The organism is Streptococcus sp. TATVAM-FAB8 (assembly GCF_046592795.1).
GTDB classification, from domain to species: Bacteria; Bacillota; Bacilli; order Lactobacillales; family Streptococcaceae; genus Streptococcus; species Streptococcus ruminicola.
On the sequence record NZ_JAWVPQ010000003.1, the window covers coordinates 57,672 to 160,377 of the forward strand.

General features: G+C 37.7%; 101 protein-coding genes, 2 tRNA genes and 2 other annotated features (1 of these 105 running past the window's edge). Of the genes, 11 read left to right on the forward strand and 92 right to left on the reverse strand.

Translation table 11 applies throughout. From position 1 onward, the window contains the following. The 5 genes from SFC32_RS02925 to SFC32_RS02945 form a co-directional block, all read right to left on the reverse strand. Positions 1 to 1,220, reverse strand: the 5' portion of a protein-coding gene (locus tag SFC32_RS02925; RefSeq protein WP_411049748.1) for an amino acid permease. 157 nt of this gene lie to the left of the window's left edge; only the first 1,220 of its 1,377 coding nucleotides appear in the window; its start codon is at positions 1,218 to 1,220; its stop codon lies off the left edge, out of view. A 136-nt stretch (positions 1,221 to 1,356) separates the two neighbouring features. After that, positions 1,357 to 1,950 (reverse strand): ribosome biogenesis GTP-binding protein YihA/YsxC, encoded by a 594-nt coding sequence (gene yihA, locus SFC32_RS02930; protein WP_074560304.1) that lies wholly within the window; start codon positions 1,948 to 1,950, stop codon positions 1,357 to 1,359. Positions 1,951 to 1,960: 10 nt separating this feature from the next. Then, a complete protein-coding gene (clpX, locus tag SFC32_RS02935) occupies positions 1,961 to 3,190 on the reverse strand; it encodes an ATP-dependent Clp protease ATP-binding subunit ClpX (protein WP_074560306.1) in 1,230 nt (409 codons plus the stop codon). Between the two features lie 228 nt (positions 3,191 to 3,418). Further along, positions 3,419 to 3,913 (reverse strand): dihydrofolate reductase, encoded by a 495-nt coding sequence (locus tag SFC32_RS02940; RefSeq protein ID WP_074560308.1) that lies wholly within the window; start codon positions 3,911 to 3,913, stop codon positions 3,419 to 3,421. Between the two features lie 82 nt (positions 3,914 to 3,995). Continuing rightward, a complete protein-coding gene (locus SFC32_RS02945; RefSeq protein ID WP_039696780.1) occupies positions 3,996 to 4,835 on the reverse strand; it encodes a thymidylate synthase in 840 nt (279 codons plus the stop codon). 330 nt (positions 4,836 to 5,165) lie between these two features. Between SFC32_RS02945 and SFC32_RS02950 the strand changes: the two genes are divergently transcribed. From SFC32_RS02950 to trhA, 4 genes are all read left to right on the forward strand, one after another. Then, positions 5,166 to 6,341, forward strand: coding sequence for a hydroxymethylglutaryl-CoA synthase (locus tag SFC32_RS02950; RefSeq protein WP_205399549.1), 1,176 nt, complete (start codon positions 5,166 to 5,168; stop codon positions 6,339 to 6,341). After that, the gene (locus tag SFC32_RS02955) at positions 6,331 to 7,602 is read left to right on the forward strand and encodes a hydroxymethylglutaryl-CoA reductase, degradative (protein WP_411049747.1); all 1,272 of its coding nucleotides are present in this window, start codon (positions 6,331 to 6,333) and stop codon (positions 7,600 to 7,602) included. Before SFC32_RS02950 ends, SFC32_RS02955 begins: the two co-directional genes overlap by 11 nt. A 192-nt stretch (positions 7,603 to 7,794) precedes the next feature. Next, a complete protein-coding gene (locus SFC32_RS02960) occupies positions 7,795 to 8,238 on the forward strand; it encodes a DUF1836 domain-containing protein (RefSeq protein WP_074560313.1) in 444 nt (147 codons plus the stop codon). After that, positions 8,228 to 8,884: a PAQR family membrane homeostasis protein TrhA gene (gene trhA, locus SFC32_RS02965; protein ID WP_411049746.1), complete on the forward strand. Its 657-nt coding sequence runs from the start codon at positions 8,228 to 8,230 to the stop codon at positions 8,882 to 8,884. The genes SFC32_RS02960 and trhA overlap by 11 nt, the downstream gene beginning before the upstream one ends. Before the next feature lie 21 nt (positions 8,885 to 8,905). On the opposite strand, the gene fni is transcribed toward trhA, so the two are convergent. The 13 genes from fni to SFC32_RS03030 form a co-directional block, all read right to left on the reverse strand. After that, positions 8,906 to 9,904, reverse strand: a complete 999-nt coding sequence (fni, locus tag SFC32_RS02970) for a type 2 isopentenyl-diphosphate Delta-isomerase (RefSeq protein ID WP_411049745.1) — start codon at positions 9,902 to 9,904, stop codon at positions 8,906 to 8,908. Continuing rightward, on the reverse strand, positions 9,901 to 10,899 hold the full coding sequence (locus SFC32_RS02975) for a phosphomevalonate kinase (RefSeq protein WP_411049744.1): 999 nt from the start codon (positions 10,897 to 10,899) through the stop codon (positions 9,901 to 9,903). The genes fni and SFC32_RS02975 overlap by 4 nt, the downstream gene beginning before the upstream one ends. Position 10,900: 1 nt before the next feature. Then, the gene (gene mvaD, locus SFC32_RS02980; protein ID WP_411049743.1) at positions 10,901 to 11,836 is read right to left on the reverse strand and encodes a diphosphomevalonate decarboxylase; all 936 of its coding nucleotides are present in this window, start codon (positions 11,834 to 11,836) and stop codon (positions 10,901 to 10,903) included. Beyond that, on the reverse strand, positions 11,818 to 12,696 hold the full coding sequence (mvk, locus tag SFC32_RS02985; protein ID WP_411049742.1) for a mevalonate kinase: 879 nt from the start codon (positions 12,694 to 12,696) through the stop codon (positions 11,818 to 11,820). Before mvk ends, mvaD begins: the two co-directional genes overlap by 19 nt. 166 nt (positions 12,697 to 12,862) lie before the next feature. Beyond that, on the reverse strand, positions 12,863 to 13,738 hold the full coding sequence (locus SFC32_RS02990) for a cysteine ABC transporter substrate-binding protein (protein WP_411049741.1): 876 nt from the start codon (positions 13,736 to 13,738) through the stop codon (positions 12,863 to 12,865). 29 nt (positions 13,739 to 13,767) lie between these two features. Next, positions 13,768 to 14,514: an amino acid ABC transporter ATP-binding protein gene (locus SFC32_RS02995; protein ID WP_411049740.1), complete on the reverse strand. Its 747-nt coding sequence runs from the start codon at positions 14,512 to 14,514 to the stop codon at positions 13,768 to 13,770. 5 nt (positions 14,515 to 14,519) lie between these two features. After that, positions 14,520 to 15,197: an amino acid ABC transporter permease gene (locus SFC32_RS03000; protein WP_014334857.1), complete on the reverse strand. Its 678-nt coding sequence runs from the start codon at positions 15,195 to 15,197 to the stop codon at positions 14,520 to 14,522. Then, positions 15,157 to 15,840 (reverse strand): amino acid ABC transporter permease, encoded by a 684-nt coding sequence (locus SFC32_RS03005; RefSeq protein ID WP_411049739.1) that lies wholly within the window; start codon positions 15,838 to 15,840, stop codon positions 15,157 to 15,159. Before SFC32_RS03005 ends, SFC32_RS03000 begins: the two co-directional genes overlap by 41 nt. Positions 15,841 to 16,060: 220 nt before the next feature. After that, positions 16,061 to 16,819, reverse strand: coding sequence for an amino acid ABC transporter ATP-binding protein (locus SFC32_RS03010; protein WP_006531262.1), 759 nt, complete (start codon positions 16,817 to 16,819; stop codon positions 16,061 to 16,063). A 15-nt stretch (positions 16,820 to 16,834) separates the two neighbouring features. After that, positions 16,835 to 17,518 (reverse strand): amino acid ABC transporter permease, encoded by a 684-nt coding sequence (locus SFC32_RS03015; RefSeq protein WP_411216628.1) that lies wholly within the window; start codon positions 17,516 to 17,518, stop codon positions 16,835 to 16,837. Between the two features lie 10 nt (positions 17,519 to 17,528). Then, positions 17,529 to 18,221 (reverse strand): amino acid ABC transporter permease, encoded by a 693-nt coding sequence (locus SFC32_RS03020; RefSeq protein WP_411050128.1) that lies wholly within the window; start codon positions 18,219 to 18,221, stop codon positions 17,529 to 17,531. A 9-nt stretch (positions 18,222 to 18,230) separates the two neighbouring features. Then, entirely contained in the window at positions 18,231 to 19,109 is an 879-nt protein-coding gene (locus tag SFC32_RS03025) for a transporter substrate-binding domain-containing protein (RefSeq protein WP_411050127.1), read from the reverse strand. Positions 19,110 to 19,160: 51 nt separating this feature from the next. Continuing rightward, entirely contained in the window at positions 19,161 to 20,198 is a 1,038-nt protein-coding gene (locus SFC32_RS03030; protein ID WP_411050126.1) for a uroporphyrinogen decarboxylase family protein, read from the reverse strand. Positions 20,199 to 20,779: 581 nt separating this feature from the next. On the opposite strand from SFC32_RS03030, the gene SFC32_RS03035 reads away from it, so the two are divergent. Beyond that, the gene (locus tag SFC32_RS03035) at positions 20,780 to 21,694 is read left to right on the forward strand and encodes a LysR family transcriptional regulator (RefSeq protein ID WP_074626696.1); all 915 of its coding nucleotides are present in this window, start codon (positions 20,780 to 20,782) and stop codon (positions 21,692 to 21,694) included. Between the two features lie 65 nt (positions 21,695 to 21,759). Then, positions 21,760 to 22,605: an aldo/keto reductase gene (locus SFC32_RS03040; protein ID WP_411050125.1), complete on the forward strand. Its 846-nt coding sequence runs from the start codon at positions 21,760 to 21,762 to the stop codon at positions 22,603 to 22,605. A gap of 44 nt (positions 22,606 to 22,649) precedes the next feature. Here SFC32_RS03040 and SFC32_RS03045 read toward each other — a convergent pair whose 3' ends face one another. From SFC32_RS03045 to gdhA, 9 genes are all read right to left on the reverse strand, one after another. Then, entirely contained in the window at positions 22,650 to 23,876 is a 1,227-nt protein-coding gene (locus tag SFC32_RS03045; RefSeq protein ID WP_411050124.1) for a sensor histidine kinase, read from the reverse strand. A gap of 8 nt (positions 23,877 to 23,884) precedes the next feature. Further along, complete coding sequence (locus tag SFC32_RS03050; protein ID WP_074626693.1) at positions 23,885 to 24,565, reverse strand: response regulator transcription factor; 681 nt, start codon at positions 24,563 to 24,565, stop codon at positions 23,885 to 23,887. Between the two features lie 2 nt (positions 24,566 to 24,567). Further along, a complete protein-coding gene (locus SFC32_RS03055) occupies positions 24,568 to 25,203 on the reverse strand; it encodes a GTP pyrophosphokinase family protein (protein ID WP_411050123.1) in 636 nt (211 codons plus the stop codon). Between the two features lie 99 nt (positions 25,204 to 25,302). Continuing rightward, a complete protein-coding gene (locus SFC32_RS03060; protein WP_411050122.1) occupies positions 25,303 to 27,075 on the reverse strand; it encodes an ABC transporter ATP-binding protein in 1,773 nt (590 codons plus the stop codon). After that, positions 27,065 to 28,879: an ABC transporter ATP-binding protein gene (locus tag SFC32_RS03065; protein ID WP_074563880.1), complete on the reverse strand. Its 1,815-nt coding sequence runs from the start codon at positions 28,877 to 28,879 to the stop codon at positions 27,065 to 27,067. The genes SFC32_RS03060 and SFC32_RS03065 overlap by 11 nt, the downstream gene beginning before the upstream one ends. Positions 28,880 to 28,882: 3 nt before the next feature. Then, entirely contained in the window at positions 28,883 to 29,323 is a 441-nt protein-coding gene (locus SFC32_RS03070) for a MarR family winged helix-turn-helix transcriptional regulator (RefSeq protein ID WP_039696758.1), read from the reverse strand. A gap of 144 nt (positions 29,324 to 29,467) precedes the next feature. Continuing rightward, positions 29,468 to 29,878: a peptide deformylase gene (locus SFC32_RS03075; protein WP_074602165.1), complete on the reverse strand. Its 411-nt coding sequence runs from the start codon at positions 29,876 to 29,878 to the stop codon at positions 29,468 to 29,470. Continuing rightward, entirely contained in the window at positions 29,875 to 30,384 is a 510-nt protein-coding gene (locus SFC32_RS03080; RefSeq protein ID WP_411050121.1) for a GNAT family N-acetyltransferase, read from the reverse strand. Before SFC32_RS03080 ends, SFC32_RS03075 begins: the two co-directional genes overlap by 4 nt. Positions 30,385 to 30,540: 156 nt before the next feature. After that, positions 30,541 to 31,890, reverse strand: coding sequence for an NADP-specific glutamate dehydrogenase (gene gdhA / locus SFC32_RS03085; protein WP_039696755.1), 1,350 nt, complete (start codon positions 31,888 to 31,890; stop codon positions 30,541 to 30,543). A gap of 236 nt (positions 31,891 to 32,126) precedes the next feature. On the opposite strand from gdhA, the gene SFC32_RS03090 reads away from it, so the two are divergent. After that, positions 32,127 to 32,624: a DUF308 domain-containing protein gene (locus SFC32_RS03090; RefSeq protein WP_411050006.1), complete on the forward strand. Its 498-nt coding sequence runs from the start codon at positions 32,127 to 32,129 to the stop codon at positions 32,622 to 32,624. 36 nt (positions 32,625 to 32,660) lie between these two features. Here the strand turns inward: SFC32_RS03090 and queF are convergent, their stop codons facing one another. From queF to SFC32_RS03320, 46 genes are all read right to left on the reverse strand, one after another. Next, positions 32,661 to 33,152, reverse strand: coding sequence for a preQ(1) synthase (gene queF / locus SFC32_RS03095; RefSeq protein WP_074602172.1), 492 nt, complete (start codon positions 33,150 to 33,152; stop codon positions 32,661 to 32,663). A 148-nt stretch (positions 33,153 to 33,300) separates the two neighbouring features. Further along, positions 33,301 to 34,014 carry a 7-carboxy-7-deazaguanine synthase QueE gene (queE, locus tag SFC32_RS03100; protein WP_411050005.1) on the reverse strand — a complete coding sequence of 238 codons (714 nt, stop codon included), beginning with the start codon at positions 34,012 to 34,014 and terminating at the stop codon, positions 33,301 to 33,303. Next, a complete protein-coding gene (gene queD / locus SFC32_RS03105; protein WP_074626682.1) occupies positions 34,007 to 34,453 on the reverse strand; it encodes a 6-carboxytetrahydropterin synthase QueD in 447 nt (148 codons plus the stop codon). Before queD ends, queE begins: the two co-directional genes overlap by 8 nt. After that, positions 34,453 to 35,103 (reverse strand): 7-cyano-7-deazaguanine synthase QueC, encoded by a 651-nt coding sequence (queC, locus tag SFC32_RS03110; protein WP_411050004.1) that lies wholly within the window; start codon positions 35,101 to 35,103, stop codon positions 34,453 to 34,455. The genes queD and queC overlap by 1 nt, the downstream gene beginning before the upstream one ends. A gap of 166 nt (positions 35,104 to 35,269) precedes the next feature. After that, positions 35,270 to 37,039 (reverse strand): ABC transporter ATP-binding protein, encoded by a 1,770-nt coding sequence (locus SFC32_RS03115; RefSeq protein ID WP_411050003.1) that lies wholly within the window; start codon positions 37,037 to 37,039, stop codon positions 35,270 to 35,272. A gap of 2 nt (positions 37,040 to 37,041) precedes the next feature. Further along, entirely contained in the window at positions 37,042 to 38,781 is a 1,740-nt protein-coding gene (locus tag SFC32_RS03120; RefSeq protein ID WP_411050002.1) for an ABC transporter ATP-binding protein, read from the reverse strand. 41 nt (positions 38,782 to 38,822) lie between these two features. Next, positions 38,823 to 40,691, reverse strand: coding sequence for an ABC-F family ATP-binding cassette domain-containing protein (locus SFC32_RS03125; RefSeq protein ID WP_411050001.1), 1,869 nt, complete (start codon positions 40,689 to 40,691; stop codon positions 38,823 to 38,825). Next, positions 40,688 to 41,893 (reverse strand): CCA tRNA nucleotidyltransferase, encoded by a 1,206-nt coding sequence (locus SFC32_RS03130; RefSeq protein WP_039696743.1) that lies wholly within the window; start codon positions 41,891 to 41,893, stop codon positions 40,688 to 40,690. Before SFC32_RS03130 ends, SFC32_RS03125 begins: the two co-directional genes overlap by 4 nt. Continuing rightward, positions 41,890 to 42,657, reverse strand: coding sequence for a 4-hydroxy-tetrahydrodipicolinate reductase (gene dapB / locus SFC32_RS03135; RefSeq protein ID WP_074626670.1), 768 nt, complete (start codon positions 42,655 to 42,657; stop codon positions 41,890 to 41,892). The genes SFC32_RS03130 and dapB overlap by 4 nt, the downstream gene beginning before the upstream one ends. A 23-nt stretch (positions 42,658 to 42,680) precedes the next feature. After that, a complete protein-coding gene (locus SFC32_RS03140; RefSeq protein WP_411050000.1) occupies positions 42,681 to 43,529 on the reverse strand; it encodes a DegV family protein in 849 nt (282 codons plus the stop codon). Next, positions 43,529 to 43,909 carry a DUF1149 family protein gene (locus SFC32_RS03145; protein WP_006531236.1) on the reverse strand — a complete coding sequence of 127 codons (381 nt, stop codon included), beginning with the start codon at positions 43,907 to 43,909 and terminating at the stop codon, positions 43,529 to 43,531. Before SFC32_RS03145 ends, SFC32_RS03140 begins: the two co-directional genes overlap by 1 nt. A gap of 119 nt (positions 43,910 to 44,028) precedes the next feature. Then, positions 44,029 to 44,682: a glucosaminidase domain-containing protein gene (locus SFC32_RS03150; protein ID WP_411049999.1), complete on the reverse strand. Its 654-nt coding sequence runs from the start codon at positions 44,680 to 44,682 to the stop codon at positions 44,029 to 44,031. A gap of 129 nt (positions 44,683 to 44,811) precedes the next feature. Beyond that, complete coding sequence (locus SFC32_RS03155) at positions 44,812 to 46,572, reverse strand: 1-deoxy-D-xylulose-5-phosphate synthase (protein WP_411049998.1); 1,761 nt, start codon at positions 46,570 to 46,572, stop codon at positions 44,812 to 44,814. A gap of 149 nt (positions 46,573 to 46,721) precedes the next feature. Then, the gene (locus SFC32_RS03160; protein WP_411049997.1) at positions 46,722 to 48,578 is read right to left on the reverse strand and encodes a bifunctional homocysteine S-methyltransferase/methylenetetrahydrofolate reductase; all 1,857 of its coding nucleotides are present in this window, start codon (positions 48,576 to 48,578) and stop codon (positions 46,722 to 46,724) included. Positions 48,579 to 48,591: 13 nt separating this feature from the next. Next, complete coding sequence (gene metE / locus SFC32_RS03165) at positions 48,592 to 50,826, reverse strand: 5-methyltetrahydropteroyltriglutamate--homocysteine S-methyltransferase (RefSeq protein WP_411049996.1); 2,235 nt, start codon at positions 50,824 to 50,826, stop codon at positions 48,592 to 48,594. 272 nt (positions 50,827 to 51,098) lie between these two features. Continuing rightward, entirely contained in the window at positions 51,099 to 53,027 is a 1,929-nt protein-coding gene (locus tag SFC32_RS03170) for a fructose-specific PTS transporter subunit EIIC (RefSeq protein WP_411049995.1), read from the reverse strand. Continuing rightward, positions 53,024 to 53,935: a 1-phosphofructokinase gene (pfkB, locus tag SFC32_RS03175; protein ID WP_411049994.1), complete on the reverse strand. Its 912-nt coding sequence runs from the start codon at positions 53,933 to 53,935 to the stop codon at positions 53,024 to 53,026. The genes SFC32_RS03170 and pfkB overlap by 4 nt, the downstream gene beginning before the upstream one ends. Further along, positions 53,932 to 54,675, reverse strand: coding sequence for a DeoR/GlpR family DNA-binding transcription regulator (locus tag SFC32_RS03180; RefSeq protein ID WP_309137144.1), 744 nt, complete (start codon positions 54,673 to 54,675; stop codon positions 53,932 to 53,934). The genes pfkB and SFC32_RS03180 overlap by 4 nt, the downstream gene beginning before the upstream one ends. Positions 54,676 to 54,851: 176 nt before the next feature. Continuing rightward, a complete protein-coding gene (locus tag SFC32_RS03185) occupies positions 54,852 to 55,853 on the reverse strand; it encodes an NAD(P)/FAD-dependent oxidoreductase (protein WP_074867878.1) in 1,002 nt (333 codons plus the stop codon). Continuing rightward, positions 55,854 to 56,366, reverse strand: a complete 513-nt coding sequence (locus tag SFC32_RS03190) for a GrpB family protein (RefSeq protein ID WP_411049993.1) — start codon at positions 56,364 to 56,366, stop codon at positions 55,854 to 55,856. A 60-nt stretch (positions 56,367 to 56,426) separates the two neighbouring features. Further along, complete coding sequence (trmD, locus tag SFC32_RS03195; RefSeq protein WP_411049992.1) at positions 56,427 to 57,155, reverse strand: tRNA (guanosine(37)-N1)-methyltransferase TrmD; 729 nt, start codon at positions 57,153 to 57,155, stop codon at positions 56,427 to 56,429. Next, the gene (gene rimM / locus SFC32_RS03200) at positions 57,145 to 57,663 is read right to left on the reverse strand and encodes a ribosome maturation factor RimM (RefSeq protein WP_411049991.1); all 519 of its coding nucleotides are present in this window, start codon (positions 57,661 to 57,663) and stop codon (positions 57,145 to 57,147) included. Before rimM ends, trmD begins: the two co-directional genes overlap by 11 nt. A gap of 85 nt (positions 57,664 to 57,748) precedes the next feature. Beyond that, positions 57,749 to 57,820 (reverse strand) — tRNA-Glu (locus SFC32_RS03205). A 25-nt stretch (positions 57,821 to 57,845) separates the two neighbouring features. After that, positions 57,846 to 57,917: transfer RNA gene (locus SFC32_RS03210), tRNA-Gln, on the reverse strand. 261 nt (positions 57,918 to 58,178) lie between these two features. After that, a complete protein-coding gene (locus tag SFC32_RS03215; RefSeq protein WP_003065320.1) occupies positions 58,179 to 58,427 on the reverse strand; it encodes a KH domain-containing protein in 249 nt (82 codons plus the stop codon). A 17-nt stretch (positions 58,428 to 58,444) separates the two neighbouring features. Further along, entirely contained in the window at positions 58,445 to 58,717 is a 273-nt protein-coding gene (rpsP, locus tag SFC32_RS03220; RefSeq protein ID WP_074563913.1) for a 30S ribosomal protein S16, read from the reverse strand. A 141-nt stretch (positions 58,718 to 58,858) separates the two neighbouring features. Next, positions 58,859 to 59,608, reverse strand: coding sequence for a class I SAM-dependent methyltransferase (locus SFC32_RS03225; protein ID WP_411050192.1), 750 nt, complete (start codon positions 59,606 to 59,608; stop codon positions 58,859 to 58,861). Between the two features lie 18 nt (positions 59,609 to 59,626). Continuing rightward, on the reverse strand, positions 59,627 to 60,217 hold the full coding sequence (locus SFC32_RS03230) for a TVP38/TMEM64 family protein (RefSeq protein ID WP_074563916.1): 591 nt from the start codon (positions 60,215 to 60,217) through the stop codon (positions 59,627 to 59,629). Positions 60,218 to 60,303: 86 nt separating this feature from the next. Beyond that, positions 60,304 to 61,533, reverse strand: coding sequence for an ABC transporter permease (locus SFC32_RS03235; RefSeq protein ID WP_074563917.1), 1,230 nt, complete (start codon positions 61,531 to 61,533; stop codon positions 60,304 to 60,306). Positions 61,534 to 61,545: 12 nt separating this feature from the next. Further along, positions 61,546 to 62,256, reverse strand: coding sequence for an ABC transporter ATP-binding protein (locus tag SFC32_RS03240; protein ID WP_411050191.1), 711 nt, complete (start codon positions 62,254 to 62,256; stop codon positions 61,546 to 61,548). Between the two features lie 14 nt (positions 62,257 to 62,270). Beyond that, positions 62,271 to 63,476 (reverse strand): efflux RND transporter periplasmic adaptor subunit, encoded by a 1,206-nt coding sequence (locus SFC32_RS03245; protein ID WP_411050190.1) that lies wholly within the window; start codon positions 63,474 to 63,476, stop codon positions 62,271 to 62,273. 209 nt (positions 63,477 to 63,685) lie between these two features. After that, positions 63,686 to 66,865 carry a carbamoyl-phosphate synthase large subunit gene (carB, locus tag SFC32_RS03250; protein WP_411049808.1) on the reverse strand — a complete coding sequence of 1,060 codons (3,180 nt, stop codon included), beginning with the start codon at positions 66,863 to 66,865 and terminating at the stop codon, positions 63,686 to 63,688. A gap of 106 nt (positions 66,866 to 66,971) precedes the next feature. After that, complete coding sequence (locus SFC32_RS03255; RefSeq protein ID WP_039696722.1) at positions 66,972 to 68,060, reverse strand: carbamoyl phosphate synthase small subunit; 1,089 nt, start codon at positions 68,058 to 68,060, stop codon at positions 66,972 to 66,974. Between the two features lie 68 nt (positions 68,061 to 68,128). Beyond that, complete coding sequence (locus tag SFC32_RS03260) at positions 68,129 to 69,055, reverse strand: aspartate carbamoyltransferase catalytic subunit (RefSeq protein WP_039696721.1); 927 nt, start codon at positions 69,053 to 69,055, stop codon at positions 68,129 to 68,131. Between the two features lie 4 nt (positions 69,056 to 69,059). After that, positions 69,060 to 70,292, reverse strand: coding sequence for a solute carrier family 23 protein (locus SFC32_RS03265; RefSeq protein WP_074481801.1), 1,233 nt, complete (start codon positions 70,290 to 70,292; stop codon positions 69,060 to 69,062). Positions 70,293 to 70,353: 61 nt separating this feature from the next. Beyond that, entirely contained in the window at positions 70,354 to 70,875 is a 522-nt protein-coding gene (gene pyrR / locus SFC32_RS03270) for a bifunctional pyr operon transcriptional regulator/uracil phosphoribosyltransferase PyrR (protein WP_039696718.1), read from the reverse strand. Positions 70,876 to 71,160: 285 nt separating this feature from the next. After that, positions 71,161 to 72,057 (reverse strand): RluA family pseudouridine synthase, encoded by an 897-nt coding sequence (locus SFC32_RS03275; protein ID WP_411049809.1) that lies wholly within the window; start codon positions 72,055 to 72,057, stop codon positions 71,161 to 71,163. After that, positions 72,041 to 72,514: a signal peptidase II gene (lspA, locus tag SFC32_RS03280; RefSeq protein ID WP_074602231.1), complete on the reverse strand. Its 474-nt coding sequence runs from the start codon at positions 72,512 to 72,514 to the stop codon at positions 72,041 to 72,043. The genes SFC32_RS03275 and lspA overlap by 17 nt, the downstream gene beginning before the upstream one ends. Beyond that, entirely contained in the window at positions 72,511 to 73,428 is a 918-nt protein-coding gene (locus tag SFC32_RS03285; RefSeq protein WP_074563927.1) for a LysR family transcriptional regulator, read from the reverse strand. Before SFC32_RS03285 ends, lspA begins: the two co-directional genes overlap by 4 nt. A 153-nt stretch (positions 73,429 to 73,581) precedes the next feature. Next, the gene (gene rpmA / locus SFC32_RS03290) at positions 73,582 to 73,875 is read right to left on the reverse strand and encodes a 50S ribosomal protein L27 (protein ID WP_004232221.1); all 294 of its coding nucleotides are present in this window, start codon (positions 73,873 to 73,875) and stop codon (positions 73,582 to 73,584) included. 21 nt (positions 73,876 to 73,896) lie between these two features. Further along, positions 73,897 to 74,232 carry a ribosomal-processing cysteine protease Prp gene (locus tag SFC32_RS03295; protein WP_006532514.1) on the reverse strand — a complete coding sequence of 112 codons (336 nt, stop codon included), beginning with the start codon at positions 74,230 to 74,232 and terminating at the stop codon, positions 73,897 to 73,899. Between the two features lie 12 nt (positions 74,233 to 74,244). Next, the gene (rplU, locus tag SFC32_RS03300) at positions 74,245 to 74,559 is read right to left on the reverse strand and encodes a 50S ribosomal protein L21 (RefSeq protein WP_004232223.1); all 315 of its coding nucleotides are present in this window, start codon (positions 74,557 to 74,559) and stop codon (positions 74,245 to 74,247) included. Between the two features lie 35 nt (positions 74,560 to 74,594). Further along, positions 74,595 to 74,670 (reverse strand) — a sequence feature (ribosomal protein L21 leader region). A gap of 91 nt (positions 74,671 to 74,761) precedes the next feature. Beyond that, a complete protein-coding gene (locus SFC32_RS03305; protein ID WP_411049810.1) occupies positions 74,762 to 75,301 on the reverse strand; it encodes a GNAT family N-acetyltransferase in 540 nt (179 codons plus the stop codon). After that, positions 75,292 to 76,497, reverse strand: coding sequence for a CapA family protein (locus SFC32_RS03310; RefSeq protein WP_411049811.1), 1,206 nt, complete (start codon positions 76,495 to 76,497; stop codon positions 75,292 to 75,294). Before SFC32_RS03310 ends, SFC32_RS03305 begins: the two co-directional genes overlap by 10 nt. 99 nt (positions 76,498 to 76,596) lie before the next feature. Next, a complete protein-coding gene (gene thiI / locus SFC32_RS03315) occupies positions 76,597 to 77,811 on the reverse strand; it encodes a tRNA uracil 4-sulfurtransferase ThiI (RefSeq protein WP_074560412.1) in 1,215 nt (404 codons plus the stop codon). A 40-nt stretch (positions 77,812 to 77,851) separates the two neighbouring features. After that, positions 77,852 to 78,997, reverse strand: a complete 1,146-nt coding sequence (locus SFC32_RS03320; RefSeq protein ID WP_411049812.1) for a cysteine desulfurase family protein — start codon at positions 78,995 to 78,997, stop codon at positions 77,852 to 77,854. Positions 78,998 to 79,193: 196 nt separating this feature from the next. Here SFC32_RS03320 and SFC32_RS03325 point away from each other — a divergent pair, with 196 nt between their 5' ends. Then, the gene (locus tag SFC32_RS03325) at positions 79,194 to 79,655 is read left to right on the forward strand and encodes a DUF6556 family protein (protein WP_039696708.1); all 462 of its coding nucleotides are present in this window, start codon (positions 79,194 to 79,196) and stop codon (positions 79,653 to 79,655) included. Between the two features lie 69 nt (positions 79,656 to 79,724). Beyond that, a complete protein-coding gene (locus SFC32_RS03330; protein WP_411049813.1) occupies positions 79,725 to 80,969 on the forward strand; it encodes a bifunctional folylpolyglutamate synthase/dihydrofolate synthase in 1,245 nt (414 codons plus the stop codon). A gap of 34 nt (positions 80,970 to 81,003) precedes the next feature. Here SFC32_RS03330 and SFC32_RS03335 read toward each other — a convergent pair whose 3' ends face one another. The 8 genes from SFC32_RS03335 to SFC32_RS03370 all read right to left on the reverse strand — a co-directional run bounded on the left by SFC32_RS03335 (position 81,004) and on the right by SFC32_RS03370 (position 88,504). Then, positions 81,004 to 81,921 (reverse strand): L-lactate dehydrogenase, encoded by a 918-nt coding sequence (locus SFC32_RS03335; protein WP_411049814.1) that lies wholly within the window; start codon positions 81,919 to 81,921, stop codon positions 81,004 to 81,006. A gap of 92 nt (positions 81,922 to 82,013) precedes the next feature. After that, positions 82,014 to 82,352 (reverse strand): YlbF/YmcA family competence regulator, encoded by a 339-nt coding sequence (locus SFC32_RS03340; RefSeq protein WP_020916975.1) that lies wholly within the window; start codon positions 82,350 to 82,352, stop codon positions 82,014 to 82,016. Positions 82,353 to 82,363: 11 nt separating this feature from the next. Further along, positions 82,364 to 83,470, reverse strand: a complete 1,107-nt coding sequence (locus SFC32_RS03345) for a prephenate dehydrogenase (RefSeq protein WP_411049815.1) — start codon at positions 83,468 to 83,470, stop codon at positions 82,364 to 82,366. 81 nt (positions 83,471 to 83,551) lie between these two features. Beyond that, positions 83,552 to 84,718: a chorismate synthase gene (gene aroC / locus SFC32_RS03350; RefSeq protein ID WP_411049816.1), complete on the reverse strand. Its 1,167-nt coding sequence runs from the start codon at positions 84,716 to 84,718 to the stop codon at positions 83,552 to 83,554. Position 84,719: 1 nt separating this feature from the next. Continuing rightward, positions 84,720 to 85,787, reverse strand: coding sequence for a 3-dehydroquinate synthase (gene aroB / locus SFC32_RS03355; protein ID WP_074560424.1), 1,068 nt, complete (start codon positions 85,785 to 85,787; stop codon positions 84,720 to 84,722). 20 nt (positions 85,788 to 85,807) lie between these two features. Beyond that, positions 85,808 to 86,677 carry a shikimate dehydrogenase gene (locus SFC32_RS03360; RefSeq protein ID WP_074563942.1) on the reverse strand — a complete coding sequence of 290 codons (870 nt, stop codon included), beginning with the start codon at positions 86,675 to 86,677 and terminating at the stop codon, positions 85,808 to 85,810. Further along, positions 86,667 to 87,344 (reverse strand): type I 3-dehydroquinate dehydratase, encoded by a 678-nt coding sequence (gene aroD / locus SFC32_RS03365; RefSeq protein ID WP_006532529.1) that lies wholly within the window; start codon positions 87,342 to 87,344, stop codon positions 86,667 to 86,669. Before aroD ends, SFC32_RS03360 begins: the two co-directional genes overlap by 11 nt. Next, a complete protein-coding gene (locus SFC32_RS03370; protein WP_411049817.1) occupies positions 87,341 to 88,504 on the reverse strand; it encodes a class I SAM-dependent rRNA methyltransferase in 1,164 nt (387 codons plus the stop codon). The genes aroD and SFC32_RS03370 overlap by 4 nt, the downstream gene beginning before the upstream one ends. A gap of 351 nt (positions 88,505 to 88,855) precedes the next feature. Here SFC32_RS03370 and SFC32_RS03375 point away from each other — a divergent pair, with 351 nt between their 5' ends. Continuing rightward, positions 88,856 to 90,982 (forward strand): LTA synthase family protein, encoded by a 2,127-nt coding sequence (locus SFC32_RS03375; protein ID WP_411049821.1) that lies wholly within the window; start codon positions 88,856 to 88,858, stop codon positions 90,980 to 90,982. Positions 90,983 to 91,245: 263 nt separating this feature from the next. Here the strand turns inward: SFC32_RS03375 and rplT are convergent, their stop codons facing one another. From rplT to SFC32_RS03400, 5 genes are all read right to left on the reverse strand, one after another. After that, positions 91,246 to 91,605: a 50S ribosomal protein L20 gene (rplT, locus tag SFC32_RS03380; protein ID WP_000124839.1), complete on the reverse strand. Its 360-nt coding sequence runs from the start codon at positions 91,603 to 91,605 to the stop codon at positions 91,246 to 91,248. Positions 91,606 to 91,656: 51 nt separating this feature from the next. After that, entirely contained in the window at positions 91,657 to 91,857 is a 201-nt protein-coding gene (gene rpmI / locus SFC32_RS03385) for a 50S ribosomal protein L35 (protein ID WP_003065422.1), read from the reverse strand. Positions 91,858 to 91,895: 38 nt separating this feature from the next. Further along, complete coding sequence (gene infC, locus SFC32_RS03390) at positions 91,896 to 92,426, reverse strand: translation initiation factor IF-3 (protein WP_003065423.1); 531 nt, start codon at positions 92,424 to 92,426, stop codon at positions 91,896 to 91,898. Between the two features lie 13 nt (positions 92,427 to 92,439). After that, positions 92,440 to 92,567: a sequence feature (ribosomal protein L20 leader region), on the reverse strand. 23 nt (positions 92,568 to 92,590) lie between these two features. Beyond that, positions 92,591 to 93,271, reverse strand: a complete 681-nt coding sequence (gene cmk / locus SFC32_RS03395; protein WP_411049818.1) for a (d)CMP kinase — start codon at positions 93,269 to 93,271, stop codon at positions 92,591 to 92,593. A 14-nt stretch (positions 93,272 to 93,285) separates the two neighbouring features. After that, positions 93,286 to 93,768, reverse strand: a complete 483-nt coding sequence (locus tag SFC32_RS03400) for an SAG1386/EF1546 family surface-associated protein (protein ID WP_006532536.1) — start codon at positions 93,766 to 93,768, stop codon at positions 93,286 to 93,288. A gap of 44 nt (positions 93,769 to 93,812) precedes the next feature. Between SFC32_RS03400 and SFC32_RS03405 the strand changes: the two genes are divergently transcribed. After that, positions 93,813 to 94,007, forward strand: coding sequence for a ferredoxin (locus tag SFC32_RS03405; protein ID WP_006532537.1), 195 nt, complete (start codon positions 93,813 to 93,815; stop codon positions 94,005 to 94,007). On the opposite strand, the gene SFC32_RS03410 is transcribed toward SFC32_RS03405, so the two are convergent. The 6 genes from SFC32_RS03410 to SFC32_RS03435 all read right to left on the reverse strand — a co-directional run bounded on the left by SFC32_RS03410 (position 93,997) and on the right by SFC32_RS03435 (position 102,431). Beyond that, positions 93,997 to 94,488 carry an EbsA family protein gene (locus SFC32_RS03410; protein WP_014334922.1) on the reverse strand — a complete coding sequence of 164 codons (492 nt, stop codon included), beginning with the start codon at positions 94,486 to 94,488 and terminating at the stop codon, positions 93,997 to 93,999. The two genes, SFC32_RS03405 and SFC32_RS03410, sit on opposite strands and share 11 nt — an antisense overlap. A gap of 52 nt (positions 94,489 to 94,540) precedes the next feature. Further along, on the reverse strand, positions 94,541 to 95,758 hold the full coding sequence (gene pepT, locus SFC32_RS03415; protein WP_074964482.1) for a peptidase T: 1,218 nt from the start codon (positions 95,756 to 95,758) through the stop codon (positions 94,541 to 94,543). A gap of 105 nt (positions 95,759 to 95,863) precedes the next feature. Beyond that, the gene (locus tag SFC32_RS03420; RefSeq protein ID WP_202913534.1) at positions 95,864 to 96,445 is read right to left on the reverse strand and encodes a DUF6287 domain-containing protein; all 582 of its coding nucleotides are present in this window, start codon (positions 96,443 to 96,445) and stop codon (positions 95,864 to 95,866) included. A gap of 14 nt (positions 96,446 to 96,459) precedes the next feature. Continuing rightward, a complete protein-coding gene (locus tag SFC32_RS03425) occupies positions 96,460 to 99,657 on the reverse strand; it encodes a GBS Bsp-like repeat-containing protein (RefSeq protein WP_411049819.1) in 3,198 nt (1,065 codons plus the stop codon). A 123-nt stretch (positions 99,658 to 99,780) separates the two neighbouring features. Further along, on the reverse strand, positions 99,781 to 101,421 hold the full coding sequence (locus SFC32_RS03430; protein WP_411049820.1) for a GBS Bsp-like repeat-containing protein: 1,641 nt from the start codon (positions 101,419 to 101,421) through the stop codon (positions 99,781 to 99,783). A gap of 83 nt (positions 101,422 to 101,504) precedes the next feature. After that, positions 101,505 to 102,431, reverse strand: a complete 927-nt coding sequence (locus SFC32_RS03435; protein WP_074602269.1) for a glycosyltransferase family 2 protein — start codon at positions 102,429 to 102,431, stop codon at positions 101,505 to 101,507. Positions 102,432 to 102,706: the final 275 nt, after the last annotated feature.

Sequence of the window (102,706 nt, forward strand, 5' to 3'; positions counted from 1 at the left end):
GGCGTTTTATACGATAATTCATCCAAAGAATGATTTTCCAAAAAGACTTTTCGGAAATTAATCTGCGCTAATGGAATTGATAACCAAACAACTACCACAGCAAACCCAGCAATTGATACCAATGCAAGATAAACCGTATCGGCTGCATAAATACTTGAAAATAGAGCCAGTACTGCACCAATCATCGATAACAAAAGAGCACGCATTGGCACACCGTGTTCATTGATTTTAACAATTTTTTTCGATAACATGCCTTCATTGGCTAGTGACCACAACATGCGACTTGAAGCATAGAGTCCAGAATTTCCAGCTGATAAAATGGCCGTTAGGATAACAAAATTCATCATGTCAGCCGCAAATGGAATTCCCATTTTGTCAAAAACATCAACAAACGGTGCCGTTGACACTCCTGCTTCTTTCATTGGCAAAAGTGATGCCAAGACGAGAATGGTCAAAACAAAGAAAATAACCAAACGTCCGATAGTTGTTTTAATCGCCTTTGGTACTGCCTCTTTTGGATTATCGGTCTCACCCGCAGCGATCCCGATGAGTTCAGTTCCAGAAAAAGCATAATTAACCGCCAACATCACCGAAATCAGAGCAGCAAAACCTTTTGGAAAGGCACCATTAGCAGTTAAATTGGTAAATAAGATTGCTTTATGTTGACCTTCAAAACTCACTAAACCAAGCATTGCACCCAGACCCAACACAATAAAGATGATAATAGCAATCACTTTAATTGAAGCAAAGAAAGACTCAGCTTCTGCAAAGCTACGAACACTCAGTGCATTGATAGCAAAAATTACCAAGGCAAAAAGTGTCGCAAAAATCCATGTTGGCACTTCTGGAAACCATCGTCCCATTAGCATCGCTGCTCCTAAGAATTCCGTTCCAAGAGCCACCGTCCAACAAATCCAGTATAACCATGCCACTGTAAATCCAGTTCCTGGACTGATGAATTTTGTAGCATAGGTATGAAATGAGCCAGTGACTGGCATAGCAACAGCTAGTTCCCCCAAGGATAACATGACCAGATAAACAACAACTGCTCCAACCAGATAAGACAAAACAGCTCCTAAAGGACCTGCTTGAGCAATCGTGTAGCCAGAACTCAAAAACAAACCTGTTCCGATAACACCACCCAAAGACAACATAAACAAATGCCTGCTCGTCATCTTACGCTGGAATTGACCTTCATTTTCAAAATTATGATTTTCCATATAAGCCTCTCAATCCGTAATATATCTATCATATCACAAGATTTTCAGAAATGATAATAGACTTTAACTATCAAGCACTTAGTTAAAAACTATAACAATGAAAAAAGCCTGAAATTTTCATCTCAAGCTTTTATTATTACAATTCTTCTAAAATGCTATCCCACGCTTCATCCAAACCAGTACGGTCGACTGATGAGAAGACAACAAACTTATCAGATTTATCAAAATTCAATTTTTTCTTGATAGCTGATTCATGCTTGTTCCATTTACCACGTGGAATTTTATCAGCTTTTGTTGCTACCACGATAACTGGAATTTCATAATACTTCAAGAATTCATACATCTGAATGTCATCAGCACTTGGGTCATGACGAAAATCTACCAAACTAACCACCGCACGCAAATTATCACGGCTAACAAGGTATTCTTCAATCATTTTGCCCCATTTAGCACGTTCAGCTTTAGATACTTTAGCATAACCATATCCTGGAACATCGACAAAACGTAACTTGTCATCGATGTTATAGAAATTCAATAATTGTGTTTTACCAGGCTTACTAGAAGTACGAGCCAAATTCTTACGTCCTAAAAGAGTGTTAATAAAACTAGATTTACCAACATTTGAACGACCAGCAAGAGCAACTTCAGGGAGCTCATCTTGTGGGTAATGTGATTTATTAGCTGCACTTAACAGAAGTGAGGCATTATGGGTATTTAAATACTCAGTCATTCTCTCCTCCTTAGGCAATCTCTAAAATTGGTTTATCTTTGCCTTCAACAGCATCTTTTGTGATACGGACTTTAGTGACTTCTTCACGACTTGGAATTTCAAACATGATATCCATCATTGTTTCTTCAATGATTGAACGAAGTCCACGTGCACCTGTCTTACGTTCGATAGCCTTATTAGCAATAGCTTGAAGGGCGTCTTCATCAAATTCCAACTCAACACCATCATATGATAGAAGTGTTTGGTATTGTTTAACCAAAGCATTACGAGGTTCTGTCAAGATACGCACCAAATCATCTGTTGTCAATTGTTCAAGCGCAGCAACGACTGGCAAGCGTCCGATAAATTCAGGAATCAAACCAAATTTTTGAATATCCTCTGAGATGATTTCTTGCATGTAAGAAGCGTCTTCATCGATCTTGCGGTTGTTTTGACCAAAACCAATAACTTTTTCACCGAGACGTTGTTTAACAATATCTTCAATACCGTCAAAGGCACCACCAACGATGAAAAGGATATTCTTAGTATTGATTTGAATCATTTCTTGGTTAGGGTGTTTACGACCACCTTGTGGTGGCACGCTAGCAACTGTTCCTTCAATGATTTTAAGAAGGGCTTGTTGAACACCTTCACCTGAAACGTCACGAGTGATTGAAACATTTTCGCCTTTTTTGGCAATTTTATCAATTTCATCCACGTAGATGATACCACGTTCTGCACGTTCAATATTAAAATCAGCCGCTTGAATTAATTTTAAAAGAATGTTTTCAACATCTTCACCAACATATCCTGCTTCTGTCAATGATGTCGCGTCAGCAATCGCAAATGGAACGTTTAAACTTTTCGCCAAAGTTTGGGCAAGGAATGTTTTCCCTGAACCAGTTGGTCCGATTAATAGGATGTTAGATTTTTGTAATTCAACATCTTCTTCATCACGACTTTCGGCAAAAGAAACACGTTTGTAGTGGTTATATACAGCCACTGCGAGGGCACGTTTAGCGCGTTCTTGACCGACAACATATTCATCGAGGGTTGCTAATAATTCTTTTGGTTTTGGAACTTCAGCCAAATCTGCGAGAACTTCTTCTGCTAACTCCTCTTTAATAATCTCTTGGGATAAAGCCACACATTCATTACAGATAAATACGTTATTTCCGGCAATGATTTTTTTTACTTCGTCTTGGCTTTTTCCACAAAATGAGCAATAAACTTTTACATCATTTGTTCGATTTCCAACCATTTTTCGTTCTCTCTAACTTTATACTTTCTCTATTTATTAAAACAAGGTACCATACACGGCATGAATGGTATTTACTACATTAGTAAAGGCATTCAAAAACAAAAGGACAGCTAACCCATAACGTTTTTTTCTAAGTGCTGGGAGAGCACACAAAAAACAGATAACTGCTAGTAGAGCCGTGAACACACCAAAAATACTTCTCTGCATTCCTTTCTCCCTGTGTTATTTTTATTTTTCAAAAACTGTAATCGTAAAATCGTAGGCGTTTTTGTCATCTTTTTCGTTAAATGACTCTGAAACCTTTTTAAAGGCTTTTAAATCAAGATCTGGGAAATAAGTATCACCTTCAAATTCACCATGAACCGTTGTCTTAACGATAGCATCACAGTATGGCAAAAAAGTTTTATAGATACTTGCCCCACCAACGATATAAAGGGTTTTGTCGTGAGTTTTAAACCAATCAAGGACTTGTTCTACATCATGAACAACTGTCACACCATCGGCTTCAAAGTTTTTATCACGTGTCAAAATCAAAGTTTCGCGACCTGGTAAAATGCGACGTTTCATCCCATCAAAGGTTACACGTCCCATTAAAAGGGCTTGACCCATCGTTGTTTCTTTAAAATGCTTTAATTCTTTTGGGAGACGCCAAGGTAATCTATCATCTACCCCGATTAAGCGATTTTCATCTTCCGCCCAGATTGCAACGATTTTCTTTGTCATATTGTCCTCTCATTCATTACTTTCATTTTATCAGATTTCCTATAAAAATGCTGAGATGCGATACGAAAGCCACTGAAAAAGATTAAATAGCCAAATCAAATTTCAATTGCGGTTTAACGGGTTCGTAATCAACTAATTCAAAATCTTCTGGTTTAATATCAAAGAAATCTGTTCCATCAGGCACATTCAAAACCAAACGCGGTTGACAGTCTGTTGGTTGACGTCGCAATAGTTCTTCTGCTTGCTCAAATTGATTGTCATAAATATGAAGGTTATTTACAAAATAGAAGAATTTACCAACTTTCCATCCGAAATGTTTGGCAATCATCATTTGAAGGGCCACGTATTGCATGGCATTAATGTGATGAGAGACCAACATATCATTTGAACGTTGGGTTAGGGTAGCATCAAGGTAAATGTCACCGTCAACGCGACGCACATCATACATAGTTTGGAAAGCACATGGCAAAAGACCGTCTGTATTTTCAAAAGCTTCGTAATCCCAAAGTGAGATAACATTGCGACGATTCCATGGGTTTTCTTCGAGTTGTTTTAAGATTTTACGAATAATATCGTGTTTTTTAACAACTGCACCATAGCGTTCGCCGATTGTACCAGTGCCATCAACTTCCCAATCATTCCAGTATTTGACATTGTATTTATCATTTAAAACTGAAAGATCATTGGTTTGATCTTGATAAATCCAAAAGATTTCTCGGATAGCACTTTTAATAGGAATAGGACGAAGTGTTGTAATTGGGAACTCACCCTTACTAAGGTCATATTCCGCAAAAGCACCTGTTACATATTTTGAATTTGCTTGCCCACCACTTTGGTAAACAGGACGTGCATTCTCTGAAAATACCCCTTCATTCATAATTTTCTTGATATTTTCTTTAAAAATAACATCTGCTTTAGTCATGCTATCCATTCTCCTTTGATTTTATTGATTTAAAAAAATCATTCCTTCCTATTTTATCTGAAAAACACTAAAAAAGCTAGTATTTTTAACGAATTTGGCTGAATTTGCTATTACTTTGAAGGATAAAACAAACGAATTTTTTATAGGGCATTTTGTATACTTTGTGGTAGAATTATGAATGGACAATTATTCGTCACGCCGTAAATTTAATAAAAAAGAATTTCCTATTTAAGAGGTTTTCCCCACTTTTTAAAAACTTGTTAGGCAAGTACGAATGAAGATAAAGTCCCTAACATTTATTGGAAATTCAATAAAGAGAAAGGTTTTTTCATGAAAATTGGTATTGATAAAATAGGATTTGCAACAGCGCAATACGTGCTGAATATGGACGACTTGGCCGAGAGCCGCAATGTTGATCCAGATAAATACAGCAAAGGTCTCCTATTAAATAATCTAAGTATCACACCAGTCAATGACGATATTGTGACACTTGGTGCTTCTGCGGCAGAAAGTATTCTAAGCGAGGAAGATAAAAATACTATTGATATGATTATTGTGGCAACAGAATCATCTGTTGACCAAAGTAAAGCTGCTTCTACTTATATTCACAGTCTCTTGGGCATCCAACCTTTTGCTCGTAGCATTGAAATGAAAGAAGCTTGTTATGGTGCAACAGCAGCGCTTGATTACGCTCGTTTGCACGTTCAAAAACACCCAGAATCAAAAGTTTTAGTTATCGCTTCAGATGTTGCTCGCTATGGTGTTAACACCCCTGGTGAACCTACTCAAGGTGCTGGTAGTGTTGCTATGTTGATTTCAAAAGACCCACGAATCTTGCTACTTAATGACAACTCAGTTGCCCAAACGCGCGATATTATGGATTTCTGGCGTCCGAACTACTCTACTACCCCTTACGTCAACGGTATTTACTCTACAAAACAATACCTTGACATGTTGAAAACGACTTGGGCAGAATTTCAAAAACGCTTCAACACTTCTCTTGCAGATTTCTCAGCCTTCTGCTTCCACCTTCCATTTCCTAAGTTAGCCCTTAAAGGCTTTAACAAAGTGATGGATAAGAATCTTCCAGAAGACTTTAAAGAAAAACTCAAGGAAAACTTTGAAAGCACTATTCTCTACAGTAAAGAAGTCGGAAATATCTACACTGGTTCACTATACTTAGGTCTTCTTTCACTTCTTGAGAATTCTAAAAATCTTGTAGCTGGAGACAAAATTGCCCTCTTCAGCTATGGTAGCGGTGCTGTCGCAGAAATCTTCTCAGCAACTTTGGTTGATGGTTTTAAAGACATGCTACAAACTAACCGTTTAGAAACGCTTAAAAACCGCATTCGTCTTTCTGTTGAAGACTACGAAAAATTATTCTTTGAGGAAGCTGCTATCGATTCAGAAGGAAACGCAAATATCCCTGAATACAAAACAGGTGCATTTGCTCTCAAAGAAATTCATGAACATCAAAGAATCTATGGTAAAGTAAATGACAAATAAAGTGACTTGGGGAGGATTCTCCAAAAAAACGTTGGCTGAACGCCTTGAACATCTGGAAAAAAATGAACTCATTAGCGCAGAACGCTTAGAAAGCTTAAAAAACAATAAGCTTCTCTCACTAGAAACTGCTAATCAAATGGCCGAAAATGTCTTAGGAACTTTTTCACTTCCATTTTCACTAGCGCCAGATTTTCAAATCGATGATAAAACTTTCAATGTTCCAATGGTAACCGAAGAACCTTCTGTGGTTGCTGCTGCAAGCTTTGCAGCTAAAATCATCAAACGTTCTGGAGGTTTCAAAACTCAAGTTCACTCTCGTAAAATGATTGGGCAAGTTGCCCTTTACGACGTTCCAAATAAAAGTGCTGCTAAAAAAGCCATTGTTGAACACACAGAACAATTAATTAGCCTAGCAAATGATGCGCACCCTTCTATCGTTAAACGTGGAGGTGGTGCACGCGAATTGAGCATCGATGAAAAAGATGACTTTTTGATTGTTTACCTAACGGTTGATACTCAAGAAGCTATGGGCGCTAACATGGTTAATACTATGATGGAAGCTTTGGTGCCAAGCTTAGAAGAGTTATCAGGCGGTAAAAGTTTGATGGCCATTTTGTCAAACTATGCAACAGAATCTCTTGTTACCGCTGACTGTCAAGTTGACCTTCGATATCTCAGCCGTAACAAAGAAGAAGCTCAAGAGTTAGCTAGAAAATTCCACTTAGCTAGTAAATTAGCCCAAGAGGATGTTTACCGTGCAAGCACGCACAACAAAGGCATTTTCAACGGTATTGATGCAGTCGTTATGGCAACTGGAAATGACTGGCGCGCTATCGAAGCTGGTGCTAACACTTACGCTTGTAAAGATGGTCAATACCGCGGTCTAACAACTTGGATATTTGATGAAGAAGCTCAAGTTCTCCGCGGTCAATTGACTCTTCCAATGCCAATCGCAACTCGTGGTGGCTCAATCGGACTGAATCCAACGGTTAAAATTGCGCACGACCTTCTTGGTCACCCTGATGCCAAACAGTTGGCACGTATCATCGTTTCTGTTGGTTTAGCACAGAACTTTGCTGCTATTAAAGCTTTGACTTCAACTGGCATTCAAGCTGGTCACATGAAATTACAAGCTAAATCACTTGCACTCCTTGCTGGTGCCAAGGATAAAGAAGTCTCTGAAGTGGTCAAGGTTCTACTGGATGCAGCACATATGAATCTTGAGACTGCGCAACATATCCTCGTTAATTTAAGAGATTAAGCCAGTTCGTCGGACCTAACTCACACTTTAATTTTCAGGCTCATGAAAAAACTGTCCACTGGACCTAACTCGCTTTCTTATTTTTAGTCTCGTGAAAAAACTGTCCACTGGACAGTTTTTTTCCTTGACTTTAATTTTTGATAATTATATAATCTAGTTATCGATACTAGATGAAGAGGTGGATATAACTTTATGAAACCAAATTATCCAAAATGGTCTGAATTACCAGAGATTGATTTGTACTTAGATCAAGTACTTCTTTACGTTAATCAAGTTGGAAAAGCCAATCAACAGGATGAAAAAGGCTTGACAGCTTCTATGATAAATAATTATGTCAAACATGGTCACTTAGAAAAACCTGTTAAAAAGAAATACAATCGTAAGCAAGTGGCTAGATTGATTGTTATTACAGCATTGAAAAATGTTTTTTCTATCCAAGAAATCAGCCAAACTTTAGCACTCTTGACCGCTGAAGACCAGTCACAAAAACGCTACGATGACTTTGTTGCTTGTATGAATGGTGAAAAAGTTGATAATTTACCTCCTGTGGTCGTCTCAGCTTGTCAAACGTTAAAATTGTATTTTCAAACCCATGAATTGGTTCACGCATTAGAAGGAGAATCCCATGAAAGCTAGCATGACTTTAAAACTTAGTAAACGTCTTTCTTTTGGTGAAGAGGTTGCAAATAGTGTCACTCACGCTGTCGGTGCTGTTGCAATGCTGGTACTCTCGCCGATTACGGCTATTTACAGTTATCACCACTATGGCATGCAGGCTGCTGTTGGGATGTCAATTTTTGACATTAGCCTGTTTTTGATGTTCATGTCATCAACAATCTACCATTCAATGCAATATGACTCACCACAAAAATTTGTTCTACGTATTATTGACCATAGTATGATTTATATTGCTATTGCTGGTTCTTACACACCAGTTGCTCTTTCACTTGTTGGTGGCTGGTTAGGTTACTTAATCATTATCTTGCAGTGGGGAGCAACCATTTTTGGCATTCTTTACAAGATTTTTGCTAAAAAAATCAATGATAAATTCTCACTCTTTCTTTATTTGCTAATGGGTTGGTTAGTTGTCTTTATCATTCCAAGTATTATTAGTAAAACTGGTGTTGTCTTTTGGAGTTTGATGCTGGCTGGTGGTTTAGCTTACACAATTGGTGCGATTTTCTACGCTAGAAAACGTCCTTATGACCACATGATTTGGCATTTGTTCATCCTGCTTGCATCTATCTTACAATACATCGCAATCGTGTATTTCATGTTGTAATAAAAAAAACACTGATTAAAGTCAGTGTTTTTTTGTTGCTTCTTGTAATTTTCCATATAAAAGGTAATCGACATCTTTTAAATCTTCAATGGTTTTGCAATTAAGAGCGCACATGATAAGACACAAATCATCTTTCCACCCGTTAATGATATCGATAACTTTGTTAACTGGGTATTTTTCAACCAATTCTAAGACCTTTCGTGAAAGGCCAACTGCTTTAGCACCAAGTACCAAACATTTGACCATATCAAGCGGATGACGAACACCGCCTGAAGCTAAGATTTCAACTTTATCAACCATTGATTGGGCATTCAAAAGACTTTGCACGGTTGTTTGGCCCCAATCATTTAGATAAGAGCGATTATCACCACGTTGATTTTCAATGTAGGCAAAACTTGTTCCACCACGGCCTGAAATATCAAAGGTTTTAATACCTAAGTCATAAGCCATCTCAATGGTTTTTAAATCCATACCAAAACCGACTTCTTTCAGGATAACTGGAACAGGCATTTTTGTCGCGTAATCAACTAGATTTTGTTTCCAAGAGCGGAATTCACGCTCTCCTTCTGGCATCAAAAGCTCTTGCATTAGATTCACATGCACCTGCAAGAAAATTGGCTGCATTTCTTCAATAGTTTGTAATCCAAGCTCATAGGATTTATCAATCCCAATATTTGTCGCTAACAACAAATCTGGATAATCTGCCTTACTTGGATAAGAATCATCACCTGGATTTTTCAGCGCAGCACTATATGACCCAGTTACCATGACTAAACCAGTCGCTTGTGCTACTTGAGCAAGCTTACGATTGACGGCTTTTGCTTTTTCTGAGCCACCTGTCATAGCATTGATGTAAAACGGAAAGTCAAAATCACGTCCCGCAAAATGCGTATGCAAATCAATCTCGCTCAAATCATAATCAGGAAGTGAACGATGAATCAACTCCATATCATCAAAAGAGTTATACGGTGATTGATACTTTAGTGCATACTTGATATGCTCATCTTTACGGTTCATCATGCTAATTCCTCCAAATCTAGTAGCTCAATACCAGCTTCTTGCCAACGTTTGATGAGTTCTTTACTATCATTAGGGCTAAATGATATTGCAATACCACAATCGCCTCCACCTGAGCCTGATGATTTAGCAATCACATCTAGACCATCTTCGGCAGCTTTTAAGGCTAAAAGTTTGTCGTTGTAAATAGCTGAGCTTAAGCCTAGCAACAAATCGCTCACATTTTGAAGTGCCTTTTTGACACTTTCTTTGTCACCAGTTTGCAGCGCTTGTTTACAAATTTGAACCTCTTTTTCAGTTGCTGCTAAAAATTCTTGTGAAATGGCAGATTTAACCAGATTAATCATGTCTTTTGAAATAGAAGGCTGCATCGTCCATCCGACCAAAAACTCACATGGCAAAGCTGGTGTGATAACTTCAATTTGATAACCCCAGTCTTTATTAAGTACTTCTTGAATTGATTCCTTTTCAATCCATTTTGCTACTTGCTTGCGGTCAAAAGAGGTAAAAGCAACCAAATCATCGTATGCAATACAAGCAATATCCCCCATCGAACCATTGTCACCAAGTTTTAAAAGTGTGTAAGACGCCAATTTAAAAAGAAGATCAGCTGACAAGTTCAACTCATAAAAAGCTGATAAAGCTTTTAGGGTTAAAACAGTAACTGACCCGCTTGAACCAATACCAAATTTCTTACCATCTCGCTCCATTTTTCCAGTGATTTCAAGAGAAAAGGCTGGCATTTCTTCAATAGACTTGCCAAGATAATCAAATAAAGTTACGATTGTTTGCTGAATCAGTGCATACTTGCTATCTGTCGTCATCCCAACTGCATAATCAAACATATCTGAAAAAAGACTGATATCCTTTGCTTCTTTAACCACAGCAGTCATGTGGATAGGAATATTTTTGATAATGGCTGTTTGACCTGGTGTCAGTATCGCGTACTCACCAGCTATATACAACTTTCCACCAGTTTGAACCTTAATCATTTTCATCTTACAATTCCTTAGTTCGTGAAACGATGACACGATAGTTTTCTTCAAAGCGTTTTGTTAAGCGTTCCAAATCTTCTTCTAAACAAAGAACTTTGACATTTGGTCCAGCATCCATAGTGAAATAACATTTTTCACCTTCTGAACGCAATTGTTTAACGAAGTCCATTGCCTTATAACTTTTCTCTGTTAGGTAATTAAATGGTGGATTTGCATGTGTGTTTGTGTCATGCATTGCAAGTGCGTTGCGTTCAGTTAACTCACCAACACGTTCAAAGTCGTTATTTTTAAGATAACCTAGCATATCTTTGTAATCTTGCTCAGATTGTTTCACCCAATCCGCAAAAGTTGTTGACGTTTCAACACAACGTTTCATACCTTCACGGCTAGAAATTGGTTTCTTACTATCACTCAAGACAAGCATAATCATAGCAAGCTTGAGGTCTGTTTGAACAGGGTAAACTTCACCAGAATCTTTGTCCCAAGCAGCAAGTGGTCCAAAGAATGAACGCGATGAGGAACCTGAAGCAAATTTTGCTTTTTGAGCCAGTTCTGCTTGATTTAAACCAGTTTCAAAGAGTTCATTACACGCTTTAACAAGGGCAGACAGACCACTTGAACTTGATGAAAGTCCTGCAGCTGTTGGCATGTTGTTGCTTGTTTCAACCTTGACATATTCTGAACGCTGCCCACGGTATTGATCAATGATGGCAGAAATTTTAGCGTGTTCTTTATCATCTTGTAAAACACCATTGATGTAAAATTCATCGTGGCTGGCTGAATCTGGCAGAAAGGAAACACTTGTTGTGGTAAACATATTTTCCAGTGTCAATGAAATACTGCTGGTTGCTGGAATCATTTTAGCTGCGTCAGCTTTCCCCCAGTATTTGATAATAGCGATATTGGCATATGATTTTACCGTTACAATTTTTCGATCCACGTTTGAACCGCTCCTCCTTCTGTTAATGCTTTACTAATTTTTTCTGCTTGAGCTTTGGTCTCAGTAAGGGCAATAATACATCCTCCAAGACCTCCACCACTCATTTTGGCACCAAGGGCACCATTTTCCAAAGAAATCTCAACTAATTGGTCAGCTTTTTCAATGCTAACGCCAATTGCTTGAAGTTCAGCGTGAGCTTTGGTCATCAATGGGCCAATTTTTTGAATAGCTTTTTCTGTAATTGCCTTTTGGACTTGCTCAGTCAAATCACCTAAAGCAGCCAAATGTGGTAAGTTTTTTTCTTCTGCTTGGGCAACTTTTTCGACAGCTTCACGCGTATTGCCATAAATACCCGTATCTGCGATAACAAGATAAGCATCCAAGTCTAGGTCAAGTGTGTTAAAACCAATATTTCGAATAAAGGTAATTGCCTTGTCACTCAAACATGTCTTAGCATCCAGACCACTTGGGTTTGAGTGGGCAATGATTTCTGCTTTATTTACCAAAATTTCAAGAGTATCCATGTCAATGCTTTGCTCAAAATAATCAAAGACAGCACGAATAGCTGCAATTGAAACAGCAGCTGATGATCCCATACCACGTTTTTGCGGAATTTCTGAACGAATAGCATAAGTAATGGAAACATCTGTGTGATTCAAATACTCTAGTGCTGCGTAAACAGCCGTTGATAATGTGTCATAATAATCGAAGTGAATCTTTTCATCAGCTGGATAGATACGGCATTCAACCTCAATTCCTTGAAGTGGAATAGCAATGGCAGGATAACCGTAAACAACTGAATGTTCACCCATCCAAATAATCTTACTATGCGCCTTTCCGACGCCAATTTTCTTAGTCATTTTCTTCTCTTATATTTTTTTAGTCTACACTCCATTTTATCATCAATAGCAAAAAAAAGCGACTTTTACTAAAAAATGTTGGGGTTTAAAATTTAAAGGCATAGTAAAAAGTCCGAGATGTTAGGCTCTCAGACTTTATCAGTTTCACAATGCTATCTTAAAAGATTTATTTGTCAACTTTTCCACCTTCAACAACTAAATCATCTGCTTTAGCGGCATCGCCGTAAACTGGGGCAAGGGTTTTGTCATAATCTTTGTGGAAGAAGTCTTCTTTTCCTAATGTTTTAATCTCATCATTAATCCAATCAAGAAGTTCAGTGTTTCCTTTTTGGACTGCTGGCGCAATAGTGTCAGTATCTCCCAAACTTGTAATGCCAACTTCGTAACCTTTATTTTCCAAAGCCCATGCTAAAACTTCTGTATTGTCAGTTGATAGCGCGTCACCTCGACCATCTAACAGTGCTTGATATGCTTCGCTGTACTGATCAAATTTTAAAAGATTTACTTTTGGATAATGTTTTTCAAAGTATGTTTCAGCTGTCGTTCCTTTGCCAACGATCAAAGTTTTTCCTTCTAAAGCATCAACGTCAGAAATTAATTGATTACTTGGCGATACGACACCTAACGCTACTTTCATGTATGGCAAAGCAAAATCAACTTGTTTTGCACGTTCATCAGTCACTGTAAAGTTGGCAAGAATAATATCTACTTTAGCTGATGTCAAATACTCAACACGACTTGCTGGGTCCACTGAAACATATTTAACTTTAACTCCCAAATCTTTTGCTAAACGGTTTGCAAAATAAACATCATATCCTTGGTATTTTCCTTTGTCATCAACATAACCAAACGGTTTTTTATCTGAGAAAACTCCAATTTTAATGGTACCGCTCTTCTTGATTGCATCAAGAGAGCGAGCTTTGGCTGTTGACGTAGCTGAAGATGAATTTTTAGTTGTTGAGGATTTTGAAGTTGAGCATCCTGCAGCAAAAACAATTAATAAAAGACTAACAATCGCTAAAAAACGTTTTACAATTTTCATATATAACTCCTTAAAATTTTATTACCTATTTAACCAACTGTAGAAAAATCAAAGACATTCAAGAAATCACGCGCACGTTGAGTTTTTGGTTGCCTGAAAAATAATCTCGCATCACTTTCTTCTACAATTTGTCCCTTTTCAAGAAAAATCACACGATCTGCTATCGCTTTTGCAAACTGTAGCTCATGCGTCACAATAATCATTGTCCTACCTTCATGTGCAAGTTCCCCAATCAACTCTAAAACTTCTCTAACCATTTCAGGGTCAAGTGACGCTGTAACTTCATCAAATAGAAGCACTTCAGGATGTAAAAGTAAACTTCTCACAATAGCAACCCTTTGCATCTGACCGCCAGATAACTCGTGAGGATAACTATTTTCTTTTCCTTCTAAACCAACTCGCTTAAGTAGTTTTAATGCCTCGCCCTTCACTTCCTCTACTGACCTTTTTTGAACCTTTACTGGTGCTAATAAAAGATTTTTTAGAACTGTTAAGTGTGGGAAAAGGTCGTAGGATTGAAATACCATACCAATTTTTTGGCGAACAAGAGGAAGATTTTTAGACTCTTTTAAAATTTCCTTGCCTTCAAGTTCAACTCTTCCTGCTTGAATTGGTTCCAAGCCATTGATACAACGAAGTAATGTTAATTTTCCACAACCTGACGGACCTAGAATGACTAAAACTTCACCCTCTTCAACGGAAAACGAAACTTGATTGAGAATCTTTTGCTCGCCATAAGATTTTTCAATATCTTTAAGTTCTAAAATTGTTGCCAAATGATTCACTCCTTCCAACGTTTTTCTAAATAAACTGACAATCTCGAGATTGGAAAACAAACAGCAAAATACATCATAAAGATTAAGCCATAAATCCAAATTGCGGTGCTAGGTACCGTCAAACGATTAGCTTCAATAATCTCTTGACCAACTTTTACCACTTCGACAACACCAATCAAAACAATTAATGACGTTGTTTTAATCATTCGTGTCATTAGGTTAACCGCTTGGGGTAATAATTGTCGTAAAATTTGTGGCATAACAACGTAAATGAATAACTGTCGATTGTTTAATCCCAGAGCAAGACCACTTTCAATTTGGTGTTTTGGTAGTGATGTCAACGCTCCGCGAACAAGATCTCCCATCTCAGCTGTTCCCCACATTGAAAAGACAATAAGTGCTGCTACTTCACCAGATAAATTGAGATTAAAAGTTCTAGCTAAACCAAAATAAACAAGAAAGAGCAAGACTAATTGTGGCATGATTCGAATAAATTCTAGATAGATTTGTGAAATAAAGCGAATCACTCTAAAGCGTGAAATCATTATAAAACCAAACAAGAATCCTAAAACCACTGAAATAAGAATGGACACTAGGGAAATATTAATCGTAACTAACAGTCCTTTAAGGAGTCGCAAAAGATTATTTCCCTGAAACAGCACCTGTAGTCCTGAAACCTGCATGATGCAACCTCCTTTCTAGTATCCTTGCCAATAGTGAAATCGGTAAAAGAATAATCAAGTAAGCAACTACCAACATTAACAACGCCTCATCGGTCTCATAATACAGTCCAATCAAATCCTTAGCAATGTACATCAAATCAGCAAGTGCAACAATTGAAAAGACAGACGTCTCTTTGACAAGAAAGATGATATTAGCAACCAACGACGGAAGTGCAACTGCGATTGCTTGAGGAAGGATGACATAAAAAACATTCTGAAGATGTGATAATCCGATGCTCAAACCAACTTCATACTGTCTTTTGGACACCGCTTCCAACCCTGAACGAAATGACTCTGCCATGTAAGAGCCACCTAAAAAAATTAGACCAACAATCGCACAAAGCTCCGATGGTAAAACCACTCCAACTTTAGGCAAGCCATAATAGAGAAAATAAAGCTGTATCAAAAGTGGCGTGTTACGAGACAATTCAATATAAATCTGGCAAATTTGACTTAAAATAGCTACATTGTAGTACTTAATCAAACTAATGAAAAAGCCTAAAATAATCGCTCCCAAGATGCCAAATAGAGCCAAACGAATCGTAAGCACCAAAGCTTGTTGATACAAGGGAATATTCTCATAAACAAAGCCCCAATCTAACATAATATCCCTCCAAACGTTATAAAGGTATTATAAAGAATTCTTCTATAGTCGTGTACTCTAAATATTTTATGCTGTGACATAAGTATTTTTTATAGCACAACACTTAAAAAGAAGCTGAAATGTATCAGCCTCCTTTTTTTTAGGTAGTTAGTTCAGTTGATAAAACCAGTCATAACATAGATTTTTACTTCTTCTTTTTCAATAATCTCATAAGAGCCATCTATATCACTGGGTCAATATTTAATTCTGGAATAATTCGTGTCAAAAATTGTTTTGTGCGTTCTTCTTTTGGTCGTGTAAAGAATTCTTTCGGGTCACCTTCTTCTATGATATGCCCACCTTCCATAAAGATAACATGGGTAGCAACATCACGCGCAAAACTCATTTCATGCGTCACGACAACCATGGTCACTCCTTCTTGCGCCAATTCTTTCATGACATCAAGAACGTCACCGATTAATTCAGGGTCAAGGGCTGATGTCGGCTCGTCAAACAAAATCACTTCTGGCTTAACAGCAATTGCACGCGCAATTCCGATACGTTGCTGCTGACCACCTGATAACTGACTTGGATAATAATCTCTTTTATCAAGAAGTCCTACTTTTTTTAGGGCATTTTCAGCAATAGGAATTGCCTTTTCCTTTGGAACTTTTCTGGCAATCACTAAGCCTTCTAAAATATTTTCAAGCGCTGTTTTATTAGCAAATAGATTATAATTTTGAAAAACAAAAGCAGTCTTTTTACGAATCTCTAGCACATCTTTGCGGTTGATTTTAGCTAAATCATAAGTCTTTCCATCCAGTTCTAATTCACCCGAATCAGCATGTTCTAGGTAATTTAATGACCTTAAAAAGGTTGTTTTTCCTGATCCCGATGGTCCCAAAATAACGACAACATCTCCTTGATTAACCGTCAAACTAATCCCATCTAAAACTTTCTTTTCTCCAAAAGATTTCTCAATATTTTTAACTGTTAGCATAAATTTCTCCTCACATTATCCCACCAGTTGGCTTTGTTTTTCCAGAAATTTAAAGATGTACTGAATCACTCCACATATAACAATGTAGATAATGAAAATAACAAAATAAGATTCAAAATAATGATAACCATAAGCAGCCTCCACTTTCGCAATCGCTGTAATATCTTTCACTGTCATCACAAAAACAAGAGAGGTACCTTTGACAAGATTAATCACCAAATTACAGAGATTTGGCAATGCCTGACGGATGGCTTGGGGAAAGACAATTCTCAGATAAGCCTGCTTTGCCGTCAAACCAATCGCAAGAGCCGCCTCTAACTGCCCCTTATTAACCGTCAAAATTGCAGAGCGAATAATTTCTGAAAGACTCCCAGTTGTCATAAGTCCAAAGATAACATAGGCATAATAAATCGGATTTAACTCAAAAATATTGATGCCAAGAGCTTTTAAAAATTGGTTTAATAAACTAGGAAATAAACTATAAAAGAATAAAATTAATAAAATAGCTGGCGTAGAGCGGATAAAAGCAAGGTATATCACTGAAAAAGTAGTTACACCTTTTACCTTATAGATACGACCAATTGCCAAGAAAAGAGCCGGGACAAAGCTCAACAAAATGGAAACCACCATAATGCCTAGCGTCACTGGAATACCAGCAAGGGCTTTAACAAATGTTTCAACAATATAAGAAAAATCCATAATCTCCTCCTTAGCCCCCTTTTGTTTCCAATTGATTTTCGACAATATGAGTCACTACAGATAATATCAGTGCTAAAATCCAATAAATAACGGCAACCGCTGTGTAAGTTTCTAATGAATAATTGCCCATATTTCTAGAAATGATGAGGTTGCCTTCACCCATCAAATCCACCAAACCAATCGTATAGGCAAGGGCAATATCTTTTAATAAATTAATCACCGCACTAGTGATGTTAGGAAGAGCAATTCTGAAAGCTTGTGGCAAAAGAATTCGAACAAAGGTCTGCGGCTCACTTAAACCAATACTAAGACCAGCTTCTAGTTGTCCTTTTGGCAAGGCTAAATACGAAGATTTAAAGACTTCTGAAATACTTGCCGCAAAGAGCAAAGTCATTGCTAAAATCACAAATATCGAACGAGACCAGCCATTTACATCAATCCCTAACCACCATTCTAAAAAACGAGGTAAACCATAAAAAACAAGGAAGATAAGAACAATTGGTGGGGTACATCTTAAGGTAAACACATAACCTCTAGCAAATGATGAATAGCCATGCTCAGCTGATACCTGTGCCCAAGCTAGTAAAAATCCTAATAAACTTCCTAACAAAACAGTTAATGCCAAGACCCATAAGGTAAGAGGTAGAGCTGATAAAATATCTGGAATTACTCTTATTACACGAGACGGTTCATAAGAAACCATAGCTACCTCCTAATCTGTTACATAACTAAAGACATCTTCTCCAAAGTATTTTTCTGAAAGTTTAGCAATTGTGCCATCTTTTTGCAATTCCTTGATGGCTTTATCGTATTCTTTTGCAAATGCTTTATTAGTATCATTTTTATGAATCAATGGGTAAGTTTCAATTCCCTTATATGGGAACCATGTCAATTGGTCAGCGTATTGATGATAAGCACCGTCTTCTTTTTGGACGGCTTCTTCAAATGACAATTTAATTGAGAAGTAAGCATCGTAACGACCTTCAAGAACCCAAGCATATGCATCAGCAACTGAGAAACTTTCAGATTCTTTGAGTTCAATCGGGTGCTTAGCTTTTTTGTTGTATTCTTGAATAACATTATACTGTGCGTTTTGTGGTGAGATTGGAACTAATTTACCGCCTGCTTTAGCAAAGGAATCAATATTTTTATATTTGTTTTCGTCAGCTTTTCGAACAGCAAAGCCAATCACACTAGCTCCGATAGCTTGGTCAGGAATAACAAATTTTTGGGCGCGTTCTTCAGTGTACCAAGCCCCTTTGACTCCGATGTCGTACTTGCCAGATTCAAGTCCGATTAACAAATCTTCATCACTTGTCCCAGTGTATTCAAATTTATAATTTTTTAATTTATCATCTACGGCTTTTAAGACCGCAACTTCAAATCCATCACTTTCCCCTTTATCATTAACAAAGTCATAAGGGACATAGTTTTGCGTGTGAGCGACTTGTAAGGTCGTCACTTTATCAGAACTTGATTGTGAACAGTCTGCACTTGCTGATGTCTTACCTGTTAATTGACGTCCCACAACTGTAGCTGCCACAATCGCTAAAACAACTCCACCTGAAATAATCCATTTTTTCTTGCTCATATAACCCACTCCTTTTTTTACCTAAAACTTTTCCCTAATTCCTAAAAACTTTTAAAATCCGACAGCTTCTTTGAGGACCACTTCATCGTAAGTAGCTACAGCTTCTTTAACCCAAGCAATGCGCTCTGATGCAATATCACTTGGAACTGTGCAATCAGCTCCGATAACCACGCCTTGACGTCCAGTTTCATCAAGCAATTCTCTGACTCTTGCTTGAATAGCTTCTTTACTACCTTTATACAAAAGACCCGACTCTGTATTGTTAAAACCACCAAGAACAGTTTTGCCACCAAATAGCTGACGCCCTTTTGCTAGACTAACACCTTCCAATTCAACCGCCCAGTTAATGACATCTGCTGGATAATCTGTATAGTAAGAAATATCATTGGTTGCTCCTTCATAACCGCAGATATGAAGAATGTTTGTTCCACCTGCTGAAATAGCACGATGCAAAATATGGAGTTCACTCGGTTTAATCACATGATCATATTCGTCATGACTCAAACGTGAATCTTGCAAATTCTGAACACTGAGATAAATGCCATCAACCCCAGCTTCTTCAATCAATCGTTTTGTCAAAAGTCCGATATCAAAAGCAATCACATCCAAAACTTGTTTTGTCAATTCAGCATCTTCTTTGATGAAATCTTCAATAATGTGATCACCGTTGCCACCTTTACCAGCCAAATGCCATTTAAGATAAGTCGCTGGAGCAAAGATATTATAAAAAGAAGCAATGTCTTCAGGAAAATCCTCACGAATCTTTTTAGCCAGTTCAACTTGTTTATTAATCCAAGGATGATTTTCGCCAATAGACTTAATCCCCTCAAGGTCTCTAATTGAGGTAATCCCTTCACGAATGAAATCATTTGGATAAGTGAAGAAACCATCGCTCATGATTTTTACAAAATCAGGATTGACGTCTGAAATAAATTTTTGGTGTCCTGCAATGTTTTTATTAAAGATAACAGGATTGAAACCATCGCTTCGTTCATCATCACTTGTGAAATGATACCAAAATCCGACTGGAACTTTGTCAACTGTTTCATTTTTAAATGCTTTTAAAACCCATTCTCTCTTTGTTGTCATTAGCGTAATCTCCTTTTCATTTGGTATGGCAATTATACTATCACGCTTTAAAAGTCTTGAAAAATCTATTTTATTTATGCTCAGCCATAAAAATGAGTTATGATACCAAAAAGTTAAAAAAAGAAAGCTAAGAAACTTTTCTCAGCTTTCTTTTTACTCATAAGGTAAATGTGTCAAACTCTTTAGACTATTAATGCGAACAATGTCTTCCTTTCGAATTTGAGATGATTCTTTATTAGTTTGATAGGCTTTGAAGGAAGAAAATTTTAAAAAAATAAGAAGAGATATGACAAGAATAATTGTAACAGCAATTGAGCTATTTCTTAAGTGCTTTTCTGTTAAGAGCATTGACACGTCACCTCCGAGTAGCTTTCTAAGCTTATTGTAACAGCTTATGCTACTTTAGAAAAATCTATTCTTTTTATCGCTAGCCATAAAATCAAGTAATGATTAAGGTCATTTATCACCCGCTATAGGATTTTTTTATCAAGGCTTTAGATATTCTTATCAGAATTTTGCTGATTTTTTAATCTTTTTCATCTATAATAAGTAACAATTATTACAAGAAGGGATGATGTTTTATGAATTTCCAACAATGTCGTTATGTCGAAGTCGTCGCTCGTGTAGGCTCATTTAGCCAAGCTGCTAAGGAATTATACATGACTCAGCCCAACTTGTCTTGCTCAATTAAAGATTTAGAAAATGAATTAGGTGTTCAACTCTTCACGCGCTCTAATACAGGAGCTCGTTTAACCGAAGACGGTCATGATTTTTTGAAATATGCTAAGCGTATCATTGGTGAATTGGATTTGCTGCAGCAACGCTATCATGACGAATTCAAAAAAAGCTTTACGGTTGCCTCACACCACTATGATTTTCTCTCGATTCCTCTTGCTAAAGTCGCCCAAGAATTCAAGCAGGATTATCAGGAATTCCAAACCATTGAAACGACCACTAAAAAAATCTTGGACAGTGTCGCTTCTTTTGAAGCTGACCTTGGGATTATTTACCTAGATGATGAGAATGAACACATTTTAACATCAGCTTTGCAATATCATGATTTGGAATTTACCTCGCTTGGCGAATTTCCAACGCGTGTCTTTTTACGCCGTGACCATCCATTGGCTCACAAATCTGTCATTTCAGAAACAGACTTAAAAGGCTATAATCAAATACGCTTTCGTCAAGAACAGTCTGGACTGAATTTTGATGAAGATGCTCTTGATATTCATGATCAACAACGCATTCTCTACAGTAATGACCGTGGAACTGTCATGAATTTACTCTGTGCAACAGACGCTTACGCTTCAGGTCTTGGCATTGTTAATAGTTTTGTCAAAGACCAGATTGTTCTCATACCTTTGCAAAATAGTCCTAAACACACACTAGGTTATGTGACCAATCGTAAGAAAAAACTCTCTGAGATCGGAGCAAGTTTCATCAATGAAATCAAACTCAGCTTAGAAGAATTCTCAGACAAGAGTCAACTTTTCTAGTTCAAGTCTTATCTTTTAAGCTTGTAAGCCTTTTATGCTAGAATAAAGAAAAAAGGAGGACGCTTATGGAATTTAAAACCTTAAACAACGGTGTTCAAATCCCCAAACTTGGCTTTGGTGTTTGGCAAATGTTTGACCAAGATGAATGTCAAAAAGCCGTGGAAAACGCCCTTGAAGTGGGCTATCGCCTGATTGACACAGCTGCGCTTTATCGTAATGAAGAGGCTGTCGGCAATGCCATTAAAGCTTCAGGTACCAAACGAGAAGAGATTTTCATCACTACGAAAGCTTGGATTAATCAGCTTGGCTATGACGAAACCAAAAAAGCTTTTGAAGAAAGTCTTAAAAAACTTGGTACTGATTACCTTGACCTCTATCTCATTCACCAACCATACGGTGATACTTATGGCGCTTGGCGTGCTATGACTGACCTTTATAAAGAAGGTCTCATTCGAGCAATCGGTGTTTCCAATTTCTCAACTGGACGCATCGCTGATTTTGCCTTAAATACTGAAATTGTTCCAGCCCTCAACCAGATTGAACTTCATCCTTACAAACAACAAAACTTACTTCGCAAGGCTAATGCAGAATTTGGTATAGCAACACAAGCTTGGAGTCCATTCAACCAAGGAAAGGATGATATTTTCAAGGATGTTACCTTAAATAGCATTGCTGAAAAATATGGTAAAACCGTTGCTCAAGTCATTCTTCGCTGGCAAATTCAAAATGATATTTTGACCATTCCAAAATCTGTTCACCTAGATCGTATCAGACAAAACTTTAACGTTTTTGATTTTGAACTCAGCCAAAATGACCTTGATACCATCGCAAAACTCGACCGTTTCCCAAACAACTATGGACCAAATGAAAGCATCGAACAAGTCAAACGACTTTCAGGTTATAAAGCATAAAAAATTAAGGCAGCAAGATTTGCTGCCTTTTTGTTTGTCATTATTTACAAACTAACCACAAATGTGATGGTATCGTCTTTATAATTTACAGAGATATTGCCCTTGAAAAGTTTGACCATGGTTTGTGCCATTGATAAACCAATGCCATAACCCGAAGTCTTGTTGTTATGCGATTCATCTTCTCGGTAAAAACGCTCAAAGAATTTCGTATAATCAACGTCTTTTCCTTTGGTGTAGGTATTAGAAATTTCAAGTTTAGCTTTTGACAATCTGTTCTTGCTAAGAGTCACCGAAACCTTGCCAGCTGGATCACAATATTTATTGGCATTATCAACCAAAAGTGTGACAAGTTCAAACAACGATTTTTCTTCAGCCTTAACATGAATATTTGGCTGAATATCCATAACGAATTCTTTGCCATCCTTGATAACTGGCCCTTTAAAGTCTTCGGCAGCATCTCTAGCAATATCTGAAAAATTCACATTAGTAAGGACCAACTCAGGCTGTTCTTCCAAGCGTGCCATGGCAACTAAGCTATTAATCAAACCAGTCATTCGTTCCACTTGATCATTAGTGCTTTTAGTCCACTCTGACTCACCATTCATCAACTCAACCAGTTCATTGTTAGCTGAAATGATAGCAAGAGGCGTCTTCAATTCATGCCCTGCATTGGTGATAAAACGACGTTGCCGCTCATAATTGCGAATAAATGGCTTAATCACCTTACCAGACACAATTGAAATCACTAAAACAAAGAAAATAAAACTAACCCCTGACATCCAAATCGACAAATGCACCAAAGCCATATTATCTCTAAATTGATTAGTCGAATCTAGTACCACGATTAAATCGCTACGACGACTAGTCTCAGCTACCATGTAAGAATAAGTGTGGTGGTGGTAAGAAAAATCTCCTCTCGTATCCTTAGAATGATTGATTCTTTCCAAAAATTCTTTGACTTCTTGGTCCGTCAAATCAGAAATATTACTAGAATTTAAGGAGATGATATTGCCGTCGTGGTCCATTTTAGCGCTAAAATAGCGGTATTGAAAAAGAGTATCAACTGAAACCGTATCTCCTAACTCACTAGTCGTTTTTGAAATGCTAGGAAAACTTCCCCCATTATCAGAAAGGAGAGTCAAGATTTTATTAATCTCATCAACAGTTTGAACATGACGAGCTGAATTCAAAACCCCAACAACAGAAAACAGCACAATTAGAATCGCTAAAGAGGCAATAGCAATAAAACGTAGACGAAGTTTACGAAACATAGCGCCACCTATAATTCTTTCAATTCATAATCACCCATGTCTTCTCCTTCAATCACAAGATTGGCTCCAACAGATTGAAGTTTTTGACGAAGATAGGAAACGTAAATAAAAACATAACCTTCATCAATATCAGGATCGTCTTTATCATTTGCCCAGACGTGATTGAAAAGCTGCTCCGTTGAGAGTTTCTTGCCAGGATTTAACATAAAAAACTCAAGCATCTTAGCTTCTTTTCCTGCTAAGCGGATGGTATTTTGACTAGCTAGTTCTTGCTCACCAACATTTAGAGTAACGCTTCCCAGTTTTAAAATATTCGATGTAAAGTTGGTATCCACTCGACGTGACATCGAGCGAAGGCGCGCAAGCAATTCTTTTAGCGAAAATGGTTTAGTAAGATAATCATCCGCTCCTGCATCAAGCCCTGTCACACGGTCATCAATTTCAGCCATGGCTGTTAGCATGATAATGTGAGATTGATTACCGGTTTGACGAATTTCTTGCACAGCTTGAATCCCTGTTTTTCTTGGCATCATAATGTCCATGACCATAACATCATAGGCGTTTTCTTTAGCTTTATCAACAGCTGCTTGTCCATCAAAAACCGAATCAACCTCATACCCTTCATGTGTAAGAGCGGTTGTCAACACGCGGTTCATCTGAACTTCATCTTCTGCTATAAGTACTTTCATAATTAATCGTCTCCTTCAAGTCGAGAACTTTCCTGAATCAAATTACGAATGGTCTGCATCGTCAAATCACATGATGCTAATTCATCAGCACAGCGTTTTAGCTCCCTTACAATACGTTTTGGATCTTTAATGTCATGCTTGTATTTCATCTGATGTTCCAAACTCGCCCAGGAGTCCATAGCAATGGTGCGAAGCTGAACCTCGATAAAGTATGAGCCCTGCTCATTTCCAAGACAATCTGGATAAGGGGTCTCAACCTCTACAATCATGTGATAAGAACGATAACCATTTGGTTTGGCATTTTTGATGTAGTCTTTTTCAACGACAATCCTGCAATCTTCAAAAGAATGAATCACATCTACCAAACGGTAAATATCGTCAACAAAGCCACAAACAATACGTAAACCGATACTGTCACGAATTTGTCGTAGAGCTGACTCCGTTGAGACTTCAAAACCTTTTCGTTGACATTTTTCAACCATGCTTTCTTGTGTCTTAATTCGCGATATAAAATGCTCAAATAACTTATAACCTGTCTCTTTCTTGGTCAGGTCATTTTTTTCTTGAATACGCTGGCTAAAGTCTTCTAAAATCAAAGGAAGATAATCAGCGTATTTTCCATATATAGATTCTGTCATAATTTTTCCTAACTAAATGTTACTGTCATTATAACAAATTATCTTAAAATAAGGATAAATCAAACTTCCTATCAAAAAAGAGACCATTAGGTCTCTTTTTTAGGCTACTTCAAATTGTGAATTGTATAGGTCGGCGTAGAAACCACCTTGTGTCATCAAATCATCGTGATTGCCTTGTTCAATGATGTTACCATCTTTCATGACAAGAATTAAATCAGCATTCTTGATTGTTGATAAACGGTGGGCAATCACAAATGATGTGCGACCTTCCATCAATTTATCCATGGCTTTTTGAATCAACTCTTCTGTACGTGTATCGACTGATGATGTTGCTTCATCTAGAATAAGAAGCGGAGCATCTTTCAAGAGGGCACGCGCAATGGTCAAGAGTTGTTTTTGACCAATTGAAAGGGTAACAGAATCATCAAGGTATGTGTCATAGCCATCAGGAAGCGTCATGATAAAGTGATGAACACCAACTGCTTTAGCTGCTGCTACTACTTGTTCATCAGTGACATTTTCTTGGTTATAAATCAAGTTTTCTTTGATTGTTCCTTCAAAGAGCCAAGTATCCTGAAGCACCATTGAGAATTGGTCATGGACTTCTTCTCGTGACATCAAACGTGTGTCAACACCATCGATAGCAATTTGACCTTTATCAATTTCATAGAATTTCATAAGAAGGTTAACGATGGTTGTCTTACCAGCACCAGTTGGTCCAACGATAGCAACCTTTTGACCAGGTTTTGCCACGGCAGAGAAATCATGAATGATTGTTTTATCTTTAGAATAACCAAAGAAGACATTATCAAAGGTAACTTCACCTTTAACATCAGACAATTGACGTTCTTTGTGTGATTCATCTTCCATTTCCTCTTCTTCAAGAAATTCAAAGACTCGGCTCATAGCAGCTGTTGCTGATTGCATTTGTGTGAAGGCTTGAGCGATTTGAGAAAGAGGTTGTGAGAAAATGCGCACGTAAGTCATAAAGGCTACCACATCACCCATGGTAATATCGCCATTAATCACCTTAACTGCACCAACCACACAGACCATAACATAACCAAAGTTACCAATGAAAATCATGAGCGGCATCATAATACCTGATAAGAATTGTGATTGCCACATTGATTTGTAAAGATTTGTGTTAAGTGTTTTAAATGCTTGACTAGTTTCTTCAGATGCGTTGTAGCTTGTCACCACATTGTGACCAGAATAAATTTCTTCGACATAACCATTGACTGCTGCCAAGTTATTTTGTTGGCGTTTAAACAAGGGTTGAGATGACCCCATAATCACAACAACTAGCAAGAAGCCGATAAAGACTGACCCAATTGCTGTTAGCGCCATGCTGACATTTGAATGGAACATCATGAAAATCGAACCAATCAAAAGCACTACTGAAGTGACCAATGTTCCCAAACTTTGGTTAAGAGATTGACCAAGCAAATCCACGTCATTTGTTACACGAGAAAGGGTATCCCCTTGTGAATGACTGTCAAAATAATTTAGCGGCACACGGTCAATTTTAACTTGGATAGCTGCACGCAAACGTTGAGAGAAACGTTGAACGATGGTAGCTACTGTAAAGTTTTGAATGTAACCAACAACTGCAGAAATCACATATAAAATGGCAAGGGTTAAAGCAATTTGTCCAACCTTATCTAGGTCAACACCAGGGATAGTCCCCATTTTAGTTGGTGTCAAGCCTTTCATAATGGTATTTGTAATTTCTTTTAATTTATCAGGACCGATAACAGTAACAGTCGCTGAGATTATGGCTCCAATTACCGCAAGGATAAATGGAAATTGGAAACCTTTAATGTATGGCTTCATTCTGCTATAGAAAGATGCTTTTTTCTTATTTTCCATTTTCTAATTCCTCCTTAGATAATTGTGAGTAGGCAATTTCACGATAAACTTCATTATTTGCAAGCAATTCTTCGTGAGTACCTTGACCAACTACTTTTCCTTCATCCAAGACTAAGATTTGATCGGCATCCATGATTGTTGAAATACGTTGAGCAACAATCAACTTCGTCATGTCAGCTGTACGCTCTTTCAATTGAGAACGAAGGATTCGGTCAGTCTTATAATCAAGCGCTGAGAATGAATCATCAAAGATGATAATTTCAGGTTTACGAGCAAGTGCACGCGCAATTGCCAAACGTTGTTTTTGACCACCTGAGAAGTTTTGACCACCTTGAGAGACTTGGGCTTTCAATTGACCTTCTTTACTTTCAACGAAGTCTTTACCTTGTGCCAAATCAAGTGCTTCCCACATCTTGTCATCATCAAGCGGTGAACTATTGCTATCACCCATGTCCATATTTGAAGCAATGTCTCCACTAAAGAGCACAGCTTTTTGCGGAATATAACCCACAATCTTGTGAAGGGTATCATGATCGTAATCACGAACGTCAACACCGTCAACTTTGATTGTTCCTTCACTTGCATCGTAGAAACGAGGAATCAAATTAACTAGAGTAGATTTACCAGAACCTGTTGATCCGATAAAGGCAACCGTATCACCTGCTTTAGCTTTGAAGGAAACATGTTCCAAAACAGCTTCTGAGTGATCGCTATAGCGGAAAGACACATCATCAAATTCTACAGAACCTTTTTCGGCTGGTTGAACTTTACTTTCTTCTGGATAAAGTACTGATGGTTTTGTATCTAAAACTTCATTGATACGACCAGCAGCAACAACTGCACGGGGAAGAATGAAGAAGACAATAATCATCATCATAAATCCAATGACCACCTGCATGGCATATGATGAATAAACCACCATATCTGAGAAGATATTAACTTTATCTTGCATAGCACCAGCGATTTTAGTTGGATCTTTTGGAATAGCAATATCCTCAATCAAGAAGGCACCGATCCAATAAATTGCCAAAGTCATCCCACTTGAAATACTTGTCATAACTGGCGACATCAAAGCCATTGAACGGTTGATAAAGAGGTTAAAGTTTGTCACGTTATCATTGGCTTTGGCAAATTTACCATCTTGGTAACTTTCAGCATTGTATGCACGAACAACACGAATACCAGTCAATGATTCACGCGTGATACTGTTCAATTTATCGGTTAATTTTTGAATCATGCGTTGTTTTGGCATTACCATCATGAGCAAGAAAATCAACATCAAAATCATGACAGCCACTGCTACAACCAGCACCATCAACCACTCATGGTTTTTATCAGCAATCTTCGTAATAGCCCAGATTGCCATAATTGGTCCTTTGGTAATAACTTGAAGTCCCATGGTAAAGACCAACTGAATTTGAGTAATATCGTTTGTTGTACGTGTTAATAGACTTGGAATTGAAAATTTCTTGATTTCCGCATCTGAAAAGTCCAAAACACTATGGAAAATATCATCACGCAAACGCGTACTGAAACTTGCTGCGATGCGTGCGGCTAAGAATCCGACAACTACAGAGGCTGCAAAACTTCCTAAAGAAAGCAAGACCATACGCATACCTGGGGCATCTAGATTCCAAGCAAAAATATCTTTTGCTTTTGTTCCTTGAGTTGAGAGCAAGGATGTGATGTCAGACATGTAATCTGGAATTTTCAAATCCAAGAAAACATTCAAACACACAAATAAGACGGCGATAATCATCATGATGATTTCTTTTGCCGTTAAACGTTTAAAAATTTTTAACATGCGTTACTCCTTGTTTTCTAAGTTTTTCAAAATGCGATCAAAGACACGACCAGAAATTTCTAGTTCCTCACGGCTAATACCATCAAAAATTTGCTTATGAATGGCAACATGAAAAGCATCGATGTCTTTGGATTTTGCTTTGCCCAGCTCAGTCAAGACGACACGCTTATAACGCTTATCAACCTCTGACGGAACCACCTCAATAAAGCCATTTTTTTCCATTCGTTTAATCAAATTACTAGTCACAGATTTTGAAATCTTCAGTTTACGCTCAATATCTTTGATGAAAACTTCCTTGTCTTCATTTTCACGTAAATAAAGCACTGCAAAGCCCTGCGGACCAGCAAGATTTTCGACACCGTGCTGCTCACCGAGTTCATGTACCCGATTCTCCATCAAATTAATAAAATATCTAAATTGTGAAAAGGGATCTTTGTCTCGCATTTTTTCCTCACTTTCTGAAATTTTTCAAGATTTATTCTTGTAAAATACATTGTAGTTCTTATGAGAACTAATGTCAAGAAAAAAGTTCTCATGGAAATTATTTTTTTGACCAATAAAAAAAGAAAAGCTGCATTAACAACTTTTCTAGATGATAATACCTTCTAAGTGGTCTAGTTCATGCTGGCAGATTTGTGCTGCTAAACCAGTTAATGTTAGGCTTTGTTTATTCCAATTCTTGTCCATAAAAGTGACATCAATTTTTTGATAGCGACGTGTCGGACGTGATCCCAATAAAGACAAACAAGATTCTTCCGTATCAAAAGGAAGAGATTTATTTGTCATAACTGGATTAAACATCACCAAATCTGCCAAGCCCATATTGACAATAATCACGCGTTTTTTAACACCAATCATATTCGCTGCCATTCCAATGCAATTAGCACGATTCGCATTTAAGGTATCCTGCAAATCTTGCGCTAAATACAAATCCTCTTTTGTAGCTTCTTGCGACTTTTGCGCCAAGAAAAAAGTATCTTTTACAATCTCTTTAATCATGATTTCTCCAAAAATAATTCCATAATGTCAAAATCGATAGACTTGCCATCAATTTCCATAAAGCCTTCAAAGGTTCCAATCCTACGAAAACCTAAACTTTCATAAAGGTGAATAGCCCTTTTGTTGTCCGTACGAACTTCAAGTGAGAGAATTTTAAGACCTGATTGTCGACTAAGATTGATTAAGCGCGTTAAGAGTTTACGCCCAATGCCTTTATTCCAATAGGCTTTTTTAACTGCAATTCCAATTTCTGCACGGTGTGACAAACGTTTTTTTCGAAAACTTCTACAATTACAACTTCCAACAATTTGACCGTTTTCTTCTGCTAATAAAAAATATGACATCTTGTCATTTTGAAATTTTGCTAAGATTTTCTCTTCCTCAGCAACAGAAAGTCCCATCCCTTCACTGCCATAAGAAAGATTATCTGTCTCTGAACCAACCTGATTACAAAATTCAAGCAGATTTTTAGCATCTTTAACAGTTACTTCTCTCACTTCAATCATAAGAAGACCTCTCTTTCGATAGAAATATTATAGCAAATTTTTCAAGCAACCAAAAGAGCCCACCTAGGTGAGCTCGATTCGGTTATTTGATATTAGAGAATTAATTTAAGACAAAATGGCTTGTTGAATCCGTCTATACGGTTCTAAGGTAATATGTTAAACAATACCTTGTGCTGACATTGCTTCAGCAACTTTAAGGAATCCAGCAATATTGGCACCAACAACAAGGTTACCTTCTGCATCAAATTCTTTGGCTGCAGCTGCTGCATTTTCGTAAATGCCTTTCATGATGTTGTAAAGTTTAGCATCTACTTCTTCGAATGTCCAAGGTGTACGTTGGCTATTTTGAGCCATTTCAAGGGCTGAGACAGCTACACCACCAGCGTTGGCTGCTTTGGCAGGACCAAATGAAACACCAGCTTTTTGGAAGACTTCGATAGCTTCCAATGTTGAAGGCATGTTTGCACCTTCAGTAACAGCAATGACACCATTGTCAACAAGCATTTTAGCTTGTTCAGCATTGATTTCATTTTGTGTAGCACATGGGAAAGCAAGGTCTGCTTTGATTGACCAGATAGTCCCTTCGTTAGCAGGTGTGAAAGTTGCACTTGGACGAGCTTCAGCGTATTTCACGATACGAGCACGTTCAACTTCTTTCAATTGTTTAAGAAGTGGAACATCGATACCTTCTGGGTCATAAACGTAACCTGATGAATCTGAAACAGCAACAACTTTAGCACCAAGTGATTGAAGTTTTTCAGTTGCGTAAATAGCAACGTTACCTGAACCTGATACAAGAGCTACTTTACCAGCGAAGTCTTCACCACGAGCTTTAAGCATTTGTTCAGCAAAGTAAACAGCACCATAACCAGTTGCTTCTGTACGTGCAAGAGAACCACCGTAAGTAAGTCCTTTACCAGTAAGAACTCCTGTGTATTCATTACGAAGACGTTTGTATTGACCGTAAAGGTAACCAATTTCGCGTCCACCAACACCGATATCACCAGCTGGAACATCAGTGTCAGCACCAATGTGTTTGCTCAACTCAGTCATAAAGCTTTGACAGAAACGCATGATTTCGTTATCTGATTTACCTTTAGGATCAAAGTTAGAACCACCTTTACCACCACCGATTGGTTGACCAGTAAGTGAGTTTTTAAAGATTTGTTCAAATCCAAGGAATTTGATGATTGATTGGTTTACTGATGGGTGGAAACGAAGACCACCTTTGTAAGGACCAATCGCAGATGAGAACTGAACACGGAAACCACGGTTCACTTGAACTTGACCTTTGTCATCAACCCAAGGAACACGGAAAGAAACAATGCGTTCAGGTTCTACCAAACGTTCGAGAAGATTTTCTTCAACGTATTTAGGATATTTATCAAACACTGGAACCAGTGATTCAAACACTTCTTCTACAGCTTGTAGAAATTCGGGCTCATGAGCATTAAGAGCTTTCACCTTTTCAAAGACGCCAGCTACATACTCTTTACCTGTTGTCATATATATGTCCTCCATAAACGAGATTGTAATTTTGTATTACATTAAATATTATAAATTTTCTGAATATTTCTGTCAAGCATTTACAGTAACTTTCCTAAAAAATTTTCATTTTGATGTTATAAAACGTTACATCTTATGTCACTTAGGTTTTTTCTAACTCTCTAAGCTATAACTTCTAACAATCTTTTTTTCGTGATTTGTGGTATGATTAAGGTGACAATATAGGAGGTAGCATTATGAAAGGTTTATCACTTTGGTCAGGGATTATCGCCCTACTTATCGGACTTTTTCTCTTTATTCATCCCTTCACGACTACAGCCATGATTGGTTGGATTATCGCCATTATTATTTTCTTGTCTGGCTTCACAAGTCTCTTTATGTATTCAAGTAGCGTTAATCGTTCGCTTTGGTACTTGCTACAAGGTATCTTGTCCATTGTTTTTGGAATCATCCTGCTATCAAGCTCAGTTATGTCTCTATCAAATGCAGTCATGACCATCGCTGCTTATTGGATTTTAATTAGTGGTATCTTACGTTTGATTGGTGGTTTTCAAATGAAAAAAGCTGGATTTTTTGATGCCAATCGTTTCTTAAGTTCAGCAGTTCTCGCCATTCTTCTGGGATTATTCCTCCTATTTAATCCAACTTTGTCAGCTATCTTTGTCGGTCGTTTGGCTGGTCTTCTTCTAATGGCTGTCGGCGTTTCCGGTATTAGTTTTTCATTTAAATTATAATCAACAAAACCCTCGGAAAAATCCGAGGGTTATTTTTTAACGATTATCAATGTTTTCTGGATACAAGTCATGGTTCATCAAACGATAATCTGCCATTTTTTCATACTTGGTACCAGGTTTTCCGTAGTTAAAATACGGATCAATTGACAAGCCACCACGTGGAGTGAATTTTCCCCAAACCTCAAGATAACGTGGTTGAAGTAAATCAATCAAGTCTTTACCAATGGTATTGATACAATTTTCATGGAAATCACCATGATTACGATAGCTAAATAGATAAAGTTTCAATGATTTTGATTCGACACAAAGTTTATCAGGAATATATGAGAGATAAATCGTTGCAAAATCTGGCTGACCTGTAATCGGACATAGTGAGGTAAACTCAGGACAATTGAATTTAATAAAGTAATCATTATCGATATGACGGTTATCAAATGATTCAAGAATACTTGGATCATAATCATATTTATACTTGGTATTTTGATTTCCCAGCAGGGTCAAATCTTTCATTTCATTTGTTCTTGTCATTAAAATCTCCTTTTTAATTCCATTTTATTATCAAATATCAGTGTAATTGTGACAAAGGCTGTCTGCTTTGCCACTTGAATCGGTTATAGTGCTCTCCCCAAATCAGCGCAAGCAATTAAGCTGCGCTTTATTCATTTAAATCTCCATTTTAAACGCCACGTTTATTGTCATAAAGTAATGTATGCAGTTGTGGCAAAACTCGCACACTTTTCCATTCTGAATCAGCTGCCACTGTTTCCCAAAGCTGACGCAGACGATTAAGCTGTGCTTCTACAATATTTCCAGAAGCATGTGGTTCAGGATTTCCAGCCGATAAATACAAAACATCAGGCTGATAACGTCTTTGAATCATTTTAGCAAATGTTAAATCCTCATCATTAAAGATAGGAATTTTAAAAGTGACTTGGCCTTTATCCAACTGAGACACAATAAAATCAAGTGTTTCAAAATTCACACTCATCTGACTTGATGGTGGTTTTGGACTAAGAGTGACTTGGTCGATGTCTTTTAGCCAAGTCTGCCAACGAGATCCTTGTGTTTCAATCCCCAGTGTCACACCACGCGCTTTTAACTTAGCAACCAATTCCCCCATATTAGCTCCTAAAAGACAGGGATTACCACCTGACAAAGTTACATAGTCATAAGCCCCCAACTTATCTAGCTCTGCAATAATTTCATCAGCGGTCATACGTTTTGGCTTTTCTGAACCATCCCAAGTAAAGGCTGAGTCACACCAAGCACAGTGATAATCACAACCAGCCGTTCTGACAAACATGGTCTTTTGACCAATCGCTCGTCCTTCTCCTTGAAAGGTCGGTCCAAAAATTTCTAGCACAGGAATCATTAGTGGGCGTTTAGTCATCTAAAAGCCACTCCCTTCTGAACTCAGCATATGAACTTGGTGTCTCATACAAACGGACATATTCTACTCTAATTTCACGTTCCTTTGGCAAATGCTTCGCTACCTGCTCAAAAATCCAATAAACCATATTTTCAGCCGTTGTATTCATATAAGGCAAGCTTTCATTAAGGTAACGATGGTCCAAATGCGGCTCCAAATGTTCTTTATAAATCTGCTTAATATCTCCAAAATCAACTGCCATTGCGCGATCATCAAGCATGCCAGAAACGGCAATCTGCAAACGATAAGTGTGCCCGTGAAGTGCTTTACATTTACCATCATAATTAAACAAATGATGAGCAGCATCAAAAGTAAATTCCTTTGAAACCATAACACGACGATGACAATAAACCAAAGACTCACCTGTTGGTTTTTTTAGTTCTTTTGGTACTGAAAACATTATTTCCCTCTTCTAGCTAAATATTTTTCCAGACCAGCTTGACGAAGTTTACAAGCAGGACACTCTCCACAACCGCTGCCTTTAATGCCATTATAGCAAGTCAAAGTATTTTCACGAACATAATCAAATTTTCCAAGTTGATCGGCCAACTCCCAAGTTTCAGACTTATCAAGCCACATCAATGGTGTATGAATCACAAAATTGTAATCCATAGCAAGATTTAAAGTGACATTTAGTGATTTGACAAAGGCATCGCGACAATCAGGGTATCCAGAAAAGTCTGTTTCACAAACCCCAGTGATAATGTCAGTAATTCCAATTTTTTTAGCAAGCACTGCAGCAAATGATAAGAACAAATGATTGCGCCCATCAACAAAAGTATTTGGCAAATCATCATCAGGATTTTCAATCTCAATATCACGTGTCAATGCATTTTCAGTTAATTGCCCTAGCAATGACATATCAAGCAAGTGATTTTTAACACCTTGCTCAGCAGCAATATGTTTGGCAACTTCGATTTCAAGACTGTGACGTTGACCATAATTAAAAGTCACTGTTTCGACATGTTCATAATGCTCTAAAGCCCAAAATAGGCAAGTTGTGGAATCTTGTCCGCCACTAAAGACGACAAGTGCTGATTGACGTTTCATTTCAATATCTCTTTTCTAAGATATCTGGGCAAAGAAAAAGCCCCTATGGGAATCCACAGGGGCGCTAATTTCAGTCATTAGGCTGGTTTTTTTTAGCGATGGCTTTTCCCAAACATCGTTATTATTACTTAATAATCATATCATCTTTATGAAAGATATTCAATGGCTAATTGTTTTTAGCAAATTGACTATTATATAAATCGTAATAGAAACCTTTAGCGGCTAGAAGGCTTTCATGGTTTCCTTGCTCAACAATCTGACCATTGTTAAGCACCAAGATTTTATCAGCATCTTGAATGGTTGACAAGCGGTGCGCGATCACAAAACTTGTGCGACCTTCCATCAATTTCTCCATAGCCTTTTGAATCAAGAGTTCTAGACGTGTATCAACGGATGAAGTTGCTTCATCCAAAATCAAGATCTTAGGATCAGCTAACAAAGCACGTGCAATGGTCAAGAGTTGTTTTTGACCAAGTGAGACATTACTTGATTCTTGGTTCATTTCCATGTTGTAGCCGCCTGGAAGAGTGCGGATAAAGTGATCAACATTAGCAGCTTTTGCTGCTGCCACAATTTCCTCATCTGTCGCATCCAAATTCCCAAAACGAAGGTTTTCTTTGATACTTGCTTCATAAAGCCAAGCATCTTGTAAGACCATTCCAAATTGTTTGCGATAATCTTGGCGTGACAAATTACGAATATCGTGACCATCGACCTTAATGCAACCATCCGTTACATCGTAAAATCGCATCAAAAGATTAATCAGCGTTGTCTTACCAGCACCGGTTGGTCCAACAATGGCAACCATTTCACCAGGTTTAACCTCTAAGTTAAAGTTACGAATCAATGGTTTATCAGCAACATATTGGAAAGAAACATTTTCAAAGGTTACTTGACCAGACAAGTCATGTTCTAGTTTTTCAGTTACTTGTGCTGCTTCTTCTGGCTCATCAAGAACTTCAAAAATACGGTCAAGTGATGATTTAGCACTTTGAAGCACACTAGCCAATTGAGTAATAGTTTGAACCGGTTGACTCACTTGCCATACGTATTGAACAAAAGCTTGCATATTACCAACAGTCAGTTGACCTGAAAGAACTTGTAAAGCACCCAAAACCGCAATAATCAAGTAAGCCATATCCGAAATCGCACTTAAAACTGGCATCATAATCCCAGAAATAAAGCTTGCTTTAAATCCAACTTCTTGCAAATTTTGAGTAATCTCACGGAACTCTTGGCTAGAAATGTCTTCACGACCATAAAGTTTAATGACATTAAAACCAGATAGATTTTCCTGAACAAAACCATTCATATCCCCAAGAGCGTCAGCTTGTTCCTTAAAGTAAGGTTGTGATTTGCCCAAGATAAATTTAGCACTAAAGTAAGTGATTGGAATAATGGCAATGACAACCAAGGCAAGATGCCAATTAAGATAAAGCACCATGCAAATAACCAAAGTAATGGTTGTGAAAGCTTCAATGATTCGAAGGAAACTTTGTTGAAGAGCATTTGATACTGTTTCCACATCTGACGTAAAACGTCCCAATACGTTACCAAATTGCTGACTATCAAAGTAAGAAACTGGAATCTTATTAATTTTTTCACTTAAATCATGACGCAAATCATGAATAGTCTTTTGCACCGCTTTGGTGATGAAATAGTTTGAACCGTAGCTACTTAGCTCATAACCCATACCGCGGACAAAGTAAAGCACCAAAATAATGGCAATATAAGAAATATTAATGTGTGCGCCAGCCACACCATGAGCCATATCCAAAATATTCGACGTCAATTCTGTGATAGCAAGACCAAGCACAAATGGTTCAAGTACACTCATGACACTGCTAAAGATTTTTAGAAAAACAGCTAAGAAAAGTGCACCTTTATATTGTCGGAGATAATCCCATAAACGTAGAAAAACATTTCGTTTTGACATTCTTATTCTCCTTTCATTTCTTCTGCTTTATTCAGTTGTGAGTTGGCAATTTCACGATAGATGTCATTTGATTGCATCAGTTCATCATGTGTGCCGCGCCCAACAATTTCACCTTTATCAAGCACAATGATTTGATCGGCATCCATGATAGTTCCCACACGTTGCGCCACAATCAAAACGGTTGCTTCTTGCGTCACTTCTTTCAATCGAGCACGCAACTGAGCATCTGTCTTATAATCAAGCGCTGAGAAAGAATCATCAAAGATATAGATGTCTGGTTTCTTAACCACTGCACGCGCAATTGACAAACGTTGCTTTTGACCACCTGACAAATTGCTTCCGCCTTCTGCCAAATGTGTTTGATAACGGTCATCACGACTTTCGATAAATTCTTTAGCTTGCGCGATATCAGCTGCCGCTTGCAATTCTTCACTTGTCGCATCAGACTTACCATACTTCAAGTTTTCTTCGATGGTTCCGGTAAATAGCAGAGCTTTTTGCGGAATAAAACCAATCTTTTGACGAAGAGCTTTCAGTTGATACTCCCTAACATCAACGCCATCAACCAAAATCTTACCAAGCGTCACGTCATAAAAACGTGGAATCAAGTTAACCAGTGATGACTTACCTGACCCTGTAGACCCGATAAAGGCAATAGTTTCACCAGGTTTTGCTTTGAAGGAAATGTCTTTTAAGACAGGGCTTTCCGTCTCACCTGGATAAGCAAAGGTTACCTTGTCAAATTCCAAATAACCTTTTGTCGCTGTCTCAGTCACACCGTCATCATTAGGGTCAATGGAAATTGGCATCGCCATAACTTCCGAAATACGTTCACTTGAAACCACCATACGAGGATACATGGTAAAGAAATTGGCAAACAAAAGAAATGAGAATAAAGCATGGAAACTATATTCAATAAAGGCAACCAAATTACCGATTTGTAACTCACCATGTGCAAGTGGATTAAGGGCGAACCAGACAATAGCCACAATCATTGAGATAATGATTAGAACAAAAAGTGGTTCAGTCAAACCTGTTAAAATAAACAAGCGGCTTGATAAGTTTTTATATTCATCATTTTTACTACCAAAACGTTTTTCTTGAAAATCTTCTCTCGCAAAGGCACGAATGACACGTAGACCAGTTAAATTTTCACGAACATATTGGTTGATTTTATCAAGAGTTGATTGTTGCTTTTCTGATAAAGGACGCGTACGAGTTGCCACATAGTAAACAACCAGAACCAAAAATGGAATAGCAACTGCTACAATCCAAGCAAGTGATGGACTGGTTACTAAAATCATTACCACACTAGAAATCATCATCAAAGGTGTAATGACTCCCATACGTAACGTCTGCTCAGCAAACTGCATCAAGATAAAAGCATCACTGGTCATCCGTGTTACCAAGGAAGACACACCGATTTGTTCATATTCTTGATGTGAATATTGCTGTAACTTATCATACATGTCATTACGCATATCCTTAATCATGTTTGTGGTAATTTTTCCTGCTGCATAAGCAAGAATCACACGTCCAATCATCCCCAAGATGATGACAACCAGCATAACAAGTGCCCAGAAATAAACCTTATCCTTATTTCCAACTGTAACCCCTTGGTCAATCATTCGAGCAAGAGCCGTTGGTAAGCCTAAGTTAACCACTACAAAGGTAAGCGCCCCAATAACATCGAGCACTAGCCATTTGGGGTATCTTTTCAAATAAGTCCAAATGAGTTTCATAGTCTTCCTTTCTAATGTTTATATGAAAGAAGTGACCTTGCTTATTCTGCTAAGTCACTTAGGTATTCATATCTTTCGTATTTTTCAAGTAAGTTTTCATTGGCTTCATCCAATGAACGTTGAAGCTCAGCTAGTTTGCCATAATCGCTGGCATTTTCTTGCATTTGAGCTTCGATAGATTCGATGTCTTCTTCAAGCTTGGCGATTTCATCTTCGATGACTTCCCACTCTTGTTTTTCAAAGTAAGACATACGTTTTTTCTTTGTTTTCTCTTTTTCTGTCTTTTGTTGTGCTTCTTTCTTAACTTGAACAACCGCATTTTCTTCAAATGCTTTTTCATCAAGATAATCGGTGTAGTTACCGAAAAATTCTCGCACATGACCATTTTCAAAAGCTAAAATTTTATTAGCCACTTTGTCAAGGAAATAACGGTCGTGACTAACAGTGATAACGGGACCTTGGAAAGTTTGTAAGAAACTTTCAAGAACTGTTAAAGTTGCGATATCAAGGTCATTGGTTGGTTCGTCAAGAAGCAAAACGTTTGGTTTTTCAATCAAAATCTTCAAAAGGTAAAGACGTTTTTTCTCACCACCAGATAATTTTGAAATCAATGTTCCATGAGTCGAACGTGGGAAAAGGAATTGTTCTAACAAATCCGTCACACTTGTTGTTCCGACACTTGTCTTAACTTCATCTGCTACTTCTTGCAAATAATTGATGACACGTTTGTCTTCGTCCATATCTTTTGGCAACTGTGAAAAGTAACCAATACGAACAGTCTCACCAATTTCAAGTTTTCCGCTTGTTGGTTTCAAATCACCATTAATCAAATTAAGAAGCGTTGATTTTCCGACACCATTGTCACCAACGATACCAATGCGGTCTTTATTTTGCACCAAAAGGTTAAAGTCAGTCAAAATTTGTTTATCCGGAAAAGCAAAAGACACATTTTCAAAATTGATTACTTTTTTCCCGATACGACTTGTTTCAAAATTAATTTCCAGCTCTGTTGATTGAGTCGTTCCAGACAAATCAGCTTTCAAATCATTGAAACGATTGATACGCGCTTGTTGTTTTGTCGCACGCGCTTGTGGTTGCGTACGCATCCAAGCCAACTCTTGCTTATAAAGTTGTTTCTTTTTATGAAGCGTAGCCGCATCACGCTCATCTTGCTCTGCACGCAAACGCACATAATCCTGATAATTTCCTTGGTATTCTGTCAATTGACTATTAGCCAACTCAAAGATACGGGTTGCGACATTATCTAAGAAATAACGGTCGTGGGTGATGAAGAGAACTGTCTTTTTAGAAGTCTTCAAGTAATTCGTCAACCAAGCGATGGTATCAATGTCCAAATGGTTAGTCGGTTCGTCCAACAGAAGCAAATCAGCATCATTCAACAAAACTTGCGCTAACTGAACACGACGACGAAGCCCACCAGACAAGTCACCAACCTTTTGTGACAAATCTTCCAAGCCCAACTTCGTTAAAACAGTCTTGACTTCACTCTCAATTGCCCAAGCATCAAGTGAATCCATTTCGGCCATGACTTTTTCAAGCTTATCTTGATTTGCTTCATCATAATTAGCCATCAAAGTTTCATAAGTCTTAATCAAAGTCATTTCACGCAAATCCGATGACAAAACAGTATCTAAAATCGTCTTGTCATCATCAAATTCTGGTTCTTGCGTCAAATAGGCAATTTTATATCCATTCTTAGCTGAAAATGGCGACACATCACCATCAAAACCAAGACGTCCCGAAATAACATCTAAAAGGGTTGTCTTACCAGTTCCGTTAACCCCGATAATCCCAATGCGGTCAAAATCATGAATAATAAAGGAAATATCACGAAATACTGTCTTGTCACCAACGGATTTCGTTAAGTGTTCTACGATAAAATCGCTCATTTACTTTCCTTTCTAATAAATTCAAAAATAGCTTCTTTATCATTGGCAAGCTTACCAAGTACAATATGTTGTTCGATTGCTTTTAGAATTTGACCAAGCTCAGGTCCTGGTTTGAATTGCATTTCTTTAATCAGCATACCACCGTTGACCACAATCTCATGTTTGTCATGAATGGTTAATTCCTTATCCAAGCGCTCAATCGTCGCAAAATCAACTGGTAGACCAAAACCTAAACGAAGGTCTTCTGCTTGTTCGATAAGATTACGACCATAGCAATACATTTCCATCTTATCAAGCTCATTTGTCAAACGGAAACGATAGATTGACACAATCTTTTCAACATCTTTTTGGAATTGACTTGATGTTTTCCAAGCTCGCAAAAAGGCACGAACATCTTTGACATCCAATGCTAATAGCAAAGCTGCCCAAGCTTGTTCTGATGTTTTAAAGTGATAATCGTCTGCCAAATCATCCAAGAATTGTTGCAAATGATCATGAGCATTCTCAAGATGAGGAAGGTATTTTTGAGCTTCACTTGCAATCATGGCTTTAATCCCTTTACGCCAGAAAGGTGCCATCAATAATTTGTCAAATTCAATAAAAGAGCGCTCTACTGAAATTTTTTCAAGTAAGGGCGCATGTGCTGCCATGGCAGCAAAAGTCTCAGGTTCAATATCAAAATCAAGACTAGCTGAAAAACGGAAACCACGCATGATGCGAAGGGCATCCTCATTAAAACGCTCAGCTGGATTTCCAACCGCACGTAACAATTTGGCTTTCAGGTCAGCTAAGCCATTAAATTTATCAATAATCAAACCTGTTTCATCAAGTGCAAAAGCATTTACCGTAAAGTCACGACGTTTTAAATCCTCTTCAAGTGAGCGAACAAAAGATACGCTACTTGGTCTACGATAATCTACATAAACATCTTCCGTACGGAAAGTAGTGATTTCATACTCGCCACCTTCTTCAAGAACAAGCACAGTCCCATGCTCAATCCCAATATCAACGGTACGGTGAAAAATACTTTTTGTTTCTTCTGGGTAAGAACTTGTTGCAATATCTACATCGTGAATTGGGCGATTTAGCAAGACATCTCGAACGCTACCGCCAACGAAGTATGCCTCATAGCCAGCTTCACGAATTTTTTTTAAAATTGGTAAAGCCTCCTGAAATTCAGAAGGCAGATTGTTTAATTTCATAGTAATTTTTCCAAACCATAAACAAGTTTATCTTGTTTCACAACTGCTTTAATTCCAATATTAACGCCACTCATAAATGAAATACGATCATATGAATCATGACGAAGTGTTAACCCTTCACCTTGTGCCCCAAAAATAACTTCTTGGTGAGCAACCAGGCCAGGCAAACGAACACTGTGGATGCGCATACCATCGAAATCGGCACCACGTGCACCTTTTAGAGTTTCAACTTCATCAGGTGCCCCTTGTTTTTTAGCTTGACGCACTTCACGAATCAATTCAGCTGTCTTAACAGCTGTTCCTGAAGGAGCATCTTTCTTCTTATCATGATGTAGTTCAATAATTTCAAGGTCCGGAAAATATTTGGCTGCTTTAGCAGCAAATTCCATGAGTAAAATTGCACCGATAGCGAAGTTAGGGGCAATGAGTCCACCGATTTTCTTGTCTTCAGAAAGAGCAATCAATTCGGCAATTTCATCTTCAGAAAATCCTGTTGTCCCAACAACTGGAGCAAAGCCATTTTCTAAAGCAAAACGAGTGTTTTCATAAGCAACAGCTGGCATCGTAAAATCAACCCACACATCAGCATCAAAACCAACTAGTTGTGATTTATCAGTGAATACTGGGACGCCATCAACTTCTTTTTCTGTTGCAAATGGATCAAGCAAAGCTGCTAAGGTTAAATCGTCATCTCCCTTAACCATATTAACTGCTGCTGAACCCATTCTCCCTTTAAAACCTGCTACGATAACTTTAATACTCATGTTTTTCTTTTCCTCTCTAGCACTTAGACAATTGGTGTGAAACCAAATGCAACGGCACCTTCCCCTAAATGAGTAGCAATTACGCCATCAAATGATACGATTTCAAGATTCTTCGTTTGACCTCTTTCAGCCAAAGCTTGATAGAAATGTTGAGCTTTTTCTTCTGCGCGAGAATGAATGATGAAAACTTCGTATTCTCCATTTTCAGTCACGTCAGACAAAACATCAACAAGACGTTTGATAGCTTTTTTCTCAGTTCGCACTTTTTCATAAACTTCAATAACACCTTCGTCATTAAAGTAAAGAATTGGTTTGATGCTAAGCAAGTTACCAATCAAAGCTGAACCATTTGACAAACGTCCACCTTTTACCAAGTGATTTAAATCATCAACCATGATAAAGGCACTTGTTCCATCGATTTGCTTTTGCAATTTAGCCAAAATATCATCAAATGAAAGACCATTTTCAGCCCAATTAAGTGTGTTTTTAACCATGCTACCTAATGGTGCTGAAGTGATTTTACTATCTGGAAATGCAATCGTTAATTCAGGATAATCTTCAATTAAGAATTGGATATTCTGCCAAAATCCTGAAATGCCTGATGACAAAAACAATCCTACAACGTGTGTATAGCCTTCAGTTGAAAGCTGTGTCAAAATTTCATCTAATTTTGCTAGACTTGGTTGGCTTGTCTTAGGTAAGGTTGGTGACATAGCCATTTTTCTGTAAAAATCATCAAGGCTCAAGTCTTTACCTTCAACGTAAGAAATACCACCAATCATGATTGGGATATCTAAGACAAAAAGATTTTCTCTTGCCTTAAGGTCATCTGACAAAACTGCGGTTGTATCTGTTATAACTGCTAATTTCATTAACTTCTAAACTCCAATTTAACCCCTGGACGATCGAGGGCAATTTCGGTTACTTCGTATGTTAGGCGTTGCACAATATCAAGTAAAGGCGCTGCCAAATATTCAACTTCGTCCTTAGTGAATTCACTTGGTTCATTGACAATACGATTTTGAATGTGAACCATTTGTGAAACAACACCGCTAATGACAAACTCTTGTTTTACGACCATAAATTGTAAAACAGAAACGATTGTTGTTTGATTATTGTCTGTGTCTTTTTTCACTAATTGAAATGTGACTTCAAAATTAGTCTTCGGTGTACCATTTTCTTTTTCCCATTCAAGATTTCTTGCATCATAATGGTATTGGTTGACAAATTCTTTTTCACGTACTAATTCCATACTTATCTCCTCTTTGTATATCACTTTTCATTATAGCATATTTCAACTCTATTTTGCACGCTTTTCTTTGAACTTTAAAGCAATACTGACAATTCTTTTTTTAACTCAAAAAAGTATGCTTACCAACTATCATAGATAGTTAAATCGTATTCTGAAATGAGTTGATTTAATTTGCTACCATAAGACGTATCAGTGGCATAAGTTCCCGTTAGTGCTGCTGTCGCATCTTGATAAGAAGCGGTTCTTGATTTATGCACACCAACATACAAATCTTTTTGAAGAAACTGAGCATAATCCTGCAGAGATTCCTCCAGACTACCATAAGAACGAAATTGAGCATCAATGGTGTAAGAATTCCCATTGCCATCATCCTCCCAAGTCTGCATAGTCACCGATTGCCCCTTATAATCCCCTTTGATGCCAAAAAAATTATAATTGGGTGCTTGACTCAGTTTTGACTGACCACTGTTCGATTCTAAAATGGCTTGCGCAATCATGACCGAAGCGTAAAGGTCATTTTGCGCAGCGATTTGACGAGCTGATTCACCAATAGTTTGAATGAAAGATATGGTCGTCGTGTCTTGAGATGATTGACTAGTGTCTGCGGAGGTTGGATTTGCTGCTTCCTGCGAGTGATAAGCAAAGAAAATCAAGGTCAAAGAAGCCAAAAAGGCTAGAAAAGTCATGCCATATAAGACAGAACGAGGGACATTTTTTCGACGTCGTCTTCCACTAACCCTTCTTCTTTTCTTCCTTTTTCTTACCTTTGCCAAATACAATACATTCCTTTCAAAAAGTCACCTCTCAGTATAACAAATTTTCACCAAAAAAGAGACTCTTAGCCATCAAAGATTCCAATTCATAAAAAGAACCTGAGACAAATATGCCCCAGGCTAATGTTATTAATCTAAAACCTTAATAATATTTTTGACGATATTGTCAACAGTGATACCATTTTCAGCTAAAAGTTCTTGAGCATTGTAGCGATCGTGGAAAGCTTTTTCAACACCATAATTTTGAACTTTAAGGTCAGCATCACCAAGATAGCTTGCAACCATTTGACCGTAACCACCTTCAAGGACACCATCTTCCAAAGTTACAACAACTTGGTGGTCAGATTCCAAACTATCAAGTAATTCTTCGTCCAATCCTGTGATGAATTTTGGATTAACTAGGGTTGCTGTGATTCCGTGTTTGTCGGCCAATTCTTTAGCCACTTCTTCAGCTAAACCATAGAAATTGCCAAGACCAAAGATAGCAACCTTGCTACCTTTTTGAGTGACTTGGTTCTTGTTAAGAATTGAATAATCTGTCGTATCAGCTACTCCAGTCTCACGAAGTGGACCAACTGGAATACGAATAGCAACTGGGTGTTCATTTTGTTCAACAGCCCAATCAAGCATCGCAAGATGCTCTTCTTTACTTGTTGGCGCCAAGTAAACCACATTTGGAATGTGAGCCAAGAATGGAATATCGAAGAAACCAAGGTGACTTTCATCATTCATGGCACTAACTGACGCTGAGTAAACCAAGGTTGTCACCGGAAGATTATTAAGTGCGATGTCATGTGACCATTGGTCATAAGTACGTTGCATAAATGGTGCTGCGACGTACCAGATTGACTTTGCACCATTTTTAGCAAGACCAGCTGCCATAGTCGCCGCTTCTTCTTCAGCAATCCCTACGTCAACAAATTGTTTACCAGCCTTTTGACGTTGCTCTTGATTCAACATAAACATCGGAGTTCCCGCATTTACAGCAACCACCGTTGGGTCTTTTTCAATTTTGTCTAAAACAAATTCTGTCGTAATGCTGTTGTAAGTTTCACCTGAAGTTGTGTGACGAAGATACTCTCCAGTTTCTGGATTGTAAGGTCCACCTGCATGGAATGCTTCACGATTTTCTTCCATGAATGTCACACCATGACCTTTTTGCGTATGAATATGTAACAAAACTGGGTGATTCGCATCTTTTACTTCTTCAAAAAGAGCAATTAATTGAGTCAAATCATTTCCAGCATCAAGGTAATAGTAGTCAAAACCAAGCGCCTCAAAGAAATTATTAGCAGCTTTGCCATTGTTTTCACGCAAGTCACGAAGGGCTGTGTAAATACCACCAGTTGGATTTGCTGCGATTGATTGGTCATTATCATTAACAATAACAATCGTATTGGTTCCTTCTGTTGCGATTTGGTTCAAGCCTTCATAAGCCATTCCACCTGACAGTGAACCATCACCGATAACAGCAACAACATTGTAAACTTCATCTTTTAAATCACGCGCTTTTGCCACACCTGAAGCCAGTGACAAAGAGGTTGAAGTATGCCCAATGGTAAACAAATCATGTTCACTTTCTTTGGGATTTGTGTAACCAGATACATCATCGTAATGTGCTGGGTCAAGAAAAGCTTTGGCACGACCAGTTAACATTTTATGAACGTATGATTGGTGTGAAACGTCAAAAATGAATTTATCTACTGGTGAATTAAAGACATAGTGCATAGCAACTGTCATTTCAACCATGCCAAAGTTTGGTCCATTGTGCCCGCCATGCTGACTTGTTTTTTCAAGCAAAGCTTGACGAGCTTCATCAACCACACGTTGCAAATCTTCACGAGATAATTGTTTTAAATCTTGTGGTGATGAAATTGTTTCAAGTACCATATATTTCTCCTTTTTATTTGACAATCATTTTTAAAAGCTTCTCAGCTTTTTTCAAGTATCCCTATCATACACCTTGGAGTTAACTCCAAGTCAAGCAAAAAAATGATTTTTTAGGAGAAAAAAAGAGAGATAATCTCTATCTCTCTTGATTAAGGTATTATTTGGTGACTTTGTTCAACTTTCTGATGGATATATTCAACCAATTCAACAGTTAAATCATATCGCATAAATGGTGTAATGAGGTAAATGCCGTTAAAGAATTTTAAAGCATAATCAATTAATTGTTTACTTTCTTCTAAAGCCAATTGTTGGCATTTTTCCTTGTCATCTTTGACAGCTTCTAGTTTTGCTAGAAAGTTATCTGATAGCTGAATGCCGGGTACTTCATTGTGAAGGAAAATAGCATTGTTATAGCTAGTAATTGGCATAATACCAACAAAAAATGGCGTTTCATAATCTCGTGTTAGCTCTGCTAAATTTTCAATAATCTCACTATTAAAAATAGGCTGTGTAATAAAACAATCTGCTCCAGCAGCAATCTTTCTTTCAATCAATCGACCGCAACGTGATAAATTTTTAACATTTGGATTGAAAGCCGCTGCTGCTGTAAAAGTTGTTTCTTTTTTAATGCTTGCGCCACTGTAACCTATTCCCTTGTTAAGTTGCTTAATCAGCTCCAATAACTTGAAGCTCGTGGCATCATAGACGCTGGTTGCTCCCGGAAAATCTCCTATTTTAGATGGGTCCCCTGTAATCGCTAGTACCTGATGAAAGCCCAACACGTCCATCCCCAAAAGACGTGATTGAAGCCCAATCATATTGTGGTCGCGACAAGATAAGTGTAGTAAAAACGGTGTTGAAATCTCATTTTTCAAAAGCGAGGCAATACTAACATTACAGATACGTGTCTTAGCTAGCGAATTATCTGCCAGCGTAATTGCAGATACTCCAGCCTCGTCCAAAGCTTTTACCCCTTTAGTAAACTTTCTAATATCAAGTGTTTTTGGTGGATCCAGCTCTGCTATAATAGTTACTTTTCTTTTGACTTTGTCGACGATAGTTTCTGATTGCTTAACCGCCTTAATCAGTTCTGCTTCTTCAACCATCGGTGTAACAAATTTGCGTGAGACTGGTTTCAAGCCTTTTATTGCACGCTTAACTGCTCTGATATGGTCAGGCGTTGTGCCACAACACCCACCAATCAGACGTGCTCCTTCAGCCACAAGAAGCTCTGCACTTTTCCCAAAGTAATCTGCGTTCTGGCTAAATCCATACTGCCCGCTGCCATTATCATCAACAAAGGATAACAAACTAGCATTAGGATAAACAGATAAGTAAGACTGGGCAAATAATGGAACTTGTTTTAACGATTGAATCATGTGATAAGGTCCCAAATGACAATTGAGTCCTACTACATCTGCCCCGAGCATCACTAGTTTTCCAAAAATTTCAACCAATGGGCGACCATTTTCGGTTATTCCCGCTTCATGAATGGAAATATTGGTAATAATCGGCAAGTCTGTTAAAGGTCTGACTGCCTTTAAAATTTCGATGATTTCTTCTTCATCGTAGTAAGTTTCAAATAAAAGACCATCAATTTCCTTTGTTTCAAGCAAATAACCAACTTGTTCTAAAGTTTCCTTGATAATCTCATCAAGCGATAATTCGCATTGTTTGAGACCACGAAGAGCACCGACTGTTCCCAAAACAAAGGTATCCTTGCCTGCTGCTTGTCTTGCAATTTTGACGCCTGCTTGATTGATTTCTTTAATCTTGTCACCATAGCCGTAACCTTCTAGTCGATGTCTTTTGGCCGCATAGGTGTTTGTCTGAATGACATCAGCACCAGCGTCAATATAAGCTTTATGAATCGCTAAAACTTTTTCTGGATGCGTCAAATTATAAGCTTCGTAACAATTATCAAGACCATTAGCATAAAGAAGAGTTCCCATAGCACCGTCAGCGACTAAAATATCTGTTTTTAAACGTTCTAATAATCGTGACATAGCTCAACCTTCCTTATTTTCCGTATTTTGCTCGAACTTCCTTAGTTGCTTCTACTAATACTTTAAGTGAGGCAATTGTTTCTGGTTCGCGACGTGTTTTAAGACCACAGTCAGGGTTTACCCAGAATTGTTCCAATGATAATTGACGAAGTGGACGTTCAATATTTGCAATAACTTCCTCTTTACTTGGCACACGTGGTGAGTGAATATCGTAAACCCCTAGACCAATTCCAAGTGGGTAAACTGCTGTTTCAAATGATTCAATGACATCACCGTGGCTACGACTTGTCTCAATAGAAATAACATCAGCGTCCAAGTCACGAATAGAATCGATGATTTCATTAAACTTAGAGTAACACATGTGAGTGTGAATTTGAGTATCATCTTTGACAGACGATGTTGCGATGCGGAAAGCATGCACAGCGTCATCGAGATAAGCTTTTTGTTTAGCTTTACGAAGTGGCAAACCTTCACGAAGCGCAGCTTCATCCACTTGGATAATAGCAATGCCTGCATCTTCAAGCAACTTGATTTCGTCTTTGATAGCAAGACCAATTTGGTTAAAAAGATCTGCGCGTGAGATATCTGAACGTTCAAATGACCAGTTAGTGATGGTAATAGGTCCAGTTAACATTCCTTTCACAGGACGGTCAGTCAAACTTTGCGCATAAACCACTTCTTTTACTGACAAAGGTTGGATGTGTTTCACATCACCGTAAATAATTGGTGGTTTAACTGCACGAGAACCGTATGATTGCACCCAACCAAGTTTAGTTGTGGTAAAGCCAGCTAATTTTTGACCGAAAAATTCAACCATGTCCACACGTTCAAATTCACCGTGTACCAAAACATCGATATCTAAGTCTTCTTGAATCTTAATCCAACGAGCGATTTCTGATTTGATGAAATCTTCATATTCAGCATCAGAGATATTGCCACGTTTCCAAGCCAGACGAGTACGACGAACTTCTGGTGATTGAGGGAATGACCCAATTGTCGTTGTCGGAAGTGTTGGCAAACCTAGCTTTTCTTGTTGCACCTTGCGGCGAACTTTGTAATCCACACGCTCAGTCGGCACATTTTCTAAACTTTCAAGAGTCACATTTCGGAAATCAGCTGCTTGCAAAGCGTCAAAGTCAACCACATGTTGCTTGTAAGCTTCAGATTCTTGACCATCCAAGTATTGACTTAAAAGTTCAAGTTCTTGCAATTTTTCATCTGCAAATGCAAGACCATTTTTAAGAACAGGCTCAAGGTCAGTTTCATTTTTAGTAGTTACAGGCACATGAAGAAGAGAACAAGATGGTTGAATCACAAGATTGCCAACTTTAGCTTGTAGCTTTTCGAGCAATTCTGATGTTTTTTCAAAATCAGTTGCCCAGATGTTACGACCATCAACAACTCCTGCAAACACTTCTTTATTTTCAAAATAACCAGCTTCAACCACTTCAAGATTTTCATCAAGGCCATGAACAAAATCAAGACCAAATGCTGCAACCGGAAGTTCTGATAACTCTTTAGCATCAATCAAAGCTTCAAAGTAAGTTTGGAAGATAATCTTGGCTTGTGGCACTTCTTTGGCAAAATAAGCATAAACGCATTTTGCTGCTTCAAGAAGATCTGCCCCTTCATCCGTTACAAAAATCGGTTCATCAACTTGAATGTATGTTGCACCAGCTTCAACCAATTCTGTAAAGACTTGTTTGTAAAGTGGCAAGAGTTTTTTCACTGCTGAAGTAAAATCGCTAACCTCAGATGACAAGGCGACATAAGTGATTGGCCCAGTAATAACTGGCTTAGCCTTATCACCAACAACTTCTTTAGCTTCAAGGTACAAATCAAGCAAGCGTGTATTTGTCAAGTGCGGTTTAACTTTTGACCATTCTGGAACAATGTAGTGGTAGTTGGTGTTGAACCATTTTTTCATTGATGAAGCAACATTTTCCTTGTTACCACGCGCAATCGCAAAGAACAAATCCAGATTAATCTCTTCCTTGGCAAAACGATTTGGAATCACGCCAAATTGCACAGACAAATCCAAAATATGATCGTAAAGTGAAAAATCACCCACAGGAATAAAATCAAGACCTGCATCAGCTTGTTTTTTCAAAAATGATAAGCGCAATGCCTTCGCTTCTGCTTGCAATTCATCTTGTGAGATATTGCCAGCCCAATAAGACTCAATCAATTTTTTCCACTCACGATTCTCACCCAAACGCGGATATCCCAAATTCGAAACCTTAACCATAGTTACCTCCTATAACCGTATTAGTTTAAAACTATACAATTCAAAAATTTTATAGTTAAGATTTTAAACGATAAACCCTTATTTTTCAATGGTTCTAGCCATTCTATCTTTTTATGCTTTGCTATAGTTTTTAACTATGTAATTAGAATCTGTTATAGTTTTAAACTATAACAAGAATCTTCTAACACTTAAAAAAGAGATTCCCGAAGGAATCCCTTTATCGTTGTTAGATTAATAATTTTTTGTATTAGTTGTATTGTAATGACTTTTAATTATTTTGCTTTTTTAAGGGCTCCGAAGAGAAGACCTGCAACGATTGCACCAATGATAACAAAGACAAGGTAAAGAATTGGAGCACTTGTCAATGCAATAACAAAGATACCACCGTGTGGAGCCATCAATTTAATACCGAATGCTCCGACAAGACCACCAGCTACGGCAGAACCAACCATGAAGCTTGGAATTGCACGAGCAGGGTCAGCAGCACCAAATGGGATAGCTCCTTCTGTGATAAATGAAAGACCCATGATGATGTTTGTCGAACCTGAGTTACGTTCTTCTTCAGTGAATTTGTTTTTGAAAAGAAGAGTTGCAACAAATACTGCAAGTGGTGGAACCATACCACCAGCCATAACTGATGCCATAGCCACTGAACCACCTGTTGCTACTGATGCAGCAAGTGTACCTGTACCAAAGACATACGCAGCTTTGTTAAATGGTCCACCCATATCGATAGCCATCATACCACCAAGGATAGCTCCAAGAAGAACTGCTGATGCACCTTGAAGACCTCCAAGGAAGTTGTTCAAACCAGTGTTAATAGCAGCCATTGGAATGTTGACGAACAACATTGCAAAACCTGTCAAGAAGACACCAAGTAATGGGTAAAGCAAGATTGATTTGATACCTTCAAGTGAACGTGGCAAACCAGCACATGCTTTTTTAACAAGGTTAACTAACCATCCAGCAAGGAAACCACCTACAAGTGCTCCAAGGAAACCTGAAGGAGTCCCTTCAAGATTACCCCAAGCAGCACCGCTTGAAGCAATCGCACCAGCTACGAAACCAGCTACAAGACCTGGTTTTTCAGCGATTGAGTAAGCAATGTAACCTGCCAAGATTGGAAGCATGAATCCAAAGGCAGCATTACCAATTGTTTTGAAGTAAGCAGCTGCTTGGTGATATGTACCCAAGTTAGAAAGTTGATCTTTTGGCACACCCAAAATGTTATCAATCAAGAATGCAAGTGCAATCATGATACCACCACCGATAACGAATGGCAACATTTGAGAAACACCACTCATCAAGTGTTTGTAGAATGCAGCGCCAAGGCTAAGTTTTTCACTTGATTCTTTTTCTTCAGTAGAAGAACCTGCTGCAGCTTTGTAAGTGTCAGCTTTACCATCAAGGATGATGTTAATTAATTCTTCAGTTTTCTTGATACCGTCAGCAACTGGACGAGATACCAATGGTTTACCGTCAAAACGTGCCATTTCCACTGCTTTATCTGCAGCAACAATAACACCTTTAGCATGAGCGATTTCATCAGCTGTCAAACGGTTACCGACACCTGATGCACCATTTGTTTCAACACGAACAGTGACACCCATTTCGTCACCTTGTTTGATAAGAGCTTCTTCAGCCATGTAAGTGTGAGCAATACCAGTTGTACAAGCTGTTACAGCTACGATAAGCGGTTTGTCATCTGATACTAGAGCTGCTTTAACTTCTTCTTTTGCTTTATTATCTTCTTCTGCAGAGTCAAAAGTTGCGATGACTTCATCAGCTGTTGAGACGTGACGCAATTTATCAGCAAAACCATCTTTCAAAAGGTATTTTGACAATTCAGCAAGTGCTGCTAAGTGAGTATCGTTTGCTCCGTCTGGTGCTGCAATCATGAAGAATAGGTAAGTCGGTTGGCCATCCAATGCTTCATAATCAACACCTGCTTGAGATTTTGCAAAAAGAACTGTTGCTTCTTTAACAGCGGCGTTCTTACTGTGAGGCATAGCAATACCATCACCCAAACCTGTTGATGTTTGTGCTTCACGGTTCATGATACCTTGTTTAAAAGTATCAAAGTCTGTGACAACTCCGTGTTCAACAAGGCTTGTAATCATTTCATCGATAACAGCTTCTTTTGAAGTTGCTTTCAAATCAAGAATCATGACATCTTTTCTGAGCAAGTCTTGAATTTTCATAGTTTTTCTACCTCTACTTTTTGATATGTTTCTTTAATGAATTCAGCTGTTGCTAAATCATCTGAGAATGTCGTTGCTGTACCGCAGGCAACACCCCATTTAAGCGCTTCGATTGGGTCACCTGATTTCACGTATTCACCAGTAAATCCGGCAACCATTGAATCTCCAGCACCAACAGAATTTTTAACAGTGCCTTTGATTGGTTTTGCAAAGTAAGCCGCTTCTGGTGTAACTAATAATGCACCATCACCAGCCATTGAAATAATAACGTTTTTAGCACCTTTTGCAAGAATTTCGCGGGCGTATTTTTCGATGTCTTCAAGACCGTTCAATTCTACACCAAAAATATCTGCTAATTCGTGATTATTTGGTTTTACTAAAAGTGGTTGGTAGTTTAATGAATCTAAAAGTGTTTGACCTTCAAAGTCACAAACTACTTCTGCACCAGCTTTTTTAGCAATTGGAATCAATGTGTTGTAAACTTGGTTACCAAGGCTACTTGGAGCTGAACCTGCAAAAACAACAGTATCTTCACTTGAAAGACCAGCAAGAATTGCTTTTAATTCTTCAAGTTTTTCATCTGAAATTTTTGGACCAGCACCATTGATTTCTGTTTCTTCACCAGCTTTGATTTTAACGTTGATACGTGTATCTTCAAAAACTTGAACAAAGTTTGTTTTGATACCTTCTGCAGTCAAGCCATCTTCAACAAAACGTCCAGTAAATCCACCGATAAATCCAGTTGCTGTATTATCGACATCCAAACGTTGCAAGATACGACTAACATTGATACCTTTACCACCAGCAAATTTGTCATCGCTAGTCATGCGGTTAACGCTACCAAGTTCTAAATGATCCAAACGTACGATAAAATCGATTGATGGATTCAGCGTTACTGTGTAAATCATACTTCAATTACCCTCGTATTTTCTTTTATTTTTTTCATCAGTGCTCCGCTAGATTGATTGGTAATAATTGTAGCATTCTCAATCTTATCGACCTTGGCAAAGGATACCCGACCGATTTTTGATGAATCTGTAACGATGTATGACTTTCTAGCATTTTCAATCACAGTTTTCTTGATAACAGCTTCCTCCATATCTGGTGTCGTTAAAAATTCCTCATCGATACCGTTGATACCTAAAAAAGCCTTATCAAAGTTCAACTGCTTAATTTGCTCATAAGCCACAGCTCCAATGCTGGCATCTGTTGATTTTTTTACATGACCACCAATAATAATGGTCTGAATGTTTTTATCAACCAACTTAGCCGCATGGTGAATCGAGTTGGTTACAACAGTTAAATTGTCTTGGTTCAAATAGCCTAACAACAATTCATTGGTTGTCCCTGCATCTACAAAAATAACATCATCATTTGAAATCAAGGATGCTGCTTTTCTAGCAACCAGCATTTTTTCTTGAATGTTTTTGATAGATTTTTGTTGATTGGTAAATTCCTCTTGGAGAGAGTGAGGAAGTTCTGCTCCACCGTGTACTCGGTGAAGTTTTCGCTCACTTTCAAGCTCGTCTAAATCCCTGCGAACAGTGGACTCAGAGGTATCTAGTAGGCTCACTAAATCATCTAGCCGAACAAACTTATCATGGGAAAGTTTTTCCATGATTAACTGCTTTCGTTTAGACTTTAGAATCCTCGCCACCTCCTTTGTAATCGTTTACAGTTAGAATTATACTATATTTGCAATCAATGTCAAGCACTTTCTCTCAAATTCTATCATTTTTCTGTCAGACCGTCAATTTTCAGAAAAGATTCTCGAAAATTTCAGAAAAAGCCTCGTAAGAATCATTCTTACAAGGCTTTTTGTTTTTATTCATTGATTAATGATGTTGAGTGAACAACACGGTTATCACGATCAGGGAAGATATACTTGATAGCTTGATTAATCGCTGTTGGTGCTTCACCAAATCCAGTCGCAATCAAATCGACCTTACCTTCATAATCGGCCGCATCACCAATTGCGTAAACACCTGCTTGACTTGTTTCAAACAATGGTGACACCGCAATACTTGAACGTTTGTAATCCACATTCCAATTTTTAAGGTTTTTATTTGATGTTGAAAATCCAAAACTTACAATCAAAGCGTCAAGTGGCAATTCAACAGTTTCATCAGACTTCACTTTTTGAACAGTTAAGCTCTTAACAAATTGACCATCACCAGAAAGTTCAAATGGCACATAAGGTGTCAAAATGTTAACATTTGACTCTTTCAAAACTTCTACACTGTGTTCATGAGCACGAAAAGCATCACGACGGTGCACAATAGTTACACTTTTAGCCAAGCCATCTAAGTGATTTGCCCAGTCGACAGCTGAGTCACCACCACCACAAATGACTACATCTTTACCAGCGAATTGGTCAAGTTTGTGAACGTTGTAGAAAAGGTTGTTGTCAGCGTAAGCTTCTTCACCTTCCAAACCAAGTGTACGAGGGGCAAAAGCACCATTACCACATGCAATCACGATAGCACGTGAAAAATGTTGACCTTTATTTGTTTCGATAGTGAAAATATCACCATCTTTTTCAAATGTTTTGACTTCTTCTTTAAGGCAAATAGCTGTGCTATCTTTGAAACGATCTAGTTGCTTGATCAGATTTTCAGTCAAATCAGCTGCTGTAATTCCAGGAAAACCAGCAACGTCATAAATCATTTTTTCTGGATAAAGAACTGCAGGTTGTCCACCAAGTTCAGATAAACTTTCAATGATTTTCACCGAAACGCCGCGCAAACCAGCGTAAAAGGCTGCAAACAAACCAACAGGTCCACCACCAATGATAGTAATATCATAGATTTCACGATTTTCTGACATTTATATTTCCAACTCCTTGTATATTTCTTCGATAATCGACGATTTATAGGCAATGTATTGATCAATATCTTTAGGGAATAGCTTCGCTGCTTTTTCTTTTACCTCGCCATAAGCCAAAACAGCCTCAGGACGACTACGTAAATAATCACGAAAAGCAAGATGACGCTTCAGTTCAGGCGAATTTTCAGGACAAACATAAAGATGATGAACTTGAAGATGCTCTTTGCCTGAGTAAGCAAAAGCTTCTCTACCTTCGATCCCTAAATTTCCCTCATGAACATAACCAATCACTGCTAATTTTTGAATCACCTCAGACAAATCTGTGTCTATAGCAATCACCAAATCGATGTCAATAATTGGCTTTGCTGAAAGCCCTTGAACAGAAGTACTTCCCACATGTTCTATTTTAAGAATTAAGTCGCCTAGAGCAGCTTTAAGCTCTTTGGCAATCTTCTCAAAATCATCTTTCCAACTTTCCTGATAAGACAGAACAAGGACTTCCTTCGTTCGCATAAAACCTCCCTAAAAATAAAGAGACATACAGCCTGCATGTCCTCTATTATATCACATATTCTATTCTTGCGCGTCTCTCTCTTTGAGAATCTTTCGGAAAATAGCCTCTTCTTCTTTTGTAAAAGCATAATTTTCCAACAAATCCGGTCGACGCTCTAAAGTCTTACGAAGACTTTGTTCAATTCGCCATTTGCGAATATTTTCGTGGTGACCACTCATCAAAATATCAGGAACTTTCATACCTCTGAAGTCATAAGGACGAGTGTATTGTGGGAACTCGAGCAAACCAGATGAGAACGAATCATCTTGGTGACTCGCTTCTTTTCCAAGAACATTTGGAATTAGGCGAACCGTTGCATCCACAATCGTCATCGCAGCCAATTCACCACCCGTTAAAACAAAATCCCCGAGTGAGATTTCATCCGTTACCAAAGTCTTGATACGTTCATCATAACCTTCATAATGGCCACAGATAAAAATCAACTCTTCTTCTTGCGCCAACTCTTCAGCATAGCTTTGATCAAAAGTGCGACCCGCTGGATCCAAAAGAATAACACGAGGTTTCTTCGCATCGATTTTATCAATCGTGTCAAAAATAGGCTGTGCACGAAGCAACATTCCCTGTCCACCACCGTATGGTTCATCATCAACATGACGAGCTTTTTCGGCATTATCACGGAAATTGTGATAGTTAATGTCAAGCAACCCTTTTTCCTTTGCTTTCCCGACAATAGAGTATTCTAATGGCGCAAACATTTCAGGAAAAAGCGTTAAGATATCAATCTTCATCGTCAAGTCCTTCCAAAATATCCACATCTACACGATTGGCAGCAACATCGACATTTAAAACAACTGGTGGAATGTATGGTAATAGCAAGTCGCGTTTACCTTTACGTTTAACCACCCAAACATCATTTGCGCCAGGTTGAAGAATTTCTTTAACTTGTCCGACTAAAATGTCATTTTCATAAACATCAAGCCCGATAATTTCATGATAGTAAAATTCACCGTCTTCAAGCTCTGACAAGTTTTCTTCAGCTACTTTCAAAGTGCAACCTTTGTATTTTTCAATATCATTGATATGATACATGCCTTTAAACTTGATAATATCAAAATTCTTTTGTTTACGATGACTAGCAATCTCAACATCAATCAAGAAATTATCTTTATCATCAAAAACAGCTAATTTTGAACCCTTTTTAAAACGTTCTTCAGCAAAATCAGTTACTGACAACACACGCATCTCACCTTGAAGACCTTGTGTATTGACGATTTTTCCAACATTATAGTAATTCATTTCAACTCCACATAACTTAGTCTTTATCATTTTACCATAAAAATGGTAAAGAAAAAACCAGCTGCCACGCTGCAACTGGTCAAGATAGTCCGTACGGGATTCGAACCCGTGTTACCGCCGTGAAAAGGCGGTGTCTTAACCCCTTGACCAACGGACCATATTAACAAAACCTTTGAGGTTTACTGGGGTAGCTGGATTCGAACCAACGCATGAGGGAGTCAAAGTCCCTTGCCTTACCGCTTGGCTATACCCCATAAACAACATAGACTATTCTATCGCAATTTCACTTGCTTGTCAATAGTTTTTTGAAACTTTTTTAAATCTTTTTTTCAAGACTTTTAAAAGTTCCTTGCGATTTACATTTCCTAAATCAGCACAAGAAATATTCTATCATAAAGGATACTATTTGAAAACCCCTTTTTTCAATTTTTTTAACTTTTTTTCAAAAAAACCTTTTACCCGAAAAATAGTCAAAACTAAACTCTAAAAACAAAAAGAAAAAGGGCAGCTAATTGCTACTCTTCTCCTTTTTCGTCAATAACGAGTCTTACTTTTTTACCTTGAGTTGGTACCGAATAGACAATCGATCTTATCGCTGTAATGGTACGACCTTTTTTACCGATAACACGACCGATGTCCTGTGCATCCAAATCAAGATGATATTCTAAAAACTCAGGTGTATCTTCAATTTTAATGGTAAGATTATCTGGTTGTGAAATCAAAGGTTTCACAATAGCGATAATAAGATTTTCAATGGTATCCATAGGCTTAGTTTACTCTATTATTTTGAGAATTTTGAATCGTGGAATTTTTTCATAACGCCTTCACGTGAAAGGATGTTACGAACTGTATCTGAAGGTTGAGCACCTTTAGACAACCATTCAAGAACACGTTCTTCTTTAAGTGATACTTGGTTTTCTTCGATAAGTGGGTTGTAAGTACCAACTGTTTCGATGAAACGACCGTCACGTGGAGCACGTGAATCAGCTACGTTGATACGGTAGAAAGGTTTTTTCTTAGAACCCATACGAGTTAAACGGATTTTTACTGCCATTAGTATAAAGTCTCTTTTCTATTTTTTTGTTTAGGTTAATAGCTCTGCTACTAACTCACTTAATTTATTATATCATAAAAAGATAAGGTGTCAAGAAAAAAACTTGACACCTTTTAAAATTTTTTCAATTGATCAAATGCCTCAAAGCTCAATCACACCGTAATGAAACTTTTGGTTTGGTCGCACAAATTGCTTAAACCCATAGGTTTCAAATACCTTATCCCTAAAATGAGCTTTAATAATAATTTTCTTTCTTGCCACGCGCTTTGCTTCTCTCAAAAATTCTTCTGAAAAAGCTGTATCGTTAGCATATTGGCGTAAGCCATCTAAATTTTTAGACTCCGTAATTCTCTCAGAAAACATTGGATCACAGTAAATGACATCATAAGAATTATCTGGCAATGTTTTTAAATAAGCTAAATTCTCCGCACAAACCGTGTGAATTGAACGCATGGCTTTATTTAAAACTTCTGAATCAGACTGATAATGCTGTAATCCTTCTGATACAATAAAATGAATGATTGGGTGGCTTTCCACCGCTGTGACAGTGTGGCCCGCATAAGCCATGACAATGCTATCACTTGCTAAGCCCATCGTGCTATCAAGAATTTGCAAAGGTTCTTTTCCCAACAAATCAATTAAAGCATCATGTGAGCTTTTAATGCGTAGCATAGCAGTGTCTGGATGAAAAACAAGTTCACTACCATCTTGATTTACCAGGCAAAGCTTATTATCATAAACCAGAAGAAGACTTTCTCTTCCCTTTAAAAGCTTTGTTACTGATTGCTTTTGCCGTTTGATGACAGGCAAAGAAAGCTTCTCTCCGATTATTCTTGCTCTTTTTAATAAATCATCATTTTCCTTTAAACTCGTTGTAATTGCAATAGTCATATATCTATTATAACAAAATCAAAGCAAACTTCTGATAAATTGCCCGCCGTAAATCCAGAAGTAACTAAAAGCAACGATTGAAATCGGCTTGCAAAGTAAAATAATGTAAAGGAATCGTTTAAAAGACATCTTAGATAAACCTGTAATCATAACCAAAATGTCTGCTGGCGAGATTGGTGAAGCCATATTCAGCGCAAAAACTGTTTCATAGGTTGATGAAGCTAACTTTTCCTCATATTTTGCATAAGTTTGCTCATCGATAAAGAGCATGATGAATGGTTTGCCGTAGCGGCGAGTTAACAAGAATAGAATGATACTTCCAATTACTATCCCAACATAATTTAAGATAAAGCCTAGAATAGGTCCAAAAGCCATAAACCCCACAACTGTGGTGACTCCCCCAGGAATAATTGGAATAACTACTTGGATGATTTGTAGAAGAAGAAAAGCAAAACTCCCAAGAATAAGATGACCTTTTAAAGCTCTTGTTAAGGCATCAGGATCATTTAAAATATCCAAATTCTTAAACAGATAAACTAAAAATAGAACCGTTAAAACAATTGAAAAAATTCCTAGAAATTTAACCAGTTTTTTTAAAGCACCATACATCGTATCACCCTTTATTTTTATTTGTTACTTTAAAACCATTATACAAGGGTTGCTCCTATTAAACAAGAATTCTTATAACTTTCTCACTATTCATAGCGAAGAGCTTCAATCGGATCTAGTTTACTTGCTTTATTAGCCGGTAAAAGTCCAAAAATAACACCAATTATCGCTGAGAAGATAAGACTTCCTAAAGCAATGTTTAATGAGATTGATGGTTTTACATTTGGAATGCTATTTCCAATAAGGCTTGTTAAACCAGAAGCTAGGCAAAGTCCAATTAAACCACCTAAAATTGTCAATACCATTGATTCAATCAAAAATTGTGTCAAAATCTTTTGACGGGTTGCTCCAAGAGCTTTTCGTAAACCAATTTCTCGTGTACGCTCGGTAACAGATACCAACATGATATTCATAACCCCAATACCACCAACAAGAAGAGAAATACCTGCGATAGCACCAATAACTGCTGTCATCATGCTATAAGCAGAGCTGACTTGAGAAATAACTTGTGACATGTCAAAAATTGTAAAGCGACCAGTCCTCACCCCTGACAATTGCGTTAAGAGACGAGCCGCTTCTTTTCCGACTTTTGTAGTTTGTTTGACGTCTTCAACATGGACAAATGCCGCTTGAACTTCATCCACATTAAACTCTGCAGCTAATTGAGTATTGGTCATGACAGCATTACCGCCAGATTGCATACCATATTGCTGAGATCCAGCATTTGGATCTTTATAAACACCAACAACCAAATAATTTTTTGAACCAATTGATACATGTTGATTTAGTGCATTTTCATTGCTACCAAATAATTTAACTGCAAGCTTGGTATCCAGCATGACAATGCGGGAGAATCGACTGTAATCGCCAGTTTCAAAGCTTCGTCCTGCAAGAACTTTGTATTTTTTAACCGTAAAGTAGGTTCTGTTAACTCCTGTTATGTTAACATTTTTTGACTTTTTCTGATTGCCCTCAACTGTTGACGTTGTACCATTGGTTAAATAATAATTTTCAACATCTGGCAGCTCACTGGTAATTTTTTGCAACCATTCTTCTTTAATGGCTGGTCCTTTATCAGCATCTCTAGGATCTTCATCATCAAAAACATCAATATCGTCAGTCTTTTTAGTTGTGTAATAGAGCTGAACATCTTGGCTGTCTGAAGCGAACATATTAGTAACTTGATTAGTCATTCCTTGCCCCAAAGCCATGATAACAACGACTGAAGCTACACCAATAATAACCCCTAAAGTCGTCAGAAACGAACGCATCTTGTGCCCCATAATTGAACTTAGGGCGAATTTCCAATTTTCCATTATAATCCTCCCCTAATCAATTCTGACACTTTCTGTCGTGTCTCGCGTAATCTCACCATCGCGAATAACAATTTTTCGTGTAGCAAAATCAGCAATTTCAGGTTCATGCGTAACCATAACAATTGTTTTTCCTTCACGATTAAGCTCAGTCAACAATTGCATGATTTGGTCACTTGTCTTGGTATCAAGTGCACCGGTTGGCTCATCAGCAAGGATGATTGATGGATTATTCACCAAGGCACGCGCAATAGCCACACGTTGTTTTTGACCACCTGATAACTCTGATGGCAAATGTTTCATGCGTTCGCTGAGCTCAACTTTTTCCAAAAATTGTTTGGCTAATTGACGTCGTTTTGACGAATTTACCCCGGCGTAAACAAGTGGAAGCTCAACATTTTGCAAAGCAGACAATTTTGAAAGAAGGAAAAATTGTTGAAAAACAAACCCGATTTCTTGATTTCTAACTTTGGCTAATTGCTTTTCTTTGAGTTCTTCTACTTGTGTTCCATTTAAAATATAATCACCTGAGGTCGGTCTGTCTAACAAACCAATGATGTTCATTAGAGTTGATTTACCAGAACCAGATGGACCCATAATTGCTACGAATTCACCTTCATAGACTGTCAAATCAATTCCTTTGAGGACATTAAGCTCTTGATCACCATTACGATAGGATTTTACGATATTACTTAGCTGAATTAATGCTTTTTTCTCATCTTTCACTACTTACTCACCTCTTATTTTTCTGTTGTAGCGGCATCTTCAGTAGTGACTTTATCTACTTTCTCACCATTCTTCATTGATTTTTCAGGGTTTGAAATAACTGTTTGTCCGACTTCCAAACCACTTAAAATTTCTTGTTGAGAAGCATCTGCATTACCAACGGCTACTTCAACTTTGCTGATTTTCTTAGTCGCTTTATCGTAAACCCAAACAAATTTCTTGTCACCTTCAGATACAAGAGCATCAACAGGAACTAATTTGTTTTTATTTTCGTTGACAACTTCCACAGAAACTGTAAAGCCTTGTTGAAGATTTGCTGTGTCTCCAGTCAAATCAATCTTGTAATCATATGAAGCTGCACTGTTTGATGAGCCATTTGATTCAGAAGAGGCTGTTTGATTTGGATAATTTGAAATGTATGAGATCGTACCAGTCCACTCTTTATCAGGATACACTTTTGATTTGATCTTAACATTTTGACCTGTTTTAATATTTGCTAAATCGTACTCTGTCAACGTTCCTTTAACTTGAAGTTGCCCTTCTGTAGCAACGTGAACAAGAGTTTGACTATTTTTAGATGCTGGATCAATGTCGTTATTTACTTCAACAACTGTACCAGACACATCGCTAGTAATGATTGTTTCATTTAAAGCTTGTTGCGCTTTATTCACTTCTGCTTGTGCATCTGCGTAAGCATCATTCAAGTCTTGTAATTGTTGATTGTAATCTGCTGTTTGTTGAGCAGTTGGTTGTTGCGTAACTGTCTTTTCTTCACCAGTTTCGTCATCAGTCGTTGTTGATGTTGTTGGAAGATTACCATATTTTTTCAGATGGTCAATCTGGCGTCCAACTTTATTAAGGCCACGAACGGCTGTGTCATATGTTGCTTGAGCTGTGGTTGAGTCGTATTGAACCAATTGTTGACCAGTTGTAATTTGATCTCCTACAGCAACAGTTGCCTTAGCAGAGCTGCCTTTACTGTTATCAAAATAAACATACTGCTCTTGAAGAGCCTTTACTTGTCCCGTTAAGAGTGTTGTTGATGAAACCGTTCCTTCTGTTACTTTTACAGCTTTATAAGAAACTTCAGCGTTCGCAGCTTTTGCTTTTGATTGTTGCACAAGCATTAAGCCTCCACCTGCAAGAACAAAGAACGCTGCCGCTGCACCAATCATCACCTTAGTTTTTTTTGACATACTTGATTTACTTCTTCTAGACATAATAATCCTCATATTCTTTCTTGTATAGTTGTATCACTCAGATAGAACAATTATACATTTTTGATATTTTACTGTCAAGAACAAACCTGACTACTATCTTTATCAAATATTATAGAAGTTTTTTAGCATTGCAATCTTACAAGTTTGTAAGAGAAAAAAGCCTGAGACAGTTTGTCTCAGACTTTTCAAATATATATTTAGACTTAAAATTAGATGGCTTGTGTTGTAAATCCTCGACTTTCAAGGACACGAATCATAGCATCTACTGTATCGAGCGCGGTAAAGAGAGGAACACCGTGTTCAATAGCAGAGCTACGAATAATCGCACCATCTTCGTCAAGTGTACGTTTTGTACCGACTGTATTCACAATCGCTTGTACTTTACCTGTACGAACAAGTGCAGGAATGTCATTGTCATCATCCTGACCAATCTTATCAATGATTGTTGAATCAAGTCCATGTTCAGCAAAGAACTTAGCTGTTCCGTGTGTTGCAAAAATGCTGTAGCCAATGTTAGCAAAGCGTTTTGCCAAGCCAAGAGCTTCTTCTTTAGTATCATCAGATACTGTGAAGACAACATTACCAAATGATGGCAAGTGAAGATATGACGCTTCAAAAGCTTTGTAAAGTGCTTTTTCAAGAGTCAAATCAGAACCCATAACTTCACCAGTTGATTTCATTTCAGGGCCTAAAAGACTATCAACCTTAGCAAGTTTTGTGAATGAGAAGACTGGCGCCTTGACATGCACATAATCAGATTCTGGGTAAAGTCCATCTTCGTAACCAAGATCAGCAAGACTTTGTCCAAGAATCAATTTAGTTGCAACTTGTGCCATTGGAATGTTAGTTACTTTTGATAAGAATGGAACTGTACGACTAGCACGAGGGTTAACTTCGATAACATAAACCGTTTCATCTTTGATGACAAATTGAATGTTCATCATACCGTAGCAGTTCAAACCAATTGCCAAACGTTTTGTGTAGTCAGCAATTGTTTCTTGCACTTTCTTAGGAAGTGTTTGTGGTGGGTAAACTGCCATTGAGTCACCTGAGTGAACACCAGCGCGTTCGATGTGTTCCATAATACCAGGAATAAGCACATCCTTACCATCTGAAATGGCATCCACTTCACACTCACGACCGACGATGTATGAGTCAACAAGAACTGGGTGGTCTGGACTTGCTTTAACAGCAGTACGCATGTAAGAACGAAGGTCATCTTCATTTTCTACAATTTCCATCGCACGCCCACCAAGGACATAAGATGGACGAACCAAAACTGGGAAACCAATCTTGTGAGCAGCTTCAACCGCTTCTTCTTCGTTGGTAGCTGTTTGTCCTGGTGGTTGAGGAATATCCAATTCTTTCAAAGCTTGTTCAAAGAGATCACGGTCTTCAGCGCGGTCAAGATCAGCAACCTGTGTACCAAGAATTTTGACACCAGCTTTAGAAAGTGGCTCAGCCAAGTTGATAGCTGTTTGTCCACCGAATTGAACAATGACACCTTTAGGTTGTTCAAGTTCAATAACGTTCATAACATCTTCAAACGTTAGTGGTTCAAAGTAAAGCTTATCAGAAATTGAGAAGTCAGTTGATACTGTTTCTGGATTTGAGTTCATGATAATAGCTTCATATCCAGCTGCCTGAATAGCTTTTACAGAGTGAACTGTAGCGTAGTCAAATTCAACCCCTTGACCAATGCGGATTGGACCAGAACCAAGTACGATAATTGATTCTTTATCTGACTTGATTGATTCATTTTCCCATTCGTATGTTGAATAGAAGTATGGTGTTGCTGATTCAAATTCAGCCGCACATGTATCAACCATTTTATAAACTGGGATGATTTTGTTTTCTGTACGAATGGCACGAACTTCATCTGCTGTCATGTTCCAAAGTTCTGCAATCTTAAGATCTGCAAATCCATTACGTTTTGCTTCTTTAAGAACGTCAACATCTCCGACATGACTCGCCAATTCTTGTTCAAGTTCAAAGATGTGGAGCAATTTATCAAGGAAGAAGAGATCAATTTTTGTTAATTTTGATAGCTCTTCAATAGTGTATCCACGACGAATTGCTTCAGAAAGGTAGAATAGACGATCGTCTTGAGCACGAACAATCTTATTAACTAATTCATCATCAGTAACATTTGTGAGCTCTGGCATTTCATTATGATGAACACCAATTTCAAGTGAGCGACAAGCTTTAAGAAGTGATTCCTCAATGTTACGACCGATTGCCATAACTTCACCTGTTGCTTTCATTTGTGTTCCTAGGCGACGTTCACCATTTTCAAACTTATCAAATGGGAAACGAGGAATTTTAGCAACCACATAGTCAAGGGCTGGTTCAAACATAGCATATGTTGTACCAGTTACTGGGTTCACCATCTCATCAAGTGTCAAACCAACGGCAATTTTAGCAGCTAGTTTCGCGATTGGGTAACCAGTTGCTTTTGAAGCGAGGGCTGATGAACGTGATACACGTGGGTTAACTTCGATAACATAGTATTTGAAACTATTTGGGTCAAGAGCTAGCTGAACGTTACATCCACCTTCAATTTTAAGGGCACGAATGATGCTTAGACTAGCGTCACGCAACATTTGGTTTTCAATATCTGAAAGAGTTTGTGTTGGTGCAAATACGATTGAGTCCCCAGTATGGATACCAACTGGATCAAAGTTTTCCATGTTACAAACAACAAGAGCGTTGTCAGCAGCATCACGCATTACTTCATATTCAATTTCTTTAAAACCTGCAATTGAACGTTCAATCAAACATTGTGTTACCGGTGATAATTTCAAACCATTTTCAGCGATTTCGCGAAGTTCTTCTTCGTTATCACACATACCGCCACCAGTACCTCCAAGTGTGAAAGCTGGACGAACGATAACTGGATAACCAATTGATTCTGCAAATGCAACAGCTTCATCAACAGTATTTACAATTTCAGATTCTGGAATTGGTTGGTTGAGTTCTTCCATCAACTGTTTGAAGAGATCACGGTCTTCTGCTCGGTCAATAGCTGATAGTTTTGTTCCCAACAACTCAACACCGAGTTCGTCAAGAATACCAGCTTTTGACAATTCCATCGCCATGTTAAGACCAGTTTGTCCTCCCAAAGTTGGAAGCAAAGCATCTGGACGTTCTTTGCGAAGGATACGAGTAACAAATTCTGTTGTCAAAGGTTCAATGTAAACCTTATCTGCAATCTCTTTATCAGTCATGATTGTCGCAGGGTTTGAGTTAACTAGAACAACGCTATAACCTTCTTCTTTGAGGGCTAAACAAGCTTGTGTTCCGGCATAGTCAAATTCTGCTGCCTGACCGATAATAATCGGACCAGAACCAATCACCATAATTTTTTTAATATCTGTACGTTTTGGCATTATTTTCTCCTATTTGTCAACTCTCTGATTGACTTTAAATATGTTAATGACCTTGCTGTCAGTCATTTTGCAATTTACCGACAAGATTTTGATGTCGAATGACTTTTTAACGATTAGCTTTTTCAGCTTGAAATGCATCAATCAATTCGATGAAATCATCAAAGAGATAACTTGCATCATGTGGACCAGGCGCAGCGTCTGGGTGAAATTGCACTGAGAAAGCTGGAAAATCACGGTGACGAACACCTTCTACGGATTTATCATTGATTTCTTCGTGAGTTACCATAAGGCAATCTGGAAGAGTATCACGATCAACTGCATATCCATGGTTTTGGCTTGTAAAATCAATGCGACCAGTTGCAATTTCGCGAACAGCATGGTTAAATCCACGGTGACCAAATTTCATTTTATAGGTTTTAGCACCATTCGCAAGGCTAAACAATTGGTGTCCCATGCAGATACCAAAAATCGGAATTTTCCCTTGTACGCCACGAATCATATCTAGAACTTCAGGAACATCTTCTGGGTTACCAGGACCATTTGATAACATCACACCATCTGGATTAAGGTGAAGAATTTCTTCAGCTGAAATGTTGTAAGGAACAACTGTCACATTACATTTACGTTTTGAAAATTCACGTAGAATTGAATGTTTAAGTCCGAAGTCCACCAAAACAATATTTTTTCCAACACCTGGTGCTGGGTAAGCAGTTTTAGTTGATACTTGTTCGATGTTATTGGTTGGCAACACTGTAGCTCGCAATTGATCTTGTAAATGCTCAATCGTATCACCAGCATTTGCAAGAGTCGCTTTCATAGTACCATGCTTACGAATGATTTTTGTAAGGGCACGAGTATCAATTCCTGAGATTCCTGGAATATTTTTAGCCTTCAAGAACTCATCCAAAGTCATTTGATTACGCCAGTTATTGGCACGACGGGCGTTTTCAGATACGACAACACCTTTACAAGTTGGTGTAATTGATTCATAGTCATCACGGTTAATCCCATAGTTACCAACAAGTGGGTAAGTAAAAGTCAAAATTTGACCGTTGTAAGATTGGTCTGTGATTGATTCTTGGTAACCTGTCATACCAGTGTTAAAAACAATCTCACCAGTTACATCAAGGTCAGCTCCAAAAGCCTTCCCTTCAAAAATTGTTCCATCTTCTAAAATTAAAAGTCTTTTTGCCATTTTTATTCCTCTCGTTTGCTCTCACGGGAGCACTTTAACGTTTATTAGCAGACACTTCAAAATAATTGTTAAGCTTTACCGTTAAGTACAGCTTCTAGAATTGCCATGCGGACAAACACACCATTTTGCATTTGTCGAGCAATTCTTGATTTTGGTGCTTCTACCAAGCGATCAGCAATCTCAACATCACGATTAACTGGTGCTGGGTGCATGATGATGGCAGAAGGCTTCATTTTATCATATCGGTCATATGTAAGACCGAATGTTTTGTGATAAGTTTCTTTTGAAAAACCACGTTCACTATCATGACGTTCGTGTTGGACTCGCAACATCATCATAACATCAACTTGATCAACAATCTCATCGATAGCTACGTATTTTCCATACACATCAAATTCACTTGAATACCATTGTTCTGGACCTGCAAAATACAACTCTGCTCCTAAACGTTTTAGGATTTGCATGTTAGATTTTGCAACACGTGAATGCGTAATGTCACCAACAATAGCCACTTTTAGATTTTCAAAACTACCAAACTCTTCATAAATCGTCATCAAGTCCAGCAAACACTGACTTGGGTGTTGACCAGAACCATCTCCACCATTAACGATTGCTGTTTGAATTGTTCGGCTATCAATTAATTCTTTGTAGTAATCTTCCATTGAGTGGCGAATCACACAAATATCAATTCCAAGAGAACTCATTGTCAAAATCGTGTCATACAAAGTTTCCCCTTTGTTGACTGAACTTGTTTTAGCATCAAATTCGATAACATCTAAACCAAGTTTTCTTTCTGCAACTTCAAATGATTTGTGTGTACGCGTTGATGGTTCAAAGAAAAGATTAGCTGCAAAATACTGTCTGTCCAAACTAAAGTCGGCTTCATTGTTCTTAAACGCGATTCCGCGTTTAATCAAGCCTAGCACTTCTTCATTTGATAAAGTTTCCATTGTTACCAAATGCTTTAGTGAAACAACGCCATCTGTAATTGCCATTTTTTTAGTCCTTTTCTGGAAGAATTTGATACAAGATAATACCTAGAAGTGTTGAGAAAGCAACACCTGTGATTTGTAAACCAGCAACTTGCAATGTCAAACCACCGATACCAGACACTAAGATAACACTTGCAATCAAAAGATTTTTCTTATTATCAAAATCAATTTTATTTTCAACTAAAATTTTAAGACCACTCGATGCGATAACACCAAAGAGGGCAATTGAAATACCACCGATAACTGGTGTTGGAATTGATGAAAGAAGAGCTGAAATTTTTCCGATAAAGCTCATCACTACAGCAATTACTGCTGCTCCAGCAATAACATATACTGAGTAGATTTTGTTAAGGGCCATAACACCAATGTTTTCACCATATGATGTTACCGGTGGAGCACCGAAGAAACCAGCGATAATTTGTGCCAAACCATCACCTGTAAGCGTACGGTCAAGACCCGGATCTTTAAAGAAATCACGTCCTGTTAAGCTGTTAAGAACCATCACGTGACCAAAGTGTTCAGTCATTGTTACAAAAGCGATTGGAGCCATTGTCAAAATAGCACTTGGGTAAAGTTTGAAATGATAATCAACAAAGAGAATATCAAAACTTGGAACTTGGAACCAAGCTGATTTTGCAACACCTGACAAATCAACAATGCTTTGACCTGTTACAGCACCAACTACCAAGGCAAAAATGTAACCAACAATCAAACCAAGTAAAATTGGAATAACTCCGATAATCTTTTTACCGTACATGTTAAAGAGAATAACCGCAAGAAGAGTTACCATCCCAACTAAAAGGTAAGTAAAATTGTAAGCACCATCTTTTAGCATAACATCGTTAACAGCTGTTGTCGCAAGGCTAAGTCCGATAACGATGATGATTGGACCGACCACAATTGGTGGCAATACTTTATCAATCCATGCATTTCCGGCAAATTTTACAATCAAGGCAACGATTAAGTAAACCAAACCACCCGCGATAGCCCCCTGTGCTACCGCTGCAATCCCGTCAGTCTTCATTAACATTTGCATAGTTGCAATGTAAGCAAAACTTGAACCCATGTAAGCTGGGATTTTATATTTGGTTACTGTCAAATGTGCTAAAGTACCTAAACCACTTGAAAATAGAGCAATCGCTGGATCAATACCAACTAAGATTGGTACCAAAACTGTTGAGCCAAACATTGCAAACAAATGTTGAAATGATAATCCAAACAGCATTCCTGGTTTTGGCATATCATGCACATCATATCTTACGTTTTCCACTTTTTATCATCCTCCTCAATTCTAATACTGCTTAGCTTGGATCTACAATGCTAACGCGATCTTTACCATCTACTTCGATCACTTCAACAATGATTTCCTCGATAGCACTTGTTGGGATGTTTTTACCAACATAATCAGCACGAATTGGGAGTTCACGGTGTCCACGGTCAACAAGAACAGCAAGGCTAACACGAGCTGGACGACCAAGACTTACTAAGTTATCAATAGCCGCACGAATTGTACGTCCTGTATAAAGAACATCATCAACCAAGATAACATCTTTACCAGTAATATCAACTGGCATATCAGTTGTATCTTCTTCAACTTTCATATCATCACGGAAAGGTTTTGTATCAAGTTCACCAAGCGGAATATCAATACCTTCCAATTGTTTCAAGCGATCTTGAATACGACGAGCAATGAAGACACCACGTGTCTTAATTCCTGCAAGAACAATATTGTCAAGATTTTTATTACGCTCAATAATCTCATAAGTGATACGTGTAATCGCACGTTTCATTGTTACGTCATCAACAATTTCTTTTGTTTTCATAAACAAACCTCTCTTAATATACAAAAAATCTCCTCGTTACCAAGGAGATTCCACAAAATATAGGTACAACTATACCAGTTGCACGCTTCTTTTACCGTTCTCTCCTTGCCTGCCTCACGGGACAGTATTAAAGGATAATATTTACTCTTATATAATACCAAATCGTTCATCATTTGACAAGGAAATTATGATTTTCGACAAAAAATATCTACCACTTTTTTTGCAAAACGAATAAAAAAAGTAGAACTCCTAAAAAGTTTTGTTCTACTTCTTTGCGATTATTAATTATGCTTTTTCGCTTCGCAATTTTTCAAGTGTTTCTTTAAAAATTGCTGGCACTTCAGCTGTGAAAGTCATCGTTTCACCTGTTTTTGGATGTGTAAAGCCAAGTGTTTGGGCATGCAAGAATTGACCATTACCTTTCAACGTCTTACGTGGTCCGTACAATGGATCTCCTGCAACTGGGTGTCCAATATAAGCCATGTGCACACGGATTTGGTGAGTTCGACCTGTTTCAAGCGTCAATTCAACCAAAGTATAGTTACCAAAGCGTTCTAAAACTTTGAAATGAGTTACAGCTGGTTTTCCTTTAGCCGTAACAGCTTGTTTTTTACGGTCTTTCTCAGAACGTCCAATCGGTGCTTCAATAACACCACGATCATTTGGAATATTACCATGTACGATAGCCACATATTTACGAAGGGATTTTTTATCCTTCAATTCAGCAGCAAGTGCATTGTGGGCAGTATCATTTTTAGCAATCATCAAAAGCCCTGAAGTGTCTTTATCGATTCGGTGAACAATCCCTGGTCGAATCACACCGTTGATAGATGACAAATCTTTGATATGATACATCAAAGCATTGACCAAAGTACCTGACGTGTGACCTACAGATGGATGAACAACCATGCCTTGAGGTTTGTAAACCACTGCGACATCTTCATCTTCATAAACAATATCAAGTGGAATATTTTCAGCTTTATATTCAAGTACCTCTTCTTCTGGCACTTCATAAGTCACAACATCGCCAACTTTGACAGCATATTTTGCTTTAACAGCTTTGCCGTTTACCAAAACTGTTCCTTTCTTAATTTCATCATTAGCTTGGCTACGTGACAAATCTGTTAAGTCTGCTAACGCCTTATCTAAACGAGCGCCAGCTTCTTTAATGATTAATTCCATTTTCCTCCTCTTTCCATAGGGCGATAAATAAAATCACTACCCCAACTGTTAAATACGAATCCGCCACATTAAAAATAGCAAAATTCATAAAATCCAAATGAACCATATCAACAACGTAACCAAGTCGCAAACGGTCAATAAAATTACCGATTCCACCTGAAATAATCAGCAAAAGTCCAAATAAGAACCAAAAATTGCCAGTAATATTTTTAATAAAATAATAGCAAGCTGCTCCGACAACAGCAAGTGTAATCACCGTAAAGAACCACTGCTGATTCTGCAAAATAGAGAAAGCTGCACCATAATTACGTAAATAAGTTAAGCTAAAAATACCTGGTACACATTTGCGAATGGCATTTAAAGGAATATGATTGACAATCCATTGCTTGCTTAGTTGATCCAACAAAATCAACATCACAGCAGCTAATGGAAAATAAAGTTTTCTATAGTTTTTCATTTGGTCACCTTTGGACTGAATTTTTCAAAATAATCTTTCATGACAGCGATGAATTTCAAAGCACAAGCCGATAAATTTTTATCACGACGCTTGATATAAACCATTTTATTATCTAGCTTATCTTCAAGTGGAATAACAGTAATACCATTAAAACTACGGCTATCTAGGAAACCAGAACCAGTTGCGTAAGCATCTGTCCGTTCTAAAATACCATTTAAGGTTGCACGGTCAGTCACATTAAAAACATGTGGACTATCACTGGTATCAACAAAATTCTCAGAATAATAAAGGTACTCGTCTTTTTCTTGGGTGAAACGGACCGTTGGTAGCTCCTTCAAATCCTCCATTACAAGACTTTCCTTTTGTGCCAAAGGATGAGTCTTAGCCAGATAAATATGAGTCTTAAAAGGGATTAACTCGACAAATTCCAAGCCTAATTTTTCCATACGTTGCAAAAGTCCTTTGCGATTTTGATTATTTAAATAAATAATCCCAATCTCACTATCACCTTGAGCCACCTCATCAAAAATTTGAATAGTTGTTGACTCAAAAATACGAAAATCCTTATGCTCTGGATGAGCCTTAGAAAAGGTTGTTATCAAAGGAGGTAAAAAATCGTAGTGCTGACTAGCGATAGAAAACTCATCTGAATCAGCCGACGATTGTGAAAATTGTTTCTCAAATGAGTCAAAACTCTTAACAACCTCCAAAGCTTTTTCATAAAAAGTCATTCCGTGACTCGTTAAGACAGCACCTGTCGTTGTACGTGTAAAAATTTGAAAACCTAATTCACCTTCAAGGTCCTTAATAGCTACTGACAAACTCGGCTGACTGACAAAAAGCTTAGAAGCCGCTTCACGAAAGGTCCCACTGTTTGCAATAGCTACAACATAACGTAGTTGTTGTATATTCATTGTCAATCATTCTTTCTAAAAAATCAATCATCCTTATTATAGCAAAATATAGCTAATGGCGCTATATCAAGCCCAAAGGTGACTAGCTAACCATCTTTTTATTTCAAATAAGTGTACAAAAAAAGCCTGCACAAAGCAGACTTTTCTGTTAAATTATTTTGCAATTGGATAAACTGATACTTGACGTTTATCGCGACCTTTACGTTCGAAACGAACAACACCTTCAACTTTAGCGAAAAGTGTATCGTCACCACCGCGACCTACGTTCACACCTGGGTAGATGTGAGTACCGCGTTGACGGTAAAGGATTGATCCACCTGAAACAGTTTGACCGTCAGCTGCTTTAGCACCAAGACGTTTTGCTTCAGAATCACGACCATTTGATGTAGAACCTCCACCTTTTTTGTGGGCGAAAAGTTGCAAGTTAGCAAGATTCATTTTTAACATATGTAGTGTCCTCTTTTCAAATTAGTTTGCAATGACCTTAACTGACACAAATTCTTTCGAATTCTCAGCCAAATTTGTCATTCCTAAAAGAAAGCTTTCAAATAAAAGTTGAACTTTCTCATCTGTCTTCTTAGTCATATGAGAGATATCAATCTTCATATAACCACCATCAATCTCATTGACAGCAAAATCAGCATTGCATTCTGCCAAAACTTCTAACGAATTAACAAAGTTAATCGATAAAGTTGAAACAGCTGCACATACGATATCAAAGCCATATTCACCACTACCAGCGTGACCAGTCAGTTCTACACTTTCTAAGTGACCTTTGCGGCGAATAAAAGTTGCTTGAATCATGAGAATGCTAAATTATGCGTTGATAGCGTTGATAACAACTTTAGTGTAAGGTTGACGGTGACCTTGTTTACGGTGTGAACCTTTTTTAGGTTTGTATTTGAAAGTAACAACTTTCTTTTGTTTTCCTTGTTTTTCAACAGTACCAACAACAGAAGCTCCTTCAACAACTGGTGTACCAACAACAGTTTTTTCACCACCAACAAGAACAACTTCGTTAAATGTTACTTCTGAACCAGCTTCAACATCAAGTTTTTCAACATAGATAGCTTGACCTACTTCAACTTTAACTTGTTTTCCACCAGTTTTGATGATTGCATATGTGCTCATCGTGCACCTCCTATAAAATTTTGTTGCGGATTTTTCCGCTTGTGAAGACTCGCCTAAATCGTGAACCTCGAGAGTTGCTTACAAACGATTTTCGTGCGGTTGCACAGGATGTGCATTTAGTCAACGTTCATATTTTATCATGTTAGGCTAATTAAAGCAAGGAATATGCTAGCTTTTTTTAATGATAGTACGTTTTCATTTTTTATTTTTTGTCAAAGGATACTTTCACTAATCCCAAAACAGCTTTTTTAGTCAATTTTTCGATAGCATCAATATCAATCTGCTTAGTATTTGCCATCATTTGATAGGTCTCACTACCTTCGTGGTAATAATAGGCTGTGATGTGAAAACCATTTTTCTCATAAAAACGCACGCGCTTCAAACGTTGATCAAAATTATCAGATTTTTCGTCCATAGGCTCAATTGCCAAAACGACTGGACGATTCCCAGCTAAATCTTTAACATCTTGCAAAATAGCTGAGCCGTAACCACGAGAACGAATGTTAGGGGTAACAGCTAAGAAAAATAAATAAACCACAGCTTCATTTTGTAAAATGTAAGCTAAACCGACAAAATCATCGCCATCATAATAAGCATAAAAATCTGCTAAGTCACGATAAGCCGTCAGCAACAACGGCAAATACGGTGCACGTTCAACAGCTGGAAAAGCTGATAAGTATAAGTTTTTGACATCACGGGAACTTTTTGAAAAAAGTTTCACCTCTTGACGTTTTAATTCCATTGTAAATTCACCAATTCATTCATTTCTTGATAGGCGGTATCGACTTTCTCTTGCATACTGGCATCAAGTTTGTCGCGGTATTTACCACCTTTTATAAAGTCTTCTAAAATAAGCGTACGATAATCTGAAAGAACAAAGCCTTCTGACCCTGTCACGCCCTTGCTCCATACCCAAACCAATGTTGGGTGAGCTGCGACAGTTTTAATTTTCGTTTTATGATTTTTCTTTTCAAATGTCACATCCATCAAAAGACCACGTTCTGTCCAAATGTCATCAACCGTTTCTAAACGTTGATTAGAAATAAAATTTCCCATTGAATAGATAATAAATTTCTTTTCGCCGTCTTTTTCGACAGTTTCTGATGGTTCCACAACGTGAGGGTGTCCACCAAAGATAACATCTGCACCCCAATCAATCATCTTGTGATAAAGGGTTACTTGCTCTTGAGTTGGTTCGCGTTGATATTCCACTCCCATTTGTGGCATGACAATTGTTACATCAGCTTTCTTTTCAGCTTCCTGAATTTCAGCTTTCATCTTGTCTTCATTTAAATCAGACATGTGCTTCTCATAATCCTCAGCTGACAAATTAGCTTCTAGTCCATTGTAAGCATAAGAATAACCTAAAATAGCAATTTTAATACCATTAACATTTTTAATTAAAATATCTTCTTTGTCTCGGTCTTTTTTGTAAACGCCAATGCTGGGCATTCCTAATTTATCAAAGGTTTTAACGGTGTTAAGTGCACCTGAAAGACCAGAATCAAGGATATGGTTGTGAGCTAAATCGACAACATCATAACCTGTGTCTTTCATAGCATCAGCAATTTCACTCGGTGCATTGAATAAAGGATAGCCAGCTAAAGGATAATCTGGACTAATCGTTCCTTCATAGTCACCAATTGCCAAATCAGCACTTGAAATCCAGTCTTTGGCATACTCAAAGAAAGGTTTAAAATCATAAGTCCCATCAGCCTGCTCAGCACTGCCATAAAGACCATTATGGATAAGAATATCTCCATTTGCCATGACACGCGCTGTTTTGACTTTACTTGACTGAGCTTTTGATTGCTGAGTCTTGTCACTTGAACTAGCCTTCTCAAACAGCAAGCCATAAAATGCTGCACCTAATAAGCTTAGCAATATGAATGCCAAGCAAGCCAACGTTGTCTTTTTATAAATTATCCTATCTAACATCCTTAATCACACCTCCATGCGACTATTATATCATTTTATGATTAGGCTTTCAGGATTTAACTGGTAAGAAAAAACTGCCCTAAAGGCAGTTTCTATCTATTATAGTAAGTCATCGATTAAGTCATCGACTTCATCGTGTTCTGCTTGTGGTGTGATTGTTGTCACTTTAATTCCTGCAACAGCACGCTCAACAAGTCCTTCAACATCCATGCGTTTTTCGTATTGTTCAACATTTTTGATTTTTGGATTTGTTTTTGGACGATCTGGCGCAAAGATAGTACAGCAATCTTCAAATGGTTGAATTGAAATATCAAAAGTATCGATTTTTTGTGCAATATCAATGATTTCCAATTTATCCATTGTGACAACTGGACGAATAATTGGTGTTGCTGTTACGGCATTAATGGCACGCATACTTTCAAGCGTTTGACTAGCCACTTGTCCAAGACTTTCACCATTGATGATAACCAAGCCATTACGTTCTTCACGAATGCGATCTGTAATACGCATCATGAAACGACGTGTCAAAGTCATCAAGTAAGCTTCTGGCGCTTTTTCTTTGATTTCTTCTTGGATTTCCGTAAATGGTACTTCGATGAAATCAATGTTACCACCGAATTTTGTCAATTTACGTGTCAAATCTTGAGCTTTCTTAAGAGCACCTGGACTTGTGTATGGTGGACTAGCAAAGTGGACAGCTTCAATATCAACCCCACGTTTAAGAGCAAGGTAACCTGCAACAGGTGAATCAATACCACCTGATAACATCAACATTCCGCGTCCAGCTGTTCCAACAGGAAGTCCTCCAGCGCCTTTGATATTTTCATATGAAAGGTAGGCAGCTTCTTCACGAATTTCAACTTTAAGATTGACATCCGGCCCTTTCATTTGCGCTTGAATGTTAGGCAAAACTTCAAAGACAGCTGAACCAAGGTACTGATTCAATTCACGGCTATCCATCTCAAAGTTGTGGTCGCTACGTTTACTTGTGATTTTAAATGTCAAACCTTCATGATAAACGTCAGTCATCACATCTTGAACAGCTTTTTTAATCGTTTCTAGATTTTTTTCAACCTTGTATGATGGTGAAAATGCTTGAATCCCGAAAATTTGTTTTAATGATTCCGCAACGGGAACATAGTCAGTACCATTTAAGAAAATGTGAGCGCGGTCGCGGTCAGCCACAACACGGACATCTGGATAAATTGAAAGAACGTGTTTCATGTTACGTTTCAATTTATTGATGAAACGCATGCGGTTCTTTCCTTTAGTTGATAATTCGCCGTAGCGAACCATAATTTCTGAGTATTGCATAGTTTTCTAAAGAGAAAATCTCTTTATCCTTTCTTATTAATTATCTTACTTTTTGTGTTTTTTCGTAGACTTGTTTGAAAATTGTTAGGAATTGTTCAACTTGTCCCATATCATTGTCATCATCGAGACTAATGCGAACAGCTGACTGCGCTAGTTTTGTAGGGACTCCCATGGCAATCAATGTTCCTGCAGGTTTTCCTGCTTTTGATGAACAAGCTGATGTTGTTGAAATATAGATTTCATGTTCTTCAAAGGCATGAACTACTACTTCTCCACGTACACCTTTGATACCAAAGGTTAAGATGTTTGGAGCAAAAGTATCATCCTTACCAGAGAAAATAACGATATCTTTGTGCTTAGCTAGTTCGTCATAAATGATTTCTTTCATTTTGGCGATTTTTGGAAGGGCGTAAGCTTCTTTGTCAGTAACCAAGCGAAGAGCTTTCGCTGTTGCAGCAATCCCTGCAACATTTTCAGTAGTTGAGCGAAGGTCACCTTCTTGCCCACCACCGGCTAGCAATGGATTTAATTTCTTGCTTTCTTTTTTGTAAATGAATCCGACACCACGCACACTGTGGAATTTGTGACCAGAAAAACTTGCAAAGTCAACACGGTCTGTCAAATAATCAGCTGCTGGAATTTTACCGATAGCTTGAACAGCATCCACGTGGAATGAAATTCCTGGTTTATCAAATAGTAATTCTGAGATGTCTTTAATTGGTTGGATAGAACCAATTTCATTATTAACTGCCATGATTGAGACCAAAGTTGTATCTGGGCGCAAAAGCTCTGCTAATTTATCAACATCAACAAAACCTTTTTCATCAACTGGCGCGTAAGACACTTCAAAACCGTGTTCGCCAAGCCATTTTGCGGATTCTTTGACAGCTGGGTGTTCGATATCTGATACGATGATGTGTTTTCCGTAGCGTTCTTTTTCAAATGCGACACCTTTAAGAACCCAGTTGTCTCCTTCAGTACCACCAGAAGTGAAAATAATTTCATCACTTTTAACGCCAAGCAAGCCAGCGATTTGCTTACGGCTTGCCTCTAGAATACGACTAGCTTTTGTTCCTAGATTATGCAAACTTGATGGATTTCCATAAATTTTACTTGCCACTTCCTGATAAGTGCGCAAAACTTCAGGATAGGGAATGGTAGTGGCAGAGTTATCAAAGTAAATCATTTTTTCTTCCTTCACAAAAAAATCAATACTACCATTATAACACAGTCTCTCATAAGTGTGAAAGCTTTAATCTTAAGTTTTTTAAGCCTATTTTTAAGAAAATGACCTAAAATATTTCTTAAAAGAGTCCTATCTCCTACTGGACATTTAAAATGAAAAAACTATAATAGAATCATACGCGAAAAAGGAGTTAAAAATGTCTCAACATTATTCTAGACGTCAAAAATCATCAAAAAAAGATAAGGAACAAGCCCCATCAAAGCACATTAAAAAAGGTTTCTCAGCCTTTCAAAAAACAATTGCTCTTATTGGGTCTATCCTTAGTATTATCGTAGCAAGTATCACTATCACAAACGCCTTAAAAGGCTCATCAAGTCAAAAGCCAACTGACAAATCAACGACAACTGTTGTGATTAAAGAAGGTAACAAAAGCAATAACAGTAAAACTGATACTTCTGCGTCAACAACATATTCAAGTTCTGCTGCTAACAACAGTGTTTACAATAGTGACACTAATAGCAACAATGCAACTTATGACTCTAGCTCAGATTCTACAACTTACAGTTCAAGTGCTGATACAACACAAGACAACACTCAAACAAGTTCTCAAGCGACATCTGATACTACTGCAGGAAGTGCTACTGAAACAAATCAATAAAATCAAAGAGGAATGGGACGATAAAATTCCTTATCATCCCACCTCTTTTTTACTAGGTAAAATAAACTCATGACTTATATTGACACGCTAAATTGGATTCACTCTCACAAAGCTAATGGTCGCCGACCAAGTTTAGAGCGCATGCGCCATCTCCTTAACTTACTTGATAACCCGCAAAATAAATTTCCAGCTGTTCACGTTGTGGGAACTAACGGCAAAGGCTCTACAACTAGTTTTCTCCAACATATCTTAACAGCATCAGGTTATAAAACAGGTACCTTCACATCTCCTTTTATCACGCGCTTTAATGAACGTATCGCTATCGATAGCAAAGAAATTTCTGATAGCGATCTGGTTAAAACAGCACAGGCAATTAAACCTATCGTAGATAGCAATGACTTTCAAGAAAAAGTTGGTAAGGTAACAGAATTTGAACTTGTCACAGCTCTTATGTTCTATTACTTTGCAACTATCAATCCTGTCGACGTCGCCGTTATTGAAGCTGGTATTGGTGGTACTTTTGACTCAACCAATGTCTTTACAGCGAAAGCAGTTATCTGCCCATCAATCAGTATCGACCACCAAGAAACACTGGGGAAAACTCTTACTGAAATTGCTGGTCATAAAGCTGGTGTTTTAAATCCTCACGTTCCTTTTATTTTTGGTCAAATGACACCAGAGGTCCAAAAAGTATTTCATCAAAAAGCTAAGAAGCTCGATTGTCCGACATATGAACTGGATAAAGAGTTCTCAATCAGAGAAAATGGTGAAAGCTTTGATTTTTATTATAAAGATATAAGCATTGCAAACATTACTTTATCAATGCTTGGTCATCATCAACAAACTAATGCCTCGTTAACTGCTATGGCTGCTATCATTCTTAAATCGTATTTCAAAAATATTACTAAAACAACTATCAAAAATGGCTTAGAAAATACTGTTTGGGCTGGGCGTTGTGAGTTGATGCGACCAAACCTCATGTTAGATGGTGCACATAACGAAGATTCGATTGCAAAATTGGTTGATGTGCTTAAAAATGACTTTTCAAATCGCAACATTCACATCCTCTTTGCAGGCTTAGGGCGTAAGCCTTTGACACAAATGCTCGAAGAACTATCCGCATTTGACTTAGCAGTGACCAGTTTTGATTTCTATCAAGCACAAAGCTTGTCAGATTATCCTGAAAAATATAAAAAAGTTGCTGATTACAAAGACTGGCTAAAGAAAGCTGAACAAAAACCCGAAGATTTCTTTGTTGTCACCGGTTCGCTTTACTTCATCTCAGAAGTTCGCAACTTTTTACTTAATCAATAATCCCACCTGATTTTCAGATGGGATTTCTTTTTGATTAGTTTAGACTTTCAGCAAATTTACGTTTGATGAAGTTAGCTGAATTTTCAAGTTTAGCTTCTTCGTCAGCTGGCAAAGTTAATTTTACTTGCTCGATAATACCTTCTCGTCCAACAATAGCTGGATAGCTAAGGTAAGTATCTAGCGGTTCATAGTAATTAGAAACCGGTAATTCTTCATGGCTATCTGAAACAACTGCAATCGCCAAACGAATAGCTGCACTTGCAATCCCATAGCTTGTGTATTTTTTACCATAAAAGACCGTATGTCCACCAATCATGGCTTCATGTGCAATTTTCTCAAGCGTCGTTTGGTCTGTAAAGTTAGAAATTGGTTGTCCTTTGACACGAACTTGACTCCAAGCCGTAAATTGTGAATTTCCATGTTCGCCAAGGTTATAACCGTAAACGCTACGCGCATCAACACCAAAACGTTCTGCAACGGCACGTTTCATACGAGCAGTATCTAGCAAAGTACCTGTACCAATAACACGTTCCTTTGGAAGACCTGAGTAGTGTTGATAGAGACTAGTAATGACATCAACTGGATTTGAAATAGCTACAATAATCCCTTTAAATCCAACCTCTTTTAGCTTTTTAGCAACCAAAGGCACTTCTTGTGCTGTAAAAGGTAACTCCGCAAAACGGTCTGCATTTGGATTATCTTGAAGTTTGATATTTCCTAGAGCTGAGATAACCACATCGGCATCTGCTAAAGCTTGATAATCATTAATCACAATATTGGCATGTTGATTTAGATTCGCTGCAGCATCACGGAAATCAACCGCATCTGCGGTAACTTTTTTCTCATTGGTATCAATTAAGACATAATCATCAAAAGCCCCTTGAGCAATCAGTCCATGAGCAACTGTTGAGCCAACATGACCCATTCCAATAATTCCGACCTTACGTGACATAAAACAACCTCCTTATAAAGTTATCAATCATTATAGACCTTTACCTCTAAAAATACGAAAAAAACCTAACAAGAAATGTTAGGTTACAGTTACTATTTCAAAAGATCTTGCAAAGGACCAAAAATAATTTTTTCAAGGTCAGCTACATAAACTGACAATGATTGTTGAGCACCAAGATAAGCTTTAAGAACTGGATTTGCTTCGATTTTAGCACCCAATTCTTGCATTTTAGTTTGTTCATCACCTGTAGGCATTTGACCTGATTGCAATTTGGCATAAAGGCCTTGTTGGAATTCAGTGAATTCTTTAAACAAAGCTTTTGCTTCTTCGTCAGCATCAATCGCAGCACGGCATTCTTGTGCTTTCTTGTATTCAGGAAGAACACGGATTTCGCGTTCTAGTTCATTTGCTAAATCATAAATGTTTGCCATGATATTTCTCCTTAATTAATATGAATGTTATAGTCAGTGTTTTCACTGATGACTGTTTTAGCATGTTCCAAATCTTTAGCATTCTTAAATGAAATTTGTAAAATCCCATTAATATCTTCACGGTTTTCTTCATTGACATGAATATTAACCAAAGATGTTCCGCGAAGCAATTCCAAGATTTTCAAAATAACATCTTCTTCATCGGGAACATCGATGAAAAGATCGAAGGCACTTTCCACGCCACCACGTTTATGAATTTGCATTTCCTTACGCGTTTCTTTGGCGTGGTTAAAATAATTCCAAATCGCATCACCATCACCTTGCAAAATGAGTTTTTTGACCTCATCGAGTCTATTCTTGAAATCATCAATGCGATTAGCAACAGCTTCTTTATTGGTCAAGAGAATACTGGTCCACATGCCTGGTTCACTTTCAGCAATACGTGTCATATCGCGAAAAGCACCCGCCGCAAAATGATTAGCCATTTCATGCTCTGCTGCATAATCACCAGCCTGCTCCATCAAACTTGCTGCAAGGACATGTGGAAAATGTGAAATTTGACTCGTTACGCGGTCATGCTCTGCTGCATCAATTTCCACGTAGCGCGCATGTAAACCAGATAAAATCTCCTTAAGCTCAGCAATTGTTCCATCAACCGTTAAAGAAGATGGAGTAAAAATGTAATACGCATTTTCAAATAAATTCACATCGGCGGCAATTGCCCCTGACTTGTGAGAACCTGCCATTGGATGTGAGCCGACAAAGCGAACACCTTTACCAGCCAAGTATTTTTCTCCCGCCTCAACAATATCACGTTTCGTTGAACCGGCATCCGTAATAATCACATTCTCTTTCAAGTTCATTTCAGAAAGGATCTTAATAAACTCAATGGTCTGTTTAATCGGAACTGCCAAAATAATCACATCTGCTAGAGGTGCAAATTCTTTAAAATCTGCTGTCGCTTCATCTACAATCCCACGCTCAAGTGCAACATTTCGTGATTTGTCAGAACGATTGTATCCTAAAATTTTGTAATCTGGGTAGTCACGCTTAATTCCTAAGGCAAGAGATCCCCCAATCAAACCTAAACCTGCAACGTAAATCACTTTATTTTCCATAGTTTCTCCATTTCCGGATAACAATACCTTATAGAAAGAAGCTGAGCACTTTTGTCTCAGCTTCTGTCAACTGTTTATGCATTAAAAATGTTTGACATAATCACGATGACGAGCGACAGCTTCTTTTAGTTCTTCGAGATTGTCAGAAGAAAATTTTTCAAGAATCTCATCAGCCACAACCGTTGCCACAACTGCTTCCATAACAACACCTGCTGCTGGAAGAGCCGTTGGATCTGAACGTTCGACAGTTGCTTTATAAGGCTCGTGAGTTTCAATATCAACTGACATCAAAGGTTTATAAAGCGTTGGGATAGGTTTCATGACACCACGCACAACAATTGGTTGACCGTTTGTCATACCACCTTCAAAACCACCAAGATTATTAGTACGGCGTGTGTATCCTTCTTCTTCGTTCCAGAGGATTTCATCCATTACTTGGCTACCTTTAAGGTAGCCATCTTTGAAACCAAGTCCAAACTCCACACCTTTGAAGGCATTAATTGAAACAACGGCACCAGCAATCTTAGCATCAAGTTTCTTATCCCATTGCACATAAGAACCAAGTCCAACAGGAACACCACCAACAACTGTTTCGACAACACCACCAATGGTATCTCCGTCCTTTTTGATTTGGTCAATATAATCTTTGATTTCTTGTTCACGTTCTTGGTTAACAATTGAAACTTCAGACCGACTTGCTAATTCTTTAATTTGTGAAACCGTAAGGCCTTCTGGAACATCGATTTCTTTGCCACCAAATACCACCACGTGGTTAGCAATTTCGATATCAAGTTCAGCCAAAATACGTTTAGCAACTGCACCAACTGCTACACGCATTGTTGTTTCGCGTGCAGACGAACGCTCTAAAGAATTACGCAAATCCTCAAATCGATATTTCATACCACCAACAAGGTCCGCATGACCTGGTCGTGGATGAGTAATTTTACGTTTTGTTTTTAAGGCATCATCAATATCTTCAACAGCCATAATATCTAACCATTTTTGATGGTCTTTATTAATAACGTTGAGGGTAATTGGAGCACCAGTCGTCTTACCGTGACGTACACCAGATGTGATTTCAACTTTATCTGACTCAATTTTCATACGTCCGCCGCGGCCATAGCCGCCTTGGCGACGTTTTAAATCAACATTAATGTCGTCAGCAGTTAAAGGAAGTCCTGCAGGAACTCCTTCAATAATTGCAGTTAAACGCGGTCCGTGAGATTCACCAGCTGTCAAATATCTCATATTACTTCTCCAAATACTCTTTCATCTCTTCAAGGGGGATCTGATTAATCGCTGCACTACCAAGCTCTGGTACGATGACGGTCTTAATCATTTTACCGCGAGCTTTCTTATCATGTACTAAAGCACCATAAAGTACTTCAACATCCCATGGTTGATAGTCTGTTGGCAAACCAAATTTTTGGCACATTTCAAAAATCTCTTTAGTGATACCTTTAGGCATTAATCCTTTTGCTTCGGCAACACGAGAAATTTGTACCATACCAATGGCAACAGCTTCACCATGCATCACTTTACCATAGCCTGCAGTTGCTTCAACGGCATGACCAATGGTGTGACCAAAGTTAAGATAAAGACGAACACCATTATCAAGTTCATCTTCTACAACAACTTTACGTTTTACATTACATGAGCGATAAATAATGCTTTCTGCATGTTTTAAAATACTTTCAGGCGAACCATCCATAGCAGAAAGTTCGTCCCAAAGTTCAACGTCTTCAATCAAACCATACTTGATAACTTCCCCCATACCTTCAATGAGTTCTCGTTTTCCAAGCGTTTGAAGGGTTTCAGGATCGATTAAAACACCATCTGGTTGCGTAAATGTTCCAACCATATTTTTAGCAAATGGTGTATTAACACCTGTTTTACCACCAATTGATGAATCCACTTGAGCCGTTAGACTCGTCGGAATTTGCAAGAAATGAATTCCGCGCATATAAGTAGACGCTACGAAACCAGCTAAATCTCCAACGACACCTCCGCCAAGCGCAACGATTCCATCGCTACGTGTCATACCATTTTTAACCAAAAATTCATATGCTTTATTGACTGTTTGAAGATTTTTTGATGCTTCACCTTCTAGAAAATCAAAAACAATCACTTCAAAGCCAGCATTCTCAATGCTAAGCTTAACTTTTTCAGCATACAAACTTCCAACATGGTTATCTGTAATAAGGGCGATTTTTTGAGGTTGCCAAAGTGATTTTACCCAATCACCGGCTTTAGCTAAGACACCTTTTTCAATCACAATATCATAAGGTGTTTGTGGGAGATTAACATTCAATTTCATTAGCGTCACCTATTTTTATCCTATTTTGTATTGTACTTTTCTTCCAAAGCTGACCAAATCTCAGCCGTTGGCATAGTCTCACCAGTCCAGATTTCAAAAGCTTCTGCTGCTTGGAATAACAACATACCCAAGCCATTAAGCGCTTTGAGACCTTTGCTTCGAGCTAATTTCAAGAATGGTGTTTCAAATGGTTGATAAATTGTATCAGCCACCAAAAGACCTTCAGGAAACTCAAAGTCTTCTGTGATAATCATTGATTTACCATCCATTCCAACACTTGTCGCATTGACAAAAAGTTGTGATTCTAACACTTTTTCTTGAATTGTCTTCAAATCTTCGACTGGATAAACAGTAATAGATACACCAGTTTTATCAGAAAGTTCCTGTGCTTTTTGACGTGTCGCATCCAAGAACTGTGTCTGATTGAAAATGTTAATATGACCTGCTCCATTAAGAGCAGCTTGAGCAATAAGAGCTGTCGCAGCTCCACCACCACCAAGAATAGTCATTGTCTTGCCTTTAACATCAAAATCAGCAAAAGTTGCAAGGCTTCTAAAGAAACCAATACCATCAGTATTGTGGCCAACCAACTTGCCGTCACGATTAATAACAGTATTAACCGCGCCAATCAATGCAGCAGAGTCTGTCAACTCATCCATATAAGGCATAACTTTTTGTTTGTATGGCATTGAAATATTCACACCAAACATGTCATAACGTTTAACATTTTCCAAAGTAACCGCTAGGTCTTCCTCAGGAATATCCCAGGCAACATAAACACCATTTACACCTGTTTTATCAAAAGCGTAATTGTGAATAAATGGTGAAATAGAGTGTTTAATCGGTGTTGCCACGACAGCGGCTAAGCGAGTGTATCCATCAATCTGCATCAAGTACCTCCCTAATACGTTTCATATCAGCAAGAGCAACCTGTCCAGGTGCACTTGCTTGGTCTAGGCTTGCAAATGACCATGATGAGCCGAATACATCAACAGCAAAACGTGAAACACGTCCAAGTTTGCCCATTGACATAGTCGCATACTCTTGTTCAGGATTTAGTGTTTTAAATCCACGAGTGTAGTTCATCAAGTCAATAACATCTTGTTCACTTTGGGGCATAACAGCAACCTTAACTACACGAGGAGCTAGGGCTGTTAATTCAGAAAATGATTCCATCAAGTTTTCAGGAGTCTCTTCAAAATTATGATAAGACAAAACTAGATTTGGAAACTCTAACATTTGTTGAAAGGCTTCTTTATGTGAAAAATATTCAAAATCAATATAGTCTGGGTGGTAAATAGCATTGATATTTTTCAAAAGCTCAACATATTCGTCATCAGATAAGTTAAGATTACCACCTTCTTTATCTGTGCGAATGGTAAAAATAATCTCTCTGCCGGAAAATTTTTCAAAGATAGCTGGCGCAACAGTCATGATATCTTCTTTGGCTAAGTAATCAGCTCGCCATTCAATGATATCTACATCTTCGAATCTCGAAATATCAATCGACTGCGCCTCTTCTAAATCTTTCGGCATAATAGGTACTACTATTTTCATTTCTCAACCTTTATTGTAAATACTTTCAAATAATTACTGCTCATATCTGCCTTGTTAATAGTGAAATCACTTGGCAATTGTTGCAAACGAATATATTCATGCTTAACAGAAGCAAATCCTTTTTCCAATTGTTTCTTAAACTGTGCCACAGTCAAATTAGCTGCATTTGTAGAAGCAATGATTATTCCATCATCTGACAAGACTTCTAGTGCTTGGCTAATTAAACGGTGATAGTCTTTAGCAACTGAAAATGTTTGTTTTTTGTTACGAGCAAAACTTGGTGGATCGATAACAATCAAATCAAAAGTCAAGTTTTTACGTTTAGCGTATTTGAAATATTCAAAAACGTCCATGACCACAAAATGATGATTTGTCACATCAAGGCCATTGGCTTCAAAATGCGCTTGAGACAGTTCACGAGAACGTTTAGCTAAGTCTACAGAAGTTGTTTCAATCGCACCACCCATAGCTGCTGCAACTGAGAAAGCTGCTGTGTAAGAAAACATATTTAGAACACGTTTTCCAAGACCTAGTTCATTAATTAAAGCATCACGGACTTCATGTTGATCTAAAAAGATACCTGTCATCAGACCATCATTCATGAAAACACTGTATTTGACACCATTTTCCAAAATGGCAAAGGTTTCAGGTGCTTCTTGACCATAAATGTGAGCTGACTCATAATCAAGTCCTTTAAAGCGAATTTTTTCATATCCGCCTTTAACCGCAGGATAAACTTTTTGAAAGGCTTTAACAATGATATCACGATACTGATAAACAAAAGTGTTGTACCAAGAAAATACAACAAAATCAGCATAACGATCTATCGTCACACCACCGAAATTATCGCCATCTTGATTAAACAATCGATAAGCTGTTGTCAAATCAGAGTTTTCAAAGTGTTGACGCTTCTGCTTAGCCTTACTAAACAAGCTTTCAAAATAAGACTCTGTCAAATCAACCTTGCCATTTCCTAAGAACCAACCAATCCCTTTATTTTGACGAGATAGGTAAGCTGTTCCTAAAAACTGACGTGAGTGATTGTAAAGAGCAACTAACTGATTATCTAAATCAAGTTGATGAAAATCTTTTCCATCCAAAAGTTGAATACCACGCTTAATTTTCTTTTCAACGAAAGAATCCACGTATAGTTTGTTCATGAAGCCTATTATATCAAAAATTCAGAATTTTTCCCACTAAATTTTATATTTCACAGGCATAAGAAGCAACTTTTTACGCCTAAACAAGGGGATTCTATTAAAGATTAGAGAAGTAAACTAGATAACAGAGTTATTTTTGCATCTAATACACTAAAAATAACAGTCACTATCTGAAATCTTGTCTTCAAATGCTGACTTTTTTATCACCACAAACTTCTTTTACTTCCTTTAAAACACCTTCAATATGCACTACGGTTCTTTGTACTAAAAATTTAATCTTTATGATATAATGGAAACTGAGATTTTATCTTTAGGAAAAAAAGAATAAAGGAAGTTCCTACAGTGAAAAAAATGAAACAAATTATCTCTCACGTGGTTAATACACGTTTGGGATTTATTTTGACACTTTTAGTCTTGTATTGGCTAAAAACTATGTGGGCTTATCACGTTGACTTTAGTCTTGGACTAGAGAATCCGTATCAACTTTTATTATCAATTATCAATCCTATTCCTCTCGGATTGCTTCTACTCGGGTTAAGCCTCTATATTAAGAGAACACGTGTTTTTTATATCGTTAGTTGGATTATTTACACAATATTAAATATTCTTCTTATTTCTAACTCGATTTATTTCCGTGAATTTTCGGACTTCATTACTGTAAGTGCTATGCTAGCAAGTAGTAAAGTTTCTGCTGGTCTTGGTGACTCAGCCCTTAACTTACTGCGTGTTTGGGATATTATTTACATTATTGATTATATCGTTCTACTTGCACTATTTGCTACTAAGAAAATAAAAGTTGATAATCGTCCATTTAACAAGCGTGCAAGCTTTGCTATTACGGCCTTATCAACTCTATTCTTTTCAATTAACCTTTTCATGGCCGAAATTGATCGACCTGAATTGTTAACTCGTGGTTTTTCAAATGTTTATGTAGTTCGAGCGCTTGGTTTGCCATCATTTACAGCCTATAGTGCTAACCAAACCTATCAAACAGAAAAAGTTCGTAGCGAAGCCACTGCTTCTGATTTAAAAGAAGCTAAAGAATATGTGTCAGAGCATTACGCAGCACCAAATTCAAAATATTTTGGTATTGCTAAAGGACGAAACGTCATTGTTATTCACTTAGAAAGTTTCCAACAATTTTTGATTGATTACCATTTGCAAGTTGACGGAAAATCATATGAAGTCACTCCGTTCTTAAACTCGCTATATCACTCAAATTCAACACTAGCTTTCTCAAACTTCTTCCACCAAGTTAAAGCAGGTAAAACATCTGATGCTGAAACCTTGATGGAAACGTCATTATTTGGTCTTAGCAGTGGTTCATACCTTGTTAATTACGGTGGAACAAATACTGCTTACGCTGCCCCATCAATTCTCGGACAAACTGGTGATTACACAAGCGCCGTTTTCCACGGTAATGTCGGTACCTTCTGGAACCGTAATAATGCCTATAAACAATGGGGTTACAACTACTTCTTTGATTCATCATATTTCACAAAACAAAACAGTGAAAACTCATTCCAATATGGATTGAATGATAAATACATGTTTGCTGACTCAATTAAATACCTTGAGCACATGCAACAACCTTTCTATACTAAGTTTATTACTGTAAGTAACCACTACCCATACACAAGTTTAGCTGGTAATTCTGATGAAGAAGGTTTCCCATTAGCTAAAACCGATGATGAAACAATCAACGGTTACTTCGCAACTGCTAACTACTTAGATTCTGCCGTCAAAGCTTTCTTTGATTATTTGAAAGAATCTGGTTTATATGATAATTCAATTATTGTCCTCTATGGTGACCATTATGGTATCTCAAATTCAAGAAATACCGACTTAGCGCCACTTCTTGGAAAAGATTCTGAAACATGGACTGGTTATGATAACGCCATGTTACAACGTGTTCCTTACATGATTCATATTCCAGGATTTACCGAAGGACACATCAGCAACACCTTTGGTGGTGAAGTTGACAACTTACCAACGCTTCTACACTTGCTAGGTATCGATACAAGCAACTACGTTCAACTCGGACAAGACTTGCTTTCTAGCGATAATAAACAAATCGTAGCCTTTAGAACATCAGGCGATTATGTGACACCAACTTATACAAGTTATAGCGGTCGCCTCTACTACACTGACTCTGGTCAAGAAATTACAAACCCTGACGAAAACACTCAAGCAGCAACTAAAGCTATTCGCGATACTGTTGCTAAACAACTTTCTGTCAGCGACGAAGTTCAAACTGGTGACCTACTTCGATTTGATAAGAATGGTCTAAAAGAAGTCGATAGTTCTTCAATTTCTTATACACATTCTCTTAAAACACTTAAATCAATCGAGAAAAAACGCGGTGACGAGTCAACTAGTCTATATAGCGAAAATGGCGACGAATCAACAGTCGATCTCTTCAAAGCACCAAGCTACATGCAACTTCACGAAAGTTCAAATAGCTCAAGCTCTGAATAAGTACTCATAATTAAAAAGTCTTGCTAGGTTTAGCAAGACTTTTTTTGATACCTTCATTTCTAAGTTTGGTAAATATTCATCGAAAGCACGGTGAATAAAGAACAATACTTTTTCATTGTACAACTAACTCTTAGGGTAGCCATTTTGCTTCTCCTATCGCTCTAATTTCAGCACTAATCAAATTTTATACTAAATCTATAAATTATTGATATAAAACCATAAAGACAAAAAAAGACTAACCAAAGGTTAGCCTTTTTTAATTCTTATTTACCAAGTTTAGCTTTAGCTGCATCTGCAAGAGCTGTGAAAGCTGCTGCATCGTTAACTGCTAAATCAGCAAGCATTTTACGGTTAACTTCGATTTCAGCCAATTTCAAACCGTGCATCAATTGTGAGTATGACAAACCGTTCATACGAGCTGCCGCATTGATACGAGTGATCCAAAGTTTACGGAAATCACGTTTTTTCTGACGACGGTCACGGTATGCATAGTAGTAAGAGTTCATTACTTGTTCTTTTGCAGTACGGAACAAGATATGTTTTGCACCATAGTAACCTTTAGCAAGTTTCAATACACGTTTACGACGTTTGCGTGATACAACGCCACCTTTAACACGAGCCATTTATATTCTCCTCCAAATAATTCTTAATAATATCGAGTAATTGCTTTAGTCTTATTTAAGACCTGAAAGCATTGCTTTAATACGTTTGAAATCTCCTGAGTGCACCATAGCTGCTTTACGAAGATGACGACGTTGTTTTTTAGTTTTACCGTGGAAACGGTGTGAAGTAAATGCGCGGAAGCGTTTCAATCCACCAGAACCTGTACGTTTGAAACGTTTAGCTGATGCGCGGTGAGTTTTTTGTTTTGGCATTTTAGAATTCTCCTCTTAAAATAGTTTAAAATTGACAATTATTTCTTGTCTGGAATTGGAGCAAGTTGCATGAACATTTGACGTCCATCCATTTTAGCTCTTTGCTCAATAATAGCAATATCTTGCGTTCTTTCTGCAAATTCCGCCAATACCTTTGCTCCAATTTCTTTGTGAGTAATCATACGACCTCTAAAGCGAATTGAGACTTTCACTTTGTTTCCTTTTTCAAGGAATTTACGGCCGTTACGAAGTTTAGTCTCGAAGTCACCTTTATCGATAACTGGGCTAAGACGAACTTCTTTAACAGTCACAACGCTTTGTTTTTTACGTTGTTCCTTACGTTTCTTTTGATACTCAAATTTGAACTTTCCGTAGTCCATAATTTTAGCAACAGGTGGCGTAGCTTGTGGCTGAATTAGAACCAAGTCAACATTAGCATCATCAGCAATAGCTTGTGCTTCTGACAATGGTTTAATTCCTAGTTGTTCACCATCAAGACCAACGAGACGAACTTCGCGAACGCGGATTTCATCGTTAATGAATAGATCTTTCTTAGCTATGATCTTCACCTCTTTATTTTTTTAGAGAAAAACGAAACGGACTTGATAAATCAAGCCCGCACACACGTAATATTCCATTCGGAATCTTTGACATGTTGGGCCAGACAACCGTAGTCGCAAGGCGAGAAGTTCTCACTTCTGCTTTTCTCATTGATTATATTCTATCATAGAGACTAGTCCATGTCAATGATTTTTTCCGCTTTTTCTTGAATAAATTTCACAACACCGTCAATATCAACACCTGTTGTATCAAACGTGATGGCATCTTCTGCTGCTTTTAATGGTGAAACCTTACGGTGACTATCTTTGTAATCACGCTCTGCAATTTCACGTTTAAGCGTTTCAAAATCTGTTTCAATTCCTTTTTCTTGATTTTCTTTGAATCGACGTTCTGCACGTTCTTCAACAGAAGCAATCAAAAAGATTTTAAGTTCAGCATCAGGTAAAACAACCGTACCAATATCACGACCATCCATAATGATGGCACCATTTTTAGCAATACGACGTTGTTGCTCAACAAGCTCTTCGCGAACTTCTGGAATAGCGGCTACCCATGACACGTTATTTGTCACGTCATTTTGACGAATGGCAAGGGTAACATCTTTGTCGCCAACAAAAACAGTCTGGCTGCCATCTTCTGCTCGACCAAATGACACTGGGTTATTGGCCAATGCTTTCAAAATTTCCTCTACATTATCTTCTGTTAAATTATTTTGTAACGCTAAGTAAGTTGCTGAACGGTACATTGCTCCAGTATCAAGATAAGTATAGCCAAGATTTTTAGCAATAATCTTGGCTACTGTACTCTTACCACTTGAAGCAGGACCATCAATCGCAATTCTAATTGATTTCATGATTCCTTTTCTTCCTAATTAATGTGTACTTCATCTCCAGGATTTGCATACCAGTATCCTGAAGTCATGTGGTCAGGATTAAGTTCATAGAGTTTGTCAACTGAAATTCCTGCACGTGCAGCAATTGATGCCGCACCTTCACCAGACATAACTGTAATGGTATCCCCATTACCTTCACTTGATGATTCAGTTGTGTCACTTGAACTAGCATCTGTAGACGAAGCTTCCGTTGATTCTTGTGAGCTTTCTGAACTTGTCGCTTCAGATGAAGAGACAACACTAGATGAAGCGCCATAAAAATTAGATGTTTCTGACGCTTTATCACCACCACGATTTGAAGTGTAAAAAACAACAAACAAAATCGCAACAACAATAACAAAGAAAACACTCAATAAAGCTGTCAACAAAGGTGTGCTGATAACTGAACCTTTTGTTTTACGGCTAATTCTGATTTCGTTGTCATCGACTACTTTTTCTTCCCATGGTTGTTTTGCCATAATGTCCCCTTGTTAAATATATCAATTCATATTACAATAATAATATGAAAGTATCAATAATTCCTGAAAAATGTATTGCCTGTGGCCTCTGCCAAACATACTCTAATCGATTCGATTACCATGACGATGGCATTGTAAAATTTGCTGATTCTGATTTATTAGAACAAACAGTTCCAGACTCAGACAAAGACACCCTTCTTGCTGTCAAATCTTGTCCAACCAAAGCTCTTACAATTTAGTAGGAGCTTTTTTGTTAGACTTATAAGCTTCAAAATAATCAAGTTTGATAAAATTATCCGTCAATTCAACTGTACCTCGAAAATCAGGATGAACAGCTAGAGCATCTAAGAAATACTTCTTAGGCCATTTGCGCATGTAAAAAATCCTATCTGTTTGATTTTTAATTTTTAAAACTAAACCAGATCTATTGACTTCAATTTTTTCAATCTGTGCAATCGCAACCCTTGATTTTTTAAATGGGTTAAGTGATACAATACGCAGTTTACCATCTTCTTCAATAACGAAATAACGATGGAATCCTAACCCTACCAAAACAATAAAGGCAGCAAATAAAACAAAGAATTGACTCGGTATTTTTGTCCGCTCGAATAATAATGACAAACCGATAAACATTGGAACCATTGCAATTGACCAATAAATAATCGACCAAGATAATTCTGGTTGCCAATGGTATCGAATCTTTCCAAAGATTTTAATCATTGCGGTCCTCCATTTAGCTAATTCTAACAAATAAGGCTTAGATAAAGCTTAATTATTTTTGAACGATTCCAATAATAACATCCACTGCTTTTTCCATTGTTTGAAGACTGACAAATTCAAAGCGACCGTGCATGTTTTCCCCACCAGCAAATAAGTTTGGTGTTGGAATGCCCATAAATGAAATCTTAGAACCATCTGTTCCACCGCGAATTGGTTCAATAACCGGTTTAATGTCTAAATCTTCCATGACTTCTTTGGCCAATTCAACTGGAGTCATATCTTTTTCAATGACTTTCTTCATGTTGTAATATTGGTCGTTCACTGTGATAAGAACACAGTCTTTACCAAGTTCAGCGTTCATCTTATCAGCGATTTCTTGAACTAATTTTTTACGATTTTCAAATGATTCGTCTTCAAAATCACGGATAATATATGAACTATGTGCTTTTTCAACAGCGCCTTCCATACCATGTAAATGGAAGAATCCTTCATAGCCTTCTGTTTTTTCTGGGCGATCAGCTTCTGGTAATTGATTGTGGAAATCAATAGCTAATTGCAAAGCATTAATCATTTGATTTTTAGCAGTACCAGGGTGAACATTACGTCCCATGAAATCAATCTCTAAACTTGCAGCGCTAAATGTTTCGTATTGAAGTTCGCCAAGTGGACCACCATCAACAGTGTAAGCAAAATCAACATTGAAATCATCAACGTCAAATTTATTAGCTCCAACACCAATTTCCTCATCTGGTCCAAAGCCGACACGAATTTCACCGTGTTTAATTTCAGGATGAGCAACCAAGTATTCAATCGCTGTCATGATTTCAGCAATTCCAGATTTATCATCTGAACCAAGAAGAGTTGTACCATCGGTTGTTACCAAAGTTTGTCCAAGGTAATTGTTCAAATTTGGAAACTCTTCTGGTGAAAGTGCATAGCCAGATTGACCAAGTTCAATAGAACCGCCAGCATAATTTTCGATAATTTGTGGACTGATTCCTTCTGCATTAAAATCGGCTGTATCCATATGAGCAATAAAACCGATTTTACGTGTTTTAGTTGAATCGTTAGCTGGTAATGTACCAACAAGGTAACCATTTGTTAGATAATGCACGTCTTGCAAACCAACAGACTCCATCTCAGGTTTCAAAACATTCAAAGCAAAATCGACTTGAGTTTGAGTCGATGGTGTTGTTGTACTATCTGGATTACTACGTGTATTAATCTTAACGTAGGTCAAAAAACGATTTAATAAGTTTTCGTAAGACATCTTTCACCTCTATTTTTCTCGTTAACTATTATATCACATAATCGGTTAAAAAAAACAACCCCAAGGGTTGTTTTTTAGGTCAGCTTCACTCAAAAATTAACAGATTTATTGCGAAACGTGATAGTATGCCTTGTTAGCTAAATCGCCTGAATTTATATCAGCTGACGAAATCACACGATCCTTTGAAACATCTGTTGGATCAGATTGACCATTCAAATAATCTGATGAAAAAGCCGTATTAGCTGGGACAATATACAACGTAACATTTGATCTTGCACCAGTCTGAACATCTAGTAGTAGAATACCATTTTGATCGATATCTAAAATATTAGGGGTCATTCCTTCGGTAGCTAATCCAGTGTTATTAAAGGTTAAAACATTTCCAGATGCATTTTGCCAATTTCCTGCCATCGTAGCATAGTCTGCTTTTAAAATAGCACCTGTATAAATGGGAGCAATCTCTTGTTCAACTTGTGTTGATGAAGCTTCAGTCGATGAAGGCTGATTTTCTAAAGAAACTGACGATGACGAAGCACTACTTTTACTTGAACTTGAAGATGTTACTTTAGTACTTGTTTTCGTTGCTGTTGAAGATTGTTTGCTATGATTATTGGTATGACTTGTACAAGCTGTCACCATGCAAAGTGACAAGACTAAAGCCAGAACAAGTTTTAAACTCTTTTTCATCGCTATTCCTCCTTTTACCAAGTAAATCGTCCTGTGTAATCAATACTTTCATCAAGTGCATGTGAGAGTTTTGGTGAAACACTCGTATACTGCCAAGCGGCTGTATTTGAATAATATGACAAAGATTTAGCTGATTCTTGATCTAAGTAAGTATATGCATACAAGTAATGCGCTACCCATAGATTTGATAAACCAAATTTAGCTGTATTTAATTTTCCACCTTTAGTGTCCAACCAACTTGCCATCGTGTAGTAAACATTGTTACTGTAGCCAAGACGATTCATTTCATCTTTCCACGCTTGGGTATTAGCATTAAGGTCACCGTTTAGCATGCTACGTTCTTCCATATCATTGACCATTGTCGTTGAGCCTGAAAGTCCCATTGATTGCGCTACACGAACAAAATATTGTGCTTCTGCTCTTGCTTCTGCTGCTGTTTCATAATGAGAATAATGATAAGCTGATACTCTTAAACCAGCTGCTTGCGCATTAGCAATTTGTGCTCTAGCATAAGGATTTGTGTAAGAAGTTCCTTCTGTTAACTTAACAACAACACCCGTAATTCCTTGACTCTTCAAACGTTGATAGTCACTAACAGAAATGACACCATTATGGCTACTAATATCAATGAAATAAGACGGCGCGTGTTGTGCAGGCTCATCAGCATTCAAAGCATATTGCCCTAAGTTAAATCCTGAGGTTGTATTGTCTGTGAAATCAACATAAACGTGAACAGTATAGTTACCTTTGATGTAGCCATGATTTTTCTCATTAACCATGACAGTCACTACACCATCATACACATCAGAAGTTGTGTACCAGTGAAGGTTGGATTGATTACTTTCCGACCAGACAGCAACACTGACTGATTTAATCTTCTTAGTGTATTCAGATTCAGCAATTCGAACTTTTAAAGTCCCACTATTTGCATCATGATTTTGAACTGACACCGCTGGATCAACAACATACTTATCTGTTGATAAATCAACACCGTTTGTCGATGATAAAGCTTCTAATGAATGACTAACTTGGCTTTGACCATAGATATGAATATTGTAATGGCCAGATTCAAAGTTATGTTCTTTAGGCGAGAAGGTTAAGATATAAGTCCCATCAGATTGTTTAGTAGCCTGATACCAATTAATATCATCTTGACCGTTCAAACTTGTCCAAACTGGAATTGTAATACCAGTTACATACACTGGAACATTTGAAACAGTCACCTTAACTTTAACGTCGCTTTCTTTTGTAACTGTCGCTTTAATCTCTGGTTTCGGCACATTAATGCTTGTTGCACTGATACATGTCATTTGACCATTGATAACAGCGTAGGTATGGATAAGATATGTTCCATAATCGCCAGTATAATTTGCTGTTAATTGACCATTCGCTGGAACTTGATACCAGATAAGATCGTCTTGATCATTCTTAGCCGACCATACCGCATGCATAACTTTTAAATTTGAGCTAACATCGCTCGGCATGCTGATGTTAATACCATTCTGACCTAAACTTGCTTGAACCTTAACATCACCAAATTGGTAATCAGATTCAAAACGTGTTCCAAGCAAAGCTGTTTGACTATTTGTGACACGGCTATTTCCATAAACGTGAACATTGTAAGTGCCATCTTCAAGGTTATGAGTTGCTTCACTAAAAATAACATAGTATGAGCCATCAGCAGCTTTAGTAGCCTTATACCATTGAATGTCATCTTGACCATTCTTTTCAGTCCACGTTGGTACTTGAATACTATCAATGTAAACCGGAACATCAGTAATTGTGACTTTATAGGTTGTTGGACTTTCTTTAGTAATTTTTGCTTTAGCACTTGGTTTTGGAACATCAATACTTGTCGCACTGATACATGTCATCTGACCTTTAATCACAGCGTAAGTATGGATAAGATAAGTGCCATAATCACCAGTGTACTTAGCTGTCAGTTGACCATTAGCTGGAACTTTGTACCAAATCAAATCGTCTTGGTCATTTTTGGCTGACCAAACAGCATGGTAAACGGTCATATCTGAGCTAACATCACTTGGCATGCTAATTTGGATACCATTTGATGTCAAAGTTGGTTGAACTTTAACATCACCAAACTGATAATCTCCTTGGAAGCTTGTACCAGTAAGACCTGTTAGCGAATTCGTAACTGCACTTGTCCCATAAACATGGACATTATATTTACCACTTTCTAGGTTGTGCTCAGCGATACTAAAGGTTCTTGTAAAAGTGCCGTCAGCATTTTGAGTAGTACTATACCACTGAATATCATCCTGACCACCTTTTTCTGTCCAAGTTGGTAGTTGAATACTAGTGATGTAAGCTGGAATATCACTGACAATCACTTTGTAAGTTGTACCACTAACCTTTGTAATTGTCACCTTGGCACTTGGTTTTGGCACATCAATGGTGCGACCATTTAAACCAATCATTTGACCATTGAGATTTTGGTAAGTATGGATATTGTATTTTCCGTATGAACCAGTGTACTTGGCTACGACATGGCCATTGCTATCAGCTGTGTACCAAATAAGATCATCTTGACCATTGACCTCAGACCAAACGGCAAACATGATTTTGGCACCTGCTGGAATGGCCTGGTTGTACTGAATATCAAAACCTTTGTTCGTTAAGGTCGCACTGGTTACTTCTTTTACAACAGCTTTAGAAGCAGCTAATTGATTAATTACCTTTTGACTAGCAGCTTGGACAGCTGATGTTGAGACCTTTGACTCAGCAAGATTTGACAACGAAGTCTTACTAGAAACATGATCTGTTGTATCATCAGATGATTGTGACTCTTGTACCGCTGAATTATCAACGTTATTCTCTTCAGAATTGCCTGCTGATTCCTTATTATCTTCAGAAATTGAAGGATTAATCAGACTGGTTTGGTCATCGGCATTTTTTTCAGCTTCTTGACCATCAGCAATTGCTGAATCTTGCTTATCAGCATCGGTTAAATTTTGTGATTCATTTTGAACTTCAGATGATGATAATGAGTTGTTTGTTTCATTATCATCAGAGATAACACTATCACTATTTAATTGAAGTGAACTAGACTGCTCTACCGATGATTGAACATTCTCAGTTACTGTCGTTGATTGGATGGTTGTGTTTTCGTCAGCGAAAACTTGCCCCGAACTTAAAAAAGCTCCTATAATAATCGGAGATACTAGGCAGCTTCGAAGGATATTCTTTTTCAAATCAATCCCCCTCTTTCTATTCTTTACTCATATCCATTTTATCATGATTTTGTAAGCCCTTCAAGCACATATGCTTTCGCTAAACAAAAGAAGGCAGCGATTTCAAAATCACTGCCTAAAATATTAATCTGGATAAATGTAAGAAACATCACCACCCCAGAATGAATCGAGTGGGTTAAACCATCCACGGAAATTACCGATGTATTGTTTACCAGCGTAGTTAGATTCTTTAACTTGGATACGGGTGTTACTTGACACATCTGTTACATAAGCAACGTGTCCGTAACCATTACCATCATGTGGCCAAACAACGATTGAACCTACTCTTGGTGTTGTTCCAACTCTGAAACCTTTGGCACGCGCATTAACTGCCCAGCCCCCAGCATTTCCAAGCCAGTTTGGAATCCATGGCGCCAAAGACTTGACTGCCCATGTACATTGCCCAATTGGATAGGTATTAGTTTCGTTGATATATGTTGTGATACGAGGAGATGGTGTAGCGTTTGGTTTATAGTTTTGATCAGAAAGATTAAATGTTGCTGTTGAATTATCTGAATAAATAACAGTCGCAACTACAGAAAAAGTATCTGCTTGATTATTAATCGATTTCAAGTCAATAGTTTGACTAATTTTTCCATAACTACTTGTACCTGCTTCATAAGTTTTTGTTTTTTGAGGGTTCGATTTAGAGGTAACTTGAACCTTAAGTTTCGAAACCCTTTTAGACATAGCTTTTTCCGTAACATTTACTTTAAATGAACCATTTGCTGTATTTACATTACTAATGCTAACATCTGGATTTTCTAAACCACTAATTTGATCTACGTGAAATCCTGGTGTTCCACTTAGGGCTTCAAAACTATTAGTAATAGAGTTGTCGCCATAGATATGCACACCGTATGTTCCTATGTCAAATCCATGATTAGACAACTGAATTGTTGCCTTATATGAGTTATCACCAACTTTGGTTGCCTTATACCATTTTAAATCATCTTGATTATTCACCGTTGACCAAACTGGAACTGTAATTGAAGTAATATATTCCGGAACATCATTAATCAAAACATCATAGGTTTTATCTGAAGTTTGAACAATTTGATACGATATCTCTTGTTTGTTAATAATAATTTCCTGACCATTAATCGTAGTCATTTTTCCATCTTGTGCTAAATAGGTATGAACAAAGTATCTTCCATAACCTTTATGATTATTTAAATCGACTCTTGTTATTTCTTTCCCAGAATCATCATACCATCTTAAATCATCTTGGTCATTTTCTTCTGACCAGACGGCATATTTAATTGTCCCATTAGATGGTGCATTAATGTCTGTTGAAAGCTGAAGCGCACCATTTTTAACACTTACTTGAGGTGCTTTAGGACTAATCTTAAGGCTTTCTAAGGCAGCACCCGATACTCGGCCATCAGAATAAGTTGTGTAAACATGAGTAATATAAGAGCCTGCCCTATTTCCATAATCTGCTAGATTTACCTTAACTTTTGCTTGACCATTAATAACATCAGTTGTATTGTACCATTTAAGATCATCTTGACCATCTTCCTCTGACCAGACAGCAACATCAATTCGAGTAATATCCTTACAATCTTTAGTCTTCTGTGACACAACTTCAAAAGATTTGCTAACCTCATCAAATGGTGTTTTAGTCACTAAGGCATCAGATTGTTGATCCGCCATAGCAGAGTTAGTAAGAAATGCCATGCTAAGCACAGCTGTTGACAATAAAGCTGATTTGATTTTATTCAAAAAGCTGTTCTCCTTTATAATATAATGTTGTACACTATATTAATTCGGAAAAACAGCTAAAAAACTTTATAAAATATTAAATTTTATCCTTTTTCTTTGACAATATAAACTGGTCGTTTTTTAGTTTCAAGGAATATCTTAGAAATGTATTTTCCGATAATCCCTAAAGCAAGCAACTGAATACCACCAATAAACAAAATGATACAAACTAAACTTGCCCAACCTGAAACACTACCACCAACTGTAAGTTTACGAATAATGATAAATAGAATTCCAAGAATAGAAGCCAAAAATGAAACTGATCCAGCCCACAGTGAAAGATTCAATGGCGCTTCAGAAAAATTAATAAATCCTTCCATAGAGTATTTGAATAAGCTCCAAAAACTCCATGATGTTTCACCAGCCACGCGCTCGCGATTTTCATAAGCAATATACGTTACATTAAATCCAACCCAAGAGAAAATTCCTTTTGAGAAACGATTAACTTCACCAAGTTCTAAAATACTGTCTACAACTTGGCGAGTCATCAAACGGAAATCACGCGCACCATCAACCATCTCTGTATCAGAAACAGCATTGATAATTTTGTAAAACATCTTTGAAAAGAAAGAACGGATAACTGGTTCTCCCTTTCGATCAGCACGACGAGTTCCCACAACATCGTAACCTTCGTTGATTTTTTGATACATCTCAATCAACAACTCAGGTGGATCTTGTAAATCGGCGTCCATAACAGTGATAAAATCACCATCTGCAGCCTCAAGTCCAGCTAACAAACCAGCCTCTTTACCAAAATTACGTGAAAATGACAAATAATGAACATTTTCAAAACGGCTAGCAACATCTCGAAGAACCTTTAAGGTTTCGTCTTTTGAACCATCATTGACAAAGATATAATCAAAAATCAATTGGTCCTTCATTTTACTTTCAATTTTTTGAGTTTCTTCTAAAAATGGATAGATTGTTTCTTGTTCATTATAACAAGGAACAACAATAGATAGTTTTTTCATTAGATAATAAGCCTTTCAAAAGCTAGTGTTCACTTTAGTATACCACAAACTACTTATAAAAAAAATGGTGAATGAGTAAATTCACCATTTTAAAACACTTAATTGATAATTTTCAAGCGTTCCGCGACATAGCTGATTCCAACAGCTGCCAAGGGGATAATGAGATAGACATATGGATAAACATACTGACTCTTAGTTTCCCAAACTAAGTGGAATATGAAACCACCAGAAAGATATATTATTGGTATCAAACTAAATAGGTTATCTTCTTGCTT

Bases quoted from the DNA above. Each gene is read 5' to 3' on its own strand.
- yihA (WP_074560304.1), bottom strand. From the start codon at position 1,950: ATGACTGAGTATTTAAATACCCATAATGCCTCACTTCTGTTAAGTGCA.
- clpX (WP_074560306.1), bottom strand. From the start codon at position 3,190: ATGGTTGGAAATCGAACAAATGATGTAAAAGTTTATTGCTCATTTTGT.
- SFC32_RS02940 (WP_074560308.1), bottom strand. From the start codon at position 3,913: ATGACAAAGAAAATCGTTGCAATCTGGGCGGAAGATGAAAATCGCTTA.
- SFC32_RS02945 (WP_039696780.1), bottom strand. From the start codon at position 4,835: ATGACTAAAGCAGATGTTATTTTTAAAGAAAATATCAAGAAAATTATG.
- SFC32_RS02950 (WP_205399549.1), top strand. From the start codon at position 5,166: ATGAAAATTGGTATTGATAAAATAGGATTTGCAACAGCGCAATACGTG.
- SFC32_RS02955 (WP_411049747.1), top strand. From the start codon at position 6,331: ATGACAAATAAAGTGACTTGGGGAGGATTCTCCAAAAAAACGTTGGCT.
- SFC32_RS02960 (WP_074560313.1), top strand. From the start codon at position 7,795: ATGAAACCAAATTATCCAAAATGGTCTGAATTACCAGAGATTGATTTG.
- trhA (WP_411049746.1), top strand. From the start codon at position 8,228: ATGAAAGCTAGCATGACTTTAAAACTTAGTAAACGTCTTTCTTTTGGT.
- fni (WP_411049745.1), bottom strand. From the start codon at position 9,904: ATGATGAACCGTAAAGATGAGCATATCAAGTATGCACTAAAGTATCAA.
- SFC32_RS02975 (WP_411049744.1), bottom strand. From the start codon at position 10,899: ATGAAAATGATTAAGGTTCAAACTGGTGGAAAGTTGTATATAGCTGGT.
- mvk (WP_411049742.1), bottom strand. From the start codon at position 12,696: ATGACTAAGAAAATTGGCGTCGGAAAGGCGCATAGTAAGATTATTTGG.
- SFC32_RS02990 (WP_411049741.1), bottom strand. From the start codon at position 13,738: ATGAAAATTGTAAAACGTTTTTTAGCGATTGTTAGTCTTTTATTAATT.
- SFC32_RS03000 (WP_014334857.1), bottom strand. From the start codon at position 15,197: ATGCAGGTTTCAGGACTACAGGTGCTGTTTCAGGGAAATAATCTTTTG.
- SFC32_RS03005 (WP_411049739.1), bottom strand. From the start codon at position 15,840: ATGTTAGATTGGGGCTTTGTTTATGAGAATATTCCCTTGTATCAACAA.
- SFC32_RS03010 (WP_006531262.1), bottom strand. From the start codon at position 16,819: ATGCTAACAGTTAAAAATATTGAGAAATCTTTTGGAGAAAAGAAAGTT.
- SFC32_RS03015 (WP_411216628.1), bottom strand. From the start codon at position 17,518: ATGGATTTTTCTTATATTGTTGAAACATTTGTTAAAGCCCTTGCTGGT.
- SFC32_RS03020 (WP_411050128.1), bottom strand. From the start codon at position 18,221: ATGGTTTCTTATGAACCGTCTCGTGTAATAAGAGTAATTCCAGATATT.
- SFC32_RS03025 (WP_411050127.1), bottom strand. From the start codon at position 19,109: ATGAGCAAGAAAAAATGGATTATTTCAGGTGGAGTTGTTTTAGCGATT.
- SFC32_RS03030 (WP_411050126.1), bottom strand. From the start codon at position 20,198: ATGACAACAAAGAGAGAATGGGTTTTAAAAGCATTTAAAAATGAAACA.
- SFC32_RS03035 (WP_074626696.1), top strand. From the start codon at position 20,780: ATGAATTTCCAACAATGTCGTTATGTCGAAGTCGTCGCTCGTGTAGGC.
- SFC32_RS03040 (WP_411050125.1), top strand. From the start codon at position 21,760: ATGGAATTTAAAACCTTAAACAACGGTGTTCAAATCCCCAAACTTGGC.
- SFC32_RS03045 (WP_411050124.1), bottom strand. From the start codon at position 23,876: ATGTTTCGTAAACTTCGTCTACGTTTTATTGCTATTGCCTCTTTAGCG.
- SFC32_RS03050 (WP_074626693.1), bottom strand. From the start codon at position 24,565: ATGAAAGTACTTATAGCAGAAGATGAAGTTCAGATGAACCGCGTGTTG.
- SFC32_RS03055 (WP_411050123.1), bottom strand. From the start codon at position 25,203: ATGACAGAATCTATATATGGAAAATACGCTGATTATCTTCCTTTGATT.
- SFC32_RS03060 (WP_411050122.1), bottom strand. From the start codon at position 27,075: ATGGAAAATAAGAAAAAAGCATCTTTCTATAGCAGAATGAAGCCATAC.
- SFC32_RS03065 (WP_074563880.1), bottom strand. From the start codon at position 28,879: ATGTTAAAAATTTTTAAACGTTTAACGGCAAAAGAAATCATCATGATG.
- SFC32_RS03070 (WP_039696758.1), bottom strand. From the start codon at position 29,323: ATGCGAGACAAAGATCCCTTTTCACAATTTAGATATTTTATTAATTTG.
- SFC32_RS03075 (WP_074602165.1), bottom strand. From the start codon at position 29,878: ATGATTAAAGAGATTGTAAAAGATACTTTTTTCTTGGCGCAAAAGTCG.
- SFC32_RS03080 (WP_411050121.1), bottom strand. From the start codon at position 30,384: ATGATTGAAGTGAGAGAAGTAACTGTTAAAGATGCTAAAAATCTGCTT.
- gdhA (WP_039696755.1), bottom strand. From the start codon at position 31,890: ATGACAACAGGTAAAGAGTATGTAGCTGGCGTCTTTGAAAAGGTGAAA.
- SFC32_RS03090 (WP_411050006.1), top strand. From the start codon at position 32,127: ATGAAAGGTTTATCACTTTGGTCAGGGATTATCGCCCTACTTATCGGA.
- queF (WP_074602172.1), bottom strand. From the start codon at position 33,152: ATGACAAGAACAAATGAAATGAAAGATTTGACCCTGCTGGGAAATCAA.
- queE (WP_411050005.1), bottom strand. From the start codon at position 34,014: ATGACTAAACGCCCACTAATGATTCCTGTGCTAGAAATTTTTGGACCG.
- queD (WP_074626682.1), bottom strand. From the start codon at position 34,453: ATGTTTTCAGTACCAAAAGAACTAAAAAAACCAACAGGTGAGTCTTTG.
- queC (WP_411050004.1), bottom strand. From the start codon at position 35,103: ATGAAACGTCAATCAGCACTTGTCGTCTTTAGTGGCGGACAAGATTCC.
- SFC32_RS03115 (WP_411050003.1), bottom strand. From the start codon at position 37,039: ATGTCAAAACGAAATGTTTTTCTACGTTTATGGGATTATCTCCGACAA.
- SFC32_RS03120 (WP_411050002.1), bottom strand. From the start codon at position 38,781: ATGAAACTCATTTGGACTTATTTGAAAAGATACCCCAAATGGCTAGTG.
- SFC32_RS03125 (WP_411050001.1), bottom strand. From the start codon at position 40,691: ATGAGCGATTTTATCGTAGAACACTTAACGAAATCCGTTGGTGACAAG.
- SFC32_RS03130 (WP_039696743.1), bottom strand. From the start codon at position 41,893: ATGAAATTAAACAATCTGCCTTCTGAATTTCAGGAGGCTTTACCAATT.
- dapB (WP_074626670.1), bottom strand. From the start codon at position 42,657: ATGAGTATTAAAGTTATCGTAGCAGGTTTTAAAGGGAGAATGGGTTCA.
- SFC32_RS03140 (WP_411050000.1), bottom strand. From the start codon at position 43,529: ATGAAATTAGCAGTTATAACAGATACAACCGCAGTTTTGTCAGATGAC.
- SFC32_RS03145 (WP_006531236.1), bottom strand. From the start codon at position 43,909: ATGGAATTAGTACGTGAAAAAGAATTTGTCAACCAATACCATTATGAT.
- SFC32_RS03155 (WP_411049998.1), bottom strand. From the start codon at position 46,572: ATGGTACTTGAAACAATTTCATCACCACAAGATTTAAAACAATTATCT.
- SFC32_RS03160 (WP_411049997.1), bottom strand. From the start codon at position 48,578: ATGTCACGATTATTAGAACGTTTAAAAACAGATATTTTAGTCGCTGAC.
- metE (WP_411049996.1), bottom strand. From the start codon at position 50,826: ATGGTTAAGGTTTCGAATTTGGGATATCCGCGTTTGGGTGAGAATCGT.
- SFC32_RS03170 (WP_411049995.1), bottom strand. From the start codon at position 53,027: ATGAAAATTCAAGACTTGCTCAGAAAAGATGTCATGATTCTTGATTTG.
- pfkB (WP_411049994.1), bottom strand. From the start codon at position 53,935: ATGATTTACACAGTAACGCTGAATCCATCAATCGATTTTATCGTACGT.
- SFC32_RS03185 (WP_074867878.1), bottom strand. From the start codon at position 55,853: ATGTCAGAAAATCGTGAAATCTATGATATTACTATCATTGGTGGTGGA.
- SFC32_RS03190 (WP_411049993.1), bottom strand. From the start codon at position 56,366: ATGCGAACGAAGGAAGTCCTTGTTCTGTCTTATCAGGAAAGTTGGAAA.
- trmD (WP_411049992.1), bottom strand. From the start codon at position 57,155: ATGAAGATTGATATCTTAACGCTTTTTCCTGAAATGTTTGCGCCATTA.
- rimM (WP_411049991.1), bottom strand. From the start codon at position 57,663: ATGAATTACTATAATGTTGGAAAAATCGTCAATACACAAGGTCTTCAA.
- SFC32_RS03215 (WP_003065320.1), bottom strand. From the start codon at position 58,427: ATGGATACCATTGAAAATCTTATTATCGCTATTGTGAAACCTTTGATT.
- rpsP (WP_074563913.1), bottom strand. From the start codon at position 58,717: ATGGCAGTAAAAATCCGTTTAACTCGTATGGGTTCTAAGAAAAAACCT.
- SFC32_RS03225 (WP_411050192.1), bottom strand. From the start codon at position 59,608: ATGACTATTGCAATTACAACGAGTTTAAAGGAAAATGATGATTTATTA.
- SFC32_RS03230 (WP_074563916.1), bottom strand. From the start codon at position 60,217: ATGTATGGTGCTTTAAAAAAACTGGTTAAATTTCTAGGAATTTTTTCA.
- SFC32_RS03235 (WP_074563917.1), bottom strand. From the start codon at position 61,533: ATGGAAAATTGGAAATTCGCCCTAAGTTCAATTATGGGGCACAAGATG.
- SFC32_RS03245 (WP_411050190.1), bottom strand. From the start codon at position 63,476: ATGTCTAGAAGAAGTAAATCAAGTATGTCAAAAAAAACTAAGGTGATG.
- carB (WP_411049808.1), bottom strand. From the start codon at position 66,865: ATGCCAAAACGTACAGATATTAAAAAAATTATGGTGATTGGTTCTGGT.
- SFC32_RS03255 (WP_039696722.1), bottom strand. From the start codon at position 68,060: ATGGCAAAAAGACTTTTAATTTTAGAAGATGGAACAATTTTTGAAGGG.
- SFC32_RS03260 (WP_039696721.1), bottom strand. From the start codon at position 69,055: ATGGCAATTACAGATGGCGTTGTTTCACTAAAGCATTTGGTAACAATG.
- SFC32_RS03265 (WP_074481801.1), bottom strand. From the start codon at position 70,292: ATGCCAAAACCAGGAATGCTGTTTGGATTATCATTTCAACATTTGTTT.
- pyrR (WP_039696718.1), bottom strand. From the start codon at position 70,875: ATGAAAACAAAAGAAATTGTTGATGACGTAACAATGAAACGTGCGATT.
- SFC32_RS03275 (WP_411049809.1), bottom strand. From the start codon at position 72,057: ATGGAATTAATCATTAAAGAAGCTGGCGCTCGTTTAGATAAGGCGTTA.
- lspA (WP_074602231.1), bottom strand. From the start codon at position 72,514: ATGAAAAACTATAGAAAACTTTATTTTCCATTAGCTGCTGTGATGTTG.
- SFC32_RS03285 (WP_074563927.1), bottom strand. From the start codon at position 73,428: ATGAATATACAACAACTACGTTATGTTGTAGCTATTGCAAACAGTGGG.
- rpmA (WP_004232221.1), bottom strand. From the start codon at position 73,875: ATGTTAAAAATGAATCTTGCTAACTTGCAACTTTTCGCCCACAAAAAA.
- SFC32_RS03295 (WP_006532514.1), bottom strand. From the start codon at position 74,232: ATGATTCAAGCAACTTTTATTCGCCGCAAAGGTCACTTAGAAAGTGTA.
- rplU (WP_004232223.1), bottom strand. From the start codon at position 74,559: ATGAGCACATATGCAATCATCAAAACTGGTGGAAAACAAGTTAAAGTT.
- SFC32_RS03305 (WP_411049810.1), bottom strand. From the start codon at position 75,301: ATGGAATTAAAACGTCAAGAGGTGAAACTTTTTTCAAAAAGTTCCCGT.
- SFC32_RS03310 (WP_411049811.1), bottom strand. From the start codon at position 76,497: ATGTTAGATAGGATAATTTATAAAAAGACAACGTTGGCTTGCTTGGCA.
- thiI (WP_074560412.1), bottom strand. From the start codon at position 77,811: ATGCAATACTCAGAAATTATGGTTCGCTACGGCGAATTATCAACTAAA.
- SFC32_RS03320 (WP_411049812.1), bottom strand. From the start codon at position 78,997: ATGATTTACTTTGATAACTCTGCCACTACCATTCCCTATCCTGAAGTT.
- SFC32_RS03325 (WP_039696708.1), top strand. From the start codon at position 79,194: ATGTCTCAACATTATTCTAGACGTCAAAAATCATCAAAAAAAGATAAG.
- SFC32_RS03330 (WP_411049813.1), top strand. From the start codon at position 79,725: ATGACTTATATTGACACGCTAAATTGGATTCACTCTCACAAAGCTAAT.
- SFC32_RS03335 (WP_411049814.1), bottom strand. From the start codon at position 81,921: ATGTCACGTAAGGTCGGAATTATTGGAATGGGTCATGTTGGCTCAACA.
- SFC32_RS03340 (WP_020916975.1), bottom strand. From the start codon at position 82,352: ATGGCAAACATTTATGATTTAGCAAATGAACTAGAACGCGAAATCCGT.
- SFC32_RS03345 (WP_411049815.1), bottom strand. From the start codon at position 83,470: ATGGAAAATAAAGTGATTTACGTTGCAGGTTTAGGTTTGATTGGGGGA.
- aroC (WP_411049816.1), bottom strand. From the start codon at position 84,718: ATGAGATATTTGACAGCTGGTGAATCTCACGGACCGCGTTTAACTGCA.
- aroB (WP_074560424.1), bottom strand. From the start codon at position 85,787: ATGAAATTGAATGTTAATCTCCCACAAACACCTTATGATATTGTGATT.
- SFC32_RS03360 (WP_074563942.1), bottom strand. From the start codon at position 86,677: ATGCAGATTGATGGATACACTCGCTTAGCCGCTGTCGTGGCAACACCG.
- aroD (WP_006532529.1), bottom strand. From the start codon at position 87,344: ATGAAAATAGTAGTACCTATTATGCCGAAAGATTTAGAAGAGGCGCAG.
- SFC32_RS03370 (WP_411049817.1), bottom strand. From the start codon at position 88,504: ATGAACAAACTATACGTGGATTCTTTCGTTGAAAAGAAAATTAAGCGT.
- SFC32_RS03375 (WP_411049821.1), top strand. From the start codon at position 88,856: ATGAAACAAATTATCTCTCACGTGGTTAATACACGTTTGGGATTTATT.
- rplT (WP_000124839.1), bottom strand. From the start codon at position 91,605: ATGGCTCGTGTTAAAGGTGGCGTTGTATCACGCAAACGTCGTAAACGT.
- rpmI (WP_003065422.1), bottom strand. From the start codon at position 91,857: ATGCCAAAACAAAAAACTCACCGCGCATCAGCTAAACGTTTCAAACGT.
- cmk (WP_411049818.1), bottom strand. From the start codon at position 93,271: ATGAAATCAATTAGAATTGCGATTGATGGTCCTGCTTCAAGTGGTAAG.
- SFC32_RS03400 (WP_006532536.1), bottom strand. From the start codon at position 93,768: ATGGCAAAACAACCATGGGAAGAAAAAGTAGTCGATGACAACGAAATC.
- SFC32_RS03405 (WP_006532537.1), top strand. From the start codon at position 93,813: ATGAAAGTATCAATAATTCCTGAAAAATGTATTGCCTGTGGCCTCTGC.
- SFC32_RS03410 (WP_014334922.1), bottom strand. From the start codon at position 94,488: ATGATTAAAATCTTTGGAAAGATTCGATACCATTGGCAACCAGAATTA.
- pepT (WP_074964482.1), bottom strand. From the start codon at position 95,758: ATGTCTTACGAAAACTTATTAAATCGTTTTTTGACCTACGTTAAGATT.
- SFC32_RS03420 (WP_202913534.1), bottom strand. From the start codon at position 96,445: ATGAAAAAGAGTTTAAAACTTGTTCTGGCTTTAGTCTTGTCACTTTGC.
- SFC32_RS03435 (WP_074602269.1), bottom strand. From the start codon at position 102,431: ATGAAAAAACTATCTATTGTTGTTCCTTGTTATAATGAACAAGAAACA.